The 115,343-nt window shown below is 67.3% G+C and carries 91 protein-coding genes and 1 pseudogene (1 of these 92 running past the window's edge); 26 read left to right on the forward strand and 66 right to left on the reverse strand.

What is annotated here, in order from left to right; all coding sequences use genetic code 11:
- Nucleotides 1-214: 214 nt before the first annotated feature.
- The 5 genes and pseudogenes from ARTB_RS16615 to ARTB_RS16635 all read left to right on the forward strand — a co-directional run.
- Nucleotides 215-304 (forward strand): annotated as a pseudogene (locus tag ARTB_RS16615) (SDR family NAD(P)-dependent oxidoreductase); the annotation flags it as partial.
- Nucleotides 305-342: 38 nt separating this feature from the next.
- Nucleotides 343-732 carry a DUF1622 domain-containing protein gene (locus ARTB_RS16620; RefSeq protein WP_243181534.1) on the forward strand — a complete coding sequence of 130 codons (390 nt, stop codon included), beginning with the start codon at nucleotides 343-345 and terminating at the stop codon, nucleotides 730-732.
- Between the two features lie 40 nt (nucleotides 733-772).
- Nucleotides 773-1,561 (forward strand): isocitrate lyase/PEP mutase family protein, encoded by a 789-nt coding sequence (locus ARTB_RS16625; protein WP_243181535.1) that lies wholly within the window; start codon nucleotides 773-775, stop codon nucleotides 1,559-1,561.
- A 203-nt stretch (nucleotides 1,562-1,764) separates the two neighbouring features.
- On the forward strand, nucleotides 1,765-2,454 hold the full coding sequence (locus ARTB_RS16630; protein ID WP_243181536.1) for a YqjF family protein: 690 nt from the start codon (nucleotides 1,765-1,767) through the stop codon (nucleotides 2,452-2,454).
- Nucleotides 2,455-2,562: 108 nt separating this feature from the next.
- Nucleotides 2,563-4,347, forward strand: coding sequence for a DUF222 domain-containing protein (locus ARTB_RS16635; RefSeq protein ID WP_243181537.1), 1,785 nt, complete (start codon nucleotides 2,563-2,565; stop codon nucleotides 4,345-4,347).
- A gap of 407 nt (nucleotides 4,348-4,754) precedes the next feature.
- On the opposite strand, the gene ARTB_RS16640 is transcribed toward ARTB_RS16635, so the two are convergent.
- The 4 genes from ARTB_RS16640 to ARTB_RS16655 all read right to left on the reverse strand — a co-directional run bounded on the left by ARTB_RS16640 (nucleotide 4,755) and on the right by ARTB_RS16655 (nucleotide 15,385).
- A complete protein-coding gene (locus ARTB_RS16640) occupies nucleotides 4,755-6,728 on the reverse strand; it encodes a serine/threonine-protein kinase (RefSeq protein ID WP_243181538.1) in 1,974 nt (657 codons plus the stop codon).
- 82 nt (nucleotides 6,729-6,810) lie between these two features.
- Nucleotides 6,811-11,121 carry an FtsK/SpoIIIE domain-containing protein gene (locus ARTB_RS16645; RefSeq protein ID WP_243181539.1) on the reverse strand — a complete coding sequence of 1,437 codons (4,311 nt, stop codon included), beginning with the start codon at nucleotides 11,119-11,121 and terminating at the stop codon, nucleotides 6,811-6,813.
- 62 nt (nucleotides 11,122-11,183) lie between these two features.
- Nucleotides 11,184-12,530, reverse strand: a complete 1,347-nt coding sequence (locus ARTB_RS16650; RefSeq protein ID WP_243181540.1) for a hypothetical protein — start codon at nucleotides 12,528-12,530, stop codon at nucleotides 11,184-11,186.
- Nucleotides 12,527-15,385 (reverse strand): hypothetical protein, encoded by a 2,859-nt coding sequence (locus tag ARTB_RS16655; RefSeq protein ID WP_243181541.1) that lies wholly within the window; start codon nucleotides 15,383-15,385, stop codon nucleotides 12,527-12,529. Before ARTB_RS16655 ends, ARTB_RS16650 begins: the two co-directional genes overlap by 4 nt.
- 232 nt (nucleotides 15,386-15,617) lie before the next feature.
- Between ARTB_RS16655 and ARTB_RS16660 the strand changes: the two genes are divergently transcribed.
- The 7 genes from ARTB_RS16660 to ARTB_RS16690 all read left to right on the forward strand — a co-directional run bounded on the left by ARTB_RS16660 (nucleotide 15,618) and on the right by ARTB_RS16690 (nucleotide 26,283).
- Nucleotides 15,618-15,899: a pyrophosphorylase gene (locus ARTB_RS16660; RefSeq protein WP_243181542.1), complete on the forward strand. Its 282-nt coding sequence runs from the start codon at nucleotides 15,618-15,620 to the stop codon at nucleotides 15,897-15,899.
- A gap of 126 nt (nucleotides 15,900-16,025) precedes the next feature.
- Nucleotides 16,026-21,665, forward strand: coding sequence for a DUF6531 domain-containing protein (locus ARTB_RS16665; protein ID WP_243181543.1), 5,640 nt, complete (start codon nucleotides 16,026-16,028; stop codon nucleotides 21,663-21,665).
- The gene (locus ARTB_RS16670; protein ID WP_243181544.1) at nucleotides 21,650-21,964 is read left to right on the forward strand and encodes a hypothetical protein; all 315 of its coding nucleotides are present in this window, start codon (nucleotides 21,650-21,652) and stop codon (nucleotides 21,962-21,964) included. Before ARTB_RS16665 ends, ARTB_RS16670 begins: the two co-directional genes overlap by 16 nt.
- Before the next feature lie 165 nt (nucleotides 21,965-22,129).
- Complete coding sequence (locus ARTB_RS16675; RefSeq protein WP_243181545.1) at nucleotides 22,130-22,594, forward strand: hypothetical protein; 465 nt, start codon at nucleotides 22,130-22,132, stop codon at nucleotides 22,592-22,594.
- 306 nt (nucleotides 22,595-22,900) lie between these two features.
- Nucleotides 22,901-23,440, forward strand: a complete 540-nt coding sequence (locus ARTB_RS16680; RefSeq protein ID WP_243181635.1) for a PadR family transcriptional regulator — start codon at nucleotides 22,901-22,903, stop codon at nucleotides 23,438-23,440.
- Nucleotides 23,441-23,445: 5 nt separating this feature from the next.
- The gene (locus ARTB_RS16685; protein WP_243181546.1) at nucleotides 23,446-25,158 is read left to right on the forward strand and encodes an ABC1 kinase family protein; all 1,713 of its coding nucleotides are present in this window, start codon (nucleotides 23,446-23,448) and stop codon (nucleotides 25,156-25,158) included.
- Nucleotides 25,159-25,230: 72 nt separating this feature from the next.
- On the forward strand, nucleotides 25,231-26,283 hold the full coding sequence (locus ARTB_RS16690) for an alpha/beta hydrolase (protein ID WP_243181547.1): 1,053 nt from the start codon (nucleotides 25,231-25,233) through the stop codon (nucleotides 26,281-26,283).
- 42 nt (nucleotides 26,284-26,325) lie between these two features.
- Here the strand turns inward: ARTB_RS16690 and ARTB_RS16695 are convergent, their stop codons facing one another.
- The 5 genes from ARTB_RS16695 to ARTB_RS16710 all read right to left on the reverse strand — a co-directional run bounded on the left by ARTB_RS16695 (nucleotide 26,326) and on the right by ARTB_RS16710 (nucleotide 33,098).
- Nucleotides 26,326-28,080 (reverse strand): gamma-glutamyltransferase family protein, encoded by a 1,755-nt coding sequence (locus ARTB_RS16695; RefSeq protein ID WP_243181636.1) that lies wholly within the window; start codon nucleotides 28,078-28,080, stop codon nucleotides 26,326-26,328.
- 106 nt (nucleotides 28,081-28,186) lie between these two features.
- Nucleotides 28,187-28,315 (reverse strand): MFS transporter small subunit, encoded by a 129-nt coding sequence (locus ARTB_RS21640; protein ID WP_275450873.1) that lies wholly within the window; start codon nucleotides 28,313-28,315, stop codon nucleotides 28,187-28,189.
- A 1-nt stretch (nucleotide 28,316) separates the two neighbouring features.
- Nucleotides 28,317-29,711, reverse strand: a complete 1,395-nt coding sequence (locus ARTB_RS16700) for an OFA family MFS transporter (protein WP_243181548.1) — start codon at nucleotides 29,709-29,711, stop codon at nucleotides 28,317-28,319.
- Nucleotides 29,712-29,910: 199 nt separating this feature from the next.
- The gene (locus ARTB_RS16705) at nucleotides 29,911-32,469 is read right to left on the reverse strand and encodes a Tex-like N-terminal domain-containing protein (protein ID WP_439954143.1); all 2,559 of its coding nucleotides are present in this window, start codon (nucleotides 32,467-32,469) and stop codon (nucleotides 29,911-29,913) included.
- Between the two features lie 23 nt (nucleotides 32,470-32,492).
- On the reverse strand, nucleotides 32,493-33,098 hold the full coding sequence (locus ARTB_RS16710; protein WP_243181549.1) for an SOUL family heme-binding protein: 606 nt from the start codon (nucleotides 33,096-33,098) through the stop codon (nucleotides 32,493-32,495).
- A gap of 154 nt (nucleotides 33,099-33,252) precedes the next feature.
- Here ARTB_RS16710 and ARTB_RS16715 point away from each other — a divergent pair, with 154 nt between their 5' ends.
- On the forward strand, nucleotides 33,253-36,855 hold the full coding sequence (locus tag ARTB_RS16715; protein WP_243181550.1) for a TM0106 family RecB-like putative nuclease: 3,603 nt from the start codon (nucleotides 33,253-33,255) through the stop codon (nucleotides 36,853-36,855).
- Nucleotides 36,856-37,277: 422 nt separating this feature from the next.
- Here the strand turns inward: ARTB_RS16715 and ARTB_RS16720 are convergent, their stop codons facing one another.
- From ARTB_RS16720 to ARTB_RS16780, 14 genes are all read right to left on the reverse strand, one after another.
- On the reverse strand, nucleotides 37,278-38,105 hold the full coding sequence (locus ARTB_RS16720; protein ID WP_243181551.1) for a triose-phosphate isomerase family protein: 828 nt from the start codon (nucleotides 38,103-38,105) through the stop codon (nucleotides 37,278-37,280).
- A 70-nt stretch (nucleotides 38,106-38,175) separates the two neighbouring features.
- On the reverse strand, nucleotides 38,176-39,525 hold the full coding sequence (locus ARTB_RS16725; protein WP_028275652.1) for an MFS transporter: 1,350 nt from the start codon (nucleotides 39,523-39,525) through the stop codon (nucleotides 38,176-38,178).
- 136 nt (nucleotides 39,526-39,661) lie between these two features.
- Complete coding sequence (locus ARTB_RS21645; RefSeq protein WP_279294359.1) at nucleotides 39,662-39,787, reverse strand: hypothetical protein; 126 nt, start codon at nucleotides 39,785-39,787, stop codon at nucleotides 39,662-39,664.
- A gap of 12 nt (nucleotides 39,788-39,799) precedes the next feature.
- Nucleotides 39,800-40,567, reverse strand: coding sequence for an SDR family NAD(P)-dependent oxidoreductase (locus tag ARTB_RS16730; RefSeq protein WP_243181552.1), 768 nt, complete (start codon nucleotides 40,565-40,567; stop codon nucleotides 39,800-39,802).
- 36 nt (nucleotides 40,568-40,603) lie between these two features.
- On the reverse strand, nucleotides 40,604-41,590 hold the full coding sequence (locus tag ARTB_RS16735) for a 3-hydroxyacyl-CoA dehydrogenase family protein (RefSeq protein ID WP_243181553.1): 987 nt from the start codon (nucleotides 41,588-41,590) through the stop codon (nucleotides 40,604-40,606).
- Nucleotides 41,591-41,592: 2 nt separating this feature from the next.
- The gene (locus tag ARTB_RS16740; protein WP_018775886.1) at nucleotides 41,593-42,075 is read right to left on the reverse strand and encodes a ribose-5-phosphate isomerase; all 483 of its coding nucleotides are present in this window, start codon (nucleotides 42,073-42,075) and stop codon (nucleotides 41,593-41,595) included.
- Nucleotides 42,072-43,844 (reverse strand): dihydroxyacetone kinase subunit DhaL, encoded by a 1,773-nt coding sequence (dhaL, locus tag ARTB_RS16745; RefSeq protein WP_243181554.1) that lies wholly within the window; start codon nucleotides 43,842-43,844, stop codon nucleotides 42,072-42,074. The genes ARTB_RS16740 and dhaL overlap by 4 nt, the downstream gene beginning before the upstream one ends.
- Before the next feature lie 149 nt (nucleotides 43,845-43,993).
- The gene (locus tag ARTB_RS16750) at nucleotides 43,994-44,998 is read right to left on the reverse strand and encodes a sugar phosphate isomerase/epimerase family protein (protein ID WP_028275649.1); all 1,005 of its coding nucleotides are present in this window, start codon (nucleotides 44,996-44,998) and stop codon (nucleotides 43,994-43,996) included.
- A gap of 78 nt (nucleotides 44,999-45,076) precedes the next feature.
- A complete protein-coding gene (locus ARTB_RS16755; RefSeq protein ID WP_243181555.1) occupies nucleotides 45,077-46,186 on the reverse strand; it encodes a 2-hydroxyacid dehydrogenase in 1,110 nt (369 codons plus the stop codon).
- Nucleotides 46,183-47,523 carry an MFS transporter gene (locus ARTB_RS16760; RefSeq protein ID WP_243181556.1) on the reverse strand — a complete coding sequence of 447 codons (1,341 nt, stop codon included), beginning with the start codon at nucleotides 47,521-47,523 and terminating at the stop codon, nucleotides 46,183-46,185. The genes ARTB_RS16755 and ARTB_RS16760 overlap by 4 nt, the downstream gene beginning before the upstream one ends.
- A gap of 170 nt (nucleotides 47,524-47,693) precedes the next feature.
- Nucleotides 47,694-48,404, reverse strand: a complete 711-nt coding sequence (locus tag ARTB_RS16765) for a GntR family transcriptional regulator (protein WP_243181557.1) — start codon at nucleotides 48,402-48,404, stop codon at nucleotides 47,694-47,696.
- A gap of 584 nt (nucleotides 48,405-48,988) precedes the next feature.
- Nucleotides 48,989-50,059: an alkene reductase gene (locus ARTB_RS16770; RefSeq protein ID WP_243181558.1), complete on the reverse strand. Its 1,071-nt coding sequence runs from the start codon at nucleotides 50,057-50,059 to the stop codon at nucleotides 48,989-48,991.
- A gap of 82 nt (nucleotides 50,060-50,141) precedes the next feature.
- Complete coding sequence (locus ARTB_RS16775; RefSeq protein ID WP_243181559.1) at nucleotides 50,142-51,197, reverse strand: 2,3-butanediol dehydrogenase; 1,056 nt, start codon at nucleotides 51,195-51,197, stop codon at nucleotides 50,142-50,144.
- A 147-nt stretch (nucleotides 51,198-51,344) separates the two neighbouring features.
- Nucleotides 51,345-53,135, reverse strand: coding sequence for an NAD(P)/FAD-dependent oxidoreductase (locus tag ARTB_RS16780; protein ID WP_243181560.1), 1,791 nt, complete (start codon nucleotides 53,133-53,135; stop codon nucleotides 51,345-51,347).
- A gap of 205 nt (nucleotides 53,136-53,340) precedes the next feature.
- On the opposite strand from ARTB_RS16780, the gene ARTB_RS16785 reads away from it, so the two are divergent.
- On the forward strand, nucleotides 53,341-54,678 hold the full coding sequence (locus tag ARTB_RS16785; protein WP_243181561.1) for a helix-turn-helix domain-containing protein: 1,338 nt from the start codon (nucleotides 53,341-53,343) through the stop codon (nucleotides 54,676-54,678).
- Nucleotides 54,679-54,685: 7 nt separating this feature from the next.
- Here the strand turns inward: ARTB_RS16785 and ARTB_RS16790 are convergent, their stop codons facing one another.
- Entirely contained in the window at nucleotides 54,686-55,549 is an 864-nt protein-coding gene (locus ARTB_RS16790) for a hypothetical protein (RefSeq protein ID WP_243181562.1), read from the reverse strand.
- A gap of 59 nt (nucleotides 55,550-55,608) precedes the next feature.
- Complete coding sequence (locus ARTB_RS16795; RefSeq protein WP_308197250.1) at nucleotides 55,609-56,265, reverse strand: DUF6318 family protein; 657 nt, start codon at nucleotides 56,263-56,265, stop codon at nucleotides 55,609-55,611.
- Nucleotides 56,266-56,453: 188 nt separating this feature from the next.
- On the opposite strand from ARTB_RS16795, the gene ARTB_RS16800 reads away from it, so the two are divergent.
- The 3 genes from ARTB_RS16800 (at nucleotide 56,454) to ARTB_RS16810 (ending at nucleotide 57,996) form a co-directional block, all read left to right on the forward strand.
- Nucleotides 56,454-56,888 (forward strand): pyridoxamine 5'-phosphate oxidase family protein, encoded by a 435-nt coding sequence (locus ARTB_RS16800; protein ID WP_028275641.1) that lies wholly within the window; start codon nucleotides 56,454-56,456, stop codon nucleotides 56,886-56,888.
- Between the two features lie 131 nt (nucleotides 56,889-57,019).
- On the forward strand, nucleotides 57,020-57,493 hold the full coding sequence (locus ARTB_RS16805; protein ID WP_243181564.1) for a very short patch repair endonuclease: 474 nt from the start codon (nucleotides 57,020-57,022) through the stop codon (nucleotides 57,491-57,493).
- Nucleotides 57,494-57,639: 146 nt separating this feature from the next.
- Nucleotides 57,640-57,996, forward strand: coding sequence for a hypothetical protein (locus tag ARTB_RS16810; RefSeq protein ID WP_243181565.1), 357 nt, complete (start codon nucleotides 57,640-57,642; stop codon nucleotides 57,994-57,996).
- Here the strand turns inward: ARTB_RS16810 and ARTB_RS16815 are convergent.
- The 14 genes from ARTB_RS16815 to ARTB_RS16880 all read right to left on the reverse strand — a co-directional run bounded on the left by ARTB_RS16815 (nucleotide 57,993) and on the right by ARTB_RS16880 (nucleotide 75,853).
- Nucleotides 57,993-59,375, reverse strand: a complete 1,383-nt coding sequence (locus ARTB_RS16815) for an McrC family protein (RefSeq protein ID WP_243181566.1) — start codon at nucleotides 59,373-59,375, stop codon at nucleotides 57,993-57,995. The genes ARTB_RS16810 and ARTB_RS16815 overlap by 4 nt on opposite strands.
- A complete protein-coding gene (locus ARTB_RS16820) occupies nucleotides 59,368-61,599 on the reverse strand; it encodes an McrB family protein (protein ID WP_243181567.1) in 2,232 nt (743 codons plus the stop codon). The genes ARTB_RS16815 and ARTB_RS16820 overlap by 8 nt, the downstream gene beginning before the upstream one ends.
- Nucleotides 61,600-61,667: 68 nt before the next feature.
- Entirely contained in the window at nucleotides 61,668-61,964 is a 297-nt protein-coding gene (locus ARTB_RS16825; protein ID WP_028275636.1) for a membrane protein, read from the reverse strand.
- A 59-nt stretch (nucleotides 61,965-62,023) separates the two neighbouring features.
- The gene (locus tag ARTB_RS16830) at nucleotides 62,024-62,455 is read right to left on the reverse strand and encodes an acyl-CoA thioesterase (RefSeq protein WP_243181568.1); all 432 of its coding nucleotides are present in this window, start codon (nucleotides 62,453-62,455) and stop codon (nucleotides 62,024-62,026) included.
- 149 nt (nucleotides 62,456-62,604) lie between these two features.
- Nucleotides 62,605-64,680 carry an ABC transporter ATP-binding protein gene (locus ARTB_RS16835; RefSeq protein ID WP_279294360.1) on the reverse strand — a complete coding sequence of 692 codons (2,076 nt, stop codon included), beginning with the start codon at nucleotides 64,678-64,680 and terminating at the stop codon, nucleotides 62,605-62,607.
- Nucleotides 64,677-66,410 carry an ABC transporter ATP-binding protein gene (locus tag ARTB_RS16840; protein ID WP_028275633.1) on the reverse strand — a complete coding sequence of 578 codons (1,734 nt, stop codon included), beginning with the start codon at nucleotides 66,408-66,410 and terminating at the stop codon, nucleotides 64,677-64,679. Before ARTB_RS16840 ends, ARTB_RS16835 begins: the two co-directional genes overlap by 4 nt.
- Before the next feature lie 326 nt (nucleotides 66,411-66,736).
- The gene (locus ARTB_RS16845; protein ID WP_439954144.1) at nucleotides 66,737-68,839 is read right to left on the reverse strand and encodes an MDR family MFS transporter; all 2,103 of its coding nucleotides are present in this window, start codon (nucleotides 68,837-68,839) and stop codon (nucleotides 66,737-66,739) included.
- A gap of 4 nt (nucleotides 68,840-68,843) precedes the next feature.
- The gene (locus tag ARTB_RS16850) at nucleotides 68,844-69,329 is read right to left on the reverse strand and encodes a MarR family winged helix-turn-helix transcriptional regulator (RefSeq protein WP_028275631.1); all 486 of its coding nucleotides are present in this window, start codon (nucleotides 69,327-69,329) and stop codon (nucleotides 68,844-68,846) included.
- 201 nt (nucleotides 69,330-69,530) lie between these two features.
- The gene (locus ARTB_RS16855; protein WP_243181569.1) at nucleotides 69,531-71,207 is read right to left on the reverse strand and encodes a thiamine pyrophosphate-binding protein; all 1,677 of its coding nucleotides are present in this window, start codon (nucleotides 71,205-71,207) and stop codon (nucleotides 69,531-69,533) included.
- Entirely contained in the window at nucleotides 71,204-72,283 is a 1,080-nt protein-coding gene (speB, locus tag ARTB_RS16860) for an agmatinase (RefSeq protein ID WP_243181570.1), read from the reverse strand. Before speB ends, ARTB_RS16855 begins: the two co-directional genes overlap by 4 nt.
- 92 nt (nucleotides 72,284-72,375) lie before the next feature.
- Complete coding sequence (locus ARTB_RS16865) at nucleotides 72,376-72,717, reverse strand: P-II family nitrogen regulator (RefSeq protein ID WP_028275628.1); 342 nt, start codon at nucleotides 72,715-72,717, stop codon at nucleotides 72,376-72,378.
- Nucleotides 72,714-74,159, reverse strand: a complete 1,446-nt coding sequence (locus tag ARTB_RS16870; RefSeq protein ID WP_243181571.1) for an ammonium transporter — start codon at nucleotides 74,157-74,159, stop codon at nucleotides 72,714-72,716. The genes ARTB_RS16865 and ARTB_RS16870 overlap by 4 nt, the downstream gene beginning before the upstream one ends.
- A gap of 239 nt (nucleotides 74,160-74,398) precedes the next feature.
- The gene (locus ARTB_RS16875; RefSeq protein WP_243181572.1) at nucleotides 74,399-75,175 is read right to left on the reverse strand and encodes a hypothetical protein; all 777 of its coding nucleotides are present in this window, start codon (nucleotides 75,173-75,175) and stop codon (nucleotides 74,399-74,401) included.
- A 102-nt stretch (nucleotides 75,176-75,277) separates the two neighbouring features.
- Nucleotides 75,278-75,853: a helix-turn-helix domain-containing protein gene (locus tag ARTB_RS16880; RefSeq protein WP_028275626.1), complete on the reverse strand. Its 576-nt coding sequence runs from the start codon at nucleotides 75,851-75,853 to the stop codon at nucleotides 75,278-75,280.
- A 280-nt stretch (nucleotides 75,854-76,133) separates the two neighbouring features.
- Between ARTB_RS16880 and ARTB_RS16885 the strand changes: the two genes are divergently transcribed.
- Nucleotides 76,134-77,657 carry a sodium:solute symporter gene (locus tag ARTB_RS16885; RefSeq protein WP_243181573.1) on the forward strand — a complete coding sequence of 508 codons (1,524 nt, stop codon included), beginning with the start codon at nucleotides 76,134-76,136 and terminating at the stop codon, nucleotides 77,655-77,657.
- Nucleotides 77,658-77,778: 121 nt separating this feature from the next.
- Here ARTB_RS16885 and ARTB_RS16890 read toward each other — a convergent pair whose 3' ends face one another.
- Nucleotides 77,779-78,015: a hypothetical protein gene (locus ARTB_RS16890; RefSeq protein ID WP_243181574.1), complete on the reverse strand. Its 237-nt coding sequence runs from the start codon at nucleotides 78,013-78,015 to the stop codon at nucleotides 77,779-77,781.
- 234 nt (nucleotides 78,016-78,249) lie between these two features.
- On the opposite strand from ARTB_RS16890, the gene ARTB_RS16895 reads away from it, so the two are divergent.
- Together ARTB_RS16895 and ARTB_RS16900 are read left to right on the forward strand one after the other, a co-directional pair.
- Nucleotides 78,250-79,542, forward strand: a complete 1,293-nt coding sequence (locus ARTB_RS16895; RefSeq protein ID WP_028275623.1) for a VIT1/CCC1 transporter family protein — start codon at nucleotides 78,250-78,252, stop codon at nucleotides 79,540-79,542.
- Nucleotides 79,542-80,501 carry a matrixin family metalloprotease gene (locus ARTB_RS16900; protein ID WP_243181576.1) on the forward strand — a complete coding sequence of 320 codons (960 nt, stop codon included), beginning with the start codon at nucleotides 79,542-79,544 and terminating at the stop codon, nucleotides 80,499-80,501. Before ARTB_RS16895 ends, ARTB_RS16900 begins: the two co-directional genes overlap by 1 nt.
- A gap of 4 nt (nucleotides 80,502-80,505) precedes the next feature.
- Here the strand turns inward: ARTB_RS16900 and ARTB_RS16905 are convergent, their stop codons facing one another.
- From ARTB_RS16905 to ARTB_RS16925, 5 genes are all read right to left on the reverse strand, one after another.
- Nucleotides 80,506-81,639, reverse strand: coding sequence for an LOG family protein (locus tag ARTB_RS16905; RefSeq protein ID WP_243181577.1), 1,134 nt, complete (start codon nucleotides 81,637-81,639; stop codon nucleotides 80,506-80,508).
- Nucleotides 81,640-81,747: 108 nt separating this feature from the next.
- On the reverse strand, nucleotides 81,748-82,524 hold the full coding sequence (locus ARTB_RS16910; protein WP_243181578.1) for an SDR family NAD(P)-dependent oxidoreductase: 777 nt from the start codon (nucleotides 82,522-82,524) through the stop codon (nucleotides 81,748-81,750).
- 26 nt (nucleotides 82,525-82,550) lie between these two features.
- On the reverse strand, nucleotides 82,551-83,924 hold the full coding sequence (locus tag ARTB_RS16915) for an MFS transporter (protein WP_372702868.1): 1,374 nt from the start codon (nucleotides 83,922-83,924) through the stop codon (nucleotides 82,551-82,553).
- Nucleotides 83,925-84,117: 193 nt separating this feature from the next.
- Nucleotides 84,118-84,825 (reverse strand): FadR/GntR family transcriptional regulator, encoded by a 708-nt coding sequence (locus ARTB_RS16920; protein WP_243181579.1) that lies wholly within the window; start codon nucleotides 84,823-84,825, stop codon nucleotides 84,118-84,120.
- A 14-nt stretch (nucleotides 84,826-84,839) separates the two neighbouring features.
- Nucleotides 84,840-85,334, reverse strand: a complete 495-nt coding sequence (locus ARTB_RS16925; protein ID WP_028275618.1) for an SRPBCC family protein — start codon at nucleotides 85,332-85,334, stop codon at nucleotides 84,840-84,842.
- Nucleotides 85,335-85,373: 39 nt separating this feature from the next.
- Here ARTB_RS16925 and ARTB_RS16930 point away from each other — a divergent pair, with 39 nt between their 5' ends.
- Complete coding sequence (locus ARTB_RS16930; protein WP_243181580.1) at nucleotides 85,374-86,147, forward strand: gamma-glutamyl-gamma-aminobutyrate hydrolase family protein; 774 nt, start codon at nucleotides 85,374-85,376, stop codon at nucleotides 86,145-86,147.
- 21 nt (nucleotides 86,148-86,168) lie between these two features.
- On the opposite strand, the gene ARTB_RS16935 is transcribed toward ARTB_RS16930, so the two are convergent.
- The 6 genes from ARTB_RS16935 to ARTB_RS16960 are packed head-to-tail and all read right to left on the reverse strand — an operon-like array spanning nucleotide 86,169 to nucleotide 92,160.
- Nucleotides 86,169-87,203 carry a Gfo/Idh/MocA family oxidoreductase gene (locus tag ARTB_RS16935; protein WP_243181581.1) on the reverse strand — a complete coding sequence of 345 codons (1,035 nt, stop codon included), beginning with the start codon at nucleotides 87,201-87,203 and terminating at the stop codon, nucleotides 86,169-86,171.
- Entirely contained in the window at nucleotides 87,200-87,994 is a 795-nt protein-coding gene (locus tag ARTB_RS16940; RefSeq protein WP_243181582.1) for a TIM barrel protein, read from the reverse strand. Before ARTB_RS16940 ends, ARTB_RS16935 begins: the two co-directional genes overlap by 4 nt.
- On the reverse strand, nucleotides 87,994-89,097 hold the full coding sequence (locus ARTB_RS16945; RefSeq protein ID WP_243181583.1) for a Gfo/Idh/MocA family oxidoreductase: 1,104 nt from the start codon (nucleotides 89,095-89,097) through the stop codon (nucleotides 87,994-87,996). Before ARTB_RS16945 ends, ARTB_RS16940 begins: the two co-directional genes overlap by 1 nt.
- Before the next feature lie 31 nt (nucleotides 89,098-89,128).
- Nucleotides 89,129-90,046, reverse strand: a complete 918-nt coding sequence (locus ARTB_RS16950) for an ATP-binding cassette domain-containing protein (protein WP_028275614.1) — start codon at nucleotides 90,044-90,046, stop codon at nucleotides 89,129-89,131.
- Nucleotides 90,047-90,062: 16 nt separating this feature from the next.
- Nucleotides 90,063-91,112 (reverse strand): ABC transporter permease, encoded by a 1,050-nt coding sequence (locus ARTB_RS16955; protein WP_028275613.1) that lies wholly within the window; start codon nucleotides 91,110-91,112, stop codon nucleotides 90,063-90,065.
- A 52-nt stretch (nucleotides 91,113-91,164) separates the two neighbouring features.
- Complete coding sequence (locus tag ARTB_RS16960; protein ID WP_028275612.1) at nucleotides 91,165-92,160, reverse strand: substrate-binding domain-containing protein; 996 nt, start codon at nucleotides 92,158-92,160, stop codon at nucleotides 91,165-91,167.
- Between the two features lie 348 nt (nucleotides 92,161-92,508).
- Here ARTB_RS16960 and ARTB_RS16965 point away from each other — a divergent pair, with 348 nt between their 5' ends.
- Both ARTB_RS16965 and iolB read left to right on the forward strand, forming a co-directional pair.
- Nucleotides 92,509-93,249 carry a GntR family transcriptional regulator gene (locus ARTB_RS16965; RefSeq protein WP_243181584.1) on the forward strand — a complete coding sequence of 247 codons (741 nt, stop codon included), beginning with the start codon at nucleotides 92,509-92,511 and terminating at the stop codon, nucleotides 93,247-93,249.
- Between the two features lie 95 nt (nucleotides 93,250-93,344).
- Entirely contained in the window at nucleotides 93,345-94,241 is an 897-nt protein-coding gene (gene iolB / locus ARTB_RS16970; protein WP_243181585.1) for a 5-deoxy-glucuronate isomerase, read from the forward strand.
- A gap of 75 nt (nucleotides 94,242-94,316) precedes the next feature.
- Here iolB and ARTB_RS16975 read toward each other — a convergent pair whose 3' ends face one another.
- Entirely contained in the window at nucleotides 94,317-95,144 is an 828-nt protein-coding gene (locus ARTB_RS16975) for an aldo/keto reductase (protein WP_243181586.1), read from the reverse strand.
- A gap of 28 nt (nucleotides 95,145-95,172) precedes the next feature.
- A complete protein-coding gene (locus ARTB_RS16980) occupies nucleotides 95,173-96,414 on the reverse strand; it encodes an MFS transporter (protein WP_243181587.1) in 1,242 nt (413 codons plus the stop codon).
- A gap of 163 nt (nucleotides 96,415-96,577) precedes the next feature.
- Between ARTB_RS16980 and ARTB_RS16985 the strand changes: the two genes are divergently transcribed.
- Nucleotides 96,578-97,027, forward strand: coding sequence for a MarR family winged helix-turn-helix transcriptional regulator (locus tag ARTB_RS16985; RefSeq protein WP_243181588.1), 450 nt, complete (start codon nucleotides 96,578-96,580; stop codon nucleotides 97,025-97,027).
- Nucleotides 97,028-97,129: 102 nt separating this feature from the next.
- Here the strand turns inward: ARTB_RS16985 and ARTB_RS16990 are convergent, their stop codons facing one another.
- The 9 genes from ARTB_RS16990 to ARTB_RS17030 form a co-directional block, all read right to left on the reverse strand.
- On the reverse strand, nucleotides 97,130-98,545 hold the full coding sequence (locus ARTB_RS16990; RefSeq protein WP_243181589.1) for a sugar porter family MFS transporter: 1,416 nt from the start codon (nucleotides 98,543-98,545) through the stop codon (nucleotides 97,130-97,132).
- The gene (locus ARTB_RS16995) at nucleotides 98,542-99,417 is read right to left on the reverse strand and encodes a sugar phosphate isomerase/epimerase family protein (protein WP_243181590.1); all 876 of its coding nucleotides are present in this window, start codon (nucleotides 99,415-99,417) and stop codon (nucleotides 98,542-98,544) included. The genes ARTB_RS16990 and ARTB_RS16995 overlap by 4 nt, the downstream gene beginning before the upstream one ends.
- A gap of 82 nt (nucleotides 99,418-99,499) precedes the next feature.
- The gene (locus ARTB_RS17000; protein ID WP_243181591.1) at nucleotides 99,500-100,513 is read right to left on the reverse strand and encodes a Gfo/Idh/MocA family protein; all 1,014 of its coding nucleotides are present in this window, start codon (nucleotides 100,511-100,513) and stop codon (nucleotides 99,500-99,502) included.
- Between the two features lie 16 nt (nucleotides 100,514-100,529).
- Nucleotides 100,530-101,441, reverse strand: coding sequence for a sugar phosphate isomerase/epimerase family protein (locus ARTB_RS17005; RefSeq protein ID WP_243181592.1), 912 nt, complete (start codon nucleotides 101,439-101,441; stop codon nucleotides 100,530-100,532).
- 213 nt (nucleotides 101,442-101,654) lie between these two features.
- A complete protein-coding gene (locus ARTB_RS17010) occupies nucleotides 101,655-103,166 on the reverse strand; it encodes a CoA-acylating methylmalonate-semialdehyde dehydrogenase (protein ID WP_243181593.1) in 1,512 nt (503 codons plus the stop codon).
- A gap of 48 nt (nucleotides 103,167-103,214) precedes the next feature.
- Nucleotides 103,215-105,143, reverse strand: a complete 1,929-nt coding sequence (gene iolD, locus ARTB_RS17015; protein ID WP_243181594.1) for a 3D-(3,5/4)-trihydroxycyclohexane-1,2-dione acylhydrolase (decyclizing) — start codon at nucleotides 105,141-105,143, stop codon at nucleotides 103,215-103,217.
- 39 nt (nucleotides 105,144-105,182) lie between these two features.
- Nucleotides 105,183-106,133: a Cgl0159 family (beta/alpha)8-fold protein gene (locus ARTB_RS17020; protein ID WP_028275600.1), complete on the reverse strand. Its 951-nt coding sequence runs from the start codon at nucleotides 106,131-106,133 to the stop codon at nucleotides 105,183-105,185.
- Entirely contained in the window at nucleotides 106,130-107,131 is a 1,002-nt protein-coding gene (iolC, locus tag ARTB_RS17025) for a 5-dehydro-2-deoxygluconokinase (protein ID WP_243181595.1), read from the reverse strand. The genes ARTB_RS17020 and iolC overlap by 4 nt, the downstream gene beginning before the upstream one ends.
- Nucleotides 107,132-107,375: 244 nt before the next feature.
- A complete protein-coding gene (locus ARTB_RS17030) occupies nucleotides 107,376-107,780 on the reverse strand; it encodes a tautomerase family protein (RefSeq protein ID WP_243181596.1) in 405 nt (134 codons plus the stop codon).
- 264 nt (nucleotides 107,781-108,044) lie between these two features.
- On the opposite strand from ARTB_RS17030, the gene ARTB_RS17035 reads away from it, so the two are divergent.
- Both ARTB_RS17035 and ARTB_RS17040 read left to right on the forward strand, forming a co-directional pair.
- On the forward strand, nucleotides 108,045-108,407 hold the full coding sequence (locus tag ARTB_RS17035; RefSeq protein ID WP_028275597.1) for an ArsR/SmtB family transcription factor: 363 nt from the start codon (nucleotides 108,045-108,047) through the stop codon (nucleotides 108,405-108,407).
- Nucleotides 108,404-108,886, forward strand: coding sequence for an SRPBCC family protein (locus ARTB_RS17040; RefSeq protein WP_223914266.1), 483 nt, complete (start codon nucleotides 108,404-108,406; stop codon nucleotides 108,884-108,886). The genes ARTB_RS17035 and ARTB_RS17040 overlap by 4 nt, the downstream gene beginning before the upstream one ends.
- A gap of 173 nt (nucleotides 108,887-109,059) precedes the next feature.
- Here ARTB_RS17040 and sucD read toward each other — a convergent pair whose 3' ends face one another.
- The 4 genes from sucD to ARTB_RS17060 all read right to left on the reverse strand — a co-directional run.
- Nucleotides 109,060-109,962: a succinate--CoA ligase subunit alpha gene (gene sucD / locus ARTB_RS17045; protein ID WP_028275595.1), complete on the reverse strand. Its 903-nt coding sequence runs from the start codon at nucleotides 109,960-109,962 to the stop codon at nucleotides 109,060-109,062.
- A 12-nt stretch (nucleotides 109,963-109,974) separates the two neighbouring features.
- Complete coding sequence (gene sucC / locus ARTB_RS17050) at nucleotides 109,975-111,144, reverse strand: ADP-forming succinate--CoA ligase subunit beta (protein WP_018776032.1); 1,170 nt, start codon at nucleotides 111,142-111,144, stop codon at nucleotides 109,975-109,977.
- A 393-nt stretch (nucleotides 111,145-111,537) separates the two neighbouring features.
- Complete coding sequence (gene pcrA / locus ARTB_RS17055) at nucleotides 111,538-114,111, reverse strand: DNA helicase PcrA (protein ID WP_243181597.1); 2,574 nt, start codon at nucleotides 114,109-114,111, stop codon at nucleotides 111,538-111,540.
- A gap of 479 nt (nucleotides 114,112-114,590) precedes the next feature.
- Nucleotides 114,591-115,343 carry the final stretch of a hypothetical protein gene (locus tag ARTB_RS17060; RefSeq protein ID WP_243181598.1) on the reverse strand. 2,013 nt of this gene lie beyond the right edge of the window, so 753 of the gene's 2,766 nt are visible here — the last part of the coding sequence; the start codon falls outside the window, past its right edge; its stop codon occupies nucleotides 114,591-114,593.

The following is a 115,343-nucleotide window of genomic DNA, read 5'->3' on the forward strand; positions in this document are numbered from 1 at the left end:
GCAGGGGCAGCAGAAAATCGTCCCGGTGCATCACGATCATGGCCAGCGGAAACGCCAGGGCAGGGATGAAGCCGGCGGGGAGGACATCGCTCGCGCTCTCGCCGATCAGGTGCTGGAAGGCCGTCAGTTTTGTTTTTTTTCAAGCAGAAGACGGCATACGATATCGCACTAATGGTCTCGTGGGCTCGGAGATGTGTATAAGAGACAGGGACTGATCCGCAGCACCGGTTTCGAGTTTCAATACCCCAGTTTCCGAGAAGGCTACCGAGCCGTTCTCGCCGGTATCGGCGTCCGGCACCCGTAAGATTTGAATCTCACTGCCCACTTTCTCCGAGGGGAACAATGGATCTTCAGCACATTATCGAGACGGCCGGCCGATTCATGGACTTCGCCGGCGTGGCCGTCATGGTAATCGGCGCCCTCGTGTCCATCCCCATGGCGCTGCGCGGATTCCAGCCGGAACGCCTGCCGGCGGGCTCCGCGCCGCTCTCCGTCTACCGCTCGTACCGGCAACTGCTGGGCCGGTCCATCCTCCTCGGGCTCGAACTGCTCGTCGCGGCCGACATCATCCGATCCGTCGCCGTCACGCCGACCTTCGAGGGCGTCGGCGTGCTGGCCATTATTGTGCTCATCCGGACCTTCCTTAGCTTCTCGCTCGAGCTGGAAATCACCGGACGCTGGCCTTGGCAGACTCGGCGCCAGGGTTCCTCTGATTCCTCCGCAGGTGGCTGAAACCCTTCCGGGTTGCACGGAGCCCGGCTAGGCTCGCGGCATGACAGACACCGCGCGTTCTCTTGCCCCCAAAGCCACCGAACTGCTCCGTCTCCACCACGCACCGGAAATTCTCCAACTCGTCAACGTCTGGGACGCGATCACCGCGAAGGTGGTTGCCGGCGTTCCGGGGACCAAGGCATTGGCCACGGCCAGCCACTCCATCGCTGCGTCGCGCGGGTACGAAGACGGCGAGAACATCCCGGTGGACGAAATGATCGCCGCCGTCGGGGTGATTGCCGCCGCCACGCCGCTGCCCGTCAGCGCTGATCTCGAAGCGGGCTACGGCAACCCCGGCGAAACGGTACGCAAGGCGATTGGCGTCGGCGCTGTCGGCGCCAACATCGAGGACCAGATGCGCCCGCTCGCCGACGCCGTTGAACAGATGAGCGCTGTAATCCGCGCCGCCGAGGCCGAGGGCATCGACTTTGTCCTTAACGCCCGCACCGACGCCTTCTTGAAGGGCAAGGACCGGGACCCTTCTGCGGTGCTTGCGGACGCCATTGAGCGCGGCCGGGCCTTCCTCGACGTCGGTGCGACCACGGTGTTCGTGCCGGGCCTGCTGGACGAGCCGACTGTCACCGCGTTGGTGGAAGGCATTGGGTGGAACAAGGTCTCGGTCATCAATGTGCCCGGATCCCTGGCACCGGCCACATTGCAGGAACTTGGCGTGGCGCGCATTTCCTACGGCCCGTGGACCCAGCGCGTGGCGCTGACAGCGTTGGCCGATGCGACGGCGGCAGTATTGGCCGGCGGAGCCCTTCCGGAAGGCACCCGGGCATTGAACTGACCCTGCTTCCGCGGACCTTTCCCGATGCCAAGTGACTCCGCCGGCCGACCGATTCTCATGGTGCCGACCGGCTCGTACACTGCTGACCGAAGACCCTGCCGACGGAAGTCCCGCCGGCCGAACACCCTGCCGACCGAAGGGAGCTGATCCGATTGGGCGGTGATCCTTGGCCGGCTGCACCCGAGCTTCCGGCGCCAATCATCATGGACCAGCGGTGGCTGGATGCCGTCTTCCTGCACTGGCGCATTCCTGATGCAGTGGCGGCGCGGTTCATGCCACCGGGCGTCGCGCCGGATGTGTTCGACGGGTCAGCGTGGGTGGGGCTAATCGGCTTTCGTATGCAGGGTGCCGGAGTCGGTCGCGGTCCCGGCATCCCCTATTTCGGAAGCTTCAACGAGATCAACGTGCGCCTCTACTCCCGCGAGCCGGACGGCACCCGTGGTGTCGTTTTCCGCAGCCTGGATGCCTCACGCTTGGCGGTGGTGCTGGCCGCGCGGGCGGCCGGAATACCTTATGTGTGGTCGCGGGCGAGTTACGTGGGCGCCGATGACTTTGCCGGATCGGCGTCGGCTGGATATTCCGTGCGGCGCTTTCGAGGCGGCACCCGCAGCGATTTCTCGGTCGTCCCAGAGCCCGACGTCGCCGCCACCGACGCGCTGTCGATCCACCTCACGGCCCGGTTCGGTCTGCATTCACGGTTCAGGGGCAGGACCATCTATGTGCCCAACACGCACAGTGCATGGCCGCTGTACCGCGCGCAGCTGATCGGCCTTGAGGACCAATTGGTGCGCGCCGCGGGAATCGAAGTGGCCGGGCAGCCCGAATCCGTACTCTTCTCGCCCGGAGTTCACACGCAGTTTGGCTGGCCACGGGTCCTGCACAGCACGATGTGAGACCTGCCTGATCGCCCGTCGGTCCGCGGGCACGTGGCACCGCGGGGACAGAGTGATCACGCATGGTGCCCTCCTAAAATTGTCGGAGCCCTCAAATAGACTCGAGCCATGGAAGCCGTCAGGGATTTCATCAGGGATTTCACCGCCTGCGGGGACAAGGCGCAGGGAACGGACCGGGGCGCAGCCCCGGTCGGGCAATCCGGTCTGGACGCCGCCCTGGCAGCGCTGCGGGCGGTGGGTTCGACGGCGGTGGAGGATGCGGGGTCGTGGGGATTCCGGGCCGCGTCGGACTTCGCCGGCAGCGTGGAGGAAGTCTCCCGCGCGGTGGAGTATCTGCAGCTCGTCGCTGCGGCCGCCGTGGACCGGACCCGGAAGCAGTCCGCCGCCGCGGCCACGGGGGCTGTAGCGGGGGCGGTCACCGCGTGGACCACCGGCTGGCGCGAGAGCGGCGGCGGGTGGCAGACCGGCGCACCCGGCACCGCGGAACCCGCCGGAGCACCCGGAACGGCGGAGCCTACCGGGGGGCCCTGTACCGCGTCGCCTGCCAGCGTAACCGGAACCGCGGAGCCTGCCGGCGCAACCGGTACGGCCGCGCCGGCTGTGCCGGAATCGGTGCTGGATGACGGGTACCGGAACACGCTGGAGTTCCTGCGGGCGCGGCTGCGGATCAGCGCCGCCGAGGCAAAGCGCCGGCTGACGCTGGCCGCCGAGCTGCTGCCCCGCGCCGGCAGCGGCGGCCATACCGGGCCACCGGTCCGGACGGAGCTCGCCGCTGCCGTCGCGGCCGGCGAGGTCGCGTCCCGCGCCGCAACCGTCATCACGCTCGCCCTGGACCGGGTCCGGCACACCTGCCTCCCCGAGGCCGCCGCAACCATGGAACATGCCCTGACAGTGACGGCCATCGAAAACGACGCCGACTTCCTGGCCCGGATCGCCCGCCGGTGGGCCGAGGCGCTGGACCAGGACGGCGCCGAACCTTCCGAGGAATTGCTCCGCCGGATCCAGGGCGCCTTCCTCCGCAAACCCCGGCACGGCCTGCAGCACCTGGAAATCTTCGCGACCGCGGACCAGTTCGAACACCTTGTGACAGTGATGAACACCGCCACCAACCCCCGCAGCGGCCCCGACACCGGCGAAGGCACCGCCACCGGCCACACGGCGCAGGCCGGACCGGGTGACGGGTCCGAAGCGGCCGACGAGCCCGGCCCGTCTGACGAGCCCGCCACGGCCGAACAGCACGCCGCGCTGCCGTCCCTGGACCTCCGCTCCCGGCCCCAACGTCTGCTCGACGGCCTGGTCGGTGCCTGCAAAGCGGCGCTCGCCACCGGAGGGCTGCCCGCCGCGGGCGGGCTCCGGCCGCAGATCATGGCCACCATTGACTACCGCGACCTGCTCACCCGGCTCGGGACGACTCCCGCCGAAGCAGGCGCCGCTGCCAACACCGCACAGCACGGCACCGGAACCAGACACGGCACCGGGACGCTGCTGTTCACCGGCCCCGTCACCGCCGGCACCCTCCGCAAAATCGCCTGCGACGCCGACATCATCCCCGTCGTCCTCGGCGGCGAGGGCCAGATCCTGGACATCGGCCGCGCCTCCCGCGTCTTCCCGCCCCACATCCGCAAGGCCATCACGGCCCGGGACCGGGGCTGCGCCTTCCCGCAATGCACCATCCCGGCACCCTGGTGCGAGGCCCACCACATCACCTACTGGTCCCGCGGCGGAACCACCGGAACCGGCAACGGAACCCTGCTCTGCTCCCATCACCACCACGTGATCCACAAGGAACACTGGAGCATCCAGATGCGCACCGGCATCCCCTGGTTCATCCCGCCACCCCACCTCGACCCAGCCCGGACACCCCGACGGAACACCTACTTCCGCCTGGAGTGACCCCGTCGCCGCCGCGTGACAGAAGCCCTGACGCCTGGGTGACCGTGTGGGTCGAACGGCAGCGGCCCGGACGGCCGGGTGGGCCACGTGACAGTAGCCCGGACGGAGGCGAGCCGTGCGGTTCGGGCGGCAGCGGGCTGGCCGCCCCGGGCAGCGGCCCGGACGGCCGGGTGGGCCGCGTGACAGAAGCTTGGACGGAGGCGGGCCGTGCGGGTAGGACGGCAGCGGGCTGGCCGCCCCGGGCAGCGGCCCGGACGGCCGGGTGGGCCGCCCCGTGAACAGAAGCCCGGACGGCCGCAGCGGGCTGAGTGGCTCGCACGTCCAGGCCAAGGTCATGGCCGCGGGGGCAACCCCGAGCCCTCAGTCCTGGCAGCCCTCAGCCCTGGGGGCCCTAGGAGCCCTCGGTCTTAGGAGTTTTCCCGGGACGTGATCCCGAAGCTCGGAGACTGCAGCTCGGTGAAGTTCCCGACGCTGGCGCGCACGGTGCACTGGGGCGTGATCTGCAGGGCCGTCACGGTAAGCCCCGCGCTGTCCACCGCGAGCGCCCCGCCGCAGCCGTCGGAGAACCGTACTCCTTTCTCGCCGCCGCTCACGGCGGCGAGCATCTGCGAGGGCTTGCCCGACGCGGGACTGACGTAGAGCGGGTTCAGCTCGTCGGCGCCGCCGGCCCAGACTGGCACGAGGGTGATCTTTAGCGGGCTAGGCGTCACGACGCGCGCCGGAGTACGCACCTCCACGCCCTTCAGGCGCTGGACGGTATAGGCCGTGCCCTTGACGGCGGGGTCCTGCGTCGCGGCCGTCGTCGCCTGGGACCCAGCCCGCAGCCACGCGTCGAGGGCCTGCTGGTCCGCGGGTGACACTGACACCTTGGCTGTGACCTGGGCTGCCCCTCCCGCCGGGACCTCCAACCCCGAGACCTTCCAGCCGCACTCGACGTCAAGGCCGGTGATCGAGGCCTGATTCCTGCTCACCGAAGCCCCGTCCCACGTGACCGCCGGGCACGCTTCCCCATCGGCCAGGCCCGGGATCACCTCAAGGAAATCACCGGACAACGGCGCCTTCTGCGCCGCGTACGCGACGGTCAAGCGGATCTGGCCTGAGGAGGGCTCATAGGAGGCCTCCCGCGAGATTGTCAGGCCGGTCGGCAGCGCCGCGTCCTGAAGTTGCTTGGACACCTGGCCTTCCGCGGTGGGCCGCATTTGCTGACCTGAAGGGGCGAGGACAACGAACCCAACGACCATCGCAACGACGAGCAGGGCCGCGGCACCGGCGAGCAGTAACGCTTTGCGAGTGCGCCAGAACGGGGTGGCGACGTTCGCCTCGAGCCGGGCCTCCGCCCGGGGCCGCACTTCGCGGCGCGGGATTGGCCGGGCGATGGTGGCGCTGTCGGCCTCCCCGAGCTCGGGAGCCTTCCCGGCGTGGTCATCTGGCGAGCCTGACGCGAAGGCCGCGAGGTCCTCGTCCGTGAAGGCGCCCCGGACGACGGTGGCCGAGCGTTCGACGGCGTCGAAGTCCTCCGGGGCCTCGGTACGCGTGATCGGGCTGCTGCCGGCAAGGCGGGGTGCGAGACGCCGGAGCGTCGCCGCGGCCTCACTCGCCGTCGGGCGTTGGGCGGGGTCTTTGGACAGCAGCGAGTCGAGTACGTTCCACACTGCGTCGTCCACGGGGATCCGTGGCGGGCGCGAGGAAACATGGCGGTACGCGACGCTGAAGTCCGTCCCCGGCCCGGCGAAAGGAGTGCGCCCGGCGAGGAGCTCGTAGAGCAGGACGCCCGTTGAGTAGACATCGCCCGGAGGGCCGGACCGGCCCTGGCTGATGAGCTCGGGAGGCATGTAGTGCGGAGTGCCGATGAGACCGGTCGTCTGGCGGATCTTCTCGCCCACGACGTCCGAGATGCCGAAGTCGGAGACCCGTACGTCGCCCGCGCCGCATTCGGGCCAGGGGCGGGCGAGGAGCACGTTGTCCGGCTTAATGTCGCGATGGGTCACGCCTCGTGAGTGCGCGAAAGCCAGGGCGTCGAACACTTCGGCGGCGACGTTGAACGCGTCCAGGGGACGCAGCGGGCCCGCAACCTTGACCGCGTCGCGCAGCGAGCCTCCCGCGACATAGTCCATGACGATGGCCAACCGCGCGCCCTCCACCACCATGTCGCGCACCGTGACGATGTGGGAGTCCTGCAGGCCAAGCAGGACGGATCGCTCGCGGACGAACCGCTCTACGAGGGAAGGATCGTCAGCGTGTTCCGGGCGCAGGACCTTGGCGGCAAAAGTCCGGCCGTCGGCCGAGGTGACGGTCCAGACCTCGCCGACGGCGCCGGAGCCCACCCGTTCGCCGAAGCGGTAGGACGCTCCCAGAGCCTGCCCCGTCTGTGCGAATTTCATACCGTACTCCCCAACGCTATCGATCTGATTCCTCAAGGCCCCCGGCCGTCCACTCGTTCGTCGTAGGCGCCCGCCGCCGGGTTCAAACCTCGGCGCTCATCGACTGGATCAGTGCCAATTGCCCGCCGACGCCGATATATCCACGCCCGGCAGTCAGCGCCACCGGCGCCCTGCGCGGGAGTGCGGCGCCCAGCAGTTCGCCGTCGTAATCTACATCCGGTTGGAGCAGCACGCCCAGGCGGGATTTGCGGAGCGTCTTGGTCCAGTGACTGTACAGCCCGCGGAGATCCGTGGCCCGTCCGGCCGCAATGATGCACAGCCCCGGCTGCCCGGAGGTCACAGCCCCCGCGATGGATTGATCGGCGTCCTCGAAGCGCTCTGCGTCGTCGATGAGCAGGAACACCGGGCCGCGCTCGAGTCGCAGGGAGGCCAGCAAGGCAGGCACCTCATCCGTGCCGACGGCCACGCAATCCAGATCGGCGAGGGCCAGGGGCGAGCGGCGATCGCAGATGCCCCACACCTGAGCCGGCCCGCGGGAGGTGGCCGCGCCACGCAGGGCTGCGGCCAGGGCCAGCAGCAGCGTGGACTTGCCCGAACGGGCGGGCCCGGCCACGAGCGCGTGCTCGCCCTCGTAGATCTCCAGGAACGCCGGTGAGAGGTCCGCCTCCTGTATTCCCACCGGGATGAGCCAAGGTTCGGCCTCCAGCCGGGGTTCCACGCCCAGCTCCAGCATCGTGACGTTGGCGGGCAGACGCCTGATCGCCGGGGTCTTCGCGGGAGCATGAGCCCAGCTCTGCCGCACACGATCCACAGCACCCTCGATCCCGATGCCGGGCGTGGCCACATGCATCTGGAGCGAGGTGCGGGGATCCACGCAGCGCCCAGGAAGCGCAGCGGGGATTTCCTTGCCCCGGACGCCGAGCGAGGAGTAGTCGTAGGCGTCCGCCAGCCGGAAGAGCCACTTCTGCAGTGTCACCTCGTTCATGGCCGAGGGCACCGCCTTGGCGCGTGTGGTGGAGACCGCGAAGGACAGCCCCAGCGCCGGGCCGTCCGCGTACGCCCGGTACAGCAAAGCCAGCAGTTGCTGCCCTTCGAAATCCTGGAACTCGTCCCGCAGCGAGGCCAGGCCGTCCAGCAGCACCACTGCGCGGTGGTGCCTGCCAGGCTCGGCGCGGCGGCTCTCGAGCTCGGTGTGCAGGTGCCGCAGGAACCGGGCCTGCTGCTCCTTGGCGCCGGCACCGGTTCCCACATACGCCACGGTGTGCGGCAGGCGTTCCAGTGCTTCGAGTTCACGGGAACCCATGTCGAGGATCATCAGGTCCAGTTCGGCCGGATCGGCGTCCTTCGCCAGTGTCAGCGCGATCGAGGCCAGCGTGGTGCTCGTGCCCGAGCCGGCCACGCCCATGAGCATCAGGTTCCCCACGGACATGTCCCATCCCGCCGCGGACTGGCGCTGCAGCTCCGGCTCGTCCACGACGGCCACTTGGACCGTGGAGCCTCGGACGGCGCCCACCATCGGCAGCGGGGGTGCGGGATCGGTGGGAGTGTCGGACGGAGTGGCGCGACGGCCGCCGTCCGGGAGGAATCCCTCCAGCTCCACACACTCTCCCAAGGCCTCCGGCCAGACCTGCCGCGGCTGGGCGTACCCTGCCTCGGCGTTGGCTTCGACAACCGCGTCGATGAGCAGTTCGAGGTCGTTCTCGTCCACGCCCGCAGACCGTGGCGGCGCCGCCGCGGGCACGGGGACGCCGAACTGGCGTATCTCGCGCACGTCCACGGCGGGCCCGGCGCCGGGCTGCGCCCTGCCGGTCACGAGGGCCGTCTGCACGGGGGTGATGTCGTCCTGGCCCATTTTCACGAATGCGCGGCCCATCTGGGCCCGGCCGATCGCCGAGGCTGCGGGCACACCGATGACGTTATTGGAGTCGTCGCGGCTCTGTACCCGCAGGGCCACCCGAAGGTTGGTGTTCGCGAGGATGTCGTCGCTGACGACGCCTGCGGGGCGCTGCGTCGCCAGGATCATGTGCACACCCAGGGTGCGGCCCACTGCACCCACACTGACGAGAGCTTTGAGCACGTCCGGGAAGTCCTTGGCCAGCATGGCGAACTCGTCGATCACGAGCAGCAGCCGGGGCATGGGCTCGGCCGGGTTCGTGGCCAGATAGGCGTTCAGGTTGTCGATGCCCTCGCCGGCCGCTGCGAAGACCCTCTGGCGGCGTTCCATCTCCGCTTCCAGGGCGCGGAGGGCCCGGTCGGCGAGCTGCTCGTCCAGATTGGAGATCGTGCCGATGGTGTGCGGAAGGCGTTCGCATGCTTTGAAGGCGGCCCCGCCTTTGAAGTCGACGAGGATAAAGTTCAGGCGGGTCGGATCGTTGCGTGCCGCGAGGCCGGCCACGAGCGAGCGGAGGAACTCGGACTTGCCGGAGCCGGTGGTGCCGCCCACCAGGCCGTGCGGGCCGTCCTTGACCAGATCCAGGGTCAGGGTGCCGTTCTCCCCTGTGCCGATCGGCGTGGAGACGCCGGTGGGAGCCTGCCACATCCGACGGATCGTGGCCGAGTCCGGGCGGTCGTAACCGAGGAGCCCGGGCAGCCGCACGAGCGGGGGCAGCGAGGCCCCGGGCACGCTCAGCTCCGGATCGTCGAAGTGCGCCACGCGCATCGCGCAGCGCAGGGCCTCCTCCTGGTCCAGGCCCGCCAGGATGACGTCCTCCACGCGGGTCAGGTCCTCCGGCTGGTCCACGGTGGCCGCGGCGTCCGCCCCGACCCTGAGGATCGTGGTGCAGGAGGCCGGCAGCTGCTCCTCCGAGGTCGCAATGACGATGCCGGCCACCCGTGACGGGCTCTGCTGCGGGCTCCCCTGGGCCCCGGGCACGGAGCGGCCCGTGCCGAGCAGCGCGCGTGCCGGCGCGTCCCTGCCCTCCGTGAGCACCTCGGAGTCCAGGACCACCAGCATCGCTGGTGTGGGCAGCTCCTGCACCGTGTCCTTGAGCGTGCGCAGCATGGCCAGGCTCGTCTCGCGGTGCGCGGACATCCACCGCTCGCCCGTGCTGCTGCCGGCTTGGCGCGTGTGCGGCAGCCACGAGGCCCACTCCCACTCGTCAGCGCGCCCGGCGTCGCAGAAGACGCCGATGGTCAGGTCGGCCGGACCGACGTGCACCGCGGCCTGGGCCAGGAGGGATCGCGCGAGCGCCAGAGCACCTTCCCGCGGCCCGACGATACCCACCACACCGGCGTCGGTCAGGTCCACGAGCACGGGCGCGGCCTGCAGGCGCGCGGCCGCGAGGGAGTCCTTCACCTTCTCATCCAGCCGCGATCCGGCGGTGCGGTCCACCTCGGGCTTCCAGGGGACGTCACCTGTGCCGGCGTGCAGGGCCAGGAAGTCGTCCGCGTCTGCGCGGCGCTGCCACAAGGACGTGGCGGGGAGTGCGGGGCGCCGGACTACGGTCGCGGGATCGGGGATCATCCGATGCCGTCGTGCGGTCTCCGTCGCTGCGGCTGCGCGGACCTGCTGCTCGAATCCCTGGAGCGCCCCGGCGAAGCGCTCGTCCTCTTCTTTGAGGCCCCGGGCGTGGCGGCGCTTTTGTTCGAACCACATGCCCACGGCCATGACCGGGCTGAGCATGGCGAACATCGCGAAGCGCAAGTCCCGCAGGATCAAGACCATCGCCGCCGCCATCACGAGGGGCGCGAGCACCGTGATGTAGCTGAATTTGCTGGCTGGCGGCACTTCCTTGCGGCTCGGCGGGACCAGGGGCTCGCCCGCCGGGGCCTGCCCGGGGCGGGGAGGCCGGTTGAAGGGCGCTGTCGCCGCCGGTGTGAGGTTGTGCAGGCTGCCGGGCGCCGGGGCGGGCGTCTCGTCCAGGGACCGGCGCAGGAGGAGCACCGTGCCGCCCGCCGTGATCGTGGCGGTTTCGGTCACCAGGACCCCGTCCTCCCCCACCGGCTCGCCATTGACGAGGGTGCCGTTCGTGGACCCGCCATCGAGCACCCGCAGCCCGTCCTCCTCCCGGCGCAGGCGGCAGTGGTCCCATGACGCGCTTTCGGTCGGAAGGCTCAGATCGGCGTGAGGGGACCGGCCGATCAGCATCTCTCGCCCGTGCGGAACGTCAATCACGCCGCCGGTGCGCTGGCCGCCGGCGAGCGTCACGCTCCAGCCGCGCACGCGCTGCGGAATCTGCCACGGCGCCCGCGAGATGCGGCTGCCCTCCAGGAAGATCAGCTCTGAGACGGGGGTGGAACCACGCACCTCGGCCTCGTTCACGAACACCGCCTCATCGGGTGCCAGGCGCGGGCCACCGGAGGCCTCCACGAGGTCTGTCAGCGTCGTGGCAGGCGCGGCGTGAGCCACGTCGCACTCAAAGCGGCGCTCGTCCAGGTCGATCAGCACACGCACCGGGGCGCTCCTTCAGTGGTGGATGGTTCCCGCCCGCTCAGGGGCGAGCCGGGGGCGGGTGGTCAGGGGTTTGCCGGCGCCGGCACCCAGACGAGCCGCGGAGCGGCCTCGTCCGGCGGGCGCAGGCCCAGATCCTGAGGGGAAGCGTAGACCGGGATTGCCTCCGCGGTCAGCGCCGCGGAGCGCGAGAAATCCAGCGCCGGCCCCGCGAGGCCGTCACCAGGACCGAAGGACATGGCACGCAACGCCGCGCCGACCTTGGACGGCTCGCCGCTTCCAGCCGACGCGGCCGCCCGTACGAGGGCGACGACGGCGTCGTGGCTACGTGAGTCCGCCGCCCATGCGTCGGCGGAAAACGCGGCATCGCCTGTCAGGTTCTTGACCTTCGGGTCACCGGACGCCAGGCGCACGGCGGACAGGAATGCCGACATCCCGCGCCCCTGGGCGTCCTGCTGGAGCGCCGTGGCGTCGCCGCCGGCCGGGGCAACGCTGACCAGCTGCCCGGAGGCGGCGCCGTCGAGCTCGGACAGCGTGGAGGCGAAGGCCGGGGCAGTGGCGCCGTCCGGAATGACCACGGGGACGGACACGTCGCGGGCCTGCAAGGCCTGAACCAGCCGGGCCAGCCGCTGCGGGGTGGCGGCCGAGACAACCACGGCGTCCGCGGGCTCGGCGACCCTCGTGGACCCGGCGCCTGCTGGGGCGTCCTCGGCAGGAGGGCGCAGCTGGTCCCCTGTTCGGATGGCGGCCTCCTGGGCCAGGTCCATCACCGCGTCGAAGCCATCGAGGGTCAGCGTCTGTGAGATCCCTACCGAGGCAGGGACCTCGCCGCCGTCCCCGACGAGCAGCACCCTGTTCTTGCCGTTCAGCGCGGTTCGAAGGGCGGCCGCGACGGATGCGCCCGTCGGCCTCGTGGTCCAGGTGGCCTGCGCGGGGTCGGATGGTTCGGCGTAGGGCAGGATCGCCGGGAGGCCGAGCTCCTCGGCGGCCTTAGCCGCGGCCTGGGCCGGCGCACCCGTGGTCGCCACGACGACACCCGCTGCTCCCTGTTCGGCGAGCGCGTGGACGGCGGCGCGGGCGCCATCCTCCGTGCCGCGGTCGTTCTGGGCTACGAGGGCGACGGCGGCGCCGCCCTTGGCAAAGCGCTGTGCGGCGACGATCGCGCCCTGTGCCGCCCGGTTGTACTCGGAGCCGGGCTCGCCGGACTGGCCCAGCGTGAGGACGACGCCGATGGAGAAGTCGTTCGGCAGGCCCTCGGCTTTCAGCGCGACGGGAACCGTCGCGGCTACCGGATCGGGCCGTGAAGCCTCCTTGGGACGGCTCAGCGCCACGGTCGTCAGGGCGATCGCAGCCGCGAGTACGACAGTGATGCCCGCGACGATCAGGGTCGTGAGCCCGGTGCGGGAGCTCATGCGGTGCCGCCGATCTTCAGTGTGTACAGGGTCTGCGACGTGGCGCCGGCCGGCACCTCGAGGTGGAACGGTGGCAGTTCGTCGACAGCGGTGAGTGAAGCCTTGAACTGCGCCTGGCGCAGCAGCAGCCCCGCCACGTCCCTGGAGCGGATATTGGCATAGCCCTCAGCGTTCTGCGATGCCAGTGCCAGCTGATAGTCGGCAGTGTCGGCCTTGGCGGCGCTTGTGGCCATGGAGCCGAGCAGCCCGGATCCGTTCACCGAGCGGTCGCCCAGGTCGAGCATCACCTTGGTGAGGCTTGAGGACAGGAGGGCGCTGGCGCCCTCGACGTCACGGGTTGAGCCGGACGTGCTGGAGGCGATGTTCGCGAGCGAGGACTGCGTGCTCTTGTCCAGGGATGCGGCCAGCGCGTCGCTCTGCCCGCGCAGTTCGTCCCGCTGCTTATTCACCGTGCCCTCGGCGTCGTTCACCACCTCGTCCGAGGTGGACTTCAAACCGGAGATGGAGTGGTTGAAGGCCGTGATCACGGCGTCGGAGCCCGCGTCGCCGATCTCGGCGACCCGGCGCACTTGCTCGTCCACGGTCTTGTAGACCTCGGCGGCGGTCTCGGCCGAGACCTCGCGGAGGGACTCCTTGATCTTGTCGCCGAGCCCGTCCTGCTGCTCCTTGAGCTTCGCGAGCGTCGAGCCTACCCGGCCGGAGGAGTCGATCGCCTTACCGAGCGCGGCGTCCAGGGCAACTAGTTCGCGCTTGTTGCTGTTGACGTCGCCCGTGGCGGCGCCATCGAGCGCCTTCGTGGCCTTGTTGATGGCGTCCAGCTTGGCGTCGATGTCGTCGATCGCTGTCCCCAAAGTGGTGAACGCCTGGCCGATCTCTTCGTCCGGGGCGGTGGTGTCGGTGGCCGCCAGAACCGCGTCCCAGGCGGCCGTCTGGGCCTGGATCCGATCGTCCAGCGGGTCCTTGAACCCCAGCGGCGGGCGCAGTTCCTGCGCCGGGTTTCCGCTTTCATCAGTGGGCTCGCACGGTGCGGACGTCAAGTAGGAGCGCAGCCGCTCCGCTTGCTCGGCGGACAGTCGGCCCTCGCGGGGCAAGGCGCCGTCGGCCATCTTGCACAACTCGTCGGCGAGCCGCTGCGTTTGCTGCGTCATCGAGCCGTTCAGCAGCGAGCGGTCGCCCAACTCGCCCCGGGCGTTCTGCGCAGTCTTCTTGATGTCGCCCAGCTTCTGCCGCAGGCCGTCGATGCTGCCGCGGACCGCAGCGGCTGCGTCCCTGGTCGCGGTGACGGAGCCCCGGGCGGACTTGATCGCTTCTTCCACGTTTGCAAGGGCAGTCTTGTAGTCTTCGGTGGTCTCGGCGCCGTCGAGGACCCCAGCGAAATCGGCGCGAACCTTTTCCAGCGTGACGGCGGCAGCCTCCTGATCCTTGATCGCGCCCTCGACCATCTGCGGCTGCAGGTCCGCCACGAGCTCGTCGCCCTTCGTCACCAGGCCCAGCAACGCACCGGTGACGGTCACGGCAGAGCCGTAGAGGGAGCATGTCATCGAGCCCTGCTCCGCGCATTCCTCCGCGGCGGGGTCCTCGGGGCCCATGGTGGCCTTAATGGCGCCGGCGACGATGTCCCGGCAGCCCGCACTCACCTTCGCGTAGGCGTCGAGCTGCGAGGCCATGGTCTGGATGCTGGAGTAGACCGTGGCCGCCTTCCCCGATTTGGGCACCTCCGCGGTGCAGCCGTCACCGTTGATGGGAGCCGTCGCGGGCACGGCCGAGGTGTCGCCCAGCATCGCGTCCACGGCGGCGACGGTCAGCTTCAGCTGGGACGCAGTGGTGGACTGCGTTGACTTCGTCGCGACCTCCAGGTCGGCGCCGAGAGTCTTCAGCTGCTCCTTCAGGTCCACCATGGTTGCGGCCAGGGCCGTGGAGTTATCGCGCAGCTCGCCCGCCGTCTTCGCACCCAGGGTCTGAGAGGTCTCCTGCAGGTTCTGCCGGACCTCGGTGATGGTGGATCCGGCCTTGGTCAACACGGTGTTGACGTCCGAGACCAGTGAGATGGTGCGGCGTTGCAGCCCCATCTCGGAGCCCGCGCCGGAAGAGAACGCGCCGGCGAGCACACCGTCCGCGCTGAGGTCGGTGTTGAGGCCCGGCTGGACCGCCACGTCGAAAGCAGGGACCTGAAAGTCCTTGACCTCAGCAACGAGGCGCAGCGTGGTGCTTGCCCCGGAACGCGGCGGGGCCAGCACGGTGGCCCACTGCACCACGGTGGCACCGTCCTCTGTGCTGCTTAGGACGCCGTTGGTGCCCGTTCCGCCGTCCGCAGAGCCGGCGGTGACGTCGTCGGCCCGTACGCCGGTGAGTTTCGTTGAGGCGGCGATAGTCAGCGGGGCGCCGACGAGGGCGGTATCGGAGCGGGTTTGGCCCGCGGCATCGTACTCGATGACCCGCGGCTTGACCGTGAGGTTCTCCAGAGTCAGGTCGATCTCGACCGGCCCGGTGTGGCCTTGAAGCTCGGTGAGGTCGGAGCCCGACTTGTCGCCGGCCCGGTACTGCAGGCTCACTCGCACCGGCAGTTCGCCCACCGCCTGGGATGCGTCGTACTTCGTGTCCGCTGCGGAGGAGTCGCCGGCCGCTGACACGGAGATGGTGGTGCCTTCGATCGTCTCGACCCCGGCGGCCGGGGACATGCCCACGCGGACGCTCTGCAGAAGCTTGACCGGATTGGACACCGACTCCGGTTCGGGGGCCGGGCCGCACGACGTCGTCGCGATCAGCCCCAGGGCGGCCAGGAAGGCGCACAGCGCCCGGCCCGGCGCGATCCGGCGCCCCCGGGTGTGCTGGTTCGTGGTAGTCCGTCTGGGCATGATCGTCCCCTCTTCCGTTCATGGTGCCTTCAGCATGATACGGGGTTTCGCGCACGAATGGACTAATCGCGGTTTGCATGTGTCATGCGTATGACATGGGCGGTCATGTCCGGCCGTCCTAGTTTTTCTTTTTGTTGGATTTATTGACGTGTGTTGGTAGCGTCGGCACCGTCCGGTCGCCGGCGGTGCTGCGTCCGGCGGAGAAGCGGTTGTCTCTTGGGAGGAATTTTCTATGTCGCGTGTGTTGTCTACTGAGCAAGCGAAGGCTGCAATTGGGCAGGTGCAGTCGATCATTAACGGTGGTTTCACGGATCAGATCTCGGCGCTGGACGCGCAGGGAAGGATTTTGTCAGATCCGAATATTTGGGATGGCCCCTTGGCTGCGCAGTTCCGTGGTTCTACGTGGCCGGAGACGAAGGCTGCCTTGGATAAGGCCAAGACTGAGCTGGAACAGTTGCGGGCGCAGTTGCAGAAGATCTCGCAGGACATCTTCTCCGCTGGCGGCGGCGCCTGAGTCTGTACTTGCTGGTGTGAGGGCCGGGTAATCGCGCCACTTTGGTGAGTGGTGCGGTTACCCGGCCGATGCACGGTTTGGTGGTTTTTTTATGTTCCGGTTCTTGTTCTGTGGGGGGCTTTGGTTGTGACCGAGTTCGTTGAGATGCCGCTGTTGCCGGCTTCGGATGCATCTGATGGTGGGCGGTTCAGTTACGCCGTGGCCGGGTCGGTGAGGTCCGCGTTCGAATCGGCGGCGTCAAGGCTTGAGGAGCAGTCGGGTTCGCGGGCATCGTACGTCGCCTCAGCGAAGGAGGACTTCAAGGGGCACTTCTCTGAGGTTTTCGAGGCCAACGCTGCCACGGCGAAGAATGACGCAAACGCGTTGGTGTCGGCGTTGCGGACGGTGGCCGGATACGTCGGGCAAATGATCGACGCCGGGCATGAGGAGGACGCCCGGCGTGAGAAGAACAACGAGTGGGTCCGGCGGCATAATGACCGGAATCTGCTCGAGCAGGCCGGTGATTTCTTCTTCGGCGAGGAAGAACGGCCGGGCGGGGAACCGGGGAAGGCTCCGGTGTTTGCCCCGGCCGATGCCAGGACGGGATCGCGGAATACCCCGGCGCCCGGCGGCGGGTACGGGGGCGGGACGTCCTCGGCGCGTCCGGCTCTTCTGCGGTCCTTCGCGGCAGGGTCGCGGGGCCTGGACGACGGTTTGGCGGCCGAGCCGGCCTCGTTGCACGGGCATATGTCCTCCTTCGCGTCTGATTGCTACTGGGGTTCAATAGACGCGTCCGGAGTGATCACCGCATACCGGCGGTACTTGCAGGCGAACGAGAACGACGCGAAGTGGGCGGTAACGGTCGCGGACGCGTTTGCGGCCGCCGGCGGCGAGGGAAACATCTCGACTCTCTCGGATGCAGCCGTGAATGAGGCGTTGGCAGCGGCCGGCGTGAGCGCCAACCGGTCCGGGTTGGTCATCGATCCGCCGACGGCGGCGGGCGCGATGCCCACCAGCGGGTACGCGAATGATCCCGTGAACACTTCGACAGGAAACTTCATCGAGCCGGAGTTGGATCTGGGGTTCGCGGGGGTTTCCTCGAATCTGTTCTTGTCCCGGATGTACAACTCGCTGGCGTCCGGTTTGGAGATGCACGGGGTGTTCGGTCCGGGCTGGGCCTCGGTTCTGGACCAGCACCTCACGGTCTCGGATGAGGGGTGCCGGTGGGTGATGGCCGACGGCCGCGCCGTGGACTTCCCCCGGGAGGGCACCGGCTGGGGCAGGGGTGTGGGAGAGAATTACTGGCTGACCCGCGAACCCGCCAACACGGCTGTCCTCACGGAGTTGGGCTCCCTGCCTGAGGGTACGGTCGAGCTCCTCGTGGTCCGGGACAACCAGGGCGCATGGTGGGCTTACAGCCCGACCGGCGTGTGGCTCGGTGCCGGCTCCGGGCCTGGCCGGACGGTGTCCGTTCTTCGGGAAAGGCCAGCCGACGGCGGTAGTAGCGGACTGGTGACCCGGCTGGCGCATGCGCGGGGCCGTTTCCTCGACGTCGAGTACGTGGACGGGCTTGTTGCCGTGGTGCGGGCCTCGGACGGGCGCCGGGTGGAGTACGAGTACGACGCCGGTGGCAGGCTGACGCGCGTGGCAACCGAACTCGGGGCGCGCACCTACCGGTGGAATGAGCAGGGCCTGATCGAAGCTGTGGTCTCGGCTGCGGGCGTTCTCGAGGCAGAGAACACCTACGACGAACACGGCAGGGTTGTCCTGCAGACCTCCCAGCATGGGCGCCGGACCAGGTTCGCGTATCTGCCCGGCCGCGTCACGGTCGTTTCGGATGAGGACGGCACCCGGTCCAATTCGTGGATCGCCGACGCGAAGGGCCGCCTGGTCGGCGTGCTCGATTCCCATGACCAGCGGCAGTCCATGGCCTACGACGGCCACGGAAATCTGGTGTCGTTCACGGAGCGCGACGGAACCGTCACGGTGCACGCCTACGACGGGCGGGGCCGGAAAATCCGGACCGTGACCCCGGAAGGCGCGGACCTCACCTACGGCTGGGATGAGCAGGACCGCATCACCACGCTGGTGACGGAGTCCGGGTCGGTCGTCTCGTATGAGTATGCCGATGAGATTTCGCGGGACCCCTCGGTGATCGTGGACCCGCTGGGCGGGCGCACCGAGCTTCAGTGGCGGAACGGGCAACTGGTCCAAGTAGTGGACCCGGCCGGAGTGACGGTCGGCTTTGAGTACGACGGGTTCGGGGACCTGGTTTCGACCCGAAATGCAGTGGGGGACGTCGCGAGGATCGTCCGTGACCATGCAGGCCGCCCGGTTGCGGCGCTCAGCCCGTCCGGGGCTGAAACCCGATTCAGCTATGACGGTGCGGGCCTGCTGGTGCGGCGTGAGGACCCGGACGGCGCCGTCTGGGCCTTCGAGCACGATTCGGCAGGGCGGACGACGGCGTTCGTCGCCCCGGACGGCGGGCGGACCGAACTCGAATACGCCGTCAACGGTGAACTGGTCCGGACGATCGATCCGTTGGGCCGGGCCATTGAGCGGGTCTTCGATGAGCTCGGCAACGTCACCGGCGCGGTGCTGCCGGACGGCGCCCGGTGGGGCTTTGTCCATGACACACTTTCCCGGCTGGTCGGGATCACGGACCCCGCCGGTCACGGCTGGGGGCGGGAGTACGACAAGGTCGGCGCCCTGACCGCCGTCGTCGACCCGACCGGGGTCCGCACAGACGCGACCGCAGATCGCAAGGCCGGCACGGCCACCCTGACGGACGCGTTCGCGTCCTCAACTTTCAGCTTCGATGAGTACGGGCGCCCCACGCAGGTCCAGGGTGCGGACGGCTCCGCGGAGCTCGTCTCCTATGACGCGGCGGGCAACCCGGTGGAGCTCGTCGACGGCGAAGGCGGCCTGACGGTCCTGGCCCGGGACGTGGCCGGGAAGATCACGTCGATCACCTCCCCCACCGGTGCCGTCACCCGGTACGAGTACGACGGGTGCGGGCGGCCCTGGAAGACCACGGACCCGCTCGGCGCGGTCACGGAACTGGCCTACGACGCCGATCAGCGTGTCACCGCCCGGACGCTGCCCACGGGCGAGGTCGAGACCTTCGAGTACGACCCGTGCGGGCGGCTCCTGTCCCGCCGCACCCCCGGCCAGGGCGTTTCCCGGTACGGCTACGACAAGACCGGGCGGCTGACCTTCTCCCAGGACTCCTGGTACGGCACCCGCCGGTTCAAATACAACACCGCCGGGGAACTGACTGAGACCGTCAACGGCGTGGGCGGACGGACCCGGTTCGAGTACGACGTCCGCGGGCGCCTGGTCCGCATCACCGATCCCCTGGGCGGGGTGACCACCCGCACCTACACGGCCACGGACAAGGTCGATTCCGTGACCGATCCGCTCGGGCGGGTGACCACGGCCACCTACGATCCTGCGGGGCGGCAACTGTCCCAGACCGACCCGGACGGGCACACCACCACCTGGACGTACGATTCGGCCGGCCGGGAATCCTCCACCTCGGTCGACGGGAAACTCCTGGCCGCCGTCGAACGCGACCTGATCCGCCGCCGCGTGATCATTACCGATTACACGGGCGCTGACGGGCTGGCGGTGGAGCACGAGCTGGCGTATGACCGGCGCGGGCAGCTGACCTCCCGCACCCGCGACGGCCGCGGAATGTCGTGGGAGTACGACGCCGACGGGAACCGCACCGGATTCACCGACGCGCACGGCACCACCACCACCTACATCCGGGATGCTGCGGGCCGGGTGACCGCCGTCAGGAACCCCCGGCTCGGGGAGGCCGTGTTCACCCACGACGCCTCGGGGCGTATCACCTCCGCCACCGCCGGGGACCTCGTCCAGGAATGGGCCTACCGCTACGGCAGCCTGTCCGAGCACAGCCGCACCGACCGCAACGATCTTCTCTCGGCCGATGCCACACTGATCGGCCGGGACGGGGACGGCCGGATCACGGCCCTGACCCGCGCCGGTGCCGTGACCCGCTACGGCTACGACGGGGCCGGGCAGATGGTCTCGGCCGCCACCACCAGGAGCGGGGACCCGGAGGATTCCGCGCCGGCTTCCGTCTCGGAGTGGGTATACGACGCCGGCGGGCGCCCGATCCGCGAATCCACCCCGGCCGGCTCCCGGACCTACGAGTACGACGCCGCGGGGCAACTCCTTGCCGTCACGGACGCGGACGGGTCCCGGACGGAGTACGTCCACGACGGGCTGGGGCGCCGAACCCGGCTGATACTCCCGGACGGGTCCTGGACCGAGTACGCATGGGGCCAGACCGGCCACCTGAAGAGCGCGGCCGACCGCACCCCCGACGGCATGGAAACCTCCCGGCATGAGCTGTGGGTGGACGCACTCGGCGAACTCGCTGCCATCGATGGTGTGGAGCTGTGGTGGGACACCGCCAACCCCATCCCCGCCCTGGCCGGCTTTGACGGTGAACAGGTCCTTTCGCTGCCTGGTGGTGTCACCGGGATCGGCGAGGCCTGGACGGCGCCGGGCTGGCGCGCAGCCCGCCCCACCGACCAGACCGATCCCTGGGCAGTCATCGGCGCGCCGTCTATCCCGGACCCGGGTCCGGGCGGCACGCCCGGTGCTGGGGCCGCCGGCTGGGGAGCTGTGCCGGGGCTTGCCGGTGAGCTGCCCGCCGGGATCACCCTGACCGGCAACGGCGGCCTGGACATCGCGGGCCTGGAATGGCTCGGTGCCAGGGCGTATGACCCGGCCACCCGTGGCTTCCTCTCCACCGACCCCCTTTCCCCCGTCCTCGGCGCGGGCTGGGACGGAAACCCCTACGCCTACGCCGGCAACAACCCTCTGAACACCACAGACCCCACCGGGCTGCGTCCGCTGACGGATGACGAGCTGAAGGCCTACGATGGCTCCAGCCGGGGAGCGTTCGCCGCGGCCGGGAACTGGGTCAAAGACAACTGGGAATACGTCGTCGGCGGCCTGGCCGTTGTGGGCGGGGCGGTGTTGATGTTCGTCCCCGGCGGCCAGGTCGCAGGCTTGGGGCTGATGAGCTTCGGCGCCGACGTCGTGATCCAGAAAGCAACCACCGAGGAAGTCAACTGGGGCCAGGCCGCGATCTCCGGTGGCCTTGGAATGGTAGGCGGCGGTGTGGGAATGATGGCGGGCAAGCTCGTCAACAACCCCGTGGTGCGCATGGCCGTGGAAAATGGCGTTGACGGGGCGATCAGCGGGGCAGGCGGCTACCTCACCGGGCCAGGGCCCCACACTCCGACGGGGTTCATACGGGCTACCGCAATTAGCACTGGGACCGGAGCCCTACCCATCGGTGGTCGCGCGGGTAAAGTCGATGTCCCACCCTCGGCGACCACCAAACTCGGAGACCTGCCACCGACGCTGGAAGGAATGCGTGGTAATCCAGCCGCGAACTTTACAGACGGAGCCTACAAATCTAGATACCTTAGCGAAGATACAATTTTGTACAGGGGCGGAGAAGCCGGAAATCCGTGGGGTCGCTGGTGGTCCGAGGACGCACCGATCAGTGTCGAGCAAGTTAGAAATGACAAAGCGGTGTTGCCTGAGTGGCCTGGCGGCGGCAAGAGCCCCATCGATAGCGCTTTCATGGCTAGGTTCCCAGCCGGAACTGCTGTGCACGAAGGGATGACCGCACCGCAGACCGGGTTGGATGGCACGATTTATCCAGGCGGAACTCCCCAAGTCTATATTCCAGACGCAAGGACCGCGGGAGAAATTCTCAAAGAATGGAAATTGGATTAAACATGGGCACTGATATAGATACTCTGACACTCGATATGCTCAGGTTTGCGAGTCTGCTGAGAATTATGGAGCTCGCCAAACTAGCTCAGAATTACGAAGATCTCGCGGTAAAACTTCGCGCTGATTCGTCAACTAAGGCTGTGGACGAGGCGCGAGAGTGGGTCTTTGGGAGCTTTGGGCAGGGCAGCGGCAGCCTCAGCGACCGATACGTTTACAAGAACGGATCAGTCGATGATGTTCTCAACGCTGAATACGAAGAACTTCTTCAAAAGCTCACCGATTTTGCTAATGGCAGTTAGAAACTGCTCGGGAAAAATGTGCTTACCGATGCTGGATCTGAAATTCGACTAGCTCCTCCAATCTGGTCCTCCCGCGTCGTGCAGTAGAAGCCTTCGCTCGTCAGCCCGCGACGCACTTCGTCCCGCACCGGATCCGCAACATGCAGCCTCCGAGCACCATAGCGCGTGTGGGGCGCCGCCTTTGGAGGTGGCACCGTCGGCTTCGGTGGCGACCAACTGCAAAGCGGACTCGGATGGTGGGCAAAACAGGCCAAGAAAGGGTTGGCTGTTGTGGGAAGGAAAGCTGAGCATCCGGTAAGGAATGCTCTGATCCTTAGTGGCGTGCTCTTGAGCGCCACGGCCGCGGTGATCGTGCTCGGGCCTCAGGACCATGTGATGCAGGAGGTCGTTGCATTACTCGCAGGTCTGGCCGTGGGCGTGTGGTTGCTGCGTTTTTCGCCGCTCTGGCGATGGCTTGCCATGCTGGTTTTGGTGCTGGTCCTCGTCCTCTGTTTGGTGTTGGGCCCAGCCGGAATCGCGTGGTTCGGTGGGTTTATTTCGGGCACTCAGGCAGGACTGGCCTGGCAGCATGCAAGTAAGCGCCGTACGCCCGCTAAGCGGGCCCGGGAAACCGCAAATAAGGAACGCTGACGCCACCAACGAGGGTTCATGGGCGGTGTTGGTGCGGTCGGCATTGGCTAATTTCTTCAGAAGCCCAAAGGCATCGTCGTTCGGTCCGGAAGGCTGACTGGAAGCGAGGCTGAGGCAACACGCCTGACTGCACATTGGCTAATGGGCCGTGGTTCCTTGACCCGTATTTTTTGGCATTCGACGGGTCTCCTTGCTGTGGCATCACGATGCAAGATGTGGATGGCTATCGCTCTTGGTTTCGCAAATCTGCGCGTGTATCGTTGGCTATCGTTGTATATCGCTCACGGTTGTCCAGAGGAGAGCATGATGCGCAGTTCTTACCCGGCAGGCGGATTTCGCGGCAACAATGTCGACGGCATGTGGCAGGCCGTAGAGGAGTTGCGTTCGAGGTTCGAGAAGCGCTCGGGATCCCGGGCGGGGCGCGGCGAGGTGCGCTCGGCTGTGCTGGCACTGCTCGCCGAGCGGCCGATGCACGGCTATCAGATCATTCGTGAAATTGAGGAGCGCAGCGGCGGGACCTGGAAGCCCAGCGCTGGCTCCGTCTATCCAACCCTCCAACTGCTGGCCGACGAGGGCATTATCCGTGCTGAGGAATCCAACGGCCGCAAGATCTATTCCCTGACGGAGGCGGGCCGCGAGGAGGTAGCGGGTGCCGGCATGTCAGCGCCCTGGGAGTCGGGTCCAGCATCGGGCTCGGGGTTCGCGGCGCTGCCCAAGGCGGGCGTCGAGCTCGCACAAGCCGCCTCCCAGGTGGGACGCACCGGGACGCCGAAGCAGGTGCAGGAAGCCGTGGCGGTGCTCGATGACGCGCGCCGCCGGTTGTACGCGATCCTCGCCCAGGGCTGACGGGGGTGACGTCGGTTCGCCGGGACCGGGCAGCCACGGTCCCCGGCGCCGGGAACCACCGGGCCCGTTACCGCCGCATCCTACGTTTCGCCGCGTGGCATCTCGCGGTGACCTGGTGGTTCGAGCTGCTCCTCCCCCGCATCGGGCTGGTGAGGATTGCCGAGCGCACCAGGGCGAAGAGGATGCGGCGCTTCGCGCAGCGCTTCCATGCGCTGGCGGTGGACCTCGGCGGCCTCATGATCAAAGTCGGACAGTTCCTGTCCTCCCGGCTCGACGTGCTGCCGCCCGAGATCACCAAGGAACTCGAGGGGCTGCAGGACGAGGTGCCTCCGGTTTCGTTCTCCGCGATCCGAGCCCTCGCCGAAGCTGAGCTGGGCGCGCCGCTGGAGCGGTTGTTCGCCTCGATCGAGGAGACACCGATCGCGGCAGCGTCCCTCGGGCAGGCGCACCGGGCCAGGCTTCGCCCGGACGACGCCGCCGACACCGGTCTCGACCGTGTGGTTCTGAAAGTACAGCGGCCGGGCATCAACGACATTGTCGACGTCGACCTGGCGGCACTGCGCAAAGTGGGCGGCTGGCTCAGCCACGTACGCCTGGTGTCAGATCGTGCTGACATGCCCGCCCTGGTCGAGGAGTTTGCGCAGACCAGCCTTGAGGAAATCGACTACCTGAATGAGGGGGCGAACGCGGAGCGGTTCGGGGTCGATTTTGCCGATGACGCCCGGGTGGAGGTGCCCGGCGTCGTCTGGGAGCGAAGCACCCGCCGCGTGCTCACCCTCGAAGACGTGACAGCGATCAAAATCACGGACTCGGTGGCGCTGCTGGCTGCCGGTATCGATCCGGCGCAGGTCGCCCCGGTTTTTGCCTCCGTCATGTTCGACCAGATGTTCACCACCGGGTTTTTCCACGCCGATCCGCACCCGGGCAACATTTTTGTCACGCCGGCTACGGATCCATCCGCAGCGCACCCCTGGAAGCTGACCTTCATCGACTTCGGCATGATGGGCGAGATCCCGCCGAGCACACGCAGCGGTCTGCGGAAGCTGCTCATCGCGGCCGCTTCGCGTGACGGCAAGGGTCTGGTGGCCGCCATCCGGAACGTCGGTGTGCTGGTGCCTTCGGCGGACACTGTGGAGCTTGAGCGGGCAATGACGCACCTCTTCGCCCGATTTGGCGGGATGGGCTTCGCCGAGCTTCGCGAGGTCGACCCCAGGGAGTTCCGGGAGTTCGCGGTGGAGTTCGGTGACACTGTCCGGTCCTTGCCTTTCCAATTCCCGGAGAACTTCCTGCTCATCATCCGGGCCATGTCACTGACGTCGGGTGTGTGCAGCTCGCTGGACGCCCGGTTCAATCTGTGGGATTCGGTCGAACCCTATGCGGCGCAGCTGCTGCGCGACGAGCGCGGCAACATCGTGCAGGACGTTGCCCAGCAGGCGCTCGATGCCGCCGGGATGGCGCTGGGTCTGCCGAAACGTATGGATGGGCTGCTAACCCGATTCGAGGACGGTTCACTGTCGGTGGCAAATCCGCGCCTCGAGCGGCAGCTGGGACGGCTTGACCGCACGGCGCAGCGATCAGCATCGGCGCTGATCTTCGGCGCCCTGCTGGTTTCCGGCTCCGTGGTCCGCGCGGATGACATGGTGCTCGGCAATGTCCTGATGATCGCGTCAGTGCTTCCGCTGCTGCATGGGCTGTGGGTGGGGCGCAGCGGCCGCTGATCGAGCCGGTGACGGGGTTTTGCCGCACCCGGACACCATCGGGTTCCGCTGCCGGGGCGATATCATCAAGCCGTGAAGGAAGGCCAGCCTTTTCGTCCTGCGAACCCCACCGAAACCCGCGGCCCCGTCCCCAAAGGGCCCAACTCCACTTCCTGGAAGTCCTCGATCCTGAACTGGAGCGGCGCTCTCGCGGCGGCCGCCCTGATAGTGGTCCCGCTCTGGATGCTGCTCAGCAACCCGGCCGTCCTCGGCGGCCACCCCGCCCTGCCCGCTCTCCTGGTGGCCGCCGTCGCACTGGGGATTCTGTGGGCGCTGATTCTGGTCAGACGCTGGTTCTTCGGCGGCAAACAGCAGCGTAGCGGTGACATTTCCACCTGGCAGTTGGTCCGCGGGATCGCAGGCCGGCTCACGGTCCTCGGTTTCGTGGCGGCGCTGATGTGGCTCAGCCCGTTCCCCCACCAACCCGACCGGGAGAAGACGGCCCCGGCCAATGGGCCCACCGCGACCGCGCCAGCCGGGTCAAAGGCTGCAGAAGACGCCACTTCGATCACCCTTGCCCCGGCGGGCCAAGCCACCACGGGTCTCGTCTTCTACCCCGGTGCCAGGGTCGACGCGCACGCCTATCAGGACCTGCTGCAGCCGCTCGCGGACGCGGGTCATCTAGTCGTCATCCTGAAGCCACCCCTTGGCGTCTCCCTGCTGGACACCAACCAGGCCCGCGCAGCCATGGACCGGCATCCCGAAATCGCTTCCTGGGCCGTCGGTGGTCATTCGTTGGGCGGCGTGAGCGCATCATCGTTCGCGGCGGCGAATCACGACGTCTCCGGGCTGCTGCTCTTTGCTTCGTACCCCGCAGAGAACATGGCGGACGCGCAGGGCCTCTCGGTGCTCTCCATCTCCGGCACAAACGATGGCCTGAGCACCCCGGACAAGATCGCGGCGTCGAGGCCCCTGCTCCCGCCAACCACCACCTACGCAACGGTTGTGGGCGGCGTGCACGCGTTCTTCGGTGACTACGGTGGGCAGCCCGGGGACGGCGAGCCGGGCATCAGCCGCAACGAGGCGCAGCAGCAGATAGTTGCCGAGTCGCTCCGCTTCATGGACCGGCTCAAGGCTTCCGGCTAGGAAGCGAGCATCCCCAGCTCCACCGCTACGCACCGCCAACCGCTACCGGCCCGCGGCGTACCCCTGCGCACCGCGCGGATTTGCGGCAGCCTGCAGGACCCCGGTCTCAGGATCCCGCACGACGGCGGACAACCGCCCCAGCGCCCAGTCACCAGCCCGGCTGACCACATGCCCGCGGCGTTCCAGCCCCGCGATGACGTCCTCACCGAGCCGGTTCTCGACGACGGCGCCGCCGGGCTCCCAGGTGCGCGGCCAGAAGGACCCGGGCATCGACGTCGTATGGAACGTCGGTGCGTCGATGGCCTGCTGCGGCGAATACCCGCCCACGATGGTCCGCAGCAGGTACGGCAGCTGCCACTGGTCCTGCTGGTCGCCGCCGGGCGACCCCAGTGCGGTCACTGCGTGGCCGTCCCGCAGCACGAGCGTGGGCGTCAAGGTGGTACGCGGGCGTTTGCCGGGCGTCAGCGTGGACGGCGTCCCGGGCTCCAGCCAGGTCATCTGCAGCCGGGTGCCCAGGCAGAAGCCCAACTCCGGGATCGCCGGGGACGACTGCAGCCAGCCGCCGGACGGAGTGGCGGAGACCATATTGCCCCAGCGGTCCACGACGTCGATATGGCAGGTATCGCCGCGGGTCTCCCCCGCGGATGTCACGGTGGGCTCGCCGACGCCGAGTCCGGCCGCGGCGGCATGGCCCGCGAGCGCCCGCGGCGTGTAACTGGTGCGCAGTGGTGGCCTGTACGGCTCCCGCCCGGGCACGGTGCCAGGCCGGAAGTCGTGGGACGCCCGCTCCGTGATCAAGGCACGGCGGCCGGCGCAGTAGTCCTCCGAGAGCAGGTAATCGAGCGGCACGTCCGTGTCGCCGTAGTATGCCTCCCGGTCCGCGAGCGCGAGCTTCTGCGCCTCCAGGACGGTGTGCGCCCCCAGCTCGGTGGACGGATCAAGGAACCGGTCCTCGAAACCGGACAGGATGGCCAGGGTCTGCAGCAGCGCCGGCCCCTGGCCCCACGGCCCGGTCTTGGCAATCGTGTGGCCCCGGAACTCCACAGTGGCGGCCGCCTCATACCCGGCTTCGAATCCCGCGAGATCGTCCAAGGCGAGCACTCCGCGGTGATCCGTGCCCGAGGAATGCCGGCGCGGGGACTGAACCGACTCCACCATGGCGCGGGCCACGAACCCCTCCCGCCACTCGCGGCGGGCCGCATCAATTCCCGCCTCGCGGGTGAATTCCCTGACTCCGGCCTGCACGAGCCGTTCCAGGGTGCGGGCATAGGCCGGGTTCCACACCAGCTCGCCCTCAACCGGGACTCGGCCGCCCGGTATCCACAGCTCAGCCGACGTGGGCCAGTGCGCCTCGAACAGCGCGGACACGGCCGCGATGGTGGTTCCGACCCGGCCGAGCACCGGGTGGCCGTCCCGCGCGTAGCCGATCGCGAAGTCCAGGACCGCGTCCAGCTCCCACGTCCCGTGGTCACGCAGCAGCAGGAGCCAGGCGTCGACGGCGGCAGGCACCGCGGCGGCCAGGGCACCCGATCCCGGAACGAGGTCCAGGCCTTCGGCCACATAGTGCTCCACCGTGGCCCCGGCCGGCGCCGGGCCCTGCCCCATCAGGACTATGGGCTGCTCCGGCCGGTCCGCGGTGACGAAGATCCCGGTCATGTCTCCGCCGGGCCCGTTGAGGTGCGGCTCCACCACATGGAGCACGAACGCTCCCGCCACCGCGGCGTCGAAGGCGTTCCCACCGCGCTCCAACACGGACTGGGCCGCCGCCGTCGCAAGCCAATGCGTGGACGCGCTCATCCCAAACGTGCCCTGCAGCGTGGGGCGGGTGGTGAACGCCTCCGGGCGTGTGAACGGTGCGCTCACGGCGCGCGGACTATCACCGAAGACTTCTGTCACCACCGTGTCAGCCAAACAGGGCCGCCACGCGGGTGAGGGTCTCATAGACGCCATACGCGAGCGGCACGCCGACAAGCGCCCAGGCGATGACCAACCTCCCGGTGGACGGTGTGACGGAACTCTGTGCACTGCTCATTTCAGCCCTCCAAGGCAGGTTCTTCGGACCGGACGCGGCCAGGACGTGGTTCGTGGAATCGTGCGTCCACCGGCGTGACCAAGAGGTTCGCCACGAAACCGATCACCAGCAGCCCCACCATGGTCAGCAAGGCGGGCTGGTAGGACGCGGCGTTGAGCGCGCCGGGCTTGCCCTGCGCGTCCAGGAAAGCGTTGACGATCAGCGGCCCGGCGATACCCGCCGCGGACCAGGCCGTCAGGAGCCGGCCGTGGATGGCTCCGACCTGGAACGTGCCGAAGAGGTCGCGCAGGTAGGCGGGGGCCGTCGCGAACCCACCACCGTAGAAGGAGATGATGACGAACGCGAGGGCCACGTAGAGGACGGTGGACGTAGAGCCGGCCAGCGCCAGCACGGTGTAGAGCACGGCGCCGACGCCGAGGTAGACCATGTAGATGCGCTTGCGGCCGGTGACATCGGAGGTGGCGGACCAGGCAAAGCGGCCGGACATGTTGCCGATCGAGAGCAGCCCCACGAAGCCGGCGGCCACTGCGGCGCTGGCCAGGGACGTGCCGTCGGGCTGGCGGAAGAAGTCCTGGATCATCGGAGCGGCCTGCTCAAGGATGCCGATCCCTGCCGTGACATTGCAGAACAGGGCGATCCAGACGAGCCAGAACTGCCTGGTCTTGACCGCGTTCCTGGCGGAGACGTTGTCCGTGGTGACCAGCGAGGCGGCCTTGACCTTTGCGGGGTCGAAACCTGCCGGTTTCCATCCCTCGGACGGGACCTTGATGGTGAACGCGCCGAACATCATGTAGGCCAGATAGACGACGGCGAGGGTCAGGAAGAGCTTGCCCACCGACTCACCGCTGGCCACCCAGCCCTTGGCCCCGGAGTTGGGATCATACATTTTCAGCAGGGCCGTGGAGACCGGGCTGGCGATCAGGGCGCCGCCGCCGAACCCCATGATCGCCATGCCCGTGGCCAGTCCGGGCCGGTCCGGGAACCATTTGATCAGGGTGGAGACCGGGGAGATGTAACCGATCCCCAGTCCGATGCCGCCGACGACGCCGTAGCCGAGGTAGACGAGCCAGAGCTGGTGGCTGAAGATGCCCAGGGAGCCGATCAGGAAGCCGCTCGCCCAGAACGCGGCGGAGGTGAACATCGCCTTGCGGGGCCCGTTCCTGTCCACCCAGGTGCCCATGATGGCGGCCGAGAGGCCTAGCATCACGATCGCAACGGAGAAGATCACGCCGATCTCGGTCAGGCTCGCGCCGAAGTGCTTCACCAGCGCGGTCTTGTAAACGCTCGTCGCGTAGGCCTGGCCGATGCACAGGTGCACCGCGAGGGCTGCCGGGGGGACGAGCCACCGGTTAAATCCCGGCGGGGCGATGGTTCGTTCGCGGTCCAGCCAACCCATAAGTACTCCCCCTGCTCGTCAACGACATCGGTGTCCAGCACATTGCGGAAACGGCCCTCTGCCAGGGCCTCTGACCGAGCTTCCGGTAGAGGGCCGTTGCCTCCGGCAATCATGGTGCAGATCGTCAGCAAACGTACTAGTTATGCGCCAAGCGGTAGGGAATCCGCGACGAACGGTGGTGCGGCAGCCGCACCGGGCGCTACTTGCCCAGGCCGGCCTTCCGGAGCGCCTCGGCCATCGCGGTGTTGACCGGCGACGGCGTGGGGGCCGGCTTCTGCGGTTGCCTGCCCGGCGTCCGCCGGTCGGTTGCCGGTTTCCCGGACGGCTGCCTTCCGGACGGCTGGGTCGACGGCTGGGTCGACGGCGCTTGCGACGCCGGCTGCGACGTCGCCTGCCGCGGACGTTCCGGCCGCGAGTCCGCACGACCGCCAGCCGGGCGGTCTCCGGCAGTGCGGCCGCCCGCCGCACGGCCGCCGGAGGCCGGTTCGTCGTCGAGCCTGAGGGTGAGCGAGATGCGCTTCCGCTCCGGATCCGCCTCCAGCACCTTGACCCGGACCACCTGCCCGGACTTCACCACCTCACGGGGATCGGAGACAAAGCGGTTTGCCAGGGCCGACACGTGCACGAGCCCGTCCTGGTGCACCCCGACGTCGACGAACGCGCCGAACGCGGCCACGTTGGTCACCGTTCCCTCCAGTACCATGCCGGGCCTGAGGTCCGAGATCTTTTCGATGCCTTCAGAAAACGCTGCCGCCGCGAAGGCCGGACGCGGGTCACGGCCGGGCTTCTCAAGCTCGGCGATGATGTCCTGCACGGTGGGCAGGCCGAAGGAGCCGTCCACGAAGTCCTGCGGGTTCAGCGCCGCAAAGCTTCCCGCAGCGGGCGCTTTACCGGCGGCCGCCTTGATTTTCCGGGCCACGGGGTAGGCCTCCGGGTGCACGCTGGAGGCGTCCAGCGGCTCCGCTCCCCCGGTGATCCGCAGGAAGCCGGCGCACTGCTCAAACGCCTTGGCGCCCAGCCGCGGGACCTTCTTCAGCTCGCTGCGCTTGGCGAAGGGCCCGTGCTCGTTCCGGTACGCCACAATGTTCTCGCTCAGCAACGGCCCGACCCCTGCCACCCGGCTCAGCAGTGCGGGCGAGGCGGTGTTGACGTCCACGCCCACCGCGTTCACGCAGTCCTCGACCACCGCGTCCAGGCTGCGGTCCAGCTTCGCGGCCGTGACGTCGTGCTGGTACTGCCCGACGCCGATCGACTTCGGCTCAATCTTCACCAGCTCCGCGAGCGGGTCCTGCAGCCGCCGGGCGATCGAGACTGCCCCGCGCAGGGACACGTCCATGCCGGGCAGCTCCGCCGCGGCGAGCGCCGACGCCGAATACACCGACGCCCCGGCCTCGGACACCACAATTTTCTGCGGCTTGTCTGCCGACCCGGGCGCGAGCTGTTTCAGCAGTTCGGCGGCGAGCTTGTCCGTCTCCCTCGACGCGGTGCCGTTGCCGATCGCGACGAGTTCGACCCCGTGCTTCGTGGCGAGGCCCACGAGGGTCCGCAGCGCTTCGTCCCATTTCCGGGCCGGGGCGTGCGGGTAGACGGTGTCCGTTGCGACCACCTTGCCGGTTCCATCCACCACGGCGACCTTGACGCCGGTGCGCAGTCCCGGGTCCAGGCCCAGGGTGGCACGGTTCCCGGCCGGCGCGGCGAGCAGCACATCGCGCAGGTTCGCGGCGAACACACGCACGGCCTCGTCCTCGGCGGCGGCGAACATCCGGCTGCGCAGGTCTGCCGTTAGCCGCGCCAGGACGCGCGAGCGCCAGGCCAGCTGCGCGGTCTGCAGCAGCCAGGCATCGGCGGCCCGGCCGCGGTCGGCGACCCCGAGGAACCTGGCCACGGCCGCCTCGTACCGGCCGCGCGCGGCGGTGAGGGCGGCGTCGTCGTTCGGATCAGCCTCGGCGAGATCCAGCTCCAGCGCGCCGTCCTTTTCTCCGCGCAGCAGCGCCAGGACACGGTGCGAGGGCATCCCGGCCGGCTGCTGGGAGAACTCGAAGTAGTCCTTGAATTTCTGGCCCTCGGCTTCCTTGCCTTTCTTCACCCGGGACACCATCCGGCCCTGGGTCCACAGCCGTTCCCGGAGTGTGGCGGCCAGGTCGGCGTCCTGCGCAACGCGTTCCACCAGGATGGAGCGGGCACCGGCGAGCGCCGCGGCGGGGTCACCGATCGAGTGTTCGGCGTTGAGGTACTTGGCCGCCTCGCGCTCCGGGTCCAGTTCGGGGCGCTTGAGCAGGGCGTCGGCGAGCGGCTCCAGTCCGGCTTCGCGGGCGATCTGCGCCTTGGTGCGCCGCTTGGTTTTGAACGGGAGGTAGATGTCCTCCAGCCGCGACTTCGTGTCCGCGCCGACGACGGCGGCCTGCAGTTCCGGGGTCAACGCGCCTTGGGCGGCGATCGCCTCGAGGATACTCCGGCGTCGGTCCTCGAGCTCGCGCAGGTAGCGCAGCCGCTCCTCCAGCTCGCGGAGCTGGGTATCGTCCAGGGTGCCGGTCGCTTCCTTCCGGTAGCGGGCGATGAAGGGCACGGTGGACCCGGCGTCGAGCAGATCCACGGCCGCCTTGACCTGCCACGGCAGGACGCCAAGCTCGCCGGCGATCTGGGCGGCGATCCCGGACTCCTGGGAATGCGGCGTGCCGGTCTGTGGCGAGCCGGCCTTCGCGGACGGGCCGGAGGCGGGCGAGGCGGGGTTGACGGGGCGCTGCGGGTGTTGGGTCACCAAACCATTTTGCCCTACCCCGGTCAGCGGCCGGGCTCGCCTGAAGGCGGAAGGGGCTCCTGCACGTCCTGAACAACCTCGTTGCGGCGCAGGAACCACGGCTTGAACGGCGGATCAAAACGGGCGAATCGTGGCGGCCCAACACCCTTCAGCCCGGCCAGCCTGAGTGCCTCTTGGAGGCCTTCGTTTCGCCGTAGAAAGGCCGCCTCCGACCCGCTGCCCGAGAACCGAAGAGCGGCTGCCAAAGAACCCGGCAGGGTCCGGACTCTGACGTCGGGGTTGGCCGGGACCGGCGCCGTCTCCGCTGTCACCCCGGCGGGGAGCACGAAGGCGACGATGAAATCAGCGGGCTCTGCGCTTCCCGGGAGCGGTCCGCTTTGCAGTACCGGAGCGGTCATCCCCAGCTTTTGCGACGACCCAGGTTCCTGGATCACCGGGGCCGTCATTGCCAGCTTCCGTTGCGCTGTGTTGCTGCCGCTGATGTAGTTGAACAGGTGCCGGAAGGCGGCATTCCCGGCGCGGTCGAAGGTCGCATTGACCTCTATTTCCGCCACAGCGTACGCCGGATAGCGGCGCAGCTCGAAGTGCGCGTAGCGCTGGACCAGCTCATACGGTTGTTGTTCCGTCATAATCCTCAGACCCTACGCCGGTCCTACGACAGGAACCAGAGGCCCTTGCCTGGTTCCTATCCCATGTTTAAGTGTCAGAGGGCTTTGATAGCTTGAATAGCGGAGGGCACCAACAACGGGGCACCAACAACGGGGCACCAACAACGGGGGCACAGTGTTTTTTCTTGAACCTGAGGTACCGGGCTCATTACCGGACCTGATCTACTCCGCCAGCGACCTCGTGGTGGCAGCGAGTTGCGAGTATCAGCTGCTGCGGAAACTCGACGAGAAGCTGGGCCGGTCCCCCCGAGCTACGTTCGAAGACGACGAGATGCTCAAGCATGCAGCGGTGTTGGGTGACCTCCACGAGCGCAAGGTCCTCGGCGGTTTCGTTGCGGAGTTTGGCGACTGGGATCCGGCCACCGGGCACGGCGTGTACGACGTCGTCCCGGCCGAGGCCATGGACCGCGCCACGCTGGCGGTCAAGCACGCCGAGTCCATTGGGGCGCTGCGCGCGGGAGCCGACGTCGTCTTCCAGGCCGCCTTCTTCGACGGCCAGTTCCACGGCCGCTCCGACTTCCTCGTGCGGCAGTCCGACGGCAGCTACGCCGTGTTCGACACTAAGCTCGCCCGCCACGCAAAGGTGACGGCCCTGCTCCAGCTGGCCGCCTACGGCGACCAGCTGCTGAAGGCCGGGATCCCGGTGGACCCGGCAGTGACCCTCGTCCTTGGCTCGACAGTGCAGCTGCCCGGCGGCGGATTCGACTACGTGCGAAGCCACCACAAACTCTCCGAAATCCTGCCGGTTTTCCGAGAGCGCCGCGAGCGTTTCCTCGCGCTGACCGCCGCGCACATCGCACAGCCGGGACCAGTGGAGTGGGGCGCGCCCGGGCTGACCGCCTGTGGCCGCTGCGATTACTGCCAGGAGCAAGTCAAAGCCACCGACGATCTCCTCCTCGTGGCCCGGATGAACTCCGTGCAGCGCAAGAACCTCCACGAACGTGGGATTAGTTCAGTCACTGACCTGGCGCAAGCGACCCTCACCAAGCCCACACCTACGCTCCTGCGCCTGCAGGAACAGGCGCGGATGCAGAGCGGCGTTGGCCCTGCCGACGGAGAAGTCTGCTACCGCAAGGACGGCGAAGAGCACACCATCCGCTACGGCGTCCTGCCCGGGAACACCCTGGCCGAGCTGCCCCCACCGAGCCGGGGCGATATTTTCTTCGACTTCGAAGGCGATCCGCTGTGGCAGGACCGCGCCACGGGAGTGTGGGGGCTCGAGTACCTGTTCGGCGTGATCGAGGCGCCCACCGAGCCCGGGACTCCGGGGATTTTCCGGCCATTCTGGGCCCACAGCCGGGAGGCGGAGAAGCAGGCGTTCCTCGATTTCCTTGACTATGTCGAGAAACGCCGGCGGGACCACCCGGACATGCACGTCTACCACTACGCACCGTATGAAAAAACGGCGCTTCGAAAACTCTCGGTGATGCACGTTGCCGGGGAGGACATCGTGGACGAGTGGCTCCGCGAAGGCCTGCTGGTGGACCTGTACCAAACGGTCCGGAACAGCATCAGGATCTCCGAAAACTCTTACAGCATCAAGAAGCTCGAACCGCTCTACATGGGGGCGAACCTTCGAACTGGCGAAGTGAAGGACGCCGGCGCCTCCGTGATTGCCTATGCACGGTTCTGCGACGCGAGGGACAATGAGCGGCCCGACGAAGCGGCCACAATCCTCGCCGGGATCTCCGACTACAACGAATACGACTGCCTCTCCACGCTGGAGCTCCGGAACTGGCTGCTCGGGCTGGCCAAGGAACGCCGGCTGGAGCCACACGGCGCGGAGCCGGGCGCGGCGTCCCGCTCGGAGGACGGCCCCGACGACGGCTCGGCACGGGCCGATGCGGCGCTTGCCCCGGCTGAGCTGGCACTGATGGAATTTGCTGAGCCGGGCAGCGGCTTGTCCGAGGACGACCGTAAGGCCGTGGCCATGCTGGCCGCGGCCGTGAGCTATCACCGCCGGGAGCGCAAGTCGTTCTGGTGGGCGCACTTCGATCGGTGTGAGCACGGTCCGGACACGCACGAACGGGACCGGAACGTTTTCCTCGTCGAATCCGCGGAAATCCTCGACGACTGGCAACAGACGGGGACCAAACTTCCGGAACGGCGGGTCAAGCTGTCCGGCTCCGTGAGTCCAGGGTCGGACCTCCGCGAGGGCAGCAAGTGGTTCCGCATGTACGAACTGCCTCTTCCCGCCGGGCTGGAAGGTACCGGCAAGAACGGAACCGGACGGAGCGGATGGTTCGGCACGGAGGTCCTGGAGTTGGGCCATGAGGACGGCAAGGACACCGTCATCATCCGGGACCGGCTGCACCGGAAGATACAGCCCTACAATGACCTCCCCATCGCGCTGACGGAAGACCAACCCCTCGCCACCAAGAGCCTCGAGCAAGCACTGGCAGCCCTCGCTGACACGGTGGTCGCCGGCCTGGGGTCCGGCTCCCTCCCCCGCCATCCTGCGCTTGACCTCGTCCGGCGTCAGCCACCGAGGCTGGCCGCCGGAGCTTCACTGCCGCAGCCTGGCGCCGGACCGGACCGCTTCATTGAAGCCATCACGGCGGCCGTGCTGGCCCTTGACCACTCCTACCTGGCAGTGCAGGGTCCGCCCGGAACGGGCAAGACCCATGTGGGGTCCCACGTCATCGCCCGGCTCGTGGCCCGCGGCTGGAAAGTCGGCGTCGTCGGCCAGTCGCACGCGGTGGTGGAGAACCTGCTGAAGACCGCTGTCACGAAGGCTGGGGTCGACCCGGCGCTGGTGGCCAAAGACGTGAAGCACAACAACGCCCTGCCGTGGGCCCGGCGCACCGGCAAGGACGTTGCGGAGCTGCTGGGTGCGCCTGGAGGCGCCCTCGTCGGTGGCACGGCGTGGACCATGACCGGCGCCACCGTCCCGGCCGGCTCCCTGGACCTCCTGGTGATCGACGAGGCCGGCCAGTTCTCGCTGGCCAACACCCTTGCCGTGGCGCAGGCCAGCAGCCGACTGCTCTTGCTCGGCGACCCGCAGCAGCTGCCGCAGGTCAGCCAGGGCAGGCACCCGGAGCCGGTCGACGAGTCGGCCCTGGGCTGGATTTCCGCAGGCCACGCCACGCTGCCGCCCGAGCTTGGCTACTTCCTGGCCGACTCGTGGCGGATGACCTCCGAGCTGTGCCTGGCCGTCTCGGAGTTGTCCTACGAGGGCCGGTTGCGTTCCGCCCCATCCGCGGATCTGCGCCGTCTGGAGGGTGTGCCCGCGGGGATTGAGACGGTGATGGTGCCACACAGCGGGAACACGACGTCGTCGGCCGAGGAGGCTGCCGAGGTCGTCGGGCAGGTGCGCCGCCATCTGGGCCTTTCCTGGCACACCGCAGACGGAGCCCGGCCATTGGAAGCGTCCGACATTCTGGTGGTGGCCGCCTACAACGCCCAGGTCAATGTCATCCGCGATTCCTTGGACGCCGCGAATCTCGCCGGCGTGCGGGTGGGGACCGTGGATAAGTTCCAGGGCCAGGAGGCCGCGGTCGTGATTGTGTCCATGGCATGTTCTGCGGTGGCCGAGGCTCCGCGGGGCATGGAATTCCTGCTCTCGCGGAACCGGATCAATGTGGCGGTGTCCCGCGGCCAATGGCGTGCCGTGATCGTCCGCGCGCCCGAACTGACCAACTACCTCCCCACGCATCCGGAGGGCATGGAACAGCTGGGCGGCTTCATCGGCCTGTGCCAGAGGTCGGTCAGCGCGTAGCTGTCCTAGCCGCACTCTCCGACGAGGGACATGCTCATTCTTCGGTTGCCCGCACCCTCCGACGAGGGACATGCCCATTCTTCCCCTCCACCAACGGACATCTAGGCATCATGCCCGTCGCACGCGGTCAGAGCCGGACATGTCCACTCTTCGGCATCCACCCCACGGGACATGCCCATTCTTCGCCAGCCCAGGGGACATGCCCATTCTTCGCCAGCCATCCCAGGGGACATGCTCATTCTTCCCCTCCACCAAGGGACATCTAGGCATCATGCCCGTCGCCCGCGGTCAGGCCCGGACATGTCCACTCTTCGCCACCCACCCCACGGAACATGCCCATTCCCCGGCGGCCACCCCTAGGGGACATGCTCATTCTTGGCCTCGACCAAGGGAGATCTAGGCATCATGCCCGTCGCCCGCGGTCAGGGCTGGACATGTCCCACGGTGGCGGGGTCGGTCGCGAGGAGGCCTTCGGCCAGCACGAGCGCCTCATCGAGCACCGTGCCGAAATTCACCGGGTCGTGTGCAAACCGGCCCAGGAACAGGCCCGAGAGACCCTCAAGCGTGGGCAGCAGACCCGGTTTGGCCGATCCGCCGTAAATGACCGGCAACCCTGGCACGCCGGCGGCGGTGAGCTGGTCCCGGAGCCGGCTGACGACGTCGGACACGTAGGCGGCGGCGGCCGGCTCGGTCGCGCCGATGGCCCAGACCGGTTCGTACGCCACCACCAGGCGGCCGGCGAGGTCCCAGTCGCCGTCGACGGCCGACTCGATCTGGCGGAACACAAAGTCCGCCGCAGCCGCCGGCTGCCCGCCGTCGCGCTCCCCCACGCACAGCAGCGCGGCGAGCCCGGCGTCGTCCGCGGCCCGGACCTTGCGGGTGATCATGGCGTCGTCCTCGTTGAAGTGCCGCCGGCGTTCGGCATGGCCGATCTCCACGAGCCGGACGCCGAGTTCCGCGAGCATGGACGGGGCCACTTCCCCGGTCCAGGGCCCGTCCGCCCAGCCGCAGTTCTGCGCACCAAGGAGCAGCGGCGAACCCGCCAGGAGCCGGGCCGCCGCGGGCAGGACGGGGAAGGACGGGATGACAAACGGGACAACCCGCCCGGCCGCGAGGGCCGGGCGGGTGTCCACTTCGTGCTGCAGCCGCTCGAGCCAGTCCAGGCTGTCCCGGTAGCCGAGGTACATCTTGGTGCTGACCCCCACCAGGATGCGGGTGTTGGAGGTCTGGCTGCCGGGGCTCTGCTGCATGTGTTGGTGCTTTCTGCTGGATCCAGTGGATGGGTGCTGGACGTCGCGCTGGAAGTGAGGCCGGGGGCCTTTACTGTTCTAGCAGCTCGTCGGCCTTGTTCTTGAAGCGGCGGGTCGCGAACATCATGGCCGCTGCCAGGAACGGGAGCACGCCGAGGGCGTAGACGCCCATTGTCCCGGTGTCCGAGGCGGTGATCTGGTTGACCGAGGTGCGCAGGATCGGCGCGACGAAGCCGCCGAGGTTACCGAGCGAGTTGATCAGGCCGATCCCCGCGGCCGCGGCGGTTCCGGTGAGGAACGCCGTCGGGTAGGACCACGCGATGGGGCCGATGGAGAGGAACGAGCACACGGCGAGGGTGATGAAGATGATGCCGAGCGCCGGAATGTGGTTGGCGCCGGCCCACGCAGAGCCGAAGATGCAGAGTCCGGTGGAGATGAATAGGCCGGTGCCCCAGACCCGGCGGCGGATCACCGTGTTCGCTGCCTTGCCGATGAAGTAGCAGGCGAAGATGCCGAAGAACCACGGGATGGCTGCCATCAGGCCGACGGCGATGCCCACCTTCTGGCCGGTCAGCTGGGCGACCTGCTGCGGCAGGTAGAAGGTGACGCCGTAGACGGCGATCTGCAGGCAGAAGTAGATGACGGTGAAGTACCAGACCTTGCCGTTCTTCATGGCGGCCAGGACGCCGTGCGGCCCGGACTCTTCCTTGACGGTGTCCTCGAGCGCCATGACCTCCAGGAGCGCGTTCTTCTCGTCCTTGTCCAGGAACTTGGCGTCCTGCGGGCTGTTGATCAGGAAGAAGTAGGCGGCGATGCCGGCAACGACGGCCAACATGCCTTCGACGAAGAACATGACCTGCCAGCCCTGGACGCCGGGGACCTGATCGCCGATGTTGATCAGCCAGCCGGAGAGCGGCGCGCCCAGCATCTGGGAGAACGGCTGGGCCAGGTAGAAGATGGCGAACATCTTGACGCGGACCTTGTTGGGGAACCATGCGGCCAGGAACATGATGACGCCGGGGAACAGCCCGGCCTCGGTGACGCCCAGCAGGAAGCGCAGGATGATGAAGGACGTCTCGCCCTGGACGAACGCGAAGCAGGCCGAGACGATGCCCCAAGTGATGGCGATCCGGGCCAGCCACACCTTGGCGCCGAATTTGGTCAGGAGCAGATTGCTCGGGATTTCGAACAGTGCGTAACCGATGAAGAAAATCCCGGCACCCAGGGCGAATGCGCCGGCACTAATGCCCTTGTCCACGCCCAGCGCCGCCTCGGAAAAGCCCACGTTGGTGCGGTCCAGGAAGGCCACCACGTACAGGATGACCAGCATGGGCATGAGCCGCCGGGAGGCCTTGGAGATGGCCGATTTAAGGACCGGTGTCTCCAGTAGGTCCCGAGTGGACGTTGTTGTTACGGTCATCAAAAAAACTCCTCGTCGAGCAATCAGTGGTGTAACTCAGTGGGGTGAATCAGTTGCGTGGAGAGCGCCGGATCGGGCCCAGCCACGCCGGATCCGGCCCGGCCAAGGCAGGCCGGGCCGGATCCGGCCGGAGAAACTATCGCGAAAAAACCATCATCAGGACGCCGGCCGCGCAGGCCAGGATTCCGACGGCGAGGTAGATCTTGCGTCCCTTGCTCCAGGCTGCGAATCCGGGCGCGGGGGTTTGGCTGTGTTGTGCCACGAGGCTTCTTCCTTAGTGCATGTAGAGTCCGCCATCCACATTCAGCGTCTGGCCGGAGATGTAGCCGGCGTCCTCGCTGATGAGGAAGGCGATGGCTGCTGCGATGTCCCGGGTGGTACCGACCCGGTTGACCACGAGGTCTTTGGTGAGTTCGTCCTTGCGTTCCTCGCTGAGGGTGCCGCCCATGATGTCGGTGTCGATGGGCCCGGGTGAGATGGCGTTGACCGTGATGTCGTATTCGCCCAGTTCACGGGCCGTGGCCCGGGTCAGGCCGATCACGCCGGCTTTCGCCACGGAGTACGGCGTCTTGGAGAAGGTGCCGCCGCCACGCTGCGCGGAGACCGAGGAGATGTTCACGATGCGCCCGATCCTGTTCTTCACCATGGATTCTGCGACGCGGCGGGTGGCGTAGTGGACGCCGTTGAGGTTGATGTTCAGCACCCGGTCCCATTCGGCGGCGTCGAGTTCCAGGTAGGGCACCGGAGAGCTGACCCCGGCCACGTTGGCGAGCGCAACGATCTGCGGCAGTTCCGCCTCGATGGCGTCGATTGCCGCGCGGACCGAGCCTTCGTCGGAAACGTTGGCGCCGGCGCCGAAGGCCTTGACGCCGTGCTCGGCTGCCAGTTCCTTGGCCGCCGCCTTGCAGAGGGCGTCATCGAGGTCGATGATGCCTATGCTCCAGCCCTGTGCGGCCAGGTAGCTGGCGGTGGCGCGGCCGATGCCGCGCTCGGACACGGCGCCGGTGATGATGGCGGTGCGTTCTGTGGGGAAAGTGCTCATGGGAAGGCTCCTGAAGTGAAAGAGGAAGATGCGGAATCAGCTGATGGGGGCGGGGCCGAGCTCGTCGATGAGCTTCTGCATGGCCACGTACGCCTTGTTCCGGTAGGCGATCAGTTCCGGCGTGCGCTCCGCCGGGACGTTGAGGAAGCCAGCTCCGGTCTTGGTGCCCAGCTTTCCGGCCTCCACCAGGTCGGTGAGGATCTTCGGCGTCGCGAACCGTTCCGGGAAATCGGTCTGGAGGGACTTGTAGCAGAAGTTGTAGACGTCCAGCCCGGCCATGTCGGCAATGGCGAAGGGCCCGAAGAACGGCAGCCGGAAGCCGAAGGTGGTGCGGACCAGGGTGTCGACGTCCTCCGCGGTCGCGATCTCCTGCTCCACCAGCTGGGCGGCCTCGTGGAACAGCGCGTACTGGAGCCGGTTGAGCACGAAGCCGGTGACGTCCTTGACGACGGCGGTCTGCTTGTTGGCCGCGTGCACGAGGTCGCGGACGGCGCCGACCGTGGCGGCCGAGGTGCCGGCATGGGGGATGATTTCAACGCCCGGGATGAACGGGGACGGGTTGGAGAAGTGCACGCCCAGGAAGCGCTCCGGGTTGGTGACCGGCTCGGACAGGTCCGCGATGGAGATCGTGGACGTGTTGGACCCGATGATGGCGTCCGGGCGGGCGGCCGCGCTGATGCGGGCGAGGGTCTGGTGCTTGATCTCGATGACCTCGGGGACGGCTTCTTCGATGAAGTCGGCGTCCGCCACGGCCTCCTCGATGTCCTTGGCGGGCCAGAGGTTTTCCTTCAGGATTGCGGTGGCGCCTTCCGGGAACAGCCCGGCGGCAACGAATTCGTCGGATTCGGCCAGGAGCCGCTCGTAATTCTTCTGGGCCACTTCCGCGGACACATCCGCGAGCGCCACCCGGGCGCCACCGAGTGCCAGGACCTGCGCGATCCCGCCGCCCATGTAGCCGGAGCCGACGACGGCGATCTTGCGGGCGGCGTTGATGGCGGCTGCGGTTGCTGTTGATTCGGTCATATTCAGACTGCCTTCGTGTATTCGGGTTCGTACGAGCAGATGGCGTCCACCTTCGCGGCGGAGGAGGAGTTTTCGTCGAAGCGGTGGCTCAGCCATTCACCCACGAGCTTCTTGGCCAGTTCCAGCCCGATGACGCGCTGCCCCAGCGTGAGCACCTGGGCGTTGTTGCTCAGGACGGACCGCTCCACCGAGTAGCTGTCGTGGGCCGTGACGGCGCGGATGCCGGGGACCTTGTTGGCCGCGATCGCCACGCCCAGGCCGGTGCCGCAGATCAGCAGCGCCCGGTCGGCGTCGCCGTCGGCGATCTTGCGGGCCGCGTCGACGGCGACGTGCGGATAAGCGGTGGAGTCGTTGGCGCCGACTCCCACGTCCTGCACGGACGCCACACGGGGGTCGGCTTCGAGGAGCGCCTTCAGCGCGTTCTTGTATTCGACGCCGGCCTCATCGTTGCCGATGACCACGCGCCAGCCTGTTGCTGTGCTCATGCTTGTGCTCCTTGTTCCGCCGGCTCGGGGGTGCCGGGCCGGGATCCTGTGTCTGCGGTGTCGGTGTGGGTGGATATCCGGGTCGCGATGAGGGCGAAGGACACCGCTCCGGGGTCGGGGTGGCCGAGGCTCTTCTCGGCGAGCGGGCGGGCCCTGCCTTTGAGCGGACGCAGCCCGGCGGTCCGCTCTGCGGCGGCTGTGGCGGCGGCCGCCGCCGCGGCGAGGGAACCGGCCACTGGTGTGCCGGCGTCGAACGCGGTGAGGAAAGCGTCCTGGAACGGCAAGAGGGCGTCCACCATGGTCTTGTCCCCCGGCTCGGCCTTGCCGAGCGCGGTGATGGCATCCACGAAGGCCGTGACCGCGGCGGCCGCGTCCTCGCCGCTGTAGCTGTCCTGGTTGCCCAGGGCCTGTCCGGCGGCGATGATCGCCGAGCCCCAGAGCGCACCCGAGGTCCCGCCGGCGCGTTCGCTCCAGGCCTCCCCCGCAGCGGTCAGGACCCGCGACGGCGAGGCGCCGCCGTCGTTCGCGGCAGCCTGTTCGGCCGCGGTGACTGCCGCGTCCACGCCGCGGCGCATGCCGATCCCGTGGTCGCCGTCGCCGGCGACGGCGTCCAGGTGGCCCAGTTCTTCCTCATGCTCGACCACCACGTCCCGCGCCTGGCCGAGGAAGTCGGCGGCCAGCCGGCCGAGGGCTGCCGCCGCGGCGGTGGGCCGTTCGACGTCGGCGGTCTCTTCGGCGTCCGGACCCGCGAGTTCGCGGCGGGCACGGGGTGCCAGGTTTCCCTTGCGGAACGCCGGGGTGTCGGCCGGGGCGGCCCAGTACTGCTCGAGTTCCTCGTCCAGCCACAGCAGGGTCAGGGACAGCCCGGACATGTCCAGGCTCGTGACGAGCTCGCCGCATTCGGGTTCGACGACGGTGAGCCCGGCGGCGGTGAGGAGCTTCTCGATCTTGCCGAACAGCAGGAAGAGTTCGTCGTACTTGACCGTGCCGAGGCCGTTGACGATTGCGACCACGCGGGTGCCGGCGTCGTCCGGTTTGTCGGCCAGGAGCCGGCTGACCAGGAGTTCGGCCAGTTCGGAGGCGGTGGGCATGGGGTGGTCGGAGATGCCCGGTTCGCCGTGGATGCCCAGGCCCAGGGACATGTGCCCCGCGGGGACAGAGAACAGCGGGGCCTCCGCGCCGGGCAGCGTGCAGCCGTCGAAGGCCACGCCGAGGGACCGGGTGCGGTAGTTGGTCCGGATGGCCAGCCGTTCGACGTCGTCCAGGCTCAGTCCCGCCTCTGCGGCAGCGCCGGCGATCTTGAAGACCGTCAGGTCCCCGGCGATGCCGCGGCGCTTCTCGATCTGCTCCAGCGGGGCGCTGGCGATGTCGTCGGTGACCAGGACGGTGCGGGTTTCGATGCCTTCGGCGTTGAGGCGCAGCTGGGCCTGGCCGAAGTGCAGGACGTCGCCGGCATAGTTGCCGTAGCTCAGCAGCACGCCGCCGCCGGCGTTGGCGGCCTTGGCCACGCGGTAGACCTGGCCGGCCGCGGGCGAGGCGAACATGTTGCCGCAGGCCGAGGCGGTGGCCAGGCCGGGCCCGACGAGGCCGGCGAAGGCCGGGTAGTGCCCGGAGCCGCCGCCGACCACCAGGGCCACCTGCCCGGAGGGGACTTCGGTGGAGCGGACGACGCCGCCGTCGACTCGGGCCACGTAGCCGCGGTTGGCCGCAACGAAGCCGTCCAGTGCCTCATCCGCGAAATCAGCGGGATTGTCGAAGATCTGGGTCATGGTTCCTCATTGAATCCGTGTTGGAGAACTAATGCTGTGGGTTGAGGTGGGTGGTGCGGCCGCCCCCCAAGTGGCTTGACGGCCGCACCACGCGCCGGTGTCGGCGCCCGGTCAGGCGCTGAGTTCAGAAGCTGGCTTCAGGCGCCCGTTCAGGCGCTGGCGAGTGCCGTGGCTGCCGGCAACTGCCGGCCCTGGGCCACCTGGCTCGCGCCGAGGGCGTAGCCGTCGGTCTTCGGCAGGACCTGGCGGCGGAGGTAGTCCTGGTTGCTGGCCGTGACGCTGAGGCCGTCGCCGCCGTAGTGCTCGGTGCACAGGATGCCTTGGAAGCCGACGGAGAGCGCGGTCTTGAACGCCTCGCGGTAGTTGATGAGGCCGCTTTCCATCGGGGCCGGCATCGCCACGTAGGTGTCCCGGGCGACGTCCTCGTCGCGGATGTAGTTCTTCATGTGCCAGTAGTTGGAGTACGGGAGGGTCTTGGCGACCATCTCGCGCCAGTCCTCGATCGGGCGGTGCAGCCGGATGAGGTTGCCGATGTCGGGGTTGATGCCGACGTTGGCCAGGCCGATGTCCTGGACCAGCTGAACGGAAGAATCAGCGGTGCCGAGGTAGGTGTCCTCGTACATTTCAAGCGAGAGCAGGACGCCGACCTCGGCCGCGTGCTGGCCAAGGTCGCGCAGGCGGCTCACAGCTTTGCCCCACGTTTCCTTGTCCCCTACCGGGTCCTTGTACCCTTCGACGGTCCAGAACCAGAGCTGCTTCTGCTGCTCGGCGGTGATGGCCTGGTGCAGTCCGAACGAGACGACCTCGCAGCCCAGCTCGGCGGCGGCGTCGATGGTGCGGTGGCTGTACGCCAGGTTCGCTTCCCAGTTGCCTTCCTCGATCACGCTGCGGCGGATGGCCGAGATGACGGGGATGCCGATGCCGACGTTGTCCGCGGTCTGCTTGAACTCGGCGAGCCGCGCCGAGCTCAGGTCACCGGGGCGGACCCAGCTGTCCGTGAGGTCGGCATTGGCAAAGCCGGCGTCCTTGACCTCGGTGAGGACCTCGGCCCAGGCGGAGGCGTCGGCGTCGTTGATGTGGTTGCCCTGCGCGTCGGTCCCCGGGAACTGCAGGAGCGCTGCGGTGATGGGCCAGTTTTCGGCTGTATAGGCCATGGGTTCACTCCTTCGTGGAATCCTGTTTCCTATAGGATTTACTATCTAGAGGGATGTTGTCAAGGTCACACCCCCGGGTTACGAGCGTTTCGCGGCGAAGGCCGCTGTCGCGAAGACCTCCGGATTCAGGACGTTGGCAGGGCGCTCCCCTGCCGCGACCGCCAGGATCGAGCCAATGGCGCTGGCCGCGACGTCCCGCGTGAAGTCCTCGGTCCAGCACAGGGAATGCGGGGAAAGCACCACGTTGTCCAAGGTCAGGAGCTCGTCGTCGGGAAGCAGGGGTTCCGGCTCAAAGACGTCCAGGCCGGCGCCGGCGATCCGGGCCTCCCGCAGGGCGTCCCGGAGGGCATCCGTGTCCACGAGCTTTCCGCGGCCGATATTGATCAGGTAGGCGCTTGGCTTCATCCGCGCCAACGCGGCCGCGCCGATCAGTTTTTCGGTCGCCGGTGTCAGCGCGGCGCAGAGCACAACGTAATCCGAGCGCTCCAGGAGCTCATTCAGGCCCAGCAGTTCGACGCCGAGTCCGGCGGCCTCCGCGTGGCGGCCGCTGCGGTTGTTGCCCACGACTTTCACCCCGAGCGGGGCCAGGAGGCGGGCGAGCTCAGCGCCCACACTGCCGAAGCCCACGATGCCGACCGTCTGGCCCACCAGCGGCGCGCCGCGGTAGTGCTCGCGCTGCGCCCAGTCAGAGGTCCGGGTCAGCCTGTCCTTGGCCAGGAGCTTGTGGGAGAGCGCCAGGAGCAGCGTCAGTCCCGCCACCGCCAACGGCCGCCGGATGGCATCCGGGGTGTTGGTGACAACGATGCCGGCGCGGGTGCAGGCGTCCAAGTCGATGGTTTCGTAGCCGGCCCCGAACCGGGCAATCAGCCTCAGGTCCGGGGCGTGGTCCACGGTGCGTGAATCGAAGGCGATGTGCCCCAGGGACAGCACGGCCTGGACCCCGGCGAGGTCGGCCAGCGGAACCGGGTCTGTGTAACTGGGCAGGACGCTCCAGCTGATGCCATGTTCGCTGAGCCGCTGCAGCCCCAGATCCCCGTGAATGGAGCTTCCGTCCGGCCGCGCGGCGTCGGCCGTGACGGCCACGGTGAACGGCGAGCGGGCGGCGCCCGCGGTGGTGGTTCCCGCCGCCGGGGCGGCCGCCGTGGTGGCGACCGCCGTCGTCGTCAATGCATTTGTTGCTGTGCTCATGCGTCGGTTCGGCTTTCTGTCTGCGCTGCTGCGGTCTTGTCCTTGATGGGTTCGCGGACCAGCACGGTGTACGCCACTGCGGCCAGGGCGGCGATGACGCCGCCGATCACGAACGACGGCGCGTAGGAGCCGGTGGCATCGGCGATCACACCGGTCAGCAGCGGGGCAAAGGCGCCGCCGAAGTAGCCGCCGAAGTTCTGGATGGCACCGACGGAGGCAACCTGTGAGTTGTCCACGATGTCGCCGGGCATGGCCCACGCGGCCGCCTGCATGGTGGCGACGAAGCCCAGTGCCACGGTCATGACAGCGATGGCGAGCGGGAGGGAATCTACGAACGGGATGAGGCAGATCAAGATGCCGGCGGCAACCGCTGCAATGGACATCACGTGGCGCTTGGCCAGCAGCGGATCGCGGCCGGCCTTCTTCGAGTAGCGCGTCATGACCCAGCCGCCGGTGATGCCGAGGATGGCTGCGCCGAGGTACGGGACAGCCGCAAGCCAGCCGGAGCTGGCGATGCTGGCACCGCGTTCTTCCTGCAGGTAGAGCGGCAGGAAGACGATGAAGATGTTCCAGATCCAAATGACGCAGAAGAATCCGGCCATCATGCCCCAGATCTGGCGGTGCTTAAAGAGTCCGAGCCACGAAACCTTCTTGGCAGTCAGGAGCTGGGTGGTGCGCTGGCTTTCGATGTAATCCAGTTCCTTCGCGCTGATGCGCTTGTGCTCTTCGGGAGCGCGGTAGTAAAGGAAGAAGGCCAATGCCAGCACGATGCCTGCGGCGCCGAGGAAGAGGAAGATGGCCTGCCAGCCGAACGCGAGCATGATGGCGGTCAGGACGGGCGGCGCGATGGCGGGTCCCCACTTGGAACCGCTGTCCCAGATGGCGGTGGCCTGTCCGCGCTCGGCCCGGGGGAACCAGTCGGCGGTGAGCTTTGCCGACGCCGGCCCGTTGGGGGCCTCGGTGATGCCGAGCAGGAAGCGGAACGTGACGAACTGCCACATCTTGGTGCCGACGGCCATCAGCGCGGTCGCGATGCTCCAGCCCGCGATTGCGAGGAAGTACATCCGTCGGGCGCCCAGCTTGTCCACGAGCCAGCCAGCGGGCAGCTGGGCAAAAGCGTAGGTCCAGGAGAACACGGTGCCCAGGAGGCCAATGTCCGTCCGGGTCATGCCGAAGTCTTTGATCAGTTGCGGCGCGGCGATGGAGATCGCACTGCGGTCCATGTAGTTGATGATGCCGGCGGCCAGCGCCCAGCCGAGAATCCACCACCGCAGATTCTTGATGGTGCGGCGTGTTGCGGACTCCTTGGGCCCTGCGGCCAAAGTTTCTGTTTGCACTCTTCACTCCCTTGTGACTCCCCATGCCGGCACCGTAGCCGTCACAATCGAAGATCCTATAGGGTCTTCGATCAGCTGTGAAGGGGGTCACAAAAAAGAGGGCGCAGAAGCGGGTACGGCGCACTGTTACGCGGTGTTGGACCCGCGCGCGTCAGCCTGGGAAGCGAGGCTTATTCCGCGGGAGCGTCCGCGATGGCGCGGCCGCGCACCTTTTGCACGTGCTCGGCCATTGCGGCTGCGGCCTTCTCCGGGTCGCCCGTCGCCAAGGCATCCAGGACGGCCTGATGTTCGGCGATCGCATGGTCGGCGTCGGTGATCCCCACTCCCCCGAACAGGCGGAAGCGCTGAATCTGCCCGCCGAGGGCGGCATAGGCTGCCACCATGAACTGGTTGCCCGTCTGCTCCGCGATCAGCCGGTGGAACCGCTCGTCGGCCTCGAGGTAGCCGCGGAACTCGGCGAACGAGGGCCCGCGCGGTGCGTCCTTGAGATCGGCGACTGCCCGTTCCAATTCGGCCAGGTGGCCGGTGGTCAGCCGGGCACACGCCAGGCGGGCGTTCACAGGTTCGATCGCGAGCCGGGCTTCCATAAGCTCGGCGAAGTCTTCCCGGGTGAACACCGGAGCAACCCGGTAGCCCTTAAGGGCCACGCGGCGCACCATCCCGGTGTGTTCCAGCCTGGCGAGCGCCTCCCGCACGGGGGTGGGCGAGACGTCGAGTTCCCGGGCGGTCCCGTCGATGCTGACCGCGGTTCCGGGTTCCAGCCGGCCATCCATCAGCGACGCCAGAAGTTCCTCATAGACGTGGTCCGCCAGGACCTGCCGGCTGACGGGGCGGCCGGCGGGGCGCCCCTCAGAATGGCTGCCGGTGGAAGCTAATTGCATCTTCAGATCCTATAGGACCAGGCACGGAGAGGCCCCCTTCGGGGCATGCCCATTTGCCGCCCCCACCGCTGGAGATGCCCCTCGCTCCGCGTCATAAGCCCACGGGGGACATGCCCAGTCCCGGCGCCAGCCACGGGACATGTCCAGTGGCCAATTCGTCGAGGGACCATGTCCTGGTGGCCCCGATGTGCAGGACGGGACATGCCCACCCGCACATTCCAGCGAGGCACATGTCCAGTCTTAGGCCCAACCGGCGAGGGACATGCTCATTGTTAGGCGCGGCCAGTGGGCAGAATGGCATTCTGCCCACTGGCCGTGGCTGCCGCCGGGCATGTCCGGTGGCCATGATGCGCCGCGAGGAACATGCTCTCTCGTGCAGATCATCGCGGCACATGTCCGGCAGCGGGCGCGGCCCTGTGACTCGCGCATCCTGTCTCGGACCTGCCCTGCGAGGGACATGCTCATTGTTAAATGCGATCAGTGGGCAGAATGGCATTCTGCCCACTGGTCGTGGCTGCGGCTGAGCATGTCCAACCGAGCGTGCGCTGCGCGGCTCCGCGGGAGTCACCGCGCCGCAGATGGCCCTAGTTCTGGTAGACCGGGTAGTCGGTGTAGCCCTCGGCGCCGTCGGCGTAGAACGTGGATGCGTTTGGCTCGTTGACCGGCAGGCCTTCGCGCCAGCGGCGGGCGAGGTCCGGGTTGGCGATGGCCGGGCGTCCGACGACGACGGCGTCAGCGTGCCCGTCGGCAACCAGCGAGATGGCCTCATCCCGTGTGGTGATGACGCCGAATCCGGTATTGACGAGGAAGGCGCCGTTGAACCGTGACCGCAGGTCCTGGACCAGCTCGCCGGTGGGATCCTTGTGCAGGATGCTCAGGTAGGCCAGGTTCAGCGGCGCAATAGCATCCACCAGCAGGCGGTACGTCTCACGAACATCTGCGGCGTCCAGTTCGGTGACACCCTGGACGTTGTGCTCCGGCGAGATCCTGATGCCGACGCGTTCGGCGCCCACGGCCTCCACCACGGCCTGCACAACTTCGATCACGAAGCGCGCCCGGTTCTCGGGCGTGCCGCCGTAGGTGTCGTCACGCTGGTTCGACGACGGTGCCAGGAATTCGTGCAGCAGGTAACCGTTGGCAGAGTGCAGCTCCACGCCGTCGAACCCTGCCTCGATGGCGTTCCGCGAGCCCTGGACAATTTCCTGCAGGACGCCGGGCAGTTCGTCGGTGGTCAGGGCGTGCGGCACGGGGTGCGCCTGCTTGCCCTTGGACGTACGGGTCTCTGCCTCGACGGCGATGGCGCTAGGCGCAACTACCTGGTGGCCGCCGGTGATGTCCTCATGTGAAACCCGGCCACCGTGCATGATCTGCGCGAAGATCCGGCCGCCTTCGGCGTGAACGGCGTCCGTGACCTTCTTCCAGCCGGCAATCTGGTCCGGGGTGACGATGCCGGGCTGGCCCGGGTACGAGCGCCCGGCCGGGCTCGGATAGGTGCCCTCGCTGACGATCAGGCCCAGTGAGGCGCGCTGGCGGTAGTGCTCGGCAACCAGGGGCCCCGGGATACCTTCCTGGCCGGAACGGAGACGGGTCAGCGGCGCCATGACGAGCCGGTTGGGCAGTTCCAGCTCGCCGAGGGTCATCGGGGAAAACAGCATGCGCAATTCCTTTCGCAGTAAATGGGTTCACTGGCGGCAACTGCGAGGCGTCTGCAACTATTCCCGCGTGAGACTCGGATCACTACGGGTGGACAATGATCTTCACCGCGGTGTCGTTGTGGTTGATCAGCGTGTCGAACCCCTTGTCCACTAAGTCGTCCAAGGCGATCCGCCCCGTGATGAAGGGTTTCAGGTCGACTTTTCCTTCCTGGACGAGCCTGATGGCGGCTTCGTGGTCGCCGCAGTAGGCGATGGTGCCGCGCAGGTCAATTTCCTTGAGCACTACTTTCTGCATGTCGACCGTGGCCGGGTGCCCCCAGATCGAGACGTTGACGACGACGCCGGCGGGCCTCACGACGTCGAGCATGGTGTCCAGCACCGCATTCACACCGGCACATTCAAACGCCGCATCGGCCCCCGCACCGTCGGTCAGTTCCAGCACGCGCGCCTTGACGTCCTCGGCACTCGGATCGAGCACGTGATCCGCGACCCCGGACGAAGTCGCCTTGTCTTTGCGGGCGGCAGACAGCTCGGTAACGATCGTGGTGACGCCGATGCCTTTGAGGACCGCGGCGGTCAGCAGGCCGATGGGTCCGGCACCCCCGACGACGGCGACGTCCCCGGCTTTGACGCCGCTCCGGCCGACGGCGTGATACGCCACCGCAAGGGGTTCGATCAGGGCGGCCTCGTCCAGGGGGATGGCGCCGACAGAGTGCACCCACCGGGTGTCGACGACGATCTTCTCGCTCAAGCCGCCACCGCCGCCCGCCAGGCCGATGAAGCCCAACTTGGTGCACAGGTTGTAGTGGCCGCTGAGGCAGGGACCGCATTCATTGCAGACGTAGTACGGCTCCACGACGACGTTGTCTCCGACGGCCAGACCGCTGACGCCTTCCCCCAGCTCCTCGATGGTGCCGGAGAACTCGTGGCCGAGGGTGACCGGGGCGGCCTCGTGGGTGAGCCCGTGGGGGTGGCCGGGCGGCGGGGTGAAAATGGGTCCTTCCAGGAATTCATGGAGGTCGGTGCCGCAGATACCGCACCAGGCCACGGCGATCTTCACCGTTCCCGGTCGCAGCTCCGGCTCTTGAATGTCTTCGATCCGGAGATCCTCGCGGGCGTGGAATCGTGCTGCTTTCATGGTGTTTCACCTTCGCAGTCCAGGACCGTGGATGCGCCCGATCAGGCGCATCCACGGAATAGAAGTTGGATTTTCACAGCGGGGCCGTAGCCCCAGTCTGGTGGCCGTGCCTGAGATTGTCACGACCCCGTGAGTCAGCGCGTCCGGTTAGCGCGCGTGATGCGTGGGCTGCAGCTCGAAGACCGGCGTCGGCAGCCCTTCCATCCTGGCCTTGAGCTGCAGGGCAAGATAATTCGAATAGTGCCGGCTCTGGTGCAGATTGCCGCCGTGGATCCACAGGTTCTCCACGTTGGTGGGCTTCCACATGTTGCGCAGTTCCCCCTCCCACGGCCCCGGATCCTTCGGCGTCTCCGATCCGAACCCCCAGCACTTGCCGACGGCGTCCGCCACCTCGGGCGAGACCAAATCAGCCAGCCAGCCGTTCATCGACCCATACCCCGTGGCGTAAATAATGACGTCGGCATCCAGCTCCGTTCCGTTGGCCATCACGACGGAGTTGCCGGTGATCTTGCTGACCTGGCCATTGGCCAGCTTGACCCGGCCGTCGATGATCAGCTGCGAGGCGCCGACGTCGATGTAGTAGCCGGAGCCGCGCCTCAGGTACTTCAGGAACAAGCCCGAGCCGTCAACGCCGAAGTCCAGGTCAAAGCCGGCAGCCTCGAGCTGGGCGTAGAACTCCGCGTCCCGGCGGGCCATCTCCGCATAAACCGGGATCTGGGCTTCGGGCAGAATCCGGTACGGCAAGGAGGCAAACAGCAGGTCGGCTTTCTCCGTGGTGACGCCGTTGGCCAGCGCCTCTTCGGAGTACAGCCCGCCGAGAGCCAGGTCCATGAGGGATTCACTGCGGGCAATATGCGTCGAGGACCGCTGGACCATGGTGACGTCCGCGCCGTGTTCCCAAAGGTCGGCGCAAATATCGTGGGCCGAATTGTTGGAGCCGATGACCACGGCCTTCTTGCCGGTCCAGTCGCCACCGCCCGGGTGCTTGGACGAGTGGTACTGCTCCCCCAGGAAGGACTCGGCGCCGTCGAACGTGGGGACGCTCGGGTACCCCGATACACCCAGGGCGAAGACGAGCTGCTTCGGGCGCAGGGTGACCGGTTCGCCGTCGCGCATCACCTCCACCACCCACTCCTGGGACGTTTCGTCGAAGCGGGCGTTGGTGCACTCGGTCTTGGACCAGTAGTTCAGTTCCATGATCCGTGTGTAGTTTTCCAGCCAGTCGCCGATCTTGTCCTTGGCCGCGAAAACCGGCCAGTCGTCGGGGAACTTCATGTAGGGCAGGTGGTCGTACCAGACCGGATCGTGCAGGTGGAGGGACTTGTAGCGGTTACGCCAGGAGTCACCCGCGCGCTCATTCTTTTCGATGATGATGGTGGGCACTCCGAGCCTCCGCAGCCGCGCGCCCAGCCCGATCCCGCCCTGGCCGCCGCCAATGATGACGGTGTAGGGCTGGTCTTCGTAGCCGAGCCTCGCCTCCTGCTCCTCCTTCAGTTCCAGCCAGGATTTGCGTCCTTTGGTGATCTCGTGGGCGACCCCCTTGTCCCGGTTGGGGCCCTTCTTTTCCTCAAAGCCCTTCAGTTCCTGCATGGTGGTGAGCAGGGTCCAGCATTTGCCATTCCGGAGGCGCAGATGGGCGTAGCCCCGGGCCTGGGCGGTCTCGAAGTTCACCCAGGCCTCGGCATTGGCGGCGTCCCCGGTGGCGTCCTCGGCGAGGATCCAGTTGCTGGGCTGCACGTCGTCCAGGGTCGTCTCGAGCATGCGCCGGATGTCCTCTTTGCCCTCCAGCGTCTTGAGGTTCCAGGTGAAGGAGACGAAGTCGCGCCAGTACGAGTCGTCGTCGAAAAGTTCCAGTGCGGCGTCCGTGTTGTGGCTGCGCAGTGCCTCATCGAACTGCGCCAGCCACGCCCCGACGACGCCGTTTGGTGTCTCAGGCATGTTTCCTCTTTCCATTGCTGACAGGGGGCCGCTCCCGTTGCGTGGCGCGTAGACCACGCAGTGACCCGCATCACAAGTAAATGTCGCAGGGGGTTACAATCGGGTTACACGGAGCTCTCAAGCTGTCGGCGGGCGCGCAGGTTGGCCGACGGCGGCAGGGACCCAGCCGGGTGCGACGATTCGAGGGCGAGTTGAGAGAATGAGCATGCGGCAGGGCAACGGCCCCATCACGCATCCCTCGGACCTCAGGTTTTCTGCACCGGCGGAATACGCCCGAATACTCCGGGCGGCGCACGAGACCACGATTTCGGGCATTCCGGATCCGCACCTCTCGCCGTCGCTTATCAAGTCTTGGCAGCGTTCCCTGGCACTGGGCATCAATCCGGACCAGCACCGGCCTCTGCACCGGCATGAAGTCTCCGAGGCGCGATCCCTCAGCGCCGGCCATCGGCTGGCTGCGGTGATGCCTGCGCTGTCACAGCTTCTGGCCGATGAGACCGCGACCGGACGCCATCTGCTGATCGTGACCGACCACGAGGGCGAAGTGCTGTGGCGCGTCGGCAGCAAGCAGGCCTTGCGGCTCGCGGACTCGCTGGAGTTCGTGGAGGGCGCCGACTGGTCCGAATCAGGGGTGGGCACCAACGCCATCAGCGAGGCCTTGGTGACCGGCGCCCCGGCGCAACTCTTCTCGGCCGAGCACCTCGTGCGAACCCACCATGACTGGGCTTGCACCGCATCCCCCATTCGCGACCCTTTGACCGGCGACATCGTCGGCGTCCTGGACGTCTCTGGCCCGTTCGAATCGGTCACACCGGACAGCCTGCGGCTGGTGCGTTGCGGAGTTCGGCTCGCAGAGGAGCTGCTGAAATCGGCCCCGTTTCCCGACGGCGGCATCGGTCACTCGGGGCAGCGGGCACCCCGTGGCGAGCGGGCAGTGCGCGACGGCGGCGCCCGACCCCAGCTCGTGCTGCGGCTCTTGGGGGACGCGCCATCCGCGGCAGTCGACGGCGGCATCAGCCGTCCGCTGACTGTGCGCCGCGCCGAGATCCTGGCCCTTCTGGCCTCGCGTGATCAGGGCTGGAGTGCCGAAGAATTGGCGTACGAGATCCATGGCGATGCGGGCACCGGCGCGGCGATCCGGACCGAGATGCACCGGATCCGCGCCGTTCTGGGAGATATCCTGGAAGCGAACCCCTACCGATTCTCTTCAACCCTCAACGTCGTTACCGACGCTTCCGTTGTGGCCGGTCACCTGCGGGGCGGTCGGGTTGCCGAGGCGTTCGCGGCGTACCCGGCAACACTGCTCACCCGTTCGGTCAATCTGGCGATCGGGTTCATGCGCGACGAGCTCAACACGGCCGTGGGAGCTTCCGTCCGGTCAAGCGGTGATGCCCGGCTGATGCTGCAGTGGTGCACGAGCGACATGGGGTCCTTCGATACGGCGACTGCGGCTGCCGTGGCTGCGCAATTGGGGCCGGACGACCCGCGTTGCCAGCTCGTGAATGCCCGGATGGAACGGGTGGACCGGGAATTGCGAGCCTAGCCACGGACTAGGGAGGCGGCGGGGCGACCCCGGGGCAGCCTTGGCCTTGGGGATTCTGCAGGCACGTGTCTGCGTAGTTCCTGGTGATCGTCCGCCAGACACTGACGGTCTGCGGCGGCGAGCTGAATTGCCCTTGGCCGGGGATGGGCAGCGGCGGTCCGCCATTGACGGAGTAGGTTCCCTGGAAATGCGTCGTCAAAACCACCGGGAAGTCGCCGGTTTGTGTGTACACGTGACTCGTCAGGGTCTTCTCGCCCCAGCGATCCTGCGGAAGCGGTCCGCCGGCCACCGCTTGCGGGCCGAGCGAGGTGCCGTCGCCATAGCTCCAGGAGTACTGCACGGGCTTAGCCACAATAGCCACACTTTGGCCCAGCATATCGACGCCAAATGTTTGCTCGATGGCCTCGGCATAGAAATTTGTCTCGGCACCCCTCAGAGTGTGTGGGCTCGGCTGCATGACGCTTCGGCCGGCATTGATTGGTAGTTGCTGAAATTTGGTCTGAATCTGGGCGGCAATCTGGCCCAGCACGTCTACGGGTTTCTCGAGATAGACACACCGGTCAGGCGAGATGCGGCTCCAATCATTCGGTCCCGCAACAACCAACTTCCACCACCATCTAACGGGGCGGCCGTTTTCGCCAGCGTTACACTCTGCCGTCGCCGCTAGACACGGAAGATCGAAGTTGTTGTTATCTATCAGGCACAGATACTCGAACCTGTACTGGAATGGGCTCTCCGGAGCAGTCCCGGGCGCATCCACCCAAACCCCGAACGTCGAGTCATACCTCCACACGCCCACACCCGTCTCGTTCCAGAAAACGTCGGATGCTTCGGCGTTGGCAGAAGGGCTAACGGCCGTCGAAAGAGACATGACAGCGGCGAGCATAATCCCGATACCCCACCGCCTTCGTCCTGAACGCGCGAGGCGATTCATGCACCGATCCGGTCAACATCCATCGCCATCCAACGACCGTCAGAGAAGCGGAGAATCATGATATCTGCTAGCACTTGGGAGGCAGGCACGGATTTCTCGACGCTTGAGTCAGCTCGATAGAGGGCTCCTGCCGACTGCTCCAACTGTGTGGTCACCTGGTAGGTACCCCGGGATGTCTTGACGAAGTTGGTATAGGCCCCCTTCGCTTGGAGTAGCCCTCCCGCGATCCATCGTCCTTCCGAGTTCCACTCCACAATTCCCGAGCGCACCTTCGCACATAACCTGCAGGATGAGTCTGTCACCTCATCCATCAGCCGGAATTCCCCAGTCTGATAAGCGTAATTCAGCAGGGTGTACCAATGTTTGGCAAAAGCAACAGCGCCTTCCTTCGTCTCCGCCTTCGCAGCTTCCGGCAACTCGGGTACTGGCACGTTCTGCGCCTTGCCGGTCGCGTCGGCGGGCTTGTAGCTGGCAGTAGGTGTTGGAGTTGTGCTCGGGGTGGCCGGCCCTGAGGGACTCTGCGAAGCAGCAGGTGGAGATCCGGGAGGTGGCGTTCCACCCCCGCTGCACGCTGTGGCCGACATCAGGGAGATCGACACCCAAGCGACCGCACAGGCTCGCCAGGGACCGGAAAGCGAAGTGCGAGATGTCATGGTCAGCTACTCCCCCGATAGAAAATCAAGACGATTGAAGCCAATTTGTGGCTTAAGGGTAACTGAGATCACATTTTGCCGGTCAAAATTATCCACAGGCAGCATGCGCCCGCCTGTCGGACCAGCAGAACACCCCGGCAGTCCTTTAGCCCCTAGCCAGCGACCGCCCGATTCAGAACAATGAACCCATGATGTTCGAACACGAAGACGGCAATCCGATCCTCACACTGGACGACGACCAAGCCTGGACATTGATTGAGGCTACAAAGCACGGCAGGCTCGTGGTCACCGTGGCCGGAGAACCCGACATTTTCCCCGTGAACTACGCGGCCAGCGGCCGGAAACTGTTCCTCCGCACCGCCCCGGGAAACAAACTGGCCGAGCTCACCATCAACTCGAAGGTTCTCTTCGAAACCGACGGGATCCTGTCCGAGGAAGCATGGTCAGTAGTCCTGCGCGGCACTGCACGCGTGCTCGACCAATCGGCGGACATCGCCGACGCCGAGGCCCTCGGGCTGAAACCGTGGGTTCCGACGTTGAAGGACTTCTACGTCGAAATTACGCCGACGTCGCTCAGCGGACGCCACTTCCAGTTCGGCGAACACCCGGAGCGGGAAATCTAACGCCCGACGGCGACTACCGCCCGCAGTTCCCCGGTCCGCCACCCCCGGTCCGCTTCAGACCCGCGCCCCGAGGCTGCTGCCCGGCGGCTGCTGGCCGGCGCCAGGACTTGGCACCCGCCTAGACTTAAACAATGGCGGACAAGCTGACTCCGGAGCGGCGAAGCTGGAACATGTCCAGGATCCGGGGCAAGAACACCAAGCCGGAAATGCTGGTCCGTAGGCTACTGCACGCGAAGGGATACCGCTATCGCCTGCACGGCACCGCGAGCGGCGGCAAACTCCCGGGCAACCCCGATCTCGTCTTCGCCGGCCGCCGCAAAGTCATCTTCGTCAACGGCTGCTTCTGGCATTTCCACGACTGCCGGGTGGGCCAGCACGCACCCCAAGCAAACGCCGAGTTCTGGGAAACCAAGCGCACGCGCACCCGGAACCGCGACGCCGCCCAGCGGCTTCAGCTCGAACTCGATGGCTGGGAAGTCCTCACCGTGTGGGAGTGCGAACTGAAGGACCGATCGGCGTTGGAGCTCCGCCTCGATGCCTTCCTCCAGGGCCCTCCCCGCCACAGTCCTTTCCTGCACAGCCCGGCCCGGGACGAACCCTCCTGAGGACCTTCGCTGAGCAGCAACGCCCCGCGTGTCGCGCGGCCCACCTCCGGTGCAGGCTGAACGACCTCAGCTAATATTCGACTCCGGGGGCGATAGGCATTATTCGGTCAGTACCAACGCGTACTGCAAACACGGGAGAGCGCACGATGCCGCACTTGCTGATGTCCAACGACCAGCCCGAAACGGCTGCTGCGCCAACAGATTCCAGTCCCGCAGATTCCAGCCCCACAGATTCCAGCCCCACAGTTCTGCCGTTCCGTCGCCTCGGCCACACGAGGCTCCACGGCTTCCGGGCCCGCCCGCTCCGCGGAGCGAACCCGGATCTGGAGCCGCTGCGCCGGCAGGCGGCCTCGATCATTGATGAGGTTCTGGCTGGCACCAACCCGGAAGAAGCTGACGTGCGGGAGAAACTCCAGTGGCACGTCGCCAACAACCCGGGCCAGCCGGAAAAGGCGCTCCTGGAACATTTGCGGACAGTGGCCGACCAGCAGGAATCCGCCTAGCCGGCGGACCTGTCGATACTGGCCTGCCGGAGCACTTCGCCCCACGACTGCTGGGCAAGATCTGCCACGGCGGCCAGGATTTCCGAGGGCGGTAGCGACAGATCCAGCGGGAACTCGACAATGTCGATGTCGGTATTGAGAATTCGGCGCAGCTTGATTTCCCCGGCTCCCGGGTAAACGATCCACGCCGTCGGCACCCGCAAGGATGTGCAGTAGGCCAGCATCCGGTAGTGGTCGCCCGAAAGGGACGCGCCGACGTCGGCCGCGGCCTTGTACTTGGCGTCGTACACCATCACGGGCCGGCCGCCGAGGAAGTGGACGGCACCGGGCTGCACCACAATGCGGTCCGAGTCGCGGACGGCCTCGTTCAGCAGGGCGTTGTAGCGCAACCGCATTTCCCCGGGGTAGGCGGCCATGGCTTCGCGCAGGGCTGTTCCCACGAAGTCCTCGAACACCTTTGCCATGTCCACCACGAACGACGCCGACTGCTGCTTGCCGTCGCCGGCCTCCGCCGACGCGTTCCGCAGGATCAGTTCGGCGAGCCGGAGAGCGGCGTGGTAACGGGTGTTCATCCGGCTGGGCCGCCACTGCGGCAGCGGCGCGCCGGACTGAAGGCGCGTCACGGCGTCGAGCTTTCCCTTGAGCTGGCGCAGGCGGCTCAGGACTTCCGGCCGAACCCGCGGCACCTGGGACATCCGTTCCAGTGCGGCGCGCAGAATCCGGTTCTCCGCGATGTCCTCGGTGAACTCGTCGTAGGAGACTTCCAGCGGAACCAGCATGCCGGGCCGGCGGGAAATCTGGTCCGACATCCGGATCCGGCCCTTGACGGTCCGGAGGGATTCTTCCACCATGAGATACCCCTGCAGCACGCCGCGGCTCAGCGCCCGGTCAGCGAGCTGCGCCAGGGATTCGGCCAGGGCGCTCCAAAGTTCAGTGTGCTCCACCGCGGCGACAGAATCGTCCCGGAACCCTTGGTCCCCCGCGTAGCCGAGCAGGAACAGCAAACGGCTCAGACCGAGCCGACCCTTCGGTCGCACCTCCAGCTGCACGGCGGGAGTGCGCACGGAGCCGACGGTCCCCACCGGTTCGACCCGGTACAGGCCCATGCCCATCGGCGAGGCCTTCGCCAGGCCGCTGGCGTTGACGTAGGCTGCAGTGTCCGGATCAAGCCGCTCCACGACGCCGGCGGAGAGTTCGTCGAGGACAATGTGCCGGCAGGCCTCCGCCGCACCGCGTCCGGATGAACCCCGTCCGGATGAACCCCGTCCGGATGAACCGCGCCCGGCCGGACCGCCTCCGGATGAACCCCGATGGTCAGAGGCATTGCGGTCCGACGAACTGCGGTCCAGCGCTACGGCGTCCCCGGCCAGCCTAGGCATGCGCCAGGCGGCCCAGGAGTTGTTCCAGTCCGAACCGTTCCTCGAGCTGGGCGCGGTTGAGCTGCCCGTGATAGTGCTCCTCCAGCAGCGGCATGAGCTCGTATTTCCAGATCCTGCTCAGGCCCTTGGGCGTCTGCGCGGACTTCTTCATGAAGTAGGAGGGCCCGATCATGAGGTCGCGGTCCCATTCGTCGATCGCGTCGTTCAAAGCGTCAAGCAGCAGGGCCGGCGTCGTGTCCAGGTCGCGGGCCTGGAGGAAGCGCAGCAGCGAGCCCTTCACGGGTTCCGTCTTCGGGTGCAGCTCGATGAAGGAGAACCGCCGCCGGATGGCCGCGTCCATCATCGCGATGGACCGGTCCGCGGTGTTCATGGTGCCGATGATGTAAAGGTTGTCCGGCAGGGTGAACGGCTCGTTGGGGCTGTATTGCAGGTAGATGCGGTCGTCGCGGTATTCGAGCAGGAAGTACAGCTCGCCGAACACCTTGGCGAGGTTGGCCCGGTTCATCTCGTCGATGATCAGGAAGTACGGTTTGCTCTCGTTCCCGGGCTTGGCCGCTTCCTCGGCGAGCCGGCGCAGCGGTCCCGCCACGAGCTTGAAGGAGACCTGTCCCTCGTCCGTCTTGTCCGGGCGGAATCCCTCGAAGAAATCCTCATAGGCGTACGACGGGTGGAACTGGACCAGCTTGACCCGCTCGTCCGTGGTGTCGCCGGCGAGCTCGGCGGCGAGGTGTTTGGCGAGGTACGTCTTGCCGGTTCCCGGCGGACCGTAGAGCACCAGCTGCCGGTTCTCCTCGAGGAGTTCGGCGATTTCCTGCAGCGGCTCCAGGTCCATGTGCAGGGACGCGGCGAACTCCGGCGTCAGCGGCCGGAACCCGTCACAGGCCGGTTCGACGGCGGCATCCGGCGCGGCGCCGTCGCCGTCCTCGGCTTCCGCTTCAGCCGGCAGCAGCGCCTCGAGCGCCTGGATCACGCGGGTGATGTCCACGATGTTGCCGGAGGTGGTCAGCTGGCGCTGCACGTGGCGGGGCAGGCCGGTGGCGTCGTGTTCCTCATCGAACCAGCGGACCTTGCGGCGGAGCTGGCGGTTGTCTTTGGCATGCTCGGGTTCGCCGAGGACCACGCCGATCCGGACCTTGCCCGAGCTCTGGTAGAGCGCAAGGTCACCCGGCTTCATGACGGTCAGGAAGGCGAAGACTGCGGTCTTGGTGTCCTCACGCTCCACGTAGCCGAGGTGCTTGTAGTCCTCGTCAACGGCGTTCTGGACCAGCCCCGCGGTGACGCCGGGGTCCAGCAGGCGGAGGTGTTCGACGTCGAGCGTCACCGCTTCCTCGTCCCGCCACTCCCCCAGCAGCTCGGCGTTGTCGTGGTGGGTGCGCAGGAGCCAGGCGCGGCGGCCGGGGTCGCCGACCTTCCGCCACTGGCTCACCAGCTGGCGTGAGTACCAGTCGATCCGCTGCCCGGCCTGCTGGTCCAGGTGCAGGCGGATCCGGTGTATGTCCGCCGAAATGTCCTCGTCGCTGTCCCCCTTGGCCCCGCCCACGAGGGAAGCGAAGGCGTCGCGGATCTCCTGCCGTTCGACATCGGCCACCACGGGTTCGAAGTAGCTGGGCCAGACCAGGAACTCAATGCTGCGGCGGATGGCCGGCTGGTCATCCGGGGTGCCGGCGACCAGCCGGTGGAAGGCCAGCGGATCCTTGACCGCGGCCTGGACGACGTGGGCCGGCCGCTGTGCGACGTGCTGCACGAAGCGGCAGAGCCATTTCAGGTGGTCCCAGATGGTCCAGTTGAATTCGGCGGTGCGGTCCCGGATCACGCCGTGGTCCGTCATGCCCGCGTAGAGCTCGTCGGGGAGCTCCATCGCAGGCTCCAGCCAGGATGCCGCCTCGGCGACGCGGGCCCGCTTGACCTTCAGCGACTTGACCTCGTGGGCCAGCGGCAGGGACTGGAGGAAGAGCAGCTCCACGGCCAGTTGCTTCGCCCCGCGGGTGGCGTCTTCCAGGTTCTGGCGCAGGTTGGTCATCATCGGCGCCTTGGGATCTGGAACGCCCCGTTCGAGGCGTTCCAGCAACTCCGCGGCAGCCTGGACGGACCACGTTTTGGTGCGGCCGTCCAGGGGGGACGCCTTGCCGAGCAACCCCGGGCCCAGCACAAACCACGCCGCGTCTTCAATCTCCTTGGAGATACCGAGGGCGCGGTGCAGGGCAGGCTTCTTGGTTGGGGTCATACGTTCAATTTACAGGCTTAAACTGAACGCGCCCACTTAACGCCGACCCCAAACTACCGGCCAGTAGATTACGGACGGGCGGGCAGCAGACTCGGTTTCGCGCCGGGCCGGCGCTTCACGCCGAAGGTGAAATACGTGGCCGGACCGATGAAATTCACCAGCGTGGCAAGCCGCCACATGGCCTTGCTGCCGCGGATCTGCGCAGACGGGCGTCGGCTGATGTCCGTCTGGGCCGCGACCAGCAGCGAGAGTTGGACGATGGCAGCGGCGATGGTTCCGAACCGTGCAATCGGCGAGAGTTCGTTCCACTTCTTCTTGCGGGTGTGCTTCTTGTGCATGTTCTGGCCCATGTTCACAACGACCACGCCTCCTTTTAGCGTCGGAGTTGTTCATTCTAGGAGCCCTACCGGCACCGTGGTAGAGGCTATTGGACCGGGTGGGCAGGGGTGTAGGGGGCCAGCCGGTCCTTCTGTTCGGGCGTCAGCCGCAGAACCCGGCCGGTTGCCTCGTCCACGAAGGCGAGATGGCTCGTGGCCCGGACGCAGTCCTCGCGCGTGACGGGATCCTGCACCAGGTAGTGGATGTCAAAGCTGGCGCCCTTGACCGCGCCGATCCACAACTGGACGACGGCGGGCACGTTCCGGTACTCAAGGGTCCTGACGTACCTGATCTTGTGCTCCACCACGAGCGCCAGCGTCCCTTCCGGAATTTCATTGAAGAGCGGCACCAGCGGTTCGGTTCCCGGCAGCCCGGGCCCCCGGGGCGGGCCGAACGCCGCGATCCGTGCTTCTTCGAGGATCCGGACAATCTGGACGTTGTTGATGTGCCCGTAGGCATCCATGTCGCTCCAGCGCATCGGCACGCCCACCTCGAGGCGCCAGGGCTCCGTGGATGTGTTCTCCCCAGCGGCTGCACCCTTGCCGGCGGGGCCCGCGGCTGTGCCTGCGCTCTCCCTGCCGGGCCCGTGCCCGCCGGCTGTGCTCTTCCCGGCGGGGCCTGCGGCGCTCAGCTGTGCACCGCCGTCGCGTCCTCCGCGGAATCCGCCACGGCAGAGTCTGCGTCCTCGCCGGCGAACTGGGACATGTACAGCCGGTAGTACGCGCCCTGCAGGGCCAGCAGTTGGGCGTGCCGGCCCTGCTCGACGATCTGCCCGTCCTCCATAACAAGGATGGTGTCCGCGTCCCGGATGGTGGAGAGGCGGTGGGCGATGACGAAGCTGGTGCGTTCCGTCCGCAGCGCCGCCATGGCCTTCTGGACCAGGGCTTCGGTGCGGGTATCCACGGAACTCGTGGCCTCGTCCAGGATCAGCAGCGACGGGTTCGCCACAAAGGCCCGGGCGATGGTGATCAGCTGCTTTTCGCCGGCACTGACGTTGTTGCCTTCTTCGTCGATCACCGTGTTGTAGCCCTCCGGCAGCGCCCGGACGAAGCGGTCCACGAACGTGGCCTTGGCCGCCGCCATGATCTGTTCTTCGGTGGCGTCCAGCTTGCCGTAGCGGATGTTCTCGTAGATGGTTCCGCCGAACAGCCAGGCGTCCTGCAGCACCATGCCCACCTTGGCGCGCAGCTCCGAACGGCTCAGCCGGGTGATGTCCACACCGTCCAGGGTGATGCCGCCGGAGTTGAGCTCGTAGAAGCGCATCACGAGGTTGACGAGGGTGGTCTTGCCCGCCCCGGTCGGTCCCACGATCGCCACGGTGTGTCCGGGTTCGGCCGTGAAGGACAGGTCTTCGATCAGCGGCCTGTCCGGCGTGTAGCTGAAGGTGACGTGCTTGAACTCGACGTGCCCGTCGGTCTTGGCCGGGAGGTGCTCGGTGGCGGTCTCGGCGTCCTGTTCGTCGGCGTCGAGGAATTCAAAGACCCGCTCGGCGGAGGCGACACCGGACTGCAGCATGTTGGCCATGCCGGCCATCTGGCCCAGCGGCTGGGTGAATTCGCGTGAGTACTGGATGAACGCCGTGGCGTCGCCCAGGCTCATGCTGCCCGAGGCCACGCGCAGTCCGCCGACGACGGCGATCCCGACATAGCTGAGGTAGGAGACAAACTGCATGACCGGCATGATCATGCCGGAGACGAACTGGGCTCCGAAGCTGGCCTTGTAGAGTTCCTCGTTGCGCTCGTCGAAGCGGGCCAGCATGTCGGCGTCGCGGCCGAACACGCGGACGAGGTCATGGCCGGAGAACGATTCCTCGATCTGGCCGTTGAGCTCGCCGGTGTTCTTCCACTGGGCGGCGAAGAGTTTCTGGCTGCGGGCGCCAATGATGCCGGCTGCCACGCCGGAGAGCGGCAGGGCGACGAGCGCGATCAGGGCCAGCTGCCAGGACACGATGAACATCATGATCACGATCCCGATGACCGTCAGGGCCGAGTTCACGAGCTGGGCGAAGGCCTGCTGGAGCGCCTGCTGGATGTTGTCGACGTCGTTCGTGACGCGGGAAAGGATGTCGCCGCGCTGGCGGGTATCGAAGTAGTTCAGCGGCAGCTTGTTGAGTTTCTTCTCGGTGTCATCGCGCAGCGTGCGGACCACGCGCATGACCAGCACGTTGAGGACATAGCCCTGGAGCCAGAGGAAGATGTTGGCCACGAAGTACATCACCAGCACCACGCTGATGAGGAACGCGAGCTTCTGGAAATCGATGCCGGCGCCCGGCACGACGTCCATCTTGGCGAGCATGTCGGCAAAGTTGTCCTGGCCCTGGGAGCGCAGTCCTTCGATGAACTGTTCTTTGGTGGCCCCGGCCGGGAGCTGCTTGCCGACCACTCCGGCGAAGATCACGTCCATCGCCTGGCCCAGGATCCTCGGGGCAATGACGTTGAGGACGACGGCGACCGTCACCATGGCGAGCACGGCGGTGATACCGGCGCGCTCGGGCTTCAGCAGCCCCATGAGCCGTTTGGCCGAGGGCCAGAAGTGCTGGGCCTTCTTGGCCGGCACGGCACCGAACATGCCGCCGTCGGCCTCGCCGGGCGTGTACTCCTCCTCGATGAAGTCATCTTCGATCAGGTCGGTGGCGTCCGTATCGGCAGCGGCCTGGCCGGCTGCGGAGGCCGGCGTGCTGGAGACTTTCTCGTTGGTGCTCATGCCACTGCCTCCGCGCTCAGCTGGGATTCGACGATTTCCTGGTAGGTGCTGGAGCTTTCCAACAGTTCCTCATGTGTTCCGCGGTCCACGATCCGGCCGTTGTCCAGCACGAGGATCTGGTCCGCATCGGCGATGGTGGACACCCGCTGGCCGACGATGATCACTGTGGCATCGGCCGTCTTGGCCTTGAGCGCCCGGCGGAGCCTGGCGTCGGTGGCGACGTCAAGGGCCGAGAACGAATCGTCGAACAGGAAGACCTTGGGTTCGGTGACGAGCGCGCGGGCGATGCACAGCCGCTGCCGCTGGCCGCCGGAGACGTTGGTGCCGCCCTGGGCGATCCGCGCTGCGAGGCCGCCCTTCTTTTCGCGCACGAACTCCGCGGCCTGGGCGACCGTCAGTGCCTCCCACAGGTCCGAGTCCGTGGCCTCGGGCTTGCCGAAGCGCAGGTTGTGCTCAATGGTTCCGGAGAACAGGTAGGGCCGCTGCGGCACCATGGCCACGCGCTGCGTGATCTCGGCGCGGTCCAGCTGGGTGACGGGGACGCCGTCGAGCAGGACCTCGCCCGACTCGGCGTCGTACAGCCGCGGGAGCAGGGCCAGCAGGCTGGACTTGCCGGCGCCGGTGGAGCCGATGATCGCCACGGTCTGTCCGGGCTCGGCCGTAAAGCTGATGTTGCTGAGCACGGGAGCTTCAGCGCCAGGGTAGGCGAAGGTCACGTTGCGGAATTCGACGCGGCCGGCCTTTGCCGCAGGCGCCACCGGGGTGAGCGATTCGTGGATGGAAGGCTCGACGTCGAGCACTTCACCGATCCGGTCGGCGCAGACCGAGGCGCGGGGAATCATCATGGCCATGAAGGTGCCCATCATGACGGCCATGAGGATCTGCAGGAGGTACTGGAGGAAGGCCGTCAGCGAGCCGACCTGCATCTCGCCGGCATCGACGCGCTGGCCACCGAACCAGAGCACAGCGGCCGTGGAGATGTGCAGGATCATGCCGATGGCGGGGAACATCAGCACAAACAGGGAACCGATCTTCAGCGAGACGTCGGTGAGGTCCTGGTTGGCCGCGCCGAAGCGCTCGGCCTCGTGGGGTTCGCGCACGAAGGCCCGGACCACGCGGATGCCGATGATCTGCTCGCGGAGGACACCGTTGAGCCGGTCGATCTTCTCCTGCATGGAACGGAAGAGCGGCATCAGGCGGACCACGAGGTAGCCCACCACGACCACGAGCAGGGGCACGGACACCCAGACGAGCCAGGACAGGTTGAGGTCCTCGCGCAGGGCCATGAAGATCCCGCCGATGCACATGATGGGTGTGGCCACCATGAAGTTCAGTGCCATGAGCATGAGCATCTGGACCTGCTGCACATCGTTGGTGCCCCGGGTGATCAGGGTGGGGGCGCCGAAGAGGTTGACGTCCCGCGCTGAGAAGCTGCTCACCTTGCGGAACACGCCGCGGCGCAGGTCCCGGCCGAACGCCATCGCCGCCTTCGAGCCGAAGTAGACGCCGGCGATCGCGGTGGCCACCTGGATCAGCGCGACGCCGAGCATGACGCCGCCGGTGCGCCAGATGTAGTCCGTGTCGCCGCGGGAGACGCCCTCGTCGATGATCTGGGCATTGAGGCTGGGGAGGTACAGAGCCGCGATGGTCGAGGCCAGCTGGAAGATGACCACAGCCGCGATGTATGGCAGATACGGCTTGGAATAGCGCCGCATGAGGGTAACGAGCATGCCCACGAGTCCTTACGAAGACTGAATTATAGGGAGACCAAATTTGGGGAGAGCAAATTATGGGGAGAACAAAGTATGGGGAGAGCTAAATAGTGAAGTTTATTGGAAGGCTGATTGGAGACTAGCCCATGGGACCGACAGCCTTAGCCACCCAACTCTACGAAATCCCTCGTCCGGGAGGAACATCGGGAGCTGAATATCATCCAAACGGCGTACTTAGGCGGCTCCTGTGGTCTCCCCCCGCAACCGTCTTGCTGCACGAAGGCCCCGCAGCCGCCCCCTCGGGCGGCCGCGGAGCCTCAGCGGTCCGGTACTGTGAGCCGGCGCTACCCGGTCCGGTGGCGGCCGTGGGTAGCGATGTAGTCGGCAGCCGCGCGCTGCATCTTGCGCTGCTTGGCGAGCTGCCGGCGCAGGGCCGTGAGCTCCCCGGCAACCCGGGCCTGTTCCGTGGCGATCGCACGCTGCTCGGCGGCCTGCTCGTGCACGGCGCGCAGGGCGTCCGCCAGCAGCAGTTGCTGCTCCGCGAGGAGCTGCTGGGTCTGGAGCATCACAGGTACGATGTCGGCGGCCTCGGGCCGGTCCTCGGCCACCAAGGTCCGGGTCCGCTGGCGGGCGGCATCGGGGAAGCGGGATTCGGCGCGGTCCCGGCTGAGCACCTCGATGAATTCCCGGTCCAGGTCAACGATGCTGGTTCCGGCAGACGGCGCTGCCCCGACGGCGTCGTTCCCTGTGGTCCTGGTGTAACCCGTGTTTCCCAGAGCCGGGGCCGTAGCACCGGCCATCGCGGCCATCCCGGTATCCGGGGCGTCCCCTGCGAGTTCGGCGGGTTCCGGCCGCACGTCGACCGTGCGGCGCAGCGGGCGTTCCTTGATGAACAGGATGGCCACCAGCGCCACGAGGCCGACAACTGCGGAGATCAGGAAGACCTCGGCGATCGCGTCGCCGTAGGCGGCCCGCATGATGTCGCGGATCGGTGCCGGCATGTCCTTGAGGTCCATGCTGGCCCCCGCGGATCCGGCGGGAACCTGGATGCCGGCCGAAGCCAGCCCCTCCACGACGAGCTCCTTGACCCGGTTGCCCAGCACGGCGCCGAGGACCGAGACGCCGATCGCACCGCCGACGGACCTGAAGAAGGCCACAGAGGCGCTGGCCGTGCCGATGTCCTTGGCCTGGACCGTGTTCTGGACGGCGAGGACGAGGTTCTGCATCAGCAGGCCCAGGCCGACGCCGAGGATGGCGGTGTAGATACCGGTCATCCACAGGTCAGTGGTGTGGTCCATGCTGCCGGCCAGGCCCAGGCCGCCGATCAGCAAGATGGCGCCGGCCACGAGGTACCGCTTCCACTTGCCGGTGCGGCTGATCAGCATGCCGGAGGCGACCGACCCGATGAGGTTGCCGGCGATCATGGGCAGCGTGAGCAGGCCGGCCTCGGTGGGGGTGGCGCCGCGTGCCACCTGGAAGTACTGGCCAAGGAAGGTCGAGGAGCCGAACATGCCCACTCCGACGGCCACCGAGGCGAGGATTGCGAGGGCGGTGGTCCGCTCAGAGATGATCTTGAGCGGGATGATCGGCTGGGCGACCTTGGATTCCACCAGCACGAGCAGGCCAAGGAGCACGATGCCGCCGCCCACCATGGCGACCGTCTGCCACGACCACCAGTCGTAGTAGTCGGGATTGCCGGCGAAGGAGACCCAGATGAGCAGCAGGCTGACGCCGGACGTCAACAGGATGGAGCCGAGCCAGTCGATCTTGGCGGGGCGCTTGACGTGCTGGATCTTGAGGGTGACCTGCAGCAGGATGAGTGCGACCACCGCGAGCGGGACGCAGACGAAGAAGGTCCAGCGCCACCCCAGCGGGCTGTCGACAATGAAGCCGCCGAGCAGCGGGCCGCCTGCCGTGCCCACGGCCATGACGCCGCCCATGTAGCCGGAGTACTTTCCGCGGTCGCGCGGCGGGATCATGGAGCCGATGATGGCCTGGGCCAGGGCGGTGAGGCCGCCCATGGCGATGCCCTGGATGACACGGGCGGTCAGCAGCAGCGGGATGGTCTCGGACAGGCCGGCCATAACGGAGCCCGCCACGAAGATCACGATGCTCAGCTGGACGAGGACCTTCTTGTTGAAGAGGTCCGCGAGCTTGCCCCAGATCGGGGTGGTTGCCGCGTTGGCCAGGAGCGCGGCGGTGATCACCCAGGCGAAGTCCGTCTGGGTGCCCTTGAGTTCGGACATGATGGTGGGCAGCGCGTTGGCGACGATCGTGCTGCTCAGGATGGCGGTGAAGAACGCCGCCAGCAGGCCGGTGAGGGCCTCCATGATCTGGCGGTGGGTCATCGCCACAGGTTCTGCGGCGGTCTGGGATGCGCGGGATGCCCCCTGCGCAACGTCCGACGGGGCCGGGGACGGCCCTGTGGCGGCGGCGTGGCTAGCCATATATCTACTCCTCAACAATTTCGGTCGTATTCGTGGATCCGGCCGTCGTTGCCCGGGCTGAGGTCCTGAGGGACTCAGCAAGTTTTTCGAGGGTGCGCGCCGTCAGTTCGACGTCATCCTGGCTCCAGTCCTGCAGCAGGTCCTGGATGGTGGCCGTCCGCTGGTCCTCGATGACACGCAGTTTCTCCGTGCCGGCGGCGGACAGCGCGATCAGCTGCGCGCGGCCGTCTTCCGGGTCCGGCCGGCGGACCACATAGCCGTGCTCTTCGAGGTCGGCGATGTGCCGGCTGAGGACCGGGGCGCTGACGCCGAGCCGCTCCGCAAGATGCGTGGCCCGGGATTCGCCCTCCCCCACAAAGCGCAGAACGCCCTGAAGCGCCACTCCGGTGTCCTGCCCGCGCAGACTGGCGGCGGCAACGCAACGGACCGCGCGCTGGAGATCGAAGATCTGGTACACGAGTCTGGCTGCAGCGTTGGATTCAACTGACATGATGGACACCCCTCTTTTGTTTGCCCTAGGCAACTATATACGAAAATGGTTACTTCGGGAAACTAACTCTCTCGTGGGGGTGCCGCGCGGCCCCGAAAGCCCCTTAAATAGCAAACGCGGACCGGCCGGGCCTGCCCCTCGCGGTGAGGGGCAGACCCGGCCGGTCCGCGCTGTGCAGCTGCTGCTGTGGTGTTGGTCCGGCTACGTGGCCAGGTGGGTGGGGCCGAACATCTGGAGCAGCGTTTCGACGACGACGACGTTGGGGCCGTCCGCGGCGAAGCCCGCCTTCAGGGCGTCCCCGACGTCCTCCGGAGGAACCCGGACAGCCGGGACGCCGAAGGACTCTGCCAGCTTGACGAAGTCGGGGCGGGCGAGCTCCGTGGCCGTGGCCTTGCCGAAGGCGCCGACCATGTATTCGCGCAGGATGCCGTAGCCGCCGTCGTCCACAATGAGCCAGGTGACCGGGACGTTGTGCTGCTTCGCGGTGGCGAGCTCGGAGATGGAGTACATCGCCGAGCCGTCGCCGGAGACGGCCAGCACTCTGGCGTGTCCGGCAGATGCGCCGGCGGAAGTGCCGGTGGTTTCAAGCCCGACGGCGCCGCCGATCGCCGCGGGGAAGCCGAAGCCCAGCCCGCCGGCGCCCTGCGCGGAGTGGAACTGGCCGCCGCGGGCATCCCAGCAGCTCCAGCCCCAGTAGGCCGAGATGGTCATGTCCCAGAACGTCTGCATGGCTGCGGGAACGGCCTCGCGGATGTCGGCCATGAACTTCAGTTCCTTGCCGAGGTCCTGGGACTCGAGCCGGGCCTTGACCTTGGCCAGGGTGTCCTTGACGAGCACCTCGGGAGCCGTGCCGTGCCAGTCGGCGCGTTCGCCGTGCGGTTCAGTCAGGGCTGCGTCGAGGGCGGCCAGGGCCTGGCCGGCGTCCGCCCGGATGCCCAGTCCCGGGCGGTTGGACTCCAGGACGCGGGGCTCGGCGTCGATCTGGATGATCCGGCCGCGAGGTTCAAAGGTGAAGTAGTTGGAGGTGACCTCGCCCAGGGAGGAGCCGATGACGATCAGCACGTCGGCATCCTCGAGCACCTCCGTCATGTACTGGTCTTCGATCCAGGACTGCAGGGAGAGCTCATGGCTCCACGGGAACGCGCCGTTGCCGCCCGGGGTGCAGATGACCGGCGCCCGCAGCTTCTCCGCAATCGAGAGCAGCGACTTTTCGGCATGGCCGCGGCGGGTGCCGCCGCCGGCGATGATGGCGGGACGTTCCGCCGTCGAGAGCCATTTCACGGCTTCGCGGACCAGCTCCACGCGGGGCGGGTTGTCGGCCGCTTCGGCGAGGGCGTCCTCCACGGGAGGCACCATGATGGGGTCCAGCAGGACGTTCTGCGGGATTTCGAGCCACACGGGGCCCTGCGGCGAGGAGATCGCCTCGGTCCAGGCATCCTGGATGGCCGAGGGGATGCCGGAGGCGTGCTGGATCAGCCGCTGGGACTTGGTGACGTTCGCGGCCGAGGCCTTCTGGTCATCGAGCTGGTGCAGCATGCCCTTGCGCCGGGCACCAAGGCCCTCGAGCGGGATCTGGCTGGCCACGACCACCATGGGAACTCCGGTGGCGTAAGCCTCCTGCAGCCCGGCCAGGGACGTCAGCGCGCCCGGACCGGTGGACAGGAACAGCACGCCGACTTCGCCGGTGGCGCGGGAGTAGCCGTCGGCGGCGAAGGCCGAGTTGTTTTCAACCCGGGAGGAGACGAAGTGCAGGTTCCCGCGGCCCATCGCGTCGAACAGGCCCAGGGCGTGCTGGCCCGGGATGCCGAAGACCGTCTTGGCGCCGAGCGCCTCAAGGGTCTCGACGACGAGGTCCCCGCCGTTGCGCACGCCGGTCATCGCGAAGCCACCGGCGATGCCACAGGGGAGCCGATGCCGGCGGGGCGGTGGGATTCCTGGCCGAGGGCCTGGGCAGCGTAGCCGTTCGGGCTGCCGAAGCGGTCCCCTTCGACGGCGCGGTCCGCCATCAGTGTCACGAGTTCGTAGGCGACGTGGCTTGCCGCCACACCGGTGATCTCGGCGTGGTCGTACGCCGGGGCGACCTCGACGACGTCGGCACCGACGAGGTTCATGCCGCGGAACCCGCGGATGATTTCCAGCAGCTCGCGGCTCGTGATGCCCCCGGCTTCCGGTGTGCCGGTGCCCGGGGCGTGCGCGGGGTCAAGGACGTCGATGTCCACGGAGATATAGAGCGGGCGGTTGCCGATCCGGTCCCGGACCTTGGCGACCGTCTCCAGGACGCCCTGGTAGTAGACGTCGGCGGAGGTGACGATGCCGAAGCCGAAGCGGTGGTCGTCGTCGAGGTCCTTCTTGCCGTAGAGCGGACCGCGGGTGCCGATGTGGCTGATGGCCTCGGTGTCCAGGATGCCTTCCTCGACGGCGCGGCGGAAGGGTGTGCCGTGGGTGTACTCGGCGCCGAAGTAGGTATCCCAGGTGTCCAGGTGCGCGTCGAAGTGCAGCATGGCAATGGGGCCGCCGGCGCGCTCGGCGGCGGCGCGCAACAGCGGCAGGGCGATGGTGTGGTCGCCGCCGAGGGTAACGAGCTTGCTGCCCGACGCCGTCAGGTCCAGGGCGTTCTGCTGGATGGTTTCGATGGCGTCGTTGATGTTGAAGGGGTTGACCGCCATGTCGCCGGCGTCGGCAACCTGGATGTTCTCGAAGGGGCTGACGTCCCAGGCCGGGTTGTACGGCCGCAGCAGGCGGCTGGCCTCGCGGATGTGGTTGGCCCCGAAGCGGGCGCCGGGGCGGTAGGAGACGCCGGTGTCGAACGGCACGCCGACCACCGTGACGTCTGCCTTGGCCACCTGGTCCAGGCGCGGCAGGCGGGCATATGTGGCAGCCCCGGCGTAGCGTGGGACGCGGGATGAATCGATAGGGCCAAGGTTGCCATTGGCCTCGATGCGCAGCTCTTCCAAAAGAAGCCTCTCCTTCGAGGATTGACCGACGGTTGTGACAGCCATCATACACTCGAAGTTTCGTATTGCGCATCATTTGTTTACCAACCACTTCAGGCGATGGCCGACGCGCCCCGCTCCCCCGTGCGGACGCGGACGGCGTCGCGCACCTCGATAATCCAGATCTTGCCATCGCCGAAGCGGCCCGTGCGCCCGCCCTCTTCAATGGCAGCCATGACGGCGCCGAGGGCGCCCTCGTCGACCAGGACTTCGAGCCGCACCTTGGGCAGCAGGTCCGAGTTGTATTCGGCGCCCCGGTACACCTCGGTATGGCCCCGTTGCCGGCCGTAGCCGCTGGCCTGGCTCACGGTCAGGCCGTTGACCCCGGCCCGCTCCAGGGCCGCGCTAACGGCCGCGACCCGCTCCGGCCGCACAATCGCCGTGACGAGCTTCATGACGATACCCTGCCGCGGACGGCCTCACCCTCGGCCTCGGCTTTGGTCCCGGCTGGGACTTCGGCCTGGGTCCCGGCCGGGGTCCCGGCGTGGGCCTCGGCCGCATCAGTCCGGGCATGCGGGTCACCGGGGTGGAAGCTGCCGCCGACCATGAGGAGTTCATACGCCGTTTCGGCGTGCTCCGTCACGTCAATGCCGGAGAGCTCGTCGGCCTCGGAAACGCGCATGCCGATGCTCTTGTGGATCGCGAAGCCAATCAGCGTGGTCATGGCGGCGCTCCATGCCGTGACGATCAGGGCGGTGAGAATCTGTGGCCAGAACTGCGCCAGGCCGCCGCCGTAGAACAGGCCGCCGGCCGTCTTGGTGGACGGAAGCGCGAAGAATCCGAGGGCCAGGGTCCCCCACAGGCCGCCGACGAAGTGCACGGCCACGACGTCCAGGGAGTCGTCGAGCCCGATCTTGAACTTCAGCCCGACGGCGAGCGCGCAGACGGCACCGGCGATCACGCCGATCAGGATGGCGCCGATGGGGTCGATGAATCCGCAGGCCGGGGTGACCGCCACGAGTCCCGCGACGGCTCCCGAGGCGGCGCCGAGCGAGGTGGCATGCCCGTCGCGAAGCCGCTCCACGAGCAGCCAGCCCAGCAGGGCGGCGCTGGTGGCGAGCAGCGTGTTGGTCCAGGCCAGGGCGGCCGTGGCGTCGGCGGCGAGTTCCGAACCGGCGTTGAAGCCGAACCAGCCGAACCAGAGCAGCCCTGCGCCGAGCATCACGAACGGCAGGTTGTGCGGACGGATGTTGGGGTCTTTCATGAAGCCGAGCCGCTTGCCCAGAACCACGGCAAGCATGAGTCCGGCAATGCCTGCGTTCATGTGGACCACCGTGCCGCCGGCGAAGTCGAGGGCCGAGATCTTGCTGCCGATGATGCCGGTAGGTCCGAAGATGCCGCCGCCCCAGACCCAGTGCGCGATCGGCGCGTAAACGAGCGTGACCCAAAGGGCCGCAAAGAGGAGCCAGGGGCCGAACCGGACGCGCTCGGCCACCGCGCCGCTGATCAGTGCGACGGTGATGATGGCGAACGTGGCCTGGAAGCCGACGAAGATCATGTCCGGCAGGCCTGCCGCCTTGGAGCCGATGCTGGTGGTCAGCCCGCTCAGGCCGAAGTTGGTGAAGGGATCCCCGACGAATCCTCCCAGCGCATCCGGGCCGAATGCCAGGCCATAGCCCCACAGGGCCCAGACGACGCCCACAACGCCCATGGCGCCGAAGCTCATCATCATGATGTTGAGGACGGACTTCATTCTGACGAGCCCGCCGTAGAAGAACGCAAGACCGGGGGTCATCAGGAGGACCAGAGCGGATGCCGTGAGCATCCACGCGGTCGATCCGGGGTCAAGGACCTGCGGATCCGTTGTCATTCCTACTGCAAGCACAGAGAACTTCATAGCGGGAGCCTTCCTCGAGTGCCGGCGCTCCGAGGGCGCCGATGCGGCGAGACCATGTGACGTTTGGGACTGACGAGCGTCCCCCGCCGTTGACGCTACTCACGGCGTGTTTCGGGAAGGCTTTCCCATTCTTGCGGGCACGTTACGTGCCGGCTCCGGGCATTAAATTGCCGTTTCCGGCAGATTGCCGGGATGTGACGTACATCTCACCACGGCCGATCTCACCAAGAAAAGGGAGGTCAGCTGTACTTGAGGGTGAGCAGCAGGCGCTTGAGCTGGCTGTACTGCTCCGTGGTCATCCAGGCTTTGGCGGCGTCGACAGAGGCAAACGCCGGGCTGCCGAAGAGCACATTGGCTTCCGCCCCGCCGTTGGCGAAGCTGACGTAGGCGGAGCCGGAGTCAGAGACCGCGGACGCGAAGTCGCGTTGCTTGCGCACGCTCATGTGGAAATCGGACTGGTCGGCAAGGGAATCGAACGCGAAGCCGAAGGCCAGCTGTTCGCCGTCCACATCTTTCAGCCCCGGCACCGGGGCGGTGTCCAGCACGGTGCGGGCCACCGGGCCGGAGGCGTTGCTGGCGCTGGTGCTGCTGGTGATGGAAGCCAGTTCGTTGCCGGTGGCGTCGGCGATGACCGCCTGCAGGCCCCGCAGCTTGGCCGCGTTCCCGGGCGAGCCCACCAACCGGACGGACCAGCTGCTCGGATAGGAGAAGGAGAGGTGCCCGTCCGGGAAGGTGAAGGTTTTCACGCCGGCCACCGCGCTGGCCGTGGCCGTGGGTGCGGCCGGGACGGGCGTAGCGGAGGCGCTCGGGGCAGCCGAGGGCAGGGCCGAAGCGGCGGAGGAGGCGGTCGTGGCGGCCGCGCCGGATTCCTGCTGCGCCGGGGCCGCGGTTTCACCGGCGGGACCGCTTGCCGCTTCGCCGGCCCGCTGGCCCGGGGCGGCGCACGAGCTTAGGCCAAGGGCGGCCGCGAGCGCGGCGGCCACGGCCAGGGACGGAAAGACGTGGTTGCGGTTCATGGATCCCCCAGTTGATGACGCGAGCGGCTTCGGCTCGTCCTGTGTATCTCCGGCCTGCGCCGTGCGGATACTTTTGCGGTGGTTGCGGATGCGTTCATGCCCTCAGCGGCTGGCGGCGGGCACGAGCACCCACAGCACCTCGACGGCGTCGTCCGTGGGATTCACCCACGTGTGCGGTTCCCGGCCGGGAAACGTCACGGTGTCCCCGGCGCTGAGCTCGAATTCCTCATTGGTGAGGATCAGGCGGATGCTGCCCTTGACCACATGCAGGACGTCGACGTCGCAGTCCACGGCATAGAGCTCGGACTCGCCGCGCCCGCGCGGCTCGATCACGGCCTGGATGATCTGGACGCGGCGCTCGGAGCGCGCGGTCAGCAGCCGCTCGACGATCCCCTCGCCGCCGAGGGAGATTCGGGGGCCCTCATTCTGCTTCGTGAGGTGCGTTTCGGGTGCGGCGAAGAGGTCGCCAATGGAGATGGACAGAACCTGGCACAGCGTCACCAGGGAGGCAACCGAGGGCGAGGTGAGATCCCGCTCGACCCGGCTCAGGAATCCCTTGGTGAGCCCGGTGGCGTCTGCGACCTGTTCAATCGTGAGCCGCTGGGACTGTCTGGCCGCGCGGATCCGCGAACCGATGGCAACGGGAACATTGCTCGGTTCAACTGGTAGAGCCTTCATTTAGGAACCTTTCACGGCCGGCCGCTTGGCCCCATCATTGGAGCAATCCTAGCGGGAGCGGGCCTTCGTGACGCGGAGGCGGCGGCACCACGCCCTGCGTCTTGACTGTTACCGGCGTCACAACATACCCTTTGGCAACATGTGTTGCCTATTAGGCAATACGGGGGGTTCCGACGGAAATCCTCCTCTAACCACTTCCCGCAGCAGCGGCCTTGCCGAACATACTGTTGAGGCCCGGCAGGCCCGCATCCGCTGTCAACCAGCTCCAAGGAGCCTTTATATGGACGCAACTTTCGTCAACATCGCAATCGTGGTGGTGTACCTGGCCGCCATGCTGGCGTTCGGATGGTGGGGCAAGTCCCGCACTAAGAACAATAGCGACTTCCTCGTCGCCGGCCGCCGCCTCGGCCCGTTCCTCTACACCGGAACCATGGCCGCCGTCGTCCTGGGCGGTGCCTCGACCGTCGGCGGCGTGGGCCTGGGCTACAAGTTCGGCATCTCCGGCATGTGGCTCGTCGTCGCAATCGGCGCCGGCGTCCTGCTGCTGAGCCTGCTCTTCGCCAGCACCATCCAGAAGCTGAAGATCTATACCGTCTCCCAGATGCTGACCCTGCGCTACGGCAGCAACGCCACGCAGACCTCGGGCATCGTCATGCTTGCCTACACGCTGATGCTCTGCGCCACCTCCACGGGCGCCTACGCCACCATCTTCGTGGTGCTCTTCGGCTGGGACCGCGCCCTCGCGATCGCCGTCGGCGGGGCCATCGTGCTGGTGTACTCGACCATCGGCGGCATGTGGTCCATCACGCTGGCCGACCAGGTCCAGTTCGTCATCAAGACGGTCGGCATCTTCTTCCTGATGCTGCCGTTCACGCTCAACGCCGCCGGCGGCCTCGACGGGATCCGCAGCCGGGTGGACGCCACCTTCTTCCAGATCGACGGCATCGGCGCCCAGACGATCATCACGTACTTTGTGGTCTACACCCTCGGCCTGCTGATCGGCCAGGACATCTGGCAGCGTGTGTTCACCGCCAAGACACCTGAAGTTGCCCGCTGGGGCGGCGCCACGGCCGGCATCTACTGCATCCTCTACGGCGCTGCCGGCGCCCTGATCGGCCTCGGCGCCCGGGTGGCCCTGCCGCAGATCGACGTCAAGGCCCTGGGCAAGGATGTCGTCTACGCCGAGGTCGCCACCCACCTGCTGCCCATCGGCATCGGCGGCCTCGTGCTGGCCGCCGCCGTCGCTGCCATGATGTCCACCGCCTCCGGCGCCCTGATCGCGGCCGCCACCGTGGCCCGCGCCGATGTGCTGCCGTTCGTTGCCGGCTGGTTCGGCAAGACGGTCAACACCGATGACACCGACAACCCGGAACACGACGTCAAGGCCAACCGCATGTGGGTCCTGGGCCTGGGCGTCGTGGCAATCGTGATCGCCATCGTCACCAAGGACGTTGTCGCGGCCCTGACCATTGCGTACGACATCCTGGTTGGCGGCCTGCTCGTGGCCATCCTTGGCGGCCTGGTCTGGAAGCGCGGCACCGGCGTCGCCGCCGCGGCGTCCATGGCGGTGGGCTCGGTCATCACGCTCGGCACCATGATCATCCTGGAAATCAACGCCGAGGTTCCGCTGGACGGCATCTACGCCAACGAGCCCATCTACTACGGCCTGGCGGCTTCCGCAGTCGTCTACATCGCGGTCTCGCTGCTGACCAAGCCGACGGATCCCGCGGTCATGCAGAACTGGCGCCGGCGTGTCGCCGGCGGCGCGGCCGAGGAAGAAAAGGTCCCGGCCCTCACGCACTAGGGCCCAGGCCCGGCAGGGTCTAGACCGCAAGTCATATCCGCGAGTTAAAGGTCGACGGCGGCGCTCCCCTTTCGGGGGCGCCGCCGTCGGCCTTTAGGCACCTTAACGGGCCGCGGGAGGATCACTCATTTTCCTCCGGCGCAAGGAATTCCTCACCTTCCACGGGCACCACCGGCTTCTCGTCGCCCAGGAAGTCTTCCGCGTCCAGGGGAACGAGCCGGTCGGCCTCTTCGAGAAGCTCCTCGTCCTCGGTCTCCGCGGCATCACTGACGGGCGCGTCCTCGGCGTAGTCGTAGGCGGGATCGGACTCGAGTGACTCCCGGGCCGGCTGGATGGGATGTGATGCGGCGCTCTCCATGATGCAACCTCCATGCGGCTTCGGTGGCGGCAAGGCCCCGGGGAGCCCGCCCTGGGTTTCATTCGAACACCGCGGACCCGGGCGGTCAAGGGCTCACAATTGCCGCCGGAAAGCGGCTGCGGGCGGGCCCGCCGGAGCCGGGCAGTTACGGCCTCCCTAAACTTTCCACTGAGGATTGCCAGCCGGAAAAGCGCGGAAATACGGGGTAGTCTGGAGTCGCAATGGGGCCGGACCATGCCCGACCAAACCCAGGAGTTTTTCGTGTCTCAGCACACCGAATCGGACCGAAACGATTCTTCGCAGCACCACCCGACACAGCCCTCTTCGGTCCGCGATACGGACCCGCGCCCTGCCTCGCCGCACGCTTCTGCTGCCCCCGGGGCGGCTCCCTCCACTGCCGCTCCGGTCAGCGCACCGAGCCCCTCGCCCGCAACAGACGCGAGCGCAGCGCCCAGCGCAGCGGACATCAAGCGCTGGCGACAGTATCTCGCCGATGAACGTGCCGAGGCGGCCGTCTACCGGGACCTGGCGCAGAACCGCGCCGGGGAGGAGCGCGCCATCCTGCTGGCGCTGGCCGAGGCCGAGGGACGCCATGAAGCGCACTGGCTCCAGTTGCTGGGCGATCACGCCGGCAAGGACCGGCATGCCTCACTCCGGAGCCGGTTCCTGGGCTTCCTGGCCCGGCACTTCGGCTCGGTCTTCGTCCTGGCCCTGGCCCAGCGGGCGGAGAGCCGCTCCCCGTACGCCACCGAATCCTTCGCCACCCCGGCCATGGTCGCCGACGAGCAGATCCACGAAGAAGTGGTCCGCGGGCTGGCCACCCGGGGCCGCAACCGGCTGGCCGGAACGTTCCGCGCCGCCGTCTTCGGCGCCAACGACGGGCTGGTCAGCAACCTGTCCCTCGTCATGGGCATGGCGGCCTCGGGCGTGGGCAGCCAGGTGGTACTCCTCAGCGGCGTCGCCGGGCTGCTGGCCGGCGCACTGTCCATGGGGGCCGGCGAGTTCATTTCCGTGCGGTCGCAGCGGGAGCTCCTCGCCGCGACCCGACCCACCCAGATCACCTTGGCGGCGGCGCCGCTGCTCGATATCGAGCACAACGAACTCCTGCTCGTCTACCTGGCCCGCGGCATGTCCCGGGAGGCCGCCGAGCACCGCGTCGCGGAGCGGATGGGCCTGCTGGACTGCGACTGCGATCCCAGCCTGTCCCTGCGTCCGGAACTGCCCGAAAGCGAGGACCAGCACGAGGCGGTCGGCACCGCCTGGGGCGCGGCGGCGTCGAGCTTCTGCTTCTTCGCCTCTGGCGCGATCGTGCCCATCATTCCCTTCCTGCTGGGCATGACAGGACTCGCCGCACTGGTGGTTTCCGCGTCCCTCGTCGGCTTGGCGCTGCTGCTTACCGGCGGCGTCGTGGGCCTGCTCTCCGGTACCTCGCCCGCCACCCGTGGCCTGCGCCAGCTGGCCATCGGCATGGGTGCCGCGGGCGTGACGTACCTGCTGGGCATGGCCTTCGGCGCCGTGGTTGGCTAGTGGACGGCCCTGAATTTCGGGACCGCGGACCTCGGCACAGCCGGCGAGCCACCGCGCTGCGGATCATCAGGAACCTCGCCGCCGCCGCGGTGATCGCCGCCGGCGCCTTCCTCACCGCCGGACTCGTCTACGGCGATCCGAGGTTCACGGGCCTCTTCGAGGTCTCCCGAGGAACGGGGAACAACGCAGGGCACAGTGCAGAAAACAAGGCAGGCAGTGACCTGCAGGCACAGCCGCAGGCCGGCCAGAAATCCGGCCAGCCTGCCGTGCCGGCCGGCGAAGACCGGACGGACACTCCCCCGCCCGGGCTCGAGGAGCAGGACCACCCCCTCGGCGCGGCCCGGAAACCGGAGGCCGCCAGCACCTCGTACAAGTTCCTCGCAACGAATGACGACGGCACTCCGGTGGGTTACTCGCCGTGCCGCCCGCTGCACTACGTCATCAATGCCGCCCTGGCCCCGCCGGGTGCCGAGCGGCTCGTGGACGACTCGATCCGGACGATCTCCGAGGCCACCGGGATCGCCTTCATCAATGACGGCCCCACGTCCGAGGCCCCCTCGCCCACACGTGCGCCCTACCAAAGGGATCTCTACGGGGACCGGTGGGCGCCGCTGCTGATCGCCTGGACCACCCCGGAGCAGGCACCGCAGCTCAAAGGCCCGGTGATCGGCACGGGCGGAAGCACACACTTCAGTTTCGGCGACGGCCCCAAAAGCTTCGTCACCGGCAGCCTGGAGCTGGATGCCCCGCAAATCGCGGAAGACCTGGACCGCTCCGAGGGAGCGGCCTATGCCACGGCCGTGATCCTGCACGAGCTCGGCCATGTGATGGGCCTGGAGCATGTCGATGACCCGGCCCAGCTGATGTACCCCGAGATCGGAGCCCCGGACGGGCTTGCCGCCGGCGACCTGAACGGACTCTACGAGCTCGGCCACGCCCAGTGCCGCAAGGATCTCTGACCCCCTAGCGCTCCAGCGCCTCAAGGGCTTCTTCGACCGTATCGACCAGGAAGATCCTTCCCTCCATCCGGCGCCCGGACGCCAGGCTCTGCAAGAGGGGCCAGGCCGGGAATCGCCGCAGCCAGTGCTCGTGCCCCACCAGGACCATGGGAGTGACGGTTTCCGGGGCGGCGTAGTAGTTCTCGCAGGCGTCCTGGAAGATCTCCTGGACCGTGCCGCCCGAACCCGGCAAAAAGACGATCCCGCCGTTGCACAGTTCAAGCAGGATGGCTTCCCGGATGGCATTCGCGAAGTATTTGGCCACATGCGTGGCGAAGAAGTTCGGTGGTTCATGACCGTAAAACCATGTGGGAATCCCCAGCGACGGCACACCCTCCGGGTGGCGTTGGGCGACCGCCGCGGCCGTCCGCGCCCAGGCGGCCACCGACGGGCGGAAGGACGGCACCGCCGAGAGGTCGGCCAGGGCCCGCCGGAAGTCCGGTTCGGTGGCCTCGCTGAGGAAGGCGCCAAGATTGGCGGCCTCCATGGCCCCGGGGCCGCCGCCCGTGGCCACCACCCGGCCGCTGCGGGCCAGCAGCCGGCCCAGCAGCGCGGCGCCCTCAAAGACGGCGGTGCCGCGGCGGGCAATGTGCCCGCCCATGACCCCCACCATCGTGCGGCCGGCGCGGAGATAGGTGCCGGCCAGTTCGTCGAGTGCCACGCCGATCGAGTGGTCATGCAGGGCGGCGGCCAGTGTCGCATCCAGACGGCGGCGCTGGCCCGGCCGGATGCTCCACTGGTACACCCGCGCGTCGAGCGTGTCCTCGTAGGGTGAGGTGGCGATCCCGGAATAGAGTTCCTGCGGCGTGTACAGCTGCCCGCGGTAGGGGTTGAACGGCACGGCCGTGAGCCGGGGAAAGATGAGGGCGCCCCGGCCGCGCAGCAAATCCTCCACACCGTCGTCGAACCTGCAGCCCAGGAAGACCGCGCCCTGGGCCTCAAGCGCCGTCAGCTGGGCCCGGCGGCCCCGCAGGTCCAGCGACTGGACGTGCCAGCCGTGCATGCTGCGCGCCCCCGCCGCGACCAGCCGGTCGAAACCGGCAAGGCTCTCGACCTCCAACGTGCGGGGGCTGGGGTGAAGGCTGCGGGCGGCGCTCATGGAGCCAGCCTAGACCGTGGCCAAGCTCCCCCGTGGCGCCATCACTCCTGGTGGCCATTCCGGGATCTTGAGGCCCAAAAGTGATAGCGCAACGGGGGTCCGTGCAGGTTAGGAGACCTGGAGGCCGCCGTTGATGTCATAGGTGGCCGCGGTGATGTAACCGGCGTCCGGGCCGAGCAGGAAGGCGATCAGGGCCGCCACTTCCTCGCGGCTGCCGACCCGCCCCATCATGATGCCCTCCGACATCTGTGCCTTGCGTTCCTCGCTCAGGGTGCCGCCCATGATGTCGGTGTCGATGGGGCCGGGGGCGATGGCGTTGACCGTGACCCCGAACTCGCCCACCTCGCGGGCCAGGGCGCGGGTGAATCCGATGATCCCGGCCTTGGAGGCGCTGTAGGCGACCTTTGAGTAGGTGCCGCCGCCCCGCTGTGCCGAAATCGAGGAGATGCTCACGATCCGGCCCAGCTTGCGCTCGATCATGCCCTTGAGCACGCGCTGGGAAACGATGAAGGATCCGCGCATGTTGATGGCGAAGACCTTGTCCCATTCCTCGACAGTGGTGTCCATGAACGGCGTCGGGGAACTGATGCCGGCCAGGTTGGCCAGCGCGACGATCGGGGGCAGCGAGCCCTCGATCTCGGTGATGGCCCGGTCAACCGACGCGGCGTCGGAGACGTCCGCACCGACGCCGACGGCCTTGACCGCACGGTTGGAACCGATTTCGGCCGCAGCGGCGCTGGCGTCCTCGGCATTGATGTCCAGGATTGCGATGGACCAGCCCTCGCTGGCCAGGCGGTCGGCGGCGGCACGGCCGATGCCGCGGGCTGACGCGGCTCCGGTCAGGACCACGGTGCGTTCAGTGGGGAACGGGGTAATTGATGTCATGACGAAGATTCCTTCGGGGGTTCGGATCAGGATACTTTGGCCGGGTCGACGGCGGCAGCCGCTGCGACCGCTGGGTCAAGGCCGGCGTCGCCTTCGGGGCGCCGGCGGGCGTACAGGTAGGTGGCCACGGCCGTGATGCACAGGCACAGGGACAGGAACAGGAGCCCGCTCTGGTTGCTTCCGGTGGCGTCCTTGAGGAGGCCGACCGCGTACGGGGAGATGAAGCCGCCGAGGTTTCCGAGGGAGTTCACCAGGGCCAGCCCGGAAGCGGCAGCCGCACCGGTCAGCGCCGCGGAGGGCATCGAGAGGAAGGGGGCGATCGCTCCGTAGATCCCCATGGCGGAGAGCGTCAGGCCGACCATCGCGAGGAACGGGTTGACCGGCAGCAGGTAGCCGGCGGCCACGAGTCCGACGCCCGCCAGCACCATGCTGACCGAGGCGTGCCAGGCACGCTTGCCGGTCCGGTCCGCGCGCTTGCTCCAGAAGTAGACGAATACTGCGGCCACGGCATAGGGGATGAAGACGATGAAACCGACCTCTGCCGTGGAGAACTTGCCGAGGGCCGCGACGATGGTGGGCATCCACAGGCCCAGGCCGTAGATCCCGCACACCAGGCCGAAGTACAGGGCGGAGTAGACCAGGGTGCGCTTGTCCTTGAGCCCGGCCATGAAGTTGTGCTTGCCCGACTGGGACTTGGCGGCCAGTTCGGCGTCCATGGTGGCGGTGAGCCAGTTGCGCTCGTCGGCTTCGAGCCATTTGGCGTCCCGCGGACGGTCAGTCATGAGGATGGGCGTCAGCAGGCCGAGGGCGATCGCCGGGATGCCTTCGATGATGTAGAGCCACTGCCAGCCCTGGAGGCCCATGACGCCGTCCATCTGCAGCAGGAGCCCGGATACCGGGGCGCCGAGCGCATTGGATACGGGCTGGGCAAGGATGAAGATGCCCAGCACCGTGACGCGCTGCGCGGCAGGGAACCACAGTGTCAGGTAGAACAGGATCGCCGGGAAGAACCCGGCCTCGGCGGCACCGAGCAGGAACCGGACGATGTAATACGTGGTTTCACCGTTCACCAGGCACATGGCGGTGGCGAAGATGCCCCACGTGATCAGGATGCGGGCCAGCCATTTCCGGGCTCCGAACCGGTACATGCCGGCGTTGCTGGGAACCTCCAGGAGGGCGTAGCCAAGGAAGAAGATGCCGGCGCCCAGACCGTAGGCAGCGGAGTTCAGGCCGATGTCCTCGCTCATGGTGAGTTTGGCGAATCCGACGTTGTTGCGGTCCAGGTAGGCAACGAAGTAGAGCAGGACAATCAGGGGCATGACGCGGCGGCGGACCTTGCGGAGCGTGCGGTCGCCCAGTTCGCCGAGTCCGAAGGACTTGGGGGCTAATGAAGTCATCATCGACCTTCTTAAGTGTTTTCCTGCCCTGCGGCTGTGCCGGGTGAGGAAAGCGGTGGATTGGGGTGGTCATCCTGCCCGCCTGGAAGCGCGTGCTGCAGGATTCTTGTTGAGTCAGATGTCAGACATCTGATTCAGGAACTAGCCAAAATCTTAGGATGTGATTCGGATTACGTCAAGAGTCCGGAGGCGGACGTCAGGACTTGGCGCCCCGGACGTAGCGTTCGTAGTCCGCATTGGTCTGGTCCATGTGCTCATCCATCGCCTGCCGCGAGCGCTCGGCGTCGCCGCTCAGAATGCTGTCCAGGACCCGCTGGTGGTAATCGATGGCATGCTGCTGGATCACCTCGACGGCCGACGTTTCGCGCCGGGTCACGTACAGCAGCTGGCCCAACTGGGCGAACAGGGCCCGGACAAAGGGGTTGCCGGACGCCTTCAGGACGGCGTCGTGGAAACCAATGTCCGCCTCCACGAAGCGGTCCAGGTCGCCGGAGGCGTGGAAGCGCTTCATATCCGCGATGCACTCGCGCATGCGCTCGGCCTGCTCCGGGGTATAGCGTTTGGCGGCGAGCGCCGCGGCCCCGGTCTCCACCATCCGTCGCATCTCAATCAGTCCCACCGAGACCTGGTCGGCCGCATTGCCATGGGAGGCTGCCTTGAAGATCGCGTCCAGGCCGGTCCAGTTGTCCGTGGGATTGACGAAGGTTCCCCGGCCGGCCTTCACATAGAGGATGTTTTGCGCCCGGAGAGCTTTGAGGGCCTCACGCACGGTGAGCCGGCTGACGCCGTAGGCCTTGGCAATGTCGGCCTCGGGCGGAATCGGGTTGTGGGGCAGGAGCTTTCCGTCAAGGATTTCGGTCAGCAGGCCGTCGACGAGATCGTCGACCAGTGTCCTGCGGCCCATCCCAGTTCCCACCTTCAGTCTCGTTTCGTGCTGCCATCCACATTACCCATGTCCGGGTGCGCAGCCATGTAGGCGTCGAGCTTGGCCAGCGTCTGCTCCAGGTTGGCCGGATGGCGGCGCAGGTAGCCGGCCATCCGGAGCAGGCTCTTGCCGCGGACCTGCCGCGCGTCCCATTGCTCGGTGACCAGGGTGCCAGCGGTGCCGTCCTTGCCCGTGGATGGTTCAAGCAGGTAGCGCCACACGTGGCCGTAAAAGTGCCGCCATGCAATCCGGTGGCCTTCCTCGAATTCGCAGACGGTATTGAGGATCTTGTAGTTCACCCGCATGTTCATTTGCATGCCGAACCTGGCGCGGAGGTACAGGCGCCGTGGCCCGCGCGGCTGGGTGCCCTTCACCGTGTCCGAGCCGTCGATCACGCTGTGCAGGGCAGGCGTGGCGAGCACCTCGAAGATGGCTTCGGGGGCTGCGGCGATGTACCGGCTGCGGGACACGAGATAGCGGGGATTCATCTAGTAATCCTAGTCCGCGATCGTGTTGCAGAATGAGGCATGCAGACTTCCCGCAACCCCCTTCGCGGTCGGCCGCGCATCGGCGTTCCCGTCCGCCTCAGCAGTTCCTCCGATCCCGACCCGCGCGTGGCGGAAGCCAACGCATTGTTCGAGTACATCGTGGAACTGCTGCGCGAGGGCGGCGGCGAACCGGTGCTGCTCGACGCTCCGGGGCCCGACGACGGCGGCCTCGCCGCGGCGATGGCCTGCCTTGACGGCGTCGTCCTTCCCGGCGGCGGCGACCTCGACCCCGCCCTCTACGGCGAGCTGCGCGGTGACGTCTGCTACGACGTCAGCCCTGCCCAGGACGCGCTGGATCTCGCCGTGGCGCGTCTTGCGATCGACGCCGGGCTGCCTGTGTTCGGCATCTGCCGCGGGCATCAGCTGCTCAATATACTTTACGGCGGGACGCTCATCCAGGACATGGCGCCGGGGACGGTGGCGCACCGCGAGCCCGCGCCGGTGCACGGGGCCGGCCCGTGGGCCTGGCATGAGGTGGCGGTGCGGGCCGGCTCCAGGGTGGCCGCGCTCTACGGCGGCGGTTCCGGTGCCGTGAACGTGAAGATCGCCTCCGGCCACCATCAGGCTGTGGCCCGGGTGGCCGGAGGATTGCGGGCGACGGCCGTGGCCGAGGACGGGACCGTCGAGGCGCTGGAGGATCCGGAGCGCTGGGTGGCCTCGGTCCAGTGGCACCCCGAGGCCCTGGAGCTCCCGGCCGGGGAACGGCTCGCGCCCTTCCGGGCCTTCGTCGAGGCGTGCCGCGCCCGGCCCTGAGCCGGACGCCCCGGGCCGTGGTCAGCTGCCGACGCTCACCGTCACCTTGACCGGGGCACCGGTGGCCAGCGATTCCTGGGCGGCATCGGCAACCCGGGAGGCCGCGACGGCGTCTTCCGGAGTGCAGGGATTCTCCCGGCGGCCAAGGATCAGGTCGACGAACGCCTCCATTTCGGAGCGGTACGCCGTCTCGAACCGCTCGGCAAACGTCAGGTGCGGCTTCCCCGCGGGGAAAGCGATCCCCGCTTCGGCGGAGGCCATGGCCGTCTTGTCGTCCAGGCCCACCATCAGCGAGCCGCGGGAGCCCTGAATTTCCAGCCGGACATCATGGCCCGCCCCGTTGTAGCGGGTCGCCGAAACCGTTCCCACGGTGCCGTCGTCGAACGTCACCACCGCGAGGGCCGTGTCCACATCGCCGGCCTCACCGATGGCCGGATCCCCGTTGTTGGAGCCCTTGGCGTAGACCTCGACGATTTCGCGGCCTGTGAGCCAGCGCAGGATGTCGAAATCGTGGACCGAGCAGTCACGGAAGAGCCCGCCGGAGCTGGCCAGGAACTCGACCGGGGGCGGCGTCATGTCGCACGTGACGGCGCGCAGGGAATGGATCCAGCCGAGCTCGCCGGCCTGGTAAGCGCGGCGGGCTTCCAGGTAGCCGGCGTCGAACCGGCGCTGATGCCCGATCTGCACCACGCCGTTCCGGTCCCGGATGTAGTCGAGCACCGGCAGGGCGTCGGCCACGTTCAGGGCCACGGGCTTTTCGCAAAACACCGGGATCCCGGCGTCCACGCCGGCCTTGATGAGCTCGGGGTGGGTCCCGGTTCCGGTGGCGATGACCAGGCCGTCCAGCCCCGAGGCCAGCAGCGCCTGGACCGAGGGCAGGAATTCGGCACCGAGACCGCTTGCCACCGTCCGGGCGTGCTCTTCGGCGACGTCAGTGAGGCGGAGACGGACACGGATCCCTTGTGGGTTCAGGACCTCGTTGAGGGCGGCGATGTTGTTGGCGTGCATGACCCCGATCCGCCCAACGCCGGCGAGTCCAAGGATTACGTCTTTCATACTTCCACTCTCATGTTTGGTGCGGGCACGGTGAACGCCGCACGGAAGGCCTCCAGGGCCGCATAGCTGTCGCCACTGGCCCACGCTTCCATGCCCACGGTTCCTTCGTAGCCTGCGTCCGCGAGCGCCCTGGCCACGGCCGCGTAGTTGATTTCCCCGGTTCCGGGTTCGCAACGGCCTGGAACGTCCGCCACCTGGATTTCGCCGAGGTATGGCAGGGCGGTCCGGACGAGCTCGACCAGGTTCCCCTCCCCCATTTGGGCGTGATAGAGATCCAGCATGAGCCTGGCGTTCGGGTGCCCGGCAGCCTGCACGAGCGCCAGGGTGTCCTTGGCCCGGGCCAGCGGGATGCCGGGGTGGTCCCGGATGGTGTTGAGGTTCTCGAGGCAGAACGTCACCCCGTACTTCTCACCGAGCTTCCCGAGCCGTTCCAGGGTCCGGGCGCCGGTGGCCCACATGTGTCCGCTGGAGCGGTAGACAGGCCGGGCCGCGTGGCCGTCGACGAGTTCCGCCGGGTGGACCACCAGCCGGCTGACGCCAAGTTCCAGGGCGGTGGGGATCAGGGACTCGGCGGTCCGCACCACCTCGTCCGCCGTGTCCGGATCCACGAGGCTGCCGGAGCTGTATCCGGTCATGGAGGAGAACACCGCCCCGGTGGCCTTGAGCGCGCCGATGTCCTTGGGCCGCGAGTCCCAGAGTTCGACGTCGAAGCCGGCCTCGTGGAGCCGCCGCACCCGCTCCGTGAACGGCAGGTCCGTAAAGACCATCTCAGCGCACACGGCGAGCCGCATCAGAGGACCACGTTCTCGTTGACGGCCACTGTGTTGACCGTTGCCGGGGTCCCCCGCTTGACGGACTCAATGCAGGCCAGCGCCACGGCCAGTGCGCGCCGGGCGTCGCTGGCTCCCGGAGTGAGAGTGAAGGGCTTCGACTCCGGAGCGGTGCCGTCACGCCGGGCGCGCACGGCGTCGGCGAAGTCCGCCAGCTCGTCTGTGTAGGCCTGCCGGAAGAGCTCGACGTTCAGCCGTGGGGTGTCGGCGGACATCCCCTCGGCGGTGAACCGGCGGGCGGCGGTTTCGGTAGCGCGGCCGGCCTGGACCATGCCCTTGGAGCCGAAAACCTCGCCGCGGATGTCGTAACCGTACAGCGCGCTGAAGTTTGCCTCGGCGACGGCGATCGCACCGTTGCTGTAGCGGATGGTCACGACGGCGGTGTCCAGGAACCCCTGGTCCCGCAGTCCCGGCTCCACAAGCGCGTCCGCGACGGCGTAGACCTCCACGGGTTCGGCGCCTTCGTTGAACCAGTTCAGGGTGTCGAAGTCGTGGATCAGGGTTTCGAGGAAGATGGTCCATGCCGGGATCCTTGCGGCGTGGCCGATGCTCCCCGTGCCCGGGTCCCGGGTCAGCGAACGAAGCAGTTGCGGCTGCCCCACGATTCCGGCGGTGATGTCCTTCTTGGCCGCCTGGAAGTCTGCGGCGTACCTGCGGTTGAAGCCGATCTGGAAGTGCACCCCGGCGGCGTCGACGGCGTCAAGGGCGGCGTCGAGCTCCTCGAGCCCCTGACCGGCGGGCTTCTCGCAGAAGACGTGCTTTCCGGCCGCTGCGGCCTGGCCAATCAGGGAGGAATGGAAACGCGCGGGGCTGGCGATGACGACGGCGTCAATCGCCGGGTCGGCCAGGAGGTCAGCGGCGTCGGCGGTCACCTTCGTGGTGCCCAGGGCGCCAGCCAGCGCCCCGGCGGATTCCAGGTTCGGATCCGCGATGGCGGCAAGGACGGCGCCGGGGACCCGGCGGGCAATGCTCTCGGCGTGGAAGGCGCCCATCCAGCCCGAGCCGATCAGCCCGATCCGCACGGGCAGGACGGCGTCGGAGGCGTTGCGGTTGAGGTAAGCCAAAGGCTTGTCCTTTCAGGAGTTGGGGCGGCGGTTACCCGTAGGTCTTGCCGGTGGTCTGGGACACGTCGGCGACTTCGCCCTGGACTTCTTTGACGACGTCGCTGTGGCCGCCGAGTTGTTCGAGTTCGTGGGCGAGTTCGGCGAGTTCTGCGCCGCCGGCCATCTGGGCGGTGAGCTCGTCGAGGGTGATGTCCTTCTTGTCGTAGTAACCGATCGATTTGCCGCGTTTGAGCAGCAGGAACCGGTCCCCGACGGGGAAGGCGTGGTGCGGGTTGTGGGTGATGAAGATGACGCCGAGGCCGCGGTCGCGGGCCTGCAGGATGTAGCGGAGCACCACGCCGGACTGCTTCACGCCCAGCGCCGCGGTGGGCTCGTCCAGGATCAGGACCTTCGCGCCGAAGTACACGGCCCGGGCGATCGCGACGCACTGGCGTTCACCGCCGGAGAGCTGGCCGATGGGCTGTTCGACGTCGCGCAGGTCGATGCCCATCGCGGCGAGTTCCTTGAGCGTGATGTCCTTCATCTTCTCGACGTCCATGCTCTTGAACGGGCCGAAGCCGGACGTGAGCTCCGAGCCGAGGAAGAAGTTCCGCCAGATCGGCATCAGCGGCACCACGGCGAGGTCCTGGTAGACCGTGGCGATCCCGACATCGAGGGCGTCCCGGGGGGAGCTGAACTTCCGCTCCTGGCCCATGATCTTCAGTGTTCCGGCGTCGTGCTGGTGCAGGCCGGCGATGATCTTGATCAGCGTGGATTTGCCCGCACCGTTATCGCCCAGCACGCAGGTGACGCGGCCGTTGTCCACCGCCATGGTGACCTCGGAGAGGGCGATGATGTTCCCGTAGTGCTTCCCGACCCCGTCGAGGGAGAGCAGGTGCACCGGGGTGTGGGTGAGCGGGTCTTTTTCGTTCTGCAGCAGGGTCTGCTGGTCGATCTCTTTGGCATTCATGGTTCCGGGGCCCCTTCTACTTCAGTTCCGCGCGGCGCTTGACGATGAGGTTGACGATGGTGGCCAGCAGCAGCATCAGGCCCAGGAAGAACTTGAACCAGTCCGGGTTCCACTGCGCGTAGACGATGCCCTTGTTGGCCATGCCGAAGATGAACGCGCCGATCGCGCCGCCGATCGCCGAGCCGTACCCGCCGGTGAGCAGGCAGCCGCCGATCACCGCGGCGATGATGTAGAGGAACTCGTTGCCCACGCCCTCACCGGACTGCACGGTGTCGAACGCGAAGAGGTTGTGCATGCCCAGGATCCAGGCGCAGAACCCCACGGCCATGAACAAACCGATCTTGGTGGCCTTGACCGGCACGCCCACGGCGCGGGCCGCGTTCGCGTCCCCGCCGACGGCGAAGATCCAGTTCCCCACCCGGGTCCGCATCAGCACCCAGGTCGCGACCGCGACGAGCGCGAACCAGTAGAACACGGTGATCTTGATGTCGACGCCGCCGACGCTCACCGAGGAGGCGAACACCGCCCGGGCCGAGGCGAAACCGTCCATGGTCGAGATCGAGGGCGAGGACACCGAGCCGCCGATCAGCCGGGTCAGGCCCAGGTTCAGGCCGGTCAGCATCAGGAACGTGGCCAGGGTGACGATGAAGGACGGCAGCTTGGTCTTGATCAGGATCCAGCCGTTGATGAACCCGACGGACAAGGAGACCACCAGGGCCAGGCCGACGCCGACCCAGACGTTCGTGGTGAAGTACCAGCTGAACAGCGACGCGGTCAGCGCCGAGGTGATCACGGCGACGCCGGTGGAGAGGTCGAACTCCCCGCCGATCATCAGCAAGGACACCCCCACCGCCATGATCCCGATCGTGGAGGACCCGTACAGGATGGTCGCCAGGGCACCGGGCTGGGTAAAGGTCGGGGACACCAACGCGAAGAAGATGAAGAGGACGATCGCGCCCACCAGGGCACCGACCTCGGGACGTCCGAGCAACTTCTGGAACGGACTGCGCTTGGCGACGCGCTCATCGGGCGCCGGCGACTTTGTCTTGGTCTGGGTGATGGTCATGATAAGTCTCCTTGCCGCCGGGCCGGCGCGAACCGGCCCGGCCAGCGGGCTGTTAGCGGACGCCCTGCTGGGCGAAGGTCAGGACATCGGCCGCATTGGATTTGTCGATGACCGCCGGGCCTGTCAGCACAGGCTGGCCGCCGCCGATCTTGAAGCCGCCGCGCTTGTTCTGCCAGATGGCGTCAACGGCTCCGTAGCCCTGCAGCCACGGCTGCTGGTCCACGGTGAACAGAACTGCACCATCCACGATCTTCTGGGCGAGCTCCGCGTTGAGGTCGAAGCTGGCAACCTTGGCAGAGCTGCCGGCGTCAGTGACCGACTTGAGGAGGGTCAGGGTGATGGGGGCGCCGAGGCCGATGATGACGTCGGCGTCCTTGGAGGCCTGAAGCTTGGCAGTCGCGGTGGACTGAACGGAGGTCATATCCTTGCCGTCGACGTAAAGGATCTCCGTTCCGGGAACCTTCGCCTTGACGCCCGCGCACCGTGCTTCAAGTCCCACGTGGCCCTGTTCCTGAATCACGCAGACCGGGTGCTTGTAGCCGTCCGCGGCCAGCTTGGTGCCCACGGCCTGACCGGCGAGCTGCTCGTTGGAACCGAAGTGGGTGAATGCTCCGAGCTGGGAGGAGACCGATTCGCCGGCGTTGAGGCTCACAATCGGTATGCCGGCGTCGGAGGCCTTCTTCAGGACGTCCTTGAGGGCTTCGGGCTTGGCGAGCGTGACCGCGATGCCGTCGACCTTCTGGTCGATGGCCTGCTGAATGAGCTGGGCCTGGCGCCCGGCTTCGGGATCGGACGTATAGAGGAGCTCAACGTTGTCCTTTGCCGATGCCTCCTCGGCGCCTTTGCGAACAATATCCCAGAAGGTGTCACCGGCTGCGGCGTGCGTGATAAGGGCGACCTTGATGCGGGAGGTGCTGGCTGCCTGGCCTCCGCCAGCCGCATTGCCTGAGTCTGCGGGCTTGCCGCCGGTGCTGGAACACGCGCTCAGGGCCAGCATGGGTACAACGGCCGCCACGAGGGTCGCCTTCCGCCACGAGAACTTGGTCACGATCAATCTCCTTTGATTCCGGGCCACGCCGGCCGCTTCATCGCGTCGGTCCATGAGCCATCTACAACCGATCATGGTGACTCCAATCACAGTTGTCAATAGTTTGTCCTGACATTAGGATGTTTGGACGTAACGAAGTGGGGTCGGAATGTCGCATTCGCAGAGCTTGCCGGGCCAGCGCCGACAGCCCGACCCCCGCAAACAAAGCCCGTCACAGCAGCCCTTGGCACCTCTTGGCAGCCCTGCTACTATCAGAAAAAGGCAGTATGTCCTATCAAGCGAACATAGCCTGACATACGCGGACAGGCCGGCACAACGGCCGCCGCGGAGCACAAGGGAGCATGTCCAGTGGCGAATCAACTGAATCTGCGGATCGACCGCTCTTCCCCGGTGCCGCTGTACCACCAAGTGGTGCAGGGCATCGAGGCAGCGATCCACACGGGGCTGCTGGAACCCGGCAGCAGGCTGGAAAACGAGATCGACCTGGCCGCCCAGCTGAACCTGTCCCGGCCCACGATGAGAAAAGCCATGGACGAGCTGGTCCGCTCGGGCCTCCTGGTCCGCAAGCGCGGCGTCGGCACCCAGGTGGTGTCCAGCCAGGTCCGCCGCCCGCTGGAACTCTCCAGCCTCTACGACGACCTGAGCAACAACGGCAGCAAGCCCACCACCGACGTGCTCAGCTTCTCGCATGAGGAGGCGGACGGCGCGATCCGGACGGCTCTGCAGCTTCCGGCCGGCGCCAAGGTCTACCACTTCACCAGGCTCCGGAAGGTGGGCGGCAAGCCGCTGGCCCTGATGGAGAACTGGGTGCGGGATGACATCACCGCCCTCGACGAGGCTTCCCTGGGCGCGCAGGGCCTCTACGCCATTCTGCGCAACGGCGGCGTGAACTTCCGCCTGGCCTCACAGCGGATCGGTGCCATGATCGCCAATGACTACCAGGCGCCACTGCTCGAGACCACCCCCGGCTCCGCCCTGGTGACCATGGAGCGGACCGCGGTGGACGACACCGGACGCATGGTGGAAACCGGCCACCACGTCTACCGGGCGGATTCCTACAGCTTTGAAATGACACTGGTCCAGAGGTAAGCGTCCAGAGTTAGGCGCCAGCGACGGGCGCAACCGGCTCCAACCCCGCACACACACGCGCCTGCCTCCGGCGCGACAACGAAAGGGCAGCTTCCATGGCCAACTGGGTCTATCCGCTCGGCACCGCCGCCGAAGACACGTGGGACATCTCCATCGGGACGTCCGACTCCAAACTGGAGGTGGACGGCTGGGCGCATACCGGGCTGAAGGTTGCCACGCTGGCAGCCGGCGCCGCCGTCGAACTCGACGCCGCGGCGGAGGAACGGATCGTGATCCCGCTCAACGGCTCTTTCGTGGCGGCCGTCGACGGGCAGGACTATCCCCTGGCCGGCCGGGTCAGCGTCTTCAGCGGCCCCAGCGACGTGCTCTACACGGGAGCCGGCAAGGCGGTGGCCATCACCTCGGCCGACGGCGGACGCGTGGCAGTCGCCACTGCCCCAGCCAAGGCCGCCTACCCGACCCGCCTCATCACGGGCGCCGAGACGCCGGTGGAACTGCGCGGGGCGGGCAACTGCTCCCGTCAGGTCCACAATTTCGGGACTCCCGCCGCGCTGGAGGCGGACCGCTTCATCGTCTGCGAGGTCCTCACGCCGGCCGGCAACTGGTCCTCCTATCCCCCGCACAAGCACGATGAGGAAAAAGACGGCGAGACCAACCTCGAGGAGATCTACTACTTCGAAACCCGGGTGACGCCCGGGGCCCCGCAACGCCCGGGCGCCGACGACGCCATCGGCTACCAGCGCGTCTACGCCTCCGACGAGCGGCCCATCGACGTTGCGGCCGAGGTCCGGACCGGCGACGTCGTCCTGGTGCCCTACGGCTGGCACGGGCCCGCCATGGCCGCCCCCGGCTACGACATGTATTACCTCAACGTCATGGCCGGACCCGGCCCGGTCCGCGAGTGGCTCATCAGCGATGACCCGCACCACGGCTGGATCCGCCAGACCTGGGAGGGCCAGGACCTGGACCCGCGACTGCCGTTCGGCCGCTAGGCCGTCAGGCCGCTCCGGCCCTGGTTCTGGTTCTGGCTCAGGCTCAGGCGCTGGCGCTGGCGCTGGCGCTGACAGCTAGCCATTGAACGTGGCCGGGTGCGGTCCGGTGCGCCCGTTCCGCTCAAGGGCAGTCACTGCCGCCAGTTCGCCCGCGGAAAGCTCAAAGCCGAACACCTCCAGGTTTTCCCGGATGCGGGCCGGCGTCACTGACTTCGGGATGACGATCCTCCCCTGCTGCAGGTGCCAGCGCAAAATGACCTGCGCCGGGGTTCTGCCGTGCCGCGTGGCGATCTCCGTGATGGCCGGATCCGCCAGCAGGGCACCCTGGGCCAACGGACTCCAGGCCTCCGTCGCAATGCCGTGTGCCGCGTTGAACGCTGTCACGTCGTGCTGCTGGAGCGCCGGGTGCAGCTCCACCTGGTTGACCGCCGGCACCGTTCCGCCCAGGTCGATGAGCCGCTGCAGGTGCCCCGGCTCGAAATTGGACACGCCGATGGCCCTGACCCGGCCGTCGGCATGGAGTTTTTCAAGGGCCAGCCAGGAGTCGGCGTACCGGTCCGACGCCGGCGCGGGCCAGTGAATCAGGTAAAGATCCAGGTAGTCGAGACCCAGCTTGTCCAGGCTCGCGTCGAAAGCCGCCAGAGCTGGTTCGTAGCCGAGGTCGTCGATCCACAGCTTGGACGTGATGAACAGGTCTTCCCGCGCGATCCCGGACTCGGCGAGCGCGCGGCCGGTTCCGGTTTCGTTTCCATAGATGGCGGCCGTGTCGATGCTCCGGTAGCCGGCGTCGAGCGCCGCCGCTACCGCCTCGGTGGTCTCGGCGTCGGGAATCTGAAAGACGCCGAAGCCCAGCTGCGGCATCCGCACCCCGTTATTGAGGACGATGGGGGGAATTGAACTCATGGTGTCTCCTGTGGTTGCATTCGGGAGGTCAGCGGACAACGGCTGCGGCCTCGGTAGTGTGAATGTCGGCGCTGGTTTGCGCTGCTGCCGCGGCGGGGGCGGTTGAACCGCCGGCCGTCGCCAGTCGCTTGGCCTGAGCCGCGGCGAATACCATCACTGCCAGGCCCAGCAGGGTGATCCCGGCGCCGGCCCAGATCGGCGAGGTGTAGCCGAGGCCGGCGGTAATGGTGACGCCGCCCAGCCAGGCGCCCAGGGCGTTGCCGACGTTGAAGGCGCCGATGTTGGCGCCGGAGGCCAGGGTGGGAGCGCTGCTGGCGTACTTCATGACGCGCATCTGCAGTCCCGGAACCGTGGCGAAGCCGAAGCCGCCCAGCAGCACCATAGTGGCGATGGTCACCGGCTGGTTGCCGGCTGTCAGGGCGAAGGCCACGAGCACCAGCACCAGGGCGGCGAGGACTACGAGCAGGGTGCGGTCCACGTTCTTGTCGGCCGCCTTGCCGCCGAGGGTGTTGCCGATGAAGAGCCCGACGCCGAAGAGGATCAGCAGCCACGGGACCGTGGCGGCGGAGAAGCCGGTGACCTCGGTGAGGGTAAAGGCGATGTAGGTGAAGGCGCCGAACATGCCGCCGTAGCCGAGGATGGTCACGAGGATGGAGAGCCACACCTGTCCGGAGCGGAAGGCACGGAGCTCGCCGCGCAATCCGCCCGCTGCTGGTTCGCCGGAGCCGGTTTTCGGCACGAGTGCGAGGATGCCGGCCAGGGCGAGGACACCGATCACGGTGATCGCCCAGAACGTGGAGCGCCAGCCCGCGGCCTGGCCCAGCATGGTGCCGAACGGGACACCGAGCACATTCGCAGCAGTCAGGCCGGTGAACATGATCGCGATCGCACCCGCCTTCTTAGTGGGCGCCACCATGCTCGCGGCCACCACTGCGCCGATGCCGAAGAACGCGCCGTGCGAGAGCGCGGCAATGATGCGGCCGATCATCATTACCGAGTAATCCGGCGCGAGCGCCGAGACGAGGTTGCCGGCAATGAACAGCACCATCAGCACGGCCAGCACGGGCTTGCGTTCGAAACGCGTCACGGCGGCGGTGAGACCCAGCGCCCCGACCACGACGGCGAGTGCGTAGCCGGAGATGAGCCAGCCCGCGGTGGCCTCGGAGACGTGGAAGTCTGCGGCCACTTGCGGCAGCAGGCCCATGATGACGAACTCGGTGAGTCCGATGCCGAACCCGCCGAGGGCGAGGGCTATCAGGCCAACAGGCATGGAGGTGCTCCTTACAAAGCTGTACGGGATGGGGTATGGCGCGTAAGCTAGTAGTTGCAGACGCGTTATTTATTCTTGCACAAGCAGATACAGCGCGCAAGCAACTATTATTGATGTGCCCGTCACCACCCCGACGGGCACGCGAGTTGAAGGGAAACACCTGATGGGCATCAAGGACGACGCCGTCGAGGTCCGGGCGCAAGGCTGGCGGACCCTGGCGGCCCTGCACGGGCTGATCGAGGCCGAGCTGGAGCGGTCCTTGCAGGCCGAGGCGCAGCTCTCCGTCGTGGAGTACACCGTGCTGGATGCGCTGAGCCGGCAGGACGGCTGGCACATGCGGATGCAGCAGCTGGCCCGCGCCACGGCGTTGAGCGCGAGCGCCACCACGCGCCTGGTCAACCGGCTCGAGGACCGCGGGCTGCTGACCCGGATCCTGTGCGCGGATGACCGCCGCGGAATCTACACCGAGCTCACCCCCAGCGGCATCGCCCTGCTCGAGCAGAGCAGGCCGGTCCACGACGCCACGCTGGAGCGGGCGCTGGCCGAGGCCCAGGAAATCCCCGAACTGGCGCCGCTGGTCGACGCCCTCCCCCGGCTGCACGCCGCGGCCTAGCGCGGCAACCTCCTCGCGCGAGTACGCAGAATGAACGCAGAAAGCCCCGCCGGGGACGAATCCCGGGCGGGGCTTGTGCGTGCAGGGCCTTCTTGACTGGGGCTAGACGGTGACCGGTTCCCTGGCGGCCGCTTGTTTGAAGAAGTGTTCCAGGTCCTCCAGGCTCTTGTCCTTGGTCTCCGGAATGTACTTCGCGGCAAAGGCGATGGCCCCGACGCCGAGCACAGCGAAGACGAAGAAGGTGCTGGACAGTCCGATCGCGGCGAGGAGCTGCGGGAAGCCGAAGCCAACCAGGAAGTTCACGATCCACAGCACGAAGGCCGAGGCGCCCATGCCCAGGCCGCGGATCTTCAGCGGGAAGATCTCTGAGAGCATCAGCCAGGTGACCGGTGAGATTGCACCTTGCTGGAAGGCCAGGAATGTCACGGTCAGGGCCAGGATGACGAAGCCCCGGGAGGGGCCCTCGGGGAGGATGAGAGAGAAGACGCCGATCAGGAACAGCGCCGTCGTGGTGCCGAGCTGGCCAGTGATGAGCATCCTCCGCCGTCCCACCTTGCCCAGCAGCCAGATGCCCACAAACGTGGCGAGAACGGAGATGACCCCGTTGGCGATGTTGGCCGTGAGGGCCGCCTCGCGGCCGAATCCGGACTCGGCAAGGATCTGCGTGCCGTAGTACATGATCGAGTTGACGCCCGTGATCTGCTGGATGACCGCGAGCCCGATCCCCACCGCGAAGATGTGCCGGAGCCACGGAACACTGAGGTCCTTCCAGGAGCCCATCTTGGCCTTGTAGTCCTCCACGGCCATGGCCTTGACTTCTTCAAATTCAGCCCGGGCCTCGGACTGGGAGCGGATCCGCCGCAGCACACTGAGGGTTTCGCCGAAGCTGCCCATCGAGGCCAGCCAGCGCGGGCTTTCGGGCATGAAGTTCATACCGACCCAGAGCGCGATCGCCGGCAGGGTTGCAATGACCAGCATCCAGCGCCAGATCCCGCCGGCCTCGCCGAAGCTGTTGCCGAGGTAGGCGTTGAACATGAAGGCCAGCAGCTGGCCCGTGACGATCATCAGCTCGTTTTGGGTGACAATCCGTCCGCGCCGGGCACTCGGTGAGACCTCAGCCAGGTACACCGGCACCGTCACCGAGGCCCCGCCCACGGCCAGGCCGAGGATCAGGCGTGCCAGGATCATCACCTCCGTGTTCGGCGCGAAGGTACACGCAAGGGTGCCGGCGAGGAACACCACGGCCAGCACCATGATCATTTTGCGCCGGCCGTGGCGGTCCGCGAGGCGCCCGCCGAAGAGGGCGCCAAAGGCCGCCCCGAACAGCAGCGAGGAGGTCACGAGCCCTTCGGTCAGTGGCGTGAGGCCCAGGTCCACCTGCATGTACGGCAAAGCGCCGTTGATCACGCCGGTGTCGTAGCCGAAGAGCAGTCCGCCGAAAGTGGAGACGATCGTCGCGGTCCGGAGGGCCCGTTTGTGGTTGGCGGGCCCTGTCACCTCGGCGACAGGCGCCGTCATAGGCTCGCCTTCGCGATCCGCTGCTTCATGGTCTCCAGCTGGTACCGGGAGACGTCCGCGGCGTTGTCGTCCTCGGCGAAGACGCTGGAGACCATCACCGTGTCTTCACGGTCCAGGAAGCCGATCTCCTGCAGGCCGCCGAAGAACTCGTCCCAGTTGACGTCGCCGTCGCCGATTTTCAGGTGCTGGTGCACGCGGACGGGGTTGCCGGGCGGGTTGGTGATGTAACGCAGGCCGTGTGAGGCGTGGTGGTCCATCGTGTCGGCCACGTGGACCAGGCGCAGCTTGTCGCCCGCGGCCCGCATGATCTCCAGCGGTGCGTTCTTCATGTGGAAGCTGTGCGAGGCCACGTAGACCAGGCCAACATTCTTCGAGTTCAGCCCGCGGATCACCCGGATCGCGGCCAGGCCCTCCTCGACGAAGTCGTCCGGATGCGGATCGATCAGCAGGTCGATCCCCTCCCGCTCGATGATGGGGAGCAGCTCCTCCATGGAGCGGTAGAAGGCCCGCTCGGATTCCTCGGCCTTCTCCGGCCGGCCGCTGAACTCGGTGTTCATGGTGCCAACGCCCAGGTCCACGGTGATCTGGATGGCCCGTTTCCAGTAGCGGACGGCCGCCTCGCGCGCGTCCTCGTCCGGGCCGGACCAGCGCAGCACGGGCAGCACCGACGCGATTTCGATTCCCGCGTCCTTGCAGGCCGCCTTCAGCTTGCCCACGAGCTCGTCGTCGGCCTTCGGGTGGTTGAAGAAGGGGATGAAATCGGCGTGCGGGGTCATCTGCATGTACTTGTAGCCGAGGTCGGCCACCACGCGCGGGAACTCGAGGAGTCCGTGGCTGTGGTGGAACGGCGTGGGATCTAGGGCGATTTTCACGGTGAACACTCCATTGTGGATCTGGCGGGCGTGCGGCCGGCCGGCGCGTTCTTTGCAGTAGAAGGCGCCGGCCGGCGGGGTTTTAGCGGTACAGGGCGGGCTTGGCGTTGAGCTTCACGGCGACCTTTTCGCCGTTCTTCTGCGCCTCGACGCCGGCCTCGCAGCAGGCGGCCGTGGCGTAGCCGTCCCAGGCGGTCGGGCCGCCGATCTCATCGCGGAGGGCCGCGTCCACCCAGGACTGGATTTCGACGTCGTATGCCGCACCGAAGCGTTCCTCGAAGCCGGGGGTGACGTTGCCGCCCCAATGGCCGTTGCTGCGGGTGTACGGGCCTTTGTCGCCGCCGATGCTGACGATGCCGTCTTCGAAGGAGGCCTGGGTGGCCACCTCGTAGCCGAACTTGGCATTGACGTAGATCTCGACGTCGGCCAGGACACCGGACTCGGTCTCGATCAGCACGTGCTGCGGGTCGTGCTGACCGGCCGGGGCGTTCCGTGTGGCCTTGCCGAGGCGGACCTGGACCGAGGTGATTTCCTCGCCGGTGAAGTAGCGTATGGCGTCGAATTCGTGGACCACGGAGTCGTTGATCAGCATCTCGTTGGTGAAGCCCGCCGGGGTGGTGGGGTTCCGGTGCTGGTGGTGCAGCATGAGCAGCTCACCGAGTTCGGAGTCGCGGATGATTTTGCCGAGGGCGGCGTATTCGGCGTCGAAGCGGCGCATGAAGCCGACCTGGATGCGCTTGTGGCCCAGCTCCTGCTCGGCTTCGACAATCTTCCAGGAGGATTCGGCATACGGGGTGAGCGGCTTCTCGCAGAGGATCGGGATGTCCTTGGCGATCGCCTTGAGCAGGATGTCCTCGTGCAGGAAACCGGGGGTGGCGATCAGTACGGCGTTGACGTCGCCGTTGTTGAGGGCCTCCTCGGCGTCGGCGAGGGCGACGGCACCGGGGATGCCTTCGATGGCGGCCTGGGCACGGGCGAGGTCGACGTCGACGACGGCGGCAACTTCGGCGCCGTGGATGCGGGTGTTGAGCCGCTGGATGTGGTCTGCGCCCATACGGCCGGCGCCGATGACAGCTACGCGGAGGGTCTTAGTCATGATCTTGTCCTCAGTTCTAGTTGACGGCGGTGCGGGAGCCGCAGGAAAGCAGGTAGTTCCGGGTGCGCTTGGCGATCGGCATCGGGACGTCGAAGGCCACGGGATACATGTCCTGTTCCACAATGCCAAAGATCGGCCGGTTGAGCGCCTCCACGGCTTCGATGACGGCGCGCAGGTCCGGCAGCCCGTTCGGCGGCTCGGTCATCACGCCGGCCAGGTTGGCGGCGGCCCACGTCATGTTTTCCTCGTTGACCTTTTTGAGGATGTCCGGGTTGATCTGCTTGAGGTGCAGGTAGCCGATCCGGTCCGGATAGTTCTTGATCAGGTCGAGGCTGGAGGCCCCGCAGTATTCGGCGTGGCCGGTATCCAGGCAGAGGTTGAGGTACTTCGGGTCCGTGGCCGCGAGCAGGGTTTCGATGTCCGCCTGCGCGCCAACGTGGGAGTCGGCGTGCGAGTGGAACTGCTGCTTCAGGCCGAAATCCTCCAAGAGGGTCTTGCCCATGCGGTTGTGGCCGGAGAACAGGTCGCTCCACGCCTTCTCGGTGAGCGTGCCGCTCTCGACGGCCTCGCCGGTGACGTCGTCGCGCCACATCGCGGGAATGACCACGATGTGTTCGCCTCCCATGGCTGCCGTGAGTTCGGCGACCTTGCGGGCCGGCTCCCAGGCTTCGTCGTACTGGTGGGCCCCGCGGTGGAATGCGGTGAACACGGTGCCGGCCGAGATCTTCAGGTCGCGCTGCTTGAGCTCTTCGGCGAGACGGGCCGGATCGGTGGGGAGGTAGCCGTAGGGGCCGAGCTCGATCCACTTGTAGCCGGATTCGGCGACCTCGTCGAGGAAGCGTTCCCACGGGGTCTGCTGGGGGTCATCCGGGAACCAGACGCCCCAGGAGTCCGGCGCGGTGCCGATGATCAGCTTGTTCTCTGTCATTTCCATTCCTTCTCATCGGTTGCTCCGCAGGTGCCGTTTTGGACGCTCAAAACGGCAGTTGCGGAGCAATCGATCGCGGTTGTTGGGTGGCGGTGGGTGGGCCCACGCCGCCAGGGTTCCCTGGCCGTGAGGCCCCACCGGCGAGGGCCCCTGCCTGAGCTTGCGAAGGCTGGGAGCCGGTGGGGACTTGCGAGGCGAGGGGGGCGGTGGGGACTAGTTGGACGGGAAGTTGTAGGAGGCGCCGGAGGCGTGCGTGGATTCGGGCCAGCGCGAGGTGACCACCTTGCCGCGGGTGTAGAAGGAGACGCCTTCGGGGCCGTAGATGTGCTTGTCGCCGAACAGCGAGGCCTTCCAGCCGCCGAAGGAGTGGTACGCCACCGGCACGGGCAGCGGCACGTTGATGCCGATCATGCCCACGGTGACGGAGCGCTGGAACTTCCGGGCCGCGGCGCCGGAAGAGGTGAAGATGGCGGTGCCGTTGCCGTAGGGGTTGGAGTTGATCAGGGCGATGCCGGCGTCGAGGTCCTCGACGCGGACCACGACCAGGACGGGGCCGAAGATTTCCTCGGTGTAGGCGGTCATCCCGGCCGTGACGTGGTCCAGGACGGTGGGGCCGACCCAGAACCCGTCTTCGTGGCCGGGGACCACGAGGTCGCGGCCGTCCACCACCATCGCGGCGCCGGCTGTTTCGGCTTCGGTGACGATCTTCACGATCCGTTCCTTGGACGCCGGCGTGATGACCGGGCCCATTTCGGCGTCGGGCACGGTGCCGTTGTTGACCTTGACGGCCAGGGCGCGCTCTTCGACCTTCTTGACCAGCAGGTCGGCGGCGTCGCCGACGGCGACGGCGACTGAGATGGCCATGCAACGTTCCCCGGCGGAGCCGAACGCGGCGGCGGCCAGGTGGTCGGCAGCGTTGTCGAGGTCGGCGTCGGGCAGGATGATCGCGTGGTTCTTCGCCCCTCCCAGGGCCTGGACGCGCTTGCCGTGGGCGGTGGCGGTCTCGTGGACGTACCGGGCGATCGGGGTGGACCCGACGAAGGAGATGCCGTCCACGTCCGGGTGGGTCAGGAGGCCGTCGACCGTTTCCTTGTCGCCGTGCAGGACCTGGAAGACGCCGTCGGGCAGCCCGGCCTGCTTCCACAGCTTGGCGAGCAGCATCGAGGCGGAGGGGTCGCGCTCGGAGGGCTTGAGGATGAAGGCGTTGCCGGTGGCGATCGCCATCGGGGCCATCCACAGCGGGACCATGACCGGGAAGTTGAACGGGGTGATTCCGGCGACGACGCCGAGCGGCTCGCGGAAGGAGAAAACGTCGATGCCGGTGGAGACCTGGTCCGAGTAGTCGCCCTTGAGCAGTTGCGGGATGCCGCAGGCGAACTCGATGACCTCGAGTCCGCGGCCGATCTCGCCCTTGGCGTCGGAGAGGACCTTGCCGTGTTCGGCGGTGATCAGTTCGGCGAGCTCGTCCACGTGGGAGGCGACGAGTTCGCGGAACTTGAACAGCACCGCGGTGCGCTTGGCCAGGGAGATGTCGCCCCAGGAATCGGCGGCAGCGCGGGCGGCGGCGACGGTGGTGTCCAGGTCGGCCCGGTTGGCCAGCCGCAGCTCTGCGGAGACGGCGCCGGTGGCCGGGTTGTAGACGGGCTGAGTGCGGGTACCCTCGCCGGCGGACTCGGCGCCGTTGATGAAGTGGTGGATGGTTTTGGTGGCGGTGACGGTAGTCATGGGAATGTCCTTGGGAGTTGGAATCTGGGATGGCTCAGGGAGCCGGGGTCAGCCGAGCAGCTTGCGCTGGCGGCTCTTGTGGTCAACGTAGGTCTGGAAGGCCTGCTTTGTGGAGTCGAGCTCGGAGACCTGCGAGACCGGAACGTCCCACCACGACTCGGAGCTGGGGGCATCCAGCAGCGGGTCGGATTCCACGTGGATGACGATCGGGCCGCCGCGTTCGGGGGCGGCCTTGGCGTCCCGGAGGGCCTGTTCGAGCTCGGCGATGACCTTCTCCCCCGGTTCGACCCGGATCACCTTCACGCCGAGGCTTTCGGCGTTCAGGGCCAGGTCCACCGGGAGCCGGTCGCCGTCGTCGAAGCTGTGGTGTTCCTCATCCAGCGCCCGGTACTGGGTGCCGAAGCGCTGGGATCCAAGGGACTCGGAAAGCGAACCGATGGAGGCGTAGCCGTGGTTCTGGATCAGGACCACGATCAGCTTGATCCGCTCGGCGACGGCGGTGACGAGTTCGGTGTGCATCATCAGATAGGAGCCGTCCCCCACCATGACGACGACGTCGCGCTGCGTGCCGCCCTTGGCGGCTTCGGCCAGGGCGGCGCGCTTGACCCCGAGGCCGCCCGGGATCTCGTAGCCCATGCAGGAGTAGGCGTATTCGACGTGATAGCCGAACGGGTCCCGGACGCGCCACATCTTGTGCAGGTCACCGGGGAGTGAGCCGGCGGCGCAGATGACGACGTCCTGGGCGTCCATGGCGCGGTTCGTGGCGCCAATGATCTCGTTCTGCGCCGGCAGCGGCGTGAACCGCGTGTCGAATGCCTCGTCCACGGTGGCGTCCCAGCGTTTCTTCTCGGCCGCGATCCGCTGCTCGAGGTCCGCGCCGATGCGGTAGCCGCCGAGGGCCTGGTTCAGTTTGACCAGGGTCTTGCGGGCGTCGGCCACGATCGGCAGTGAGGTGCCGTGCTTGTAGGCGTCGAGGGCGGCGACGTTGATGTTGAGGAATTTCACGTCCGGGTTCTGGAACGCGGTCCGGGAGGCGGTGGTGAAGTCCTCGTAGCGGGTACCGATCCCGATGATGAGGTCGGCCTCGGCGGCGATGGCGTTGGCCGCCGTCGTGCCGGTGGAGCCGATGGCCCCGAGGGAGAACTTGTGGTCCCAGGGCAGCACGCCGACGCCGGCCTGGGTGTTGCCGACCGGGATGCCGGTCAGCTCGGCGAACTTCGCGAGTTCCTCGTTGGCGTAGGCGTAGAGCACGCCGCCGCCGGCGATGACCAGCGGGCGCTTGGCGGCGCGGATCGCCTCGGCGGCGCGGCGGATGTCCTCGTCGTCGGCGTCCGGGCGGCGGATCCGCCATTCGCGATCGGCGAGGAATTCCTCGGGCACGTCGAAGGCCTCGGCCTGGACGTCCTGGGGCAGCGAGATGGTGACGGCGCCGGTCTCGGCCGGGTCGGTGAGGACACGGAGTCCGTGGTGGAACGCGGAAAACAGCTGCTCGGGCCGGGAGACGCGGTCAAAGAACTTCGACAGCGGCCGGAACGCGTCATTGACGGTGATGTCGTAGGCGTAGGGCTGTTCGAGCTGCTGCAGCACGGGGTCGGCGGCGCGGGTCGCGAACGTGTCACTCGGCAGCAGCAGGACCGGCAGCCGGTTGGTGGTGGCCAGCGCCGCGCCGGTGAGCAGGTTCGAGGAGCCCGGACCGATCGAGGTGCTGATCGCGAAGGTCTGGCGGCGGCGGGTGTGGCGGGCGAAGCCGACCGCCTGGTGGGACTGGGCCTGTTCGTTGCGGCCCTGGTAGTACGGCATGATCGTCGGATCGAGCTGCTGGTACTGCTTGAGGGCCTGGCCGACGCCGGCGACGTTGCCGTGGCCGAAGATGCCGAACGTGCCCGGAATCAGGCGTTCCCGGAAGTCCTGGCCGCCGACCGAATCGACGGTGTACTGCTTGGACAGGTATTCAACGACGGCCTGCGCGACCGTCATTCTGCGTGTTCCTGATGCCGTGCTCATTCCCATGGGAAGCTACTCCGATACTTCTTTGGTGCGGGTGGATTCGGTGTGGTGCAGCAGCGAGGCCGCGGTTGCCACGGCGCCGGCGACGTCGCCGTCCTGCGGGTAGAGCAGGGTCCGGCCGACGGTGAGGCCCTGAACGCCGGGCAAGGCGAGGGCAGTCTGCCAGCTGGCGAACACCTCGTCCTGGCCAGCGTCCGGGTCTCCGCCGAGGAGCACGGTGGGCATCGTGGTGGACGCCATGACGCGTTCCATCTCGGCCACCACGGGGAGCTTCATCCAGGTGTAGGCGCTGCTCGCGCCGAGGCCTTCGGCGATGGCGACTGACTTGATGACGGCATTGGTGGAGAGGTCGTTGCGGACCTTCCCGTTTTCACGGACGGAGAGGAACGGTTCCACCATGGCGATCAGCCTGCGTTCGGCGAGGGAGTCGATGGCCCTCGCGGTCGCTTCGAGGGTGGCGACAGTGTCCGGGTCGCCGAGGCAGATGCGGGTCAGCATCTTGCCGCCGTCGGCGCCCAGGGCCTCGAGCGCGGCCGCGGTGTGGCCGGTAAAGCGGTCATCGAATTCGTTCACCAGGCCGGAGAGTCCGCCACGGTTCATCGAGCCGAAGAGCAGCTTGCCCTCGAGCGCGCCGAGCAGGAGCAGATCGTCCATGATGTCCGGCGAGGCGAGGACACCGTCCACGTCCGGGTTGGCCAGGGCGATCTGCAGGCGGTCCAGGAGCTGGCGGCGGTCGGCCATGGCCACCGGATCGTTTCCGACGGCGAGCGCGCCGCGGGCCGGGTGGTCGGCGGCGACGATGAAGTTCTGCCGGTGGGCCCTGACACCGGGGTGGCGGCGCCGGGCCTTGGCGGCGCGGGCAATCGCTTCCGGGTCTTCGAGCCGGATAATGCTCAGGTGCTCGTAGCGGCGGGGATCATCGTTCACCGCACGGGTGGCGACGGCTGGGTTTGCACTCACAGTGCTGCTCCTTCGGTGGCGTAGGTACCCGGCAGCAGGCGGCCGCGGTCGGCGAGCAGGCCGGTGACTTCGTCCGGCGTCGGCATCGCGTCGGCGCAGGACAGGCGGGAGGCGACGAGGGCGCCGGCGGCGTTGGCGAAATCGAGGACCTGCGCCAGGGGCCAGCCGGAGAGCAGGCCGTGGCAGAAGGCCCCGCCAAAGGAGTCGCCGGCACCGAGGCCGTTGACAGTTTCCACGGGCACCGGGGCAGAGACCACACGCTCGGTGCGGGTCTTGGCCATGACCCCTTCAGGGCCCAGCTTCACGACGGCGATTTCGACGCCGGCCGCGAGCAGCCGGTCCGCCTGTTCGTCCGGGGTGCCCTCCCCGACGGCGACGGCGCATTCCTTGTCGTTGCCGATCGCGACGGTGACGTGCGGCAGGATCCTGGCGACCTGTTCCCGGGCTTCCTCCTCGGAAGCCCAGAACATCGGCCGGTAGTCGAGGTCCAGGATGGTGAACTGGCCTTCCTTGAGCCCCGTGCGGGGCCGTGCCTCGTGGGCCGTGAGCTGGGCGGTGCGGCTGGGCTCCTGGCAGAGTCCGGTGACGGTGGACCAGAAGATCCCGGCCTCCCTGATGGCGTCCAGGTCCAGTTCCTCGGCCTTGATCTGCAGGTCCGGTGCCGTGGGGAAGCGTCCATAGAAGTAGAGCGGGAAGTCCTCCGGCGGCTTGATGGCGCAGAACGTGACCGCGGTGGGCCATTCCTTGACCGCCGTGACGAAGGAGTCGTCCACGTTGAATTTGCGCAGTTCCCGGTGCAGGTACTTGCCGAAGGCGTCGTCGCCGGTGCGGGTGATGACGGCGGTGCGGCGGCCGTGGCGGGCAGCGGCGACGGCCACGTTGGACGGGGATCCGCCAAGGTACTTTCCGAAGGACGTGACATCCTCCAGATCCACCCCGATGTCGTTCGGGTAGATATCAACACTGATGCGCCCGATCGTGAGCAGTTCGTGGGTCACGGTGATCGTGGACCTTTCTGGTGTGGACTCGATACCTTTGCGCAGCCTGAGCTTCGGCGTTTCTGCGGTGCTTATTCGGTGTTTTGGGGCCGGGCGTGAGCCGGGCCACAACCACTACTTTGCCTTAGAATCCATGTACTGTCAAAGGTTTGTACTGACATATTTACAACATGACACGGGGACTTCAAGTGACGCCCCGCGCGGCGCCGCGGCGGCGGAGCAGGCGCCGGTATTACCCCGGTGGTTACCTGGCGGGAACGCCGAGTTCGCCGGTGACATACTGGGCCCGCCCGAAACCGAACGACCAGTCCCCCGCGGTGTTCTCGACATATCCGATGAAGACGTCCTCGCCGGCGACCCCCGCGGCGGCCAGCCTGTCCGCAATGGCGGCAAACAGGGACTGCTTGGCGGACTGGCTGCGCCCGGCCTGGGTGAAGATCTGGATCATCACCACGTCCGGCGTCCGCTCGAAGCCGAGCCCGGCATCCTGGGCAACAATTTGCCCCACGGGATGCTCGGTCAGCACGTGGAAGTAGTCCCGCTCCGGAATGCCAAATTCGGCCACGATCGCACTGTGGATGCCCTGGCTGAGTCCGCGGAGCTGCTCCGCGCCGCGGCCCTGGTTGACGTCAATTCGCACGAGAGGCACTCGCATCTCCTTCACTAGTTTGTCCTGACATACTAACAAAGCAATTCGGAGGTACGCAAGGATTCCGTGACAGCACACAGCAACGCGGGGTCGCCTACGGCTCATCCCAGCCCCGCAGGACGGGCCCTCAGTGAGCCCTCAGTGACCCCGCGTTGGGTATTGCGCGGACACTGCCTCCGGCGTAGCGTTAACAACCTAGAGATTGATCAATGAGCAAGTTGATTACTGATCAGTTGACCACGGGACGAGGAGGTGGAGCACCGAGTGGAAGCGAGTGACGACGCCGAGCTCGACGCGGCCTTCCTGGCCCTCGCCGATCCGGTCCGCCGCCGCATCATTGCCCGGCTCAGCCGGGGCCCGGCCACCGTCAATGAACTGGCGGAGCCCTTCGCGATCACCAAGCAGGCGGTCTCGAAACACATCCAGGTCCTCGAGCAGGCGCAACTTGTCACGCGGACCCGTGACGCCCAGCGCCGGCCCGTGCACCTGAACCCTGCACGGCTGGAAGCACTCACTGCCTGGATCGACCAGCACCGGCTGGTCCGCGAGGGGCAGTTCCGCAGCCTTGACGCCGTGCTTGAAATCCGCGCCGCCCAGAGCGGCACACAGCCAAAGGATGCATCATGAGCAACGCACTGAAATTGACCGTCCCCGAGGGTCTGCCGTTCATCGATTTCGAGCGTGAATTCGACTTTCCGGTGTCCGAGGTGTTCCGGGCGCACAAGGATCCCGAGCTCGTCGCCCAGTGGCTTGGCCCGCGGCGGCTGACTATGGCTGTCGACCACTACGACTTCAGGACCGGCGGCAGCTACCGCTACACCCACACCGCGCCGGACGGCAGCGCCTATGGCTTCACCGGCGTCTTCCACACTGTCCGCGAGAATGATTTCGCCATCCAGACCTTCGAATTCGATGGCTACCCGGACGTGGTGAGCATTGAGTCGCTGACCTTCGAGGACCTGGGCGGCGGCCGTTCGCGGCTCAGCGGCCACGCGGTCTACCCCAGCATGGAGGCCCGCGACGGCATGGCGCAGTCCGGAATGGAGGGCGGCATGACCGAAGCCTACGAACAGCTCGAGGAAGTCCTCAGCGGGGCCAAGGTCTAGGACCTCAGGGACTTAAAGAGTACGACGGCGGCAGGTCACCTCCCGGGGAAGGCGGCCTGCCGCCGTCGTACTTAAAGAAACAACGCGGGGTCACTCCGCGCCCATCCCACCGAGTGGAATGGGCCGTGAGTGACCCCGCGTTGCTGTAGTGCTGGTGCTTCGGCGCTTCGGACCTAGAGGGTCGCGAAGACCTCGCGCAGGAGCTTGGCGGTCTCGGACGGTGTCTTGCCGACCTTGACGCCGGCAGCCTCGAGGGCTTCCTTCTTGGCCTGGGCGGTGCCCGCGGAACCCGAGACGATGGCGCCTGCGTGGCCCATGGTCTTGCCTTCCGGAGCGGTGAAGCCGGCCACGTAGCCAACAACCGGCTTCGTGACGTGGGCCTTGATGTAGTCGGCGGCACGCTCTTCGGCGTCGCCACCGATTTCGCCGATCATGACGATCGCCTTGGTCTCCGGGTCAGCCTCGAAGGCTTCGAGGGCATCGATGTGGGTGGTGCCGATGACCGGGTCGCCGCCGATGCCGATGGCGGTGGAGAAGCCGAGGTCGCGCAGCTCGTACATCATCTGGTAAGTCAGGGTGCCCGACTTGGAGACAAGGCCGATGGGGCCCTTGCCCGTGATGTTGGCCGGGGTGATGCCGACGAGGGCCTCACCCGGGGTGATGATGCCGGGGCAGTTCGGTCCGATGATGCGGGTGACCTGCTTGCCGTTGGCGTCCACCTTGGACTGGGCCAGTGCCCAGAACTCGGCGGAGTCCTGGACCGGCACGCCTTCGGTGATGACGACGACGAGGCCGATGCCGGCCTCGATGGCTTCAACGACGGCGTCCTTGGTGAAGGCCGGCGGCACGAAGACTATGGAAACGTCAGCGCCGGTCTCCGCCATGGCTTCCTTGACGGTGCCGAAAACGGTGATCTCGGCGTCGCCGTGCAGGACCGTGGTGCCGGCCTTGCGGGCGTTGACGCCGCCCACAACGTTGGTGCCGGCTTTGAGCATCAGGGCGGTGTGCTTGGTGCCTTCGCCGCCGGTGATGCCCTGGACGATGACCTTGGAGTCCTTGTTCAGATAAATAGACATAGTCGAGTCCCTCTACTTCGCTGCGTTGGCGAGCTCGGCAGCCTTGTCGGCGCCCTCGTCCATGGTGGCGGCCAGGGTAACCAGCGGGTGGTTGGCCTCGGCCAGGATGCGGCGGCCTTCCTCAACGTTGTTGCCGTCAAGGCGGACTACCAGCGGCTTGTTCGCGGAGTGGCCCAGCTCGGCCAGTGCACCGACGATGCCCTTGGCGACGGCGTCACAGGCGGTGATGCCGCCGAAGACGTTGACGAAGACGGACTTGACCTGCGGGTCGCCCAGGATGACGTCGAGGCCTGCTGCCATGACCTCGGCGGAAGCTCCACCGCCGATGTCCAGGAAGTTCGCGGGCTTGACGTTGCCGTGGTTCTCGCCGGCGTAAGCAACGACGTCGAGGGTGGACATGACCAGGCCGGCACCGTTACCGATGATGCCGACTTCGCCGTCCAGCTTGACGTAGTTGAGGTCCTGCGCCTTGGCCTTGGCCTCGAGCGGGTCAGCAGCGTCCTTGTCTTCAAGGTGGGCGTGCTTGGGGTGGCGGAAGTCGGCGTTCTCGTCGAGGGAGACCTTGCCGTCGAGGGCAACGATGTCGCCGGCGCCGGTCAGGACCAGCGGGTTGACCTCCACAAGAGTGGCGTCTTCCTTCTTGAAAACGTCCCAGAGCTTCAGGATTACGCTGGCGACCTTGCCACGCAGTTCCTCGGCGAAGCCTGCCGCGGCGACGATTTCGTCGGCCTTGGCCTGGTCGATGCCCACGGCCGGGTCGATCGAGATCTTGGCCAGGGCCTCGGGGCGCTCAACGGCGAGCTGCTCGATTTCCATGCCGCCTTCTACCGAGCACATGGCCAGGTAGTTGCGGTTGGCCCGGTCCAGAAGGACGGAGAAGTAGTATTCCTCGGCGATGTCTGCACCCTGGGCGATCATCACCCGGTGCACGGTGTGGCCCTTGATGTCCATCCCGAGGATGTTGGTGGAGTGTTCAAACGCTTCGTCAGCGGTCTTCGCGACCTTGACGCCGCCGGCCTTGCCCCGGCCTCCGGCCTTGACCTGCGCCTTTACGACAGTTACGCCGCCGATTTTCTCGGCAGCTGCCTTTGCTTCTTCAGGGGTGTGCGCCACGATGCCAGCAAGCACGGGTACACCGTGCGCCTCGAACATATCGCGCGCCTGATATTCAAACAGGTCCACGGTTTAGTGTCCTTCTACGTCGAAGTAGTTTCTGTACAGCCGGACCCCACGTACTCGCGGTTACCGGGCTGCGGAATAAACGCACCCTGCGACAAGCTTGGAAACGAGCCACACGGCGCAATGCTCCTTTGGGAACTCTAGTCCTTCGATCGGACCAGCCCGTTCCAGAGTACCGGTTATGTGAGTAAGGACACTATTCTATGGAGCGTAGAAAAACCGCTAGATTACGGGGTTTTTGGGGTGTCTGACGGCGCTCCGAAGGCCGGCGCGGCCGTGCCGGACCCGCGTCCGTAATGTACGGCGAACGCCCGTGCCAGCGGCTGCACGGGGTGCCGGCGGACCGGTCTCCGGACTCCCGCCGGGTCTTCAACAAACGTCCAGTTACGCGGTCAGTCAGGCGTCCAGCTTGGTCAGCGGCGCGTAGCGCAGCAGCAGCCGCTTCTCGCCGACGTCGAACTTGACCTTGGCGACCGTCTTGTCCCCGGCGCCCTCCACCGCCAGGACGGTGCCGTTGCCGAAGCTGGTGTGGTTGACCTTGTCCCCCACGCTGACGGCGACGACTTCCTTCTGCGGCTGGACCCTGTTCTTGGCCACCGCGGCGGGAACATCGGCGTTGAAGCCGGCGGACGGGCTGGCCGCGGCGCCGCGGGCTGTCCCTGCACCCCAGAACGATCCGCCGTAGCGGCTGGACCCGATCCCGGCACCGCTCCCCCAGCCTCCGCTCTGACGGCTGGCGCCTTCGCGCTTCCACTCGACGAGCTCGGCCGGGATCTCCTCGATGAACTGGCTCGCGGGGTTGTACTGGCTCTGGCCCCACATGCTGCGGACCTCGGACCTGGTCAGGTAGAGACGCTTGCGGGCACGGGTCAGCCCCACGTAGGCCAGCCGGCGTTCCTCGGCCAGTTCCTTGGGATCGGTGGCGGAGCGCTGGTGCGGGAACAGCCCGTGCTCCATGCCGGTAAGGAACACGACCGGGAATTCCAGGCCCTTCGCGGTGTGCAGCGTCATCAGGGTCACGACGCCGAGCCGCTTGGCTTCGGCGACGGCGGCCGCCAAGTTTTCGGCGTCACCGCCGGGGGCGTCCGGGATCTGGTCGGCGTCAGCCACGAGGGAGACCTGCTCCAGGAAGGCTCCGAGCGAGCCTTCGGGATTGTCCCGTTCGTATTCCCGGACGACGGCGACCAGTTCGGCGAGGTTCTCCACCCTGGACTCGTCCTGCGGGTCGGTGCTGGAACGCAGCCCGGCAAGGTAGCCGGTTTGTTCGAGCACGGCTTCGAGAGCCGCGGCGGCGCCGGAGCCGGAAGCGACCTCGGCGAGGTCGTCGAGGAGTTTCACGAAGCCCAGCACGGCGTTGACCGAACGCGTCGCCATGCCCGGGGCTTCATCGGCGCGCCGCGCGGCGGCCATAAAGGACGTGCGCTCACGCTCTGCCAGGGCGGCGACGGCACCCTCGGCACGGTCCCCGATCCCGCGCTTGGGTTCGTTGAGGATGCGGCGGAGGTTGACGTCGTCGTCCGGGTTGACCAGGACGCGCAGGTAGGCGAGGGCGTCCTTGATCTCCTTGCGCTCGTAGAAGCGGGTGCCGCCGACCACCTTGTAGGGCAGGCCGACGCGGACCAGGACGTCCTCGATCGAGCGGGACTGGGCGTTGGTGCGGTAGAAAATGGCGACGTCGCCGGGGCGCAGGTTGCCCTCGTCCTGGAGCCGGTCGATTTCCTTGGCGATGAACTGGGCCTCGTCGTGTTCGTTCTCGCCGACGTAGCCGACGATCTTTTCGCCGTCGCCCTCGGCCGTCCAGAGCCGTTTCTCCGGCCGGTTCGGATTGCGGGAGATCACCGAGTTAGCGGCGCTGAGGATGGTCTGGGTGGAGCGGTAGTTCTGCTCGAGCTTGATGGTGCGGGCGTCCGGGTAGTCCTTCTCGAACTCCACGATGTTGCGGATGTCCGCGCCGCGGAAGGCGTAGATGGACTGGTCTGAATCGCCGACGACGGTGAGCTCGGCGGCGTCGGGACCCTCGCCGACGATCTCGCGCACCAGGGCGTACTGGGCGTGGTTGGTGTCCTGGTACTCGTCCACGAGGACGTGCCGGAAGCGGCGCCGGTAGGAATCGGCGAGCGCCGGGAAGGCCCGGAACATGTAGACGGTCTCGGCGATCAGGTCATCGAAGTCCATGGCGTTGGCCTGGCGCAGGCGCTGGGTGTAGCCCTTGAAGACCTCGGCGACGGCCTGCTCGAAGGGATCGTTGTAGTTGGCGCTCAAGGAATAGCTGTCGGCGTCGATCAGCTCGTTCTTGAGCGCGGAAATCTTGTGCTGGATGGCCTTGGGCGCGAAGCGCTTGGGGTCAAGGTCCAGGTTCTTGGCCACCAGGGTGATCAGGCGCAGCGAGTCGGCGGAGTCGTAGATCGAGAAGTTGGAGTTGAGCCCGACGTTCTTGGCCTCGCGGCGCAGGATCCGGACGCAGGAGGAGTGGAAGGTGGAGATCCACATGGTCTTGGCCCGGCCGCCGACCAGCGCCTCGATCCGTTCCCGCATTTCGGCCGCGGCCTTGTTGGTGAAGGTGATGGCCAGGATTTCGCCGTGGTGCGCCCGCCTCGTGGCGATCAGGTAGGCGATCCGGTTGCTGAGCACGCGGGTCTTGCCCGACCCGGCGCCGGCGACAATCAGCAGGGCGCTGCCGGCGTGCTTGACCGCTTCTTCCTGCTGGGGGTTCAGCCCCTCGAGGAGTTCGCCGGCGTTCGGAAGCTGCGGGCGGTTCCAGCCGCTGTCAGGTCCGTCGCCGTGCGGGCCGCCGCCGTGCGGGCCGCCGCCGTGCGGGGCGCCGCTGTGCGGGGCGCCGCTGTGCGGGGCGGAATCCGGTCCGGATTCCAGGCCCGCCAGGCCGGACCCGGAGCGCGATTTAGTGCCTGCCGCCGCCTTGGAGGCAGCTTGGAAGGGTCCGTCGGCGTAAGGGTCAAACAACATATCCATGGTGTATCTAAGTCTAGGCGGTGGCGCTGACAGCCGTGTCCGCCCGCTGGGACATGCCCTCCCCTGCCCGCGCCCAGTGGACATAATCCCCTTGTGCCCACCCCTGGCCGCGAAGAATGAGCATGCCCCGCGGACACGGCCGAGCTGAACGAGCATGCCCTCCCCTGCCCGCGCCCAGTGGACATAATCCCCCTATGCCCAGTCCTGACCTCGAAGAATGGGCATGCCCCGCTGAGGCTGTCATGGAGAAGACCCGGGTTGTTCTAAAGACCACCGAGGTTGTTCTGAAGAATGAGCGTGTCCCGCGGACACGCCACAGCGGAACGAGCCTGTCCTCCGCCACCTGTAACCGATGGACGTACTCCCTTTGTGCCCACTCCTGGCCGCGAAGAACGAGCATGTCCCATGAAACTTCGCCAGGGAATGAGCTTTCTTGCAGGCGGGGCCGCGGTATTCCTCGGGAGTACCCCCCGACTCGCTTAGCTCGTGAGCCCCATCCGCGACGCGAGCCGCTTCGCTTCCAGCCCCGTCTTAGTGGCGGTCTTGGCTCCGGCTAGCGTCCGGACGGCCACTGTGAAGGCTGCGGTAGTCGCCGTTGTCCGGTGATTGGCAGGAATGGATTCCCACAACTCCATGCAGGTGGCAAGCAGTTCACTGGTCCCGGCAGGAAGCCGCGGTTGCTTGGAGGACGCGACCACCAGGGCGGTGAGCGCCGGCCAGACACAGTCCAGATGCCCCTCATAGGCCACCAGTGCCATTGCCCTCACCAGCCGGCCCAGCGAATGGTCGCCGGCCTCGAGGCGATTTCGTGCAGCCAGGGCCAGGTATTCGGCTGACAGTTGGCGCCTCGCGGCCATTTCCAGCACCGTTTCAAGGGTGCTACTCCTGTCGTACGGGCGGTGACTGGCGAGCATGGCAATGAACCAATCGTGAGTCAGTTGCCCGAGTTCTCCGGCCGTTGCCCCCGCCGGTCCTCCTTCCCCGAGTGCGACGAGCCCGCCGTAGACCACCCGCCGACCCAGCCAGACGGCGCCCAGGTCCGGCCAGAAGGGCACAACCGCCGAGGCTTCACAGGCGAGCCAGGTACCCAGATGTCCGCGTCCGCTGCCGCTCCACACCTCTGGCGAGAGCAACTCCGGGGGGACCGACGGAAACCGTTCCAAAGACACCGGCAACGCCAGCGGAGCCTCCACCGGAGGGGGCTTGAATCCTCCTCCTCCGACCCATTCGCG

This window comes from Arthrobacter humicola, assembly GCF_022803015.1.
Taxonomy (GTDB): domain Bacteria; phylum Actinomycetota; class Actinomycetes; order Actinomycetales; family Micrococcaceae; genus Arthrobacter; species Arthrobacter humicola_A.

What these genes read in the sequence shown, in the direction of transcription:
- ARTB_RS16620 (WP_243181534.1), top strand. Translation starts at nt 343, where the DNA reads ATGGATCTTCAGCACATTATCGAGACGGCCGGCCGATTCATGGACTTC.
- ARTB_RS16625 (WP_243181535.1), top strand. Translation starts at nt 773, where the DNA reads ATGACAGACACCGCGCGTTCTCTTGCCCCCAAAGCCACCGAACTGCTC.
- ARTB_RS16630 (WP_243181536.1), top strand. Translation starts at nt 1,765, where the DNA reads ATGGACCAGCGGTGGCTGGATGCCGTCTTCCTGCACTGGCGCATTCCT.
- ARTB_RS16635 (WP_243181537.1), top strand. Translation starts at nt 2,563, where the DNA reads ATGGAAGCCGTCAGGGATTTCATCAGGGATTTCACCGCCTGCGGGGAC.
- ARTB_RS16640 (WP_243181538.1), bottom strand. Translation starts at nt 6,728, where the DNA reads ATGAAATTCGCACAGACGGGGCAGGCTCTGGGAGCGTCCTACCGCTTC.
- ARTB_RS16650 (WP_243181540.1), bottom strand. Translation starts at nt 12,530, where the DNA reads ATGAGCTCCCGCACCGGGCTCACGACCCTGATCGTCGCGGGCATCACT.
- ARTB_RS16655 (WP_243181541.1), bottom strand. Translation starts at nt 15,385, where the DNA reads ATGCCCAGACGGACTACCACGAACCAGCACACCCGGGGGCGCCGGATC.
- ARTB_RS16660 (WP_243181542.1), top strand. Translation starts at nt 15,618, where the DNA reads ATGTCGCGTGTGTTGTCTACTGAGCAAGCGAAGGCTGCAATTGGGCAG.
- ARTB_RS16670 (WP_243181544.1), top strand. Translation starts at nt 21,650, where the DNA reads ATGGAAATTGGATTAAACATGGGCACTGATATAGATACTCTGACACTC.
- ARTB_RS16680 (WP_243181635.1), top strand. Translation starts at nt 22,901, where the DNA reads ATGCGCAGTTCTTACCCGGCAGGCGGATTTCGCGGCAACAATGTCGAC.
- ARTB_RS16695 (WP_243181636.1), bottom strand. Translation starts at nt 28,080, where the DNA reads ATGAGCGCGTCCACGCATTGGCTTGCGACGGCGGCGGCCCAGTCCGTG.
- ARTB_RS21640 (WP_275450873.1), bottom strand. Translation starts at nt 28,315, where the DNA reads ATGAGCAGTGCACAGAGTTCCGTCACACCGTCCACCGGGAGGTTGGTC.
- ARTB_RS16700 (WP_243181548.1), bottom strand. Translation starts at nt 29,711, where the DNA reads ATGGGTTGGCTGGACCGCGAACGAACCATCGCCCCGCCGGGATTTAAC.
- ARTB_RS16710 (WP_243181549.1), bottom strand. Translation starts at nt 33,098, where the DNA reads ATGACGGAACAACAACCGTATGAGCTGGTCCAGCGCTACGCGCACTTC.
- ARTB_RS16720 (WP_243181551.1), bottom strand. Translation starts at nt 38,105, where the DNA reads ATGCAGCAGAGCCCCGGCAGCCAGACCTCCAACACCCGCATCCTGGTG.
- ARTB_RS16725 (WP_028275652.1), bottom strand. Translation starts at nt 39,525, where the DNA reads ATGACCGTAACAACAACGTCCACTCGGGACCTACTGGAGACACCGGTC.
- ARTB_RS16730 (WP_243181552.1), bottom strand. Translation starts at nt 40,567, where the DNA reads ATGAGCACTTTCCCCACAGAACGCACCGCCATCATCACCGGCGCCGTG.
- ARTB_RS16735 (WP_243181553.1), bottom strand. Translation starts at nt 41,590, where the DNA reads ATGACCGAATCAACAGCAACCGCAGCCGCCATCAACGCCGCCCGCAAG.
- ARTB_RS16740 (WP_018775886.1), bottom strand. Translation starts at nt 42,075, where the DNA reads ATGAGCACAGCAACAGGCTGGCGCGTGGTCATCGGCAACGATGAGGCC.
- dhaL (WP_243181554.1), bottom strand. Translation starts at nt 43,844, where the DNA reads ATGACCCAGATCTTCGACAATCCCGCTGATTTCGCGGATGAGGCACTG.
- ARTB_RS16750 (WP_028275649.1), bottom strand. Translation starts at nt 44,998, where the DNA reads ATGGCCTATACAGCCGAAAACTGGCCCATCACCGCAGCGCTCCTGCAG.
- ARTB_RS16755 (WP_243181555.1), bottom strand. Translation starts at nt 46,186, where the DNA reads ATGAGCACAGCAACAAATGCATTGACGACGACGGCGGTCGCCACCACG.
- ARTB_RS16765 (WP_243181557.1), bottom strand. Translation starts at nt 48,404, where the DNA reads ATGCAATTAGCTTCCACCGGCAGCCATTCTGAGGGGCGCCCCGCCGGC.
- ARTB_RS16770 (WP_243181558.1), bottom strand. Translation starts at nt 50,059, where the DNA reads ATGCTGTTTTCCCCGATGACCCTCGGCGAGCTGGAACTGCCCAACCGG.
- ARTB_RS16775 (WP_243181559.1), bottom strand. Translation starts at nt 51,197, where the DNA reads ATGAAAGCAGCACGATTCCACGCCCGCGAGGATCTCCGGATCGAAGAC.
- ARTB_RS16780 (WP_243181560.1), bottom strand. Translation starts at nt 53,135, where the DNA reads ATGCCTGAGACACCAAACGGCGTCGTCGGGGCGTGGCTGGCGCAGTTC.
- ARTB_RS16785 (WP_243181561.1), top strand. Translation starts at nt 53,341, where the DNA reads ATGCGGCAGGGCAACGGCCCCATCACGCATCCCTCGGACCTCAGGTTT.
- ARTB_RS16790 (WP_243181562.1), bottom strand. Translation starts at nt 55,549, where the DNA reads ATGTCTCTTTCGACGGCCGTTAGCCCTTCTGCCAACGCCGAAGCATCC.
- ARTB_RS16795 (WP_308197250.1), bottom strand. Translation starts at nt 56,265, where the DNA reads ATGACATCTCGCACTTCGCTTTCCGGTCCCTGGCGAGCCTGTGCGGTC.
- ARTB_RS16800 (WP_028275641.1), top strand. Translation starts at nt 56,454, where the DNA reads ATGATGTTCGAACACGAAGACGGCAATCCGATCCTCACACTGGACGAC.
- ARTB_RS16805 (WP_243181564.1), top strand. Translation starts at nt 57,020, where the DNA reads ATGGCGGACAAGCTGACTCCGGAGCGGCGAAGCTGGAACATGTCCAGG.
- ARTB_RS16810 (WP_243181565.1), top strand. Translation starts at nt 57,640, where the DNA reads ATGCCGCACTTGCTGATGTCCAACGACCAGCCCGAAACGGCTGCTGCG.
- ARTB_RS16815 (WP_243181566.1), bottom strand. Translation starts at nt 59,375, where the DNA reads ATGCCTAGGCTGGCCGGGGACGCCGTAGCGCTGGACCGCAGTTCGTCG.
- ARTB_RS16820 (WP_243181567.1), bottom strand. Translation starts at nt 61,599, where the DNA reads ATGACCCCAACCAAGAAGCCTGCCCTGCACCGCGCCCTCGGTATCTCC.
- ARTB_RS16830 (WP_243181568.1), bottom strand. Translation starts at nt 62,455, where the DNA reads ATGCGCTGGAGCGACATGGATGCCTACGGGCACATCAACAACGTCCAG.
- ARTB_RS16835 (WP_279294360.1), bottom strand. Translation starts at nt 64,680, where the DNA reads ATGAGCACCAACGAGAAAGTCTCCAGCACGCCGGCCTCCGCAGCCGGC.
- ARTB_RS16840 (WP_028275633.1), bottom strand. Translation starts at nt 66,410, where the DNA reads ATGCTCGTTACCCTCATGCGGCGCTATTCCAAGCCGTATCTGCCATAC.
- ARTB_RS16845 (WP_439954144.1), bottom strand. Translation starts at nt 68,839, where the DNA reads ATGGCTAGCCACGCCGCCGCCACAGGGCCGTCCCCGGCCCCGTCGGAC.
- ARTB_RS16850 (WP_028275631.1), bottom strand. Translation starts at nt 69,329, where the DNA reads ATGTCAGTTGAATCCAACGCTGCAGCCAGACTCGTGTACCAGATCTTC.
- ARTB_RS16855 (WP_243181569.1), bottom strand. Translation starts at nt 71,207, where the DNA reads ATGACCGGCGTGCGCAACGGCGGGGACCTCGTCGTCGAGACCCTTGAG.
- ARTB_RS16865 (WP_028275628.1), bottom strand. Translation starts at nt 72,717, where the DNA reads ATGAAGCTCGTCACGGCGATTGTGCGGCCGGAGCGGGTCGCGGCCGTT.
- ARTB_RS16870 (WP_243181571.1), bottom strand. Translation starts at nt 74,159, where the DNA reads ATGAAGTTCTCTGTGCTTGCAGTAGGAATGACAACGGATCCGCAGGTC.
- ARTB_RS16875 (WP_243181572.1), bottom strand. Translation starts at nt 75,175, where the DNA reads ATGAACCGCAACCACGTCTTTCCGTCCCTGGCCGTGGCCGCCGCGCTC.
- ARTB_RS16880 (WP_028275626.1), bottom strand. Translation starts at nt 75,853, where the DNA reads ATGAAGGCTCTACCAGTTGAACCGAGCAATGTTCCCGTTGCCATCGGT.
- ARTB_RS16885 (WP_243181573.1), top strand. Translation starts at nt 76,134, where the DNA reads ATGGACGCAACTTTCGTCAACATCGCAATCGTGGTGGTGTACCTGGCC.
- ARTB_RS16890 (WP_243181574.1), bottom strand. Translation starts at nt 78,015, where the DNA reads ATGGAGAGCGCCGCATCACATCCCATCCAGCCGGCCCGGGAGTCACTC.
- ARTB_RS16895 (WP_028275623.1), top strand. Translation starts at nt 78,250, where the DNA reads ATGCCCGACCAAACCCAGGAGTTTTTCGTGTCTCAGCACACCGAATCG.
- ARTB_RS16905 (WP_243181577.1), bottom strand. Translation starts at nt 81,639, where the DNA reads ATGAGCGCCGCCCGCAGCCTTCACCCCAGCCCCCGCACGTTGGAGGTC.
- ARTB_RS16910 (WP_243181578.1), bottom strand. Translation starts at nt 82,524, where the DNA reads ATGACATCAATTACCCCGTTCCCCACTGAACGCACCGTGGTCCTGACC.
- ARTB_RS16915 (WP_372702868.1), bottom strand. Translation starts at nt 83,924, where the DNA reads ATGATGACTTCATTAGCCCCCAAGTCCTTCGGACTCGGCGAACTGGGC.
- ARTB_RS16920 (WP_243181579.1), bottom strand. Translation starts at nt 84,825, where the DNA reads ATGGGCCGCAGGACACTGGTCGACGATCTCGTCGACGGCCTGCTGACC.
- ARTB_RS16925 (WP_028275618.1), bottom strand. Translation starts at nt 85,334, where the DNA reads ATGAATCCCCGCTATCTCGTGTCCCGCAGCCGGTACATCGCCGCAGCC.
- ARTB_RS16930 (WP_243181580.1), top strand. Translation starts at nt 85,374, where the DNA reads ATGCAGACTTCCCGCAACCCCCTTCGCGGTCGGCCGCGCATCGGCGTT.
- ARTB_RS16935 (WP_243181581.1), bottom strand. Translation starts at nt 87,203, where the DNA reads ATGAAAGACGTAATCCTTGGACTCGCCGGCGTTGGGCGGATCGGGGTC.
- ARTB_RS16940 (WP_243181582.1), bottom strand. Translation starts at nt 87,994, where the DNA reads ATGCGGCTCGCCGTGTGCGCTGAGATGGTCTTTACGGACCTGCCGTTC.
- ARTB_RS16950 (WP_028275614.1), bottom strand. Translation starts at nt 90,046, where the DNA reads ATGAATGCCAAAGAGATCGACCAGCAGACCCTGCTGCAGAACGAAAAA.
- ARTB_RS16955 (WP_028275613.1), bottom strand. Translation starts at nt 91,112, where the DNA reads ATGACCATCACCCAGACCAAGACAAAGTCGCCGGCGCCCGATGAGCGC.
- iolB (WP_243181585.1), top strand. Translation starts at nt 93,345, where the DNA reads ATGGCCAACTGGGTCTATCCGCTCGGCACCGCCGCCGAAGACACGTGG.
- ARTB_RS16975 (WP_243181586.1), bottom strand. Translation starts at nt 95,144, where the DNA reads ATGAGTTCAATTCCCCCCATCGTCCTCAATAACGGGGTGCGGATGCCG.
- ARTB_RS16980 (WP_243181587.1), bottom strand. Translation starts at nt 96,414, where the DNA reads ATGCCTGTTGGCCTGATAGCCCTCGCCCTCGGCGGGTTCGGCATCGGA.
- ARTB_RS16985 (WP_243181588.1), top strand. Translation starts at nt 96,578, where the DNA reads ATGGGCATCAAGGACGACGCCGTCGAGGTCCGGGCGCAAGGCTGGCGG.
- ARTB_RS16990 (WP_243181589.1), bottom strand. Translation starts at nt 98,545, where the DNA reads ATGACGGCGCCTGTCGCCGAGGTGACAGGGCCCGCCAACCACAAACGG.
- ARTB_RS17000 (WP_243181591.1), bottom strand. Translation starts at nt 100,513, where the DNA reads ATGACTAAGACCCTCCGCGTAGCTGTCATCGGCGCCGGCCGTATGGGC.
- ARTB_RS17005 (WP_243181592.1), bottom strand. Translation starts at nt 101,441, where the DNA reads ATGACAGAGAACAAGCTGATCATCGGCACCGCGCCGGACTCCTGGGGC.
- ARTB_RS17010 (WP_243181593.1), bottom strand. Translation starts at nt 103,166, where the DNA reads ATGACTACCGTCACCGCCACCAAAACCATCCACCACTTCATCAACGGC.
- iolD (WP_243181594.1), bottom strand. Translation starts at nt 105,143, where the DNA reads ATGACGGTCGCGCAGGCCGTCGTTGAATACCTGTCCAAGCAGTACACC.
- ARTB_RS17040 (WP_223914266.1), top strand. Translation starts at nt 108,404, where the DNA reads ATGAGCAACGCACTGAAATTGACCGTCCCCGAGGGTCTGCCGTTCATC.
- sucD (WP_028275595.1), bottom strand. Translation starts at nt 109,962, where the DNA reads ATGTCTATTTATCTGAACAAGGACTCCAAGGTCATCGTCCAGGGCATC.
- pcrA (WP_243181597.1), bottom strand. Translation starts at nt 114,111, where the DNA reads ATGGATATGTTGTTTGACCCTTACGCCGACGGACCCTTCCAAGCTGCC.